Annotated in this window: 98 protein-coding genes, 2 tRNA genes and 1 other RNA gene (1 of these 101 running past the window's edge); 47 read left to right on the top strand and 54 right to left on the bottom strand. The window is 56.6% G+C overall.

Annotated features, from left to right (window positions below; translation table 11 throughout):
- Nucleotides 1-167 carry the 3' portion of a molecular chaperone DnaJ gene (gene dnaJ, locus AQ1_RS13545; protein WP_042088187.1) on the top strand. 967 nt of this gene lie to the left of the window's left edge, so the window shows 167 of its 1,134 coding nt (coding positions 968-1,134); its start codon lies beyond the left edge, outside the window; it ends in the stop codon at nucleotides 165-167.
- Between the two features lie 61 nt (nucleotides 168-228).
- The gene (gene dapB / locus AQ1_RS13540) at nucleotides 229-1,029 is read left to right on the top strand and encodes a 4-hydroxy-tetrahydrodipicolinate reductase (RefSeq protein ID WP_042088442.1); all 801 of its coding nucleotides are present in this window, start codon (nucleotides 229-231) and stop codon (nucleotides 1,027-1,029) included.
- A gap of 7 nt (nucleotides 1,030-1,036) precedes the next feature.
- On the opposite strand, the gene AQ1_RS13535 is transcribed toward dapB, so the two are convergent.
- A complete protein-coding gene (locus tag AQ1_RS13535) occupies nucleotides 1,037-1,606 on the bottom strand; it encodes a DUF2244 domain-containing protein (protein WP_042088185.1) in 570 nt (189 codons plus the stop codon).
- A 15-nt stretch (nucleotides 1,607-1,621) separates the two neighbouring features.
- Here AQ1_RS13535 and nth point away from each other — a divergent pair, with 15 nt between their 5' ends.
- A complete protein-coding gene (gene nth, locus AQ1_RS13530; RefSeq protein ID WP_042088183.1) occupies nucleotides 1,622-2,269 on the top strand; it encodes an endonuclease III in 648 nt (215 codons plus the stop codon).
- A 29-nt stretch (nucleotides 2,270-2,298) separates the two neighbouring features.
- Here nth and AQ1_RS14765 read toward each other — a convergent pair whose 3' ends face one another.
- The gene (locus AQ1_RS14765; RefSeq protein ID WP_052371304.1) at nucleotides 2,299-2,778 is read right to left on the bottom strand and encodes a hypothetical protein; all 480 of its coding nucleotides are present in this window, start codon (nucleotides 2,776-2,778) and stop codon (nucleotides 2,299-2,301) included.
- A complete protein-coding gene (locus AQ1_RS13520) occupies nucleotides 2,779-3,492 on the bottom strand; it encodes an EI24 domain-containing protein (protein ID WP_052371303.1) in 714 nt (237 codons plus the stop codon).
- Between the two features lie 139 nt (nucleotides 3,493-3,631).
- Here AQ1_RS13520 and AQ1_RS13515 point away from each other — a divergent pair, with 139 nt between their 5' ends.
- A complete protein-coding gene (locus tag AQ1_RS13515) occupies nucleotides 3,632-4,627 on the top strand; it encodes an adenosine kinase (protein WP_042088436.1) in 996 nt (331 codons plus the stop codon).
- Here the strand turns inward: AQ1_RS13515 and AQ1_RS13510 are convergent.
- Both AQ1_RS13510 and AQ1_RS13505 read right to left on the bottom strand, forming a co-directional pair.
- Nucleotides 4,619-5,011 (bottom strand): MAPEG family protein, encoded by a 393-nt coding sequence (locus AQ1_RS13510; RefSeq protein WP_042088181.1) that lies wholly within the window; start codon nucleotides 5,009-5,011, stop codon nucleotides 4,619-4,621. The two genes, AQ1_RS13515 and AQ1_RS13510, sit on opposite strands and share 9 nt — an antisense overlap.
- Before the next feature lie 4 nt (nucleotides 5,012-5,015).
- Nucleotides 5,016-5,384 carry a histidine triad nucleotide-binding protein gene (locus AQ1_RS13505; protein ID WP_042088434.1) on the bottom strand — a complete coding sequence of 123 codons (369 nt, stop codon included), beginning with the start codon at nucleotides 5,382-5,384 and terminating at the stop codon, nucleotides 5,016-5,018.
- Nucleotides 5,385-5,622: 238 nt separating this feature from the next.
- Between AQ1_RS13505 and AQ1_RS13500 the strand changes: the two genes are divergently transcribed.
- The 3 genes from AQ1_RS13500 (at nucleotide 5,623) to AQ1_RS13490 (ending at nucleotide 9,789) form a co-directional block, all read left to right on the top strand.
- The gene (locus tag AQ1_RS13500; RefSeq protein WP_042088432.1) at nucleotides 5,623-7,149 is read left to right on the top strand and encodes a YifB family Mg chelatase-like AAA ATPase; all 1,527 of its coding nucleotides are present in this window, start codon (nucleotides 5,623-5,625) and stop codon (nucleotides 7,147-7,149) included.
- A gap of 66 nt (nucleotides 7,150-7,215) precedes the next feature.
- Entirely contained in the window at nucleotides 7,216-8,676 is a 1,461-nt protein-coding gene (locus AQ1_RS13495; protein WP_081837349.1) for an AmpG family muropeptide MFS transporter, read from the top strand.
- 201 nt (nucleotides 8,677-8,877) lie between these two features.
- Complete coding sequence (locus AQ1_RS13490) at nucleotides 8,878-9,789, top strand: GNAT family N-acetyltransferase (RefSeq protein ID WP_042088178.1); 912 nt, start codon at nucleotides 8,878-8,880, stop codon at nucleotides 9,787-9,789.
- Between the two features lie 63 nt (nucleotides 9,790-9,852).
- Here AQ1_RS13490 and AQ1_RS13485 read toward each other — a convergent pair whose 3' ends face one another.
- Nucleotides 9,853-12,165 carry an NADP-dependent malic enzyme gene (locus AQ1_RS13485; RefSeq protein WP_081837348.1) on the bottom strand — a complete coding sequence of 771 codons (2,313 nt, stop codon included), beginning with the start codon at nucleotides 12,163-12,165 and terminating at the stop codon, nucleotides 9,853-9,855.
- 205 nt (nucleotides 12,166-12,370) lie between these two features.
- On the opposite strand from AQ1_RS13485, the gene mutS reads away from it, so the two are divergent.
- The 6 genes from mutS to AQ1_RS13455 all read left to right on the top strand — a co-directional run bounded on the left by mutS (nucleotide 12,371) and on the right by AQ1_RS13455 (nucleotide 21,849).
- Complete coding sequence (gene mutS / locus AQ1_RS13480) at nucleotides 12,371-15,097, top strand: DNA mismatch repair protein MutS (protein WP_042088177.1); 2,727 nt, start codon at nucleotides 12,371-12,373, stop codon at nucleotides 15,095-15,097.
- A 40-nt stretch (nucleotides 15,098-15,137) separates the two neighbouring features.
- The gene (locus AQ1_RS13475; protein WP_042088174.1) at nucleotides 15,138-17,924 is read left to right on the top strand and encodes a [protein-PII] uridylyltransferase; all 2,787 of its coding nucleotides are present in this window, start codon (nucleotides 15,138-15,140) and stop codon (nucleotides 17,922-17,924) included.
- Nucleotides 17,925-17,939: 15 nt separating this feature from the next.
- Entirely contained in the window at nucleotides 17,940-19,529 is a 1,590-nt protein-coding gene (murJ, locus tag AQ1_RS13470; protein WP_042088172.1) for a murein biosynthesis integral membrane protein MurJ, read from the top strand.
- 92 nt (nucleotides 19,530-19,621) lie between these two features.
- Nucleotides 19,622-20,656, top strand: coding sequence for a tryptophan--tRNA ligase (gene trpS, locus AQ1_RS13465; protein WP_042088170.1), 1,035 nt, complete (start codon nucleotides 19,622-19,624; stop codon nucleotides 20,654-20,656).
- Between the two features lie 136 nt (nucleotides 20,657-20,792).
- Nucleotides 20,793-21,038, top strand: coding sequence for a hypothetical protein (locus tag AQ1_RS13460; protein WP_150006680.1), 246 nt, complete (start codon nucleotides 20,793-20,795; stop codon nucleotides 21,036-21,038).
- A gap of 145 nt (nucleotides 21,039-21,183) precedes the next feature.
- Nucleotides 21,184-21,849: a DUF4136 domain-containing protein gene (locus AQ1_RS13455; RefSeq protein ID WP_042088429.1), complete on the top strand. Its 666-nt coding sequence runs from the start codon at nucleotides 21,184-21,186 to the stop codon at nucleotides 21,847-21,849.
- Between the two features lie 97 nt (nucleotides 21,850-21,946).
- On the opposite strand, the gene AQ1_RS13450 is transcribed toward AQ1_RS13455, so the two are convergent.
- Nucleotides 21,947-22,945, bottom strand: a complete 999-nt coding sequence (locus AQ1_RS13450) for a 2-hydroxyacid dehydrogenase (protein ID WP_042088167.1) — start codon at nucleotides 22,943-22,945, stop codon at nucleotides 21,947-21,949.
- A gap of 67 nt (nucleotides 22,946-23,012) precedes the next feature.
- Here AQ1_RS13450 and AQ1_RS13445 point away from each other — a divergent pair, with 67 nt between their 5' ends.
- The gene (locus AQ1_RS13445) at nucleotides 23,013-23,693 is read left to right on the top strand and encodes an SH3 domain-containing protein (protein ID WP_081837347.1); all 681 of its coding nucleotides are present in this window, start codon (nucleotides 23,013-23,015) and stop codon (nucleotides 23,691-23,693) included.
- 7 nt (nucleotides 23,694-23,700) lie between these two features.
- On the opposite strand, the gene irrA is transcribed toward AQ1_RS13445, so the two are convergent.
- The 24 genes from irrA to AQ1_RS13325 form a co-directional block, all read right to left on the bottom strand.
- Nucleotides 23,701-24,144 (bottom strand): iron response transcriptional regulator IrrA, encoded by a 444-nt coding sequence (gene irrA / locus AQ1_RS13440; RefSeq protein ID WP_042088165.1) that lies wholly within the window; start codon nucleotides 24,142-24,144, stop codon nucleotides 23,701-23,703.
- 94 nt (nucleotides 24,145-24,238) lie between these two features.
- The gene (locus tag AQ1_RS13435) at nucleotides 24,239-25,633 is read right to left on the bottom strand and encodes an NAD(P)H-dependent flavin oxidoreductase (protein ID WP_042088163.1); all 1,395 of its coding nucleotides are present in this window, start codon (nucleotides 25,631-25,633) and stop codon (nucleotides 24,239-24,241) included.
- Between the two features lie 140 nt (nucleotides 25,634-25,773).
- Nucleotides 25,774-27,933, bottom strand: a complete 2,160-nt coding sequence (pnp, locus tag AQ1_RS13430) for a polyribonucleotide nucleotidyltransferase (RefSeq protein WP_462687151.1) — start codon at nucleotides 27,931-27,933, stop codon at nucleotides 25,774-25,776.
- 156 nt (nucleotides 27,934-28,089) lie between these two features.
- Nucleotides 28,090-28,359, bottom strand: coding sequence for a 30S ribosomal protein S15 (rpsO, locus tag AQ1_RS13425; protein ID WP_042088159.1), 270 nt, complete (start codon nucleotides 28,357-28,359; stop codon nucleotides 28,090-28,092).
- A 15-nt stretch (nucleotides 28,360-28,374) separates the two neighbouring features.
- Nucleotides 28,375-29,271 (bottom strand): tRNA pseudouridine(55) synthase TruB, encoded by an 897-nt coding sequence (truB, locus tag AQ1_RS13420; RefSeq protein WP_042088156.1) that lies wholly within the window; start codon nucleotides 29,269-29,271, stop codon nucleotides 28,375-28,377.
- Nucleotides 29,268-29,702: a 30S ribosome-binding factor RbfA gene (gene rbfA / locus AQ1_RS13415; protein WP_042088422.1), complete on the bottom strand. Its 435-nt coding sequence runs from the start codon at nucleotides 29,700-29,702 to the stop codon at nucleotides 29,268-29,270. The genes truB and rbfA overlap by 4 nt, the downstream gene beginning before the upstream one ends.
- 17 nt (nucleotides 29,703-29,719) lie before the next feature.
- Nucleotides 29,720-32,530 carry a translation initiation factor IF-2 gene (infB, locus tag AQ1_RS13410; protein ID WP_042088154.1) on the bottom strand — a complete coding sequence of 937 codons (2,811 nt, stop codon included), beginning with the start codon at nucleotides 32,528-32,530 and terminating at the stop codon, nucleotides 29,720-29,722.
- Between the two features lie 43 nt (nucleotides 32,531-32,573).
- Nucleotides 32,574-33,251: an RNA-binding protein gene (locus tag AQ1_RS13405; RefSeq protein ID WP_081837346.1), complete on the bottom strand. Its 678-nt coding sequence runs from the start codon at nucleotides 33,249-33,251 to the stop codon at nucleotides 32,574-32,576.
- Nucleotides 33,252-33,263: 12 nt separating this feature from the next.
- Entirely contained in the window at nucleotides 33,264-34,880 is a 1,617-nt protein-coding gene (nusA, locus tag AQ1_RS13400; protein WP_042088152.1) for a transcription termination factor NusA, read from the bottom strand.
- 41 nt (nucleotides 34,881-34,921) lie between these two features.
- Nucleotides 34,922-35,410, bottom strand: a complete 489-nt coding sequence (gene rimP / locus AQ1_RS13395) for a ribosome maturation factor RimP (protein WP_042088419.1) — start codon at nucleotides 35,408-35,410, stop codon at nucleotides 34,922-34,924.
- A 188-nt stretch (nucleotides 35,411-35,598) separates the two neighbouring features.
- On the bottom strand, nucleotides 35,599-36,354 hold the full coding sequence (trmB, locus tag AQ1_RS13390; protein ID WP_462687150.1) for a tRNA (guanine(46)-N(7))-methyltransferase TrmB: 756 nt from the start codon (nucleotides 36,352-36,354) through the stop codon (nucleotides 35,599-35,601).
- A 65-nt stretch (nucleotides 36,355-36,419) separates the two neighbouring features.
- Nucleotides 36,420-37,601 (bottom strand): methionine adenosyltransferase, encoded by a 1,182-nt coding sequence (gene metK / locus AQ1_RS13385; protein ID WP_042088414.1) that lies wholly within the window; start codon nucleotides 37,599-37,601, stop codon nucleotides 36,420-36,422.
- A 209-nt stretch (nucleotides 37,602-37,810) separates the two neighbouring features.
- Nucleotides 37,811-38,224, bottom strand: a complete 414-nt coding sequence (locus AQ1_RS13380; protein ID WP_390624366.1) for a helix-turn-helix domain-containing protein — start codon at nucleotides 38,222-38,224, stop codon at nucleotides 37,811-37,813.
- A 141-nt stretch (nucleotides 38,225-38,365) separates the two neighbouring features.
- Complete coding sequence (lnt, locus tag AQ1_RS13375) at nucleotides 38,366-40,006, bottom strand: apolipoprotein N-acyltransferase (protein WP_161760625.1); 1,641 nt, start codon at nucleotides 40,004-40,006, stop codon at nucleotides 38,366-38,368.
- A 7-nt stretch (nucleotides 40,007-40,013) separates the two neighbouring features.
- Nucleotides 40,014-40,883, bottom strand: coding sequence for a hemolysin family protein (locus tag AQ1_RS13370; protein ID WP_042088149.1), 870 nt, complete (start codon nucleotides 40,881-40,883; stop codon nucleotides 40,014-40,016).
- Nucleotides 40,880-41,578, bottom strand: a complete 699-nt coding sequence (ybeY, locus tag AQ1_RS13365; RefSeq protein WP_052371296.1) for an rRNA maturation RNase YbeY — start codon at nucleotides 41,576-41,578, stop codon at nucleotides 40,880-40,882. The genes AQ1_RS13370 and ybeY overlap by 4 nt, the downstream gene beginning before the upstream one ends.
- A 6-nt stretch (nucleotides 41,579-41,584) precedes the next feature.
- Complete coding sequence (locus AQ1_RS13360; RefSeq protein WP_462687149.1) at nucleotides 41,585-42,703, bottom strand: PhoH family protein; 1,119 nt, start codon at nucleotides 42,701-42,703, stop codon at nucleotides 41,585-41,587.
- Between the two features lie 28 nt (nucleotides 42,704-42,731).
- On the bottom strand, nucleotides 42,732-44,192 hold the full coding sequence (miaB, locus tag AQ1_RS13355; RefSeq protein ID WP_052371295.1) for a tRNA (N6-isopentenyl adenosine(37)-C2)-methylthiotransferase MiaB: 1,461 nt from the start codon (nucleotides 44,190-44,192) through the stop codon (nucleotides 42,732-42,734).
- 78 nt (nucleotides 44,193-44,270) lie between these two features.
- Nucleotides 44,271-45,089, bottom strand: a complete 819-nt coding sequence (locus AQ1_RS13350) for a lysophospholipid acyltransferase family protein (RefSeq protein ID WP_081837345.1) — start codon at nucleotides 45,087-45,089, stop codon at nucleotides 44,271-44,273.
- Nucleotides 45,090-45,161: 72 nt separating this feature from the next.
- Nucleotides 45,162-45,599: a Fur family transcriptional regulator gene (locus tag AQ1_RS13345; RefSeq protein ID WP_313978164.1), complete on the bottom strand. Its 438-nt coding sequence runs from the start codon at nucleotides 45,597-45,599 to the stop codon at nucleotides 45,162-45,164.
- Between the two features lie 159 nt (nucleotides 45,600-45,758).
- The gene (locus AQ1_RS13340) at nucleotides 45,759-46,181 is read right to left on the bottom strand and encodes a Ros/MucR family transcriptional regulator (RefSeq protein ID WP_042088147.1); all 423 of its coding nucleotides are present in this window, start codon (nucleotides 46,179-46,181) and stop codon (nucleotides 45,759-45,761) included.
- A 122-nt stretch (nucleotides 46,182-46,303) separates the two neighbouring features.
- Complete coding sequence (gene rimI / locus AQ1_RS13335; protein WP_081837344.1) at nucleotides 46,304-46,813, bottom strand: ribosomal protein S18-alanine N-acetyltransferase; 510 nt, start codon at nucleotides 46,811-46,813, stop codon at nucleotides 46,304-46,306.
- Nucleotides 46,810-47,517 carry a tRNA (adenosine(37)-N6)-threonylcarbamoyltransferase complex dimerization subunit type 1 TsaB gene (tsaB, locus tag AQ1_RS14760; RefSeq protein WP_052371292.1) on the bottom strand — a complete coding sequence of 236 codons (708 nt, stop codon included), beginning with the start codon at nucleotides 47,515-47,517 and terminating at the stop codon, nucleotides 46,810-46,812. Before tsaB ends, rimI begins: the two co-directional genes overlap by 4 nt.
- A gap of 11 nt (nucleotides 47,518-47,528) precedes the next feature.
- Nucleotides 47,529-48,122, bottom strand: a complete 594-nt coding sequence (locus AQ1_RS13325) for a malonic semialdehyde reductase (protein ID WP_042088145.1) — start codon at nucleotides 48,120-48,122, stop codon at nucleotides 47,529-47,531.
- Between the two features lie 128 nt (nucleotides 48,123-48,250).
- On the opposite strand from AQ1_RS13325, the gene AQ1_RS13320 reads away from it, so the two are divergent.
- Complete coding sequence (locus tag AQ1_RS13320) at nucleotides 48,251-49,312, top strand: polysaccharide deacetylase family protein (protein WP_042088398.1); 1,062 nt, start codon at nucleotides 48,251-48,253, stop codon at nucleotides 49,310-49,312.
- A gap of 12 nt (nucleotides 49,313-49,324) precedes the next feature.
- Here the strand turns inward: AQ1_RS13320 and AQ1_RS13315 are convergent, their stop codons facing one another.
- The 4 genes from AQ1_RS13315 to AQ1_RS13300 all read right to left on the bottom strand — a co-directional run bounded on the left by AQ1_RS13315 (nucleotide 49,325) and on the right by AQ1_RS13300 (nucleotide 52,508).
- Complete coding sequence (locus tag AQ1_RS13315; protein WP_042088143.1) at nucleotides 49,325-49,897, bottom strand: NifU family protein; 573 nt, start codon at nucleotides 49,895-49,897, stop codon at nucleotides 49,325-49,327.
- 114 nt (nucleotides 49,898-50,011) lie between these two features.
- Nucleotides 50,012-50,527 (bottom strand): universal stress protein, encoded by a 516-nt coding sequence (locus AQ1_RS13310; protein WP_042088141.1) that lies wholly within the window; start codon nucleotides 50,525-50,527, stop codon nucleotides 50,012-50,014.
- 83 nt (nucleotides 50,528-50,610) lie between these two features.
- The gene (gene queG, locus AQ1_RS13305) at nucleotides 50,611-51,777 is read right to left on the bottom strand and encodes a tRNA epoxyqueuosine(34) reductase QueG (RefSeq protein WP_042088397.1); all 1,167 of its coding nucleotides are present in this window, start codon (nucleotides 51,775-51,777) and stop codon (nucleotides 50,611-50,613) included.
- Nucleotides 51,778-51,794: 17 nt separating this feature from the next.
- Nucleotides 51,795-52,508 (bottom strand): glutathione S-transferase family protein, encoded by a 714-nt coding sequence (locus AQ1_RS13300; RefSeq protein ID WP_313978173.1) that lies wholly within the window; start codon nucleotides 52,506-52,508, stop codon nucleotides 51,795-51,797.
- Between the two features lie 128 nt (nucleotides 52,509-52,636).
- Between AQ1_RS13300 and AQ1_RS13295 the strand changes: the two genes are divergently transcribed.
- Together AQ1_RS13295 and AQ1_RS13290 are read left to right on the top strand one after the other, a co-directional pair.
- Nucleotides 52,637-53,578, top strand: a complete 942-nt coding sequence (locus tag AQ1_RS13295; protein WP_042088137.1) for an ABC transporter ATP-binding protein — start codon at nucleotides 52,637-52,639, stop codon at nucleotides 53,576-53,578.
- Nucleotides 53,578-55,170, top strand: coding sequence for an ABC transporter permease (locus AQ1_RS13290; RefSeq protein ID WP_042088135.1), 1,593 nt, complete (start codon nucleotides 53,578-53,580; stop codon nucleotides 55,168-55,170). The genes AQ1_RS13295 and AQ1_RS13290 overlap by 1 nt, the downstream gene beginning before the upstream one ends.
- Before the next feature lie 97 nt (nucleotides 55,171-55,267).
- Here AQ1_RS13290 and gltB read toward each other — a convergent pair whose 3' ends face one another.
- The 4 genes from gltB to AQ1_RS13260 form a co-directional block, all read right to left on the bottom strand.
- A complete protein-coding gene (gene gltB / locus AQ1_RS13285) occupies nucleotides 55,268-59,764 on the bottom strand; it encodes a glutamate synthase large subunit (protein WP_042088134.1) in 4,497 nt (1,498 codons plus the stop codon).
- A 75-nt stretch (nucleotides 59,765-59,839) separates the two neighbouring features.
- Nucleotides 59,840-60,433, bottom strand: coding sequence for a DUF2059 domain-containing protein (locus AQ1_RS14755; protein WP_052371290.1), 594 nt, complete (start codon nucleotides 60,431-60,433; stop codon nucleotides 59,840-59,842).
- Between the two features lie 65 nt (nucleotides 60,434-60,498).
- Complete coding sequence (locus AQ1_RS13275; RefSeq protein ID WP_042088133.1) at nucleotides 60,499-61,968, bottom strand: NAD(P)-dependent oxidoreductase; 1,470 nt, start codon at nucleotides 61,966-61,968, stop codon at nucleotides 60,499-60,501.
- A gap of 834 nt (nucleotides 61,969-62,802) precedes the next feature.
- Nucleotides 62,803-63,762, bottom strand: a complete 960-nt coding sequence (locus AQ1_RS13260) for a complex I NDUFA9 subunit family protein (RefSeq protein ID WP_042088128.1) — start codon at nucleotides 63,760-63,762, stop codon at nucleotides 62,803-62,805.
- A 130-nt stretch (nucleotides 63,763-63,892) separates the two neighbouring features.
- Between AQ1_RS13260 and AQ1_RS13255 the strand changes: the two genes are divergently transcribed.
- Nucleotides 63,893-63,979 (top strand) — tRNA-Leu (locus AQ1_RS13255).
- A gap of 173 nt (nucleotides 63,980-64,152) precedes the next feature.
- Here AQ1_RS13255 and AQ1_RS14750 read toward each other — a convergent pair.
- On the bottom strand, nucleotides 64,153-64,524 hold the full coding sequence (locus AQ1_RS14750; protein WP_081837342.1) for an energy transducer TonB: 372 nt from the start codon (nucleotides 64,522-64,524) through the stop codon (nucleotides 64,153-64,155).
- A gap of 318 nt (nucleotides 64,525-64,842) precedes the next feature.
- Between AQ1_RS14750 and AQ1_RS13245 the strand changes: the two genes are divergently transcribed.
- Nucleotides 64,843-64,932 (top strand) — tRNA-Ser (locus tag AQ1_RS13245).
- A 527-nt stretch (nucleotides 64,933-65,459) separates the two neighbouring features.
- Here the strand turns inward: AQ1_RS13245 and AQ1_RS13240 are convergent.
- Complete coding sequence (locus AQ1_RS13240) at nucleotides 65,460-65,708, bottom strand: TFIIB-type zinc ribbon-containing protein (protein ID WP_042088127.1); 249 nt, start codon at nucleotides 65,706-65,708, stop codon at nucleotides 65,460-65,462.
- A gap of 394 nt (nucleotides 65,709-66,102) precedes the next feature.
- Between AQ1_RS13240 and AQ1_RS13235 the strand changes: the two genes are divergently transcribed.
- The 8 genes from AQ1_RS13235 to AQ1_RS13200 all read left to right on the top strand — a co-directional run bounded on the left by AQ1_RS13235 (nucleotide 66,103) and on the right by AQ1_RS13200 (nucleotide 72,732).
- Nucleotides 66,103-66,744 carry a hypothetical protein gene (locus AQ1_RS13235; RefSeq protein WP_150006687.1) on the top strand — a complete coding sequence of 214 codons (642 nt, stop codon included), beginning with the start codon at nucleotides 66,103-66,105 and terminating at the stop codon, nucleotides 66,742-66,744.
- A gap of 320 nt (nucleotides 66,745-67,064) precedes the next feature.
- Nucleotides 67,065-67,199: a hypothetical protein gene (locus AQ1_RS15590; RefSeq protein WP_313978201.1), complete on the top strand. Its 135-nt coding sequence runs from the start codon at nucleotides 67,065-67,067 to the stop codon at nucleotides 67,197-67,199.
- Nucleotides 67,200-67,327: 128 nt separating this feature from the next.
- Nucleotides 67,328-68,704, top strand: a complete 1,377-nt coding sequence (chrA, locus tag AQ1_RS13225) for a chromate efflux transporter (RefSeq protein ID WP_042088125.1) — start codon at nucleotides 67,328-67,330, stop codon at nucleotides 68,702-68,704.
- 24 nt (nucleotides 68,705-68,728) lie between these two features.
- On the top strand, nucleotides 68,729-69,442 hold the full coding sequence (locus AQ1_RS13220) for a spermine/spermidine synthase domain-containing protein (protein ID WP_042088123.1): 714 nt from the start codon (nucleotides 68,729-68,731) through the stop codon (nucleotides 69,440-69,442).
- Between the two features lie 160 nt (nucleotides 69,443-69,602).
- Nucleotides 69,603-69,911, top strand: coding sequence for an EthD family reductase (locus AQ1_RS13215; protein ID WP_042088121.1), 309 nt, complete (start codon nucleotides 69,603-69,605; stop codon nucleotides 69,909-69,911).
- 51 nt (nucleotides 69,912-69,962) lie between these two features.
- On the top strand, nucleotides 69,963-71,390 hold the full coding sequence (locus AQ1_RS13210) for a leucyl aminopeptidase family protein (protein ID WP_313978212.1): 1,428 nt from the start codon (nucleotides 69,963-69,965) through the stop codon (nucleotides 71,388-71,390).
- A 62-nt stretch (nucleotides 71,391-71,452) separates the two neighbouring features.
- The gene (locus tag AQ1_RS13205; RefSeq protein ID WP_042088119.1) at nucleotides 71,453-71,839 is read left to right on the top strand and encodes a MarR family winged helix-turn-helix transcriptional regulator; all 387 of its coding nucleotides are present in this window, start codon (nucleotides 71,453-71,455) and stop codon (nucleotides 71,837-71,839) included.
- A gap of 11 nt (nucleotides 71,840-71,850) precedes the next feature.
- Nucleotides 71,851-72,732, top strand: a complete 882-nt coding sequence (locus AQ1_RS13200) for a C40 family peptidase (protein WP_042088117.1) — start codon at nucleotides 71,851-71,853, stop codon at nucleotides 72,730-72,732.
- Nucleotides 72,733-72,800: 68 nt separating this feature from the next.
- Here AQ1_RS13200 and AQ1_RS13195 read toward each other — a convergent pair whose 3' ends face one another.
- The 3 genes from AQ1_RS13195 to nudC all read right to left on the bottom strand — a co-directional run bounded on the left by AQ1_RS13195 (nucleotide 72,801) and on the right by nudC (nucleotide 77,388).
- On the bottom strand, nucleotides 72,801-73,379 hold the full coding sequence (locus tag AQ1_RS13195; RefSeq protein ID WP_052371288.1) for a c-type cytochrome: 579 nt from the start codon (nucleotides 73,377-73,379) through the stop codon (nucleotides 72,801-72,803).
- A gap of 269 nt (nucleotides 73,380-73,648) precedes the next feature.
- Nucleotides 73,649-76,378, bottom strand: coding sequence for a M1 family metallopeptidase (locus tag AQ1_RS13190; protein ID WP_052371287.1), 2,730 nt, complete (start codon nucleotides 76,376-76,378; stop codon nucleotides 73,649-73,651).
- A gap of 56 nt (nucleotides 76,379-76,434) precedes the next feature.
- The gene (nudC, locus tag AQ1_RS13185) at nucleotides 76,435-77,388 is read right to left on the bottom strand and encodes an NAD(+) diphosphatase (RefSeq protein ID WP_042088114.1); all 954 of its coding nucleotides are present in this window, start codon (nucleotides 77,386-77,388) and stop codon (nucleotides 76,435-76,437) included.
- A gap of 178 nt (nucleotides 77,389-77,566) precedes the next feature.
- On the opposite strand from nudC, the gene AQ1_RS13180 reads away from it, so the two are divergent.
- The 6 genes from AQ1_RS13180 to recR all read left to right on the top strand — a co-directional run bounded on the left by AQ1_RS13180 (nucleotide 77,567) and on the right by recR (nucleotide 81,643).
- Complete coding sequence (locus tag AQ1_RS13180; RefSeq protein WP_042088111.1) at nucleotides 77,567-78,151, top strand: RNA polymerase sigma factor; 585 nt, start codon at nucleotides 77,567-77,569, stop codon at nucleotides 78,149-78,151.
- Entirely contained in the window at nucleotides 78,135-78,521 is a 387-nt protein-coding gene (locus AQ1_RS13175) for a DUF6768 family protein (protein WP_042088110.1), read from the top strand. The genes AQ1_RS13180 and AQ1_RS13175 overlap by 17 nt, the downstream gene beginning before the upstream one ends.
- Before the next feature lie 78 nt (nucleotides 78,522-78,599).
- An RNA gene (ffs, locus tag AQ1_RS15035) (signal recognition particle sRNA small type) lies at nucleotides 78,600-78,694 on the top strand.
- Nucleotides 78,695-78,808: 114 nt separating this feature from the next.
- Nucleotides 78,809-80,698 (top strand): DNA polymerase III subunit gamma/tau, encoded by a 1,890-nt coding sequence (locus AQ1_RS13170; RefSeq protein ID WP_081837339.1) that lies wholly within the window; start codon nucleotides 78,809-78,811, stop codon nucleotides 80,696-80,698.
- The gene (locus AQ1_RS13165) at nucleotides 80,695-81,018 is read left to right on the top strand and encodes a YbaB/EbfC family nucleoid-associated protein (RefSeq protein WP_042088108.1); all 324 of its coding nucleotides are present in this window, start codon (nucleotides 80,695-80,697) and stop codon (nucleotides 81,016-81,018) included. The genes AQ1_RS13170 and AQ1_RS13165 overlap by 4 nt, the downstream gene beginning before the upstream one ends.
- Before the next feature lie 7 nt (nucleotides 81,019-81,025).
- Nucleotides 81,026-81,643, top strand: coding sequence for a recombination mediator RecR (recR, locus tag AQ1_RS13160; protein WP_042088106.1), 618 nt, complete (start codon nucleotides 81,026-81,028; stop codon nucleotides 81,641-81,643).
- 73 nt (nucleotides 81,644-81,716) lie between these two features.
- Here recR and AQ1_RS13155 read toward each other — a convergent pair whose 3' ends face one another.
- Nucleotides 81,717-82,190, bottom strand: coding sequence for a (deoxy)nucleoside triphosphate pyrophosphohydrolase (locus AQ1_RS13155; RefSeq protein WP_042088104.1), 474 nt, complete (start codon nucleotides 82,188-82,190; stop codon nucleotides 81,717-81,719).
- An 82-nt stretch (nucleotides 82,191-82,272) separates the two neighbouring features.
- On the opposite strand from AQ1_RS13155, the gene AQ1_RS15370 reads away from it, so the two are divergent.
- Nucleotides 82,273-82,491, top strand: a complete 219-nt coding sequence (locus AQ1_RS15370) for a Flp family type IVb pilin (RefSeq protein WP_042088385.1) — start codon at nucleotides 82,273-82,275, stop codon at nucleotides 82,489-82,491.
- A 35-nt stretch (nucleotides 82,492-82,526) separates the two neighbouring features.
- Here AQ1_RS15370 and AQ1_RS13145 read toward each other — a convergent pair whose 3' ends face one another.
- The gene (locus AQ1_RS13145; RefSeq protein WP_042088102.1) at nucleotides 82,527-82,739 is read right to left on the bottom strand and encodes a hypothetical protein; all 213 of its coding nucleotides are present in this window, start codon (nucleotides 82,737-82,739) and stop codon (nucleotides 82,527-82,529) included.
- Nucleotides 82,740-83,103: 364 nt separating this feature from the next.
- Complete coding sequence (gene argJ, locus AQ1_RS13140; protein WP_042088384.1) at nucleotides 83,104-84,342, bottom strand: bifunctional glutamate N-acetyltransferase/amino-acid acetyltransferase ArgJ; 1,239 nt, start codon at nucleotides 84,340-84,342, stop codon at nucleotides 83,104-83,106.
- A 411-nt stretch (nucleotides 84,343-84,753) separates the two neighbouring features.
- On the opposite strand from argJ, the gene secA reads away from it, so the two are divergent.
- The 10 genes from secA (at nucleotide 84,754) to AQ1_RS13090 (ending at nucleotide 96,930) form a co-directional block, all read left to right on the top strand.
- The gene (gene secA / locus AQ1_RS13135) at nucleotides 84,754-87,489 is read left to right on the top strand and encodes a preprotein translocase subunit SecA (protein ID WP_042088100.1); all 2,736 of its coding nucleotides are present in this window, start codon (nucleotides 84,754-84,756) and stop codon (nucleotides 87,487-87,489) included.
- A 239-nt stretch (nucleotides 87,490-87,728) separates the two neighbouring features.
- Nucleotides 87,729-88,286, top strand: a complete 558-nt coding sequence (locus AQ1_RS13130; protein WP_042088098.1) for a F0F1 ATP synthase subunit delta — start codon at nucleotides 87,729-87,731, stop codon at nucleotides 88,284-88,286.
- A 2-nt stretch (nucleotides 88,287-88,288) separates the two neighbouring features.
- Entirely contained in the window at nucleotides 88,289-89,818 is a 1,530-nt protein-coding gene (gene atpA / locus AQ1_RS13125; protein ID WP_042088095.1) for a F0F1 ATP synthase subunit alpha, read from the top strand.
- A 59-nt stretch (nucleotides 89,819-89,877) separates the two neighbouring features.
- Nucleotides 89,878-90,771 (top strand): F0F1 ATP synthase subunit gamma, encoded by an 894-nt coding sequence (locus AQ1_RS13120; protein ID WP_042088093.1) that lies wholly within the window; start codon nucleotides 89,878-89,880, stop codon nucleotides 90,769-90,771.
- 46 nt (nucleotides 90,772-90,817) lie between these two features.
- Entirely contained in the window at nucleotides 90,818-92,245 is a 1,428-nt protein-coding gene (gene atpD / locus AQ1_RS13115) for a F0F1 ATP synthase subunit beta (RefSeq protein WP_042088091.1), read from the top strand.
- A gap of 44 nt (nucleotides 92,246-92,289) precedes the next feature.
- On the top strand, nucleotides 92,290-92,697 hold the full coding sequence (locus AQ1_RS13110; RefSeq protein WP_042088382.1) for a F0F1 ATP synthase subunit epsilon: 408 nt from the start codon (nucleotides 92,290-92,292) through the stop codon (nucleotides 92,695-92,697).
- A 216-nt stretch (nucleotides 92,698-92,913) separates the two neighbouring features.
- A complete protein-coding gene (locus tag AQ1_RS13105) occupies nucleotides 92,914-93,741 on the top strand; it encodes a ferritin-like domain-containing protein (RefSeq protein ID WP_042088089.1) in 828 nt (275 codons plus the stop codon).
- Between the two features lie 345 nt (nucleotides 93,742-94,086).
- Nucleotides 94,087-94,881 carry a helix-turn-helix domain-containing protein gene (locus tag AQ1_RS13100; RefSeq protein ID WP_042088088.1) on the top strand — a complete coding sequence of 265 codons (795 nt, stop codon included), beginning with the start codon at nucleotides 94,087-94,089 and terminating at the stop codon, nucleotides 94,879-94,881.
- Nucleotides 94,856-96,394, top strand: a complete 1,539-nt coding sequence (locus AQ1_RS13095) for a GNAT family N-acetyltransferase (RefSeq protein ID WP_042088087.1) — start codon at nucleotides 94,856-94,858, stop codon at nucleotides 96,392-96,394. The genes AQ1_RS13100 and AQ1_RS13095 overlap by 26 nt, the downstream gene beginning before the upstream one ends.
- Nucleotides 96,391-96,930, top strand: coding sequence for an ATP-binding protein (locus AQ1_RS13090; protein WP_042088086.1), 540 nt, complete (start codon nucleotides 96,391-96,393; stop codon nucleotides 96,928-96,930). Before AQ1_RS13095 ends, AQ1_RS13090 begins: the two co-directional genes overlap by 4 nt.
- A 366-nt stretch (nucleotides 96,931-97,296) precedes the next feature.
- Here the strand turns inward: AQ1_RS13090 and AQ1_RS13085 are convergent, their stop codons facing one another.
- The gene (locus AQ1_RS13085) at nucleotides 97,297-99,990 is read right to left on the bottom strand and encodes a M14 family metallopeptidase (protein ID WP_462687148.1); all 2,694 of its coding nucleotides are present in this window, start codon (nucleotides 99,988-99,990) and stop codon (nucleotides 97,297-97,299) included.
- Nucleotides 99,991-100,153: 163 nt separating this feature from the next.
- Between AQ1_RS13085 and arsC the strand changes: the two genes are divergently transcribed.
- Nucleotides 100,154-100,495 carry an arsenate reductase (glutaredoxin) gene (arsC, locus tag AQ1_RS13080; RefSeq protein ID WP_042088085.1) on the top strand — a complete coding sequence of 114 codons (342 nt, stop codon included), beginning with the start codon at nucleotides 100,154-100,156 and terminating at the stop codon, nucleotides 100,493-100,495.
- 5 nt (nucleotides 100,496-100,500) lie between these two features.
- Here the strand turns inward: arsC and metH are convergent, their stop codons facing one another.
- From metH to AQ1_RS13060, 4 genes are all read right to left on the bottom strand, one after another.
- The gene (gene metH, locus AQ1_RS13075) at nucleotides 100,501-103,164 is read right to left on the bottom strand and encodes a methionine synthase (RefSeq protein ID WP_042088084.1); all 2,664 of its coding nucleotides are present in this window, start codon (nucleotides 103,162-103,164) and stop codon (nucleotides 100,501-100,503) included.
- A 93-nt stretch (nucleotides 103,165-103,257) separates the two neighbouring features.
- Nucleotides 103,258-104,334 (bottom strand): homocysteine S-methyltransferase family protein, encoded by a 1,077-nt coding sequence (locus AQ1_RS13070; protein ID WP_042088083.1) that lies wholly within the window; start codon nucleotides 104,332-104,334, stop codon nucleotides 103,258-103,260.
- Nucleotides 104,331-105,269 carry a methylenetetrahydrofolate reductase [NAD(P)H] gene (metF, locus tag AQ1_RS13065; RefSeq protein WP_081837337.1) on the bottom strand — a complete coding sequence of 313 codons (939 nt, stop codon included), beginning with the start codon at nucleotides 105,267-105,269 and terminating at the stop codon, nucleotides 104,331-104,333. The genes AQ1_RS13070 and metF overlap by 4 nt, the downstream gene beginning before the upstream one ends.
- A complete protein-coding gene (locus AQ1_RS13060) occupies nucleotides 105,266-106,231 on the bottom strand; it encodes an ArsR/SmtB family transcription factor (protein WP_042088081.1) in 966 nt (321 codons plus the stop codon). The genes metF and AQ1_RS13060 overlap by 4 nt, the downstream gene beginning before the upstream one ends.
- A 301-nt stretch (nucleotides 106,232-106,532) precedes the next feature.
- On the opposite strand from AQ1_RS13060, the gene AQ1_RS13055 reads away from it, so the two are divergent.
- Complete coding sequence (locus tag AQ1_RS13055) at nucleotides 106,533-107,327, top strand: MlaA family lipoprotein (protein WP_042088079.1); 795 nt, start codon at nucleotides 106,533-106,535, stop codon at nucleotides 107,325-107,327.
- Between the two features lie 13 nt (nucleotides 107,328-107,340).
- On the opposite strand, the gene AQ1_RS13050 is transcribed toward AQ1_RS13055, so the two are convergent.
- Together AQ1_RS13050 and AQ1_RS13045 are read right to left on the bottom strand one after the other, a co-directional pair.
- Entirely contained in the window at nucleotides 107,341-110,670 is a 3,330-nt protein-coding gene (locus AQ1_RS13050) for a S41 family peptidase (protein ID WP_161760621.1), read from the bottom strand.
- Nucleotides 110,671-110,769: 99 nt separating this feature from the next.
- Nucleotides 110,770-112,020, bottom strand: coding sequence for an alginate export family protein (locus AQ1_RS13045; RefSeq protein ID WP_052371285.1), 1,251 nt, complete (start codon nucleotides 112,018-112,020; stop codon nucleotides 110,770-110,772).
- A gap of 198 nt (nucleotides 112,021-112,218) precedes the next feature.
- On the opposite strand from AQ1_RS13045, the gene AQ1_RS13040 reads away from it, so the two are divergent.
- Nucleotides 112,219-115,224, top strand: a complete 3,006-nt coding sequence (locus AQ1_RS13040; RefSeq protein WP_052371284.1) for a TonB-dependent receptor plug domain-containing protein — start codon at nucleotides 112,219-112,221, stop codon at nucleotides 115,222-115,224.
- Nucleotides 115,225-115,343: the final 119 nt, after the last annotated feature.

Raw genomic sequence — 115,343 nt, 5'->3', positions numbered from 1 at the left:
ATGGCGATATGATGATCGAGGTTCAGGTGGAAACGCCGGTCAATTTATCGAAGGCGCAAAAAGAAAAAATCCGCAGCCTTGGCGAGGATTTTGGCGAGCGCCACACGCCGCAATCCTCCGGCTTTTTCAGCCGGGTGAAGGATTTATGGGATGATCTGACGGATTGATCCGATCAGCGCTGAAGGTGGGCCGCAATGAGCGGGGCGGATGATGGGGGAGCAGGCGATGATCAAAATCGGAATATTAGGCTGTGCCGGGCGCATGGGGCGGGCGCTCCTTGCCGAGGTTGATGGTTCATCCCGCGCTCTTTTGTCGGGGGGAACGGTGCGGCCCGGGGCATCGCCATTGGTCCACACGGCCGATGGCCGGTCTTTTGCAGATAGCATCGATGAAGATGCGGCAGCCCTTTTTGCGCGATCCGATGTTCTGATCGATTTTACCAGCCCCAAAGCCAGCCTTGATCATCTGGCTTTGGCCTGCAGCCATGAAAAGCCTTTGGTTTTGGGCACCACCGGTTTTACGGCTGACCAGCAGGCGGATATTGATGATGCGGCGCGCACCATTCCCATTTTGCAGGCGGCGAATTTTTCTTTGGGCATCAGCTTGCTGTCGTCTTTGGTGCGGCAGGCGGCGCGCGCCCTTGGCCCTGAATTTGATGCGGAAATTCTGGAAATGCACCATCGTCACAAGGTTGATGCGCCATCGGGAACGGCGCTGGCCTTGGGCCGGGCCGTGGCGATGGGCCGGGGTGTTGATCTGGATGAGATGAGCGAAAAACTGCGTGATGGCCAGATCGGGCCGCGGGTGCCGGGCCGGATCGGTTTTGCCACTTTGCGCGGGGGCGATGTGGTGGGGGAACATCAGGTGATTTTTGCCGGGATGGGCGAGCGTCTGGTGCTGTCGCATCTGGCATCGGACCGGCAGATTTTTGCCCGTGGCGCGGTTCATGCGGCTTTGTGGCTGGCCACGCGCTGGCAAGAGGATCAAACGCCCGGGCTTTTCGATATGGCGGATGTGCTCGGTTTGTGATCCGCTGTTATAATGGCGGGTGCCCGGCTTTTTTGGTGGCAAGGGTGGTTTTTAAAGCCTCAGCCAAAGAGAGCCGCTCTGGGGGGCTGAGCGCCTCACCCACCTCAAGGGATTGCCCGCGTTCCTGAAGATAAAGGCGGGCCTGAAGATAAAGTCGGGGTGTTGCGGCTTGGCGGCGCTCCGGGCTTGGCGGGTCGGTGATCGCAATCCTTACCCAATAAGGATCAAATTGGTGGCGATCTGTTTTTCCGCGCCAGCTTGTTTTGGTGATGATCAGGGCATCTTCCAAAAGCGCGATGGTTTCAAATGATCGGGCATGGGCATAAGAAAGGCGGAAAGCCCCCCAGATCAGCAGGGCATCGACAATGAAGAAAGCCGCCACCGGCCAGGCGCCCAAAAACCAGAAGCGTAAAGCCGCCAGGGCGCTCAGGGCCAGCAGCCCCATGAAAAAGAGCACAAAGTGCCTGCGGTCAAGGGAGCGATGCGGCCGTACGGTGGCATGAAACCACAAGGGGGCAGACGCTTGACCGGAACAGCCGGTGCTGTAAACAGGATCAGGATTGGATTGTGATGTCATCTCGAAAGGGCCCTCATGCCTTGTCATAAACTGTCGGCCAAAGCCATTGAAACCTTGTTTTCCCGCTTTGAAAAGGCCGATCCGGCCCCCCAAACCGAATTGGACTATCGCAATCCCTATACCCTGCTCGTGGCCGTGGTGCTGTCGGCGCAGGCCACCGATGCCGGGGTGAACAAAGCCACCAAAAAGCTCTTTGCCCTTGCCGATCATCCGGCGGCGATGGTTGCCCTGGGCGAAGCGGGCATAAGGGATCACATCAAAACCATCGGGCTTTTCAATAATAAGGCCCGCAATGTTTTCGCTTTGTCAAAAATCTTATGCGAAGAATACGGCGGGACTGTGCCAGCGGATCGCAGCGCCCTTGAAACCCTGCCGGGGGTGGGGCGCAAAACCGCCAATGTGGTTTTGAATGTGGCCTTTGCCCAGCCGACCATGGCGGTGGATACCCATATTTTTCGCCTGTCCAACAGATTGGGGCTGGCCCCGGGGAAAACTGTTCGGGCGGTTGAAGATGGCCTCGTTGCCCGCATTCCGGCGCGCTTCATGCGCCATGCTCATCATTGGCTGATTTTGCATGGCCGCTATATCTGCAAGGCACGAAAGCCCGAATGTGGGCGGTGCCCGGTGCGGGATTTGTGCCTTTATGAAGATAAAACCGCCTGATCATTTTGCTGCGTCGCCATGTGGCCAAATTACCAGTGGGTGCGGGGAATCAGCTGGGCCATGCATTGGGTGGAATCGAATGGCTGGCCATCCAGATCGCGGGCTTCCACATGCTGGGCGCGAAAATGCATGCCGGGCTGGGGCTCGTATAAATAGATATCAAGCACGCATTGGGCGGATTTATATTGCATCATCTGCGCCCGATCTTCGCGCCTGACCAAAAGCGGCACCCCCATCAGATGATGCACATCGCCAGCAGTCAGCCCTAAAAGCCGCCCGGGATCAGGAGATTGCGGCACGGTGATAGGGGTGGGGGGGGATGCCAGATCGGTGCCTTTTTTGCTGTTTGGGGCCAAAGACGATGGGGAGGGTGCAGCCGGAGATGCCTGTGGCTCCGGGGCTTTGGGGCTTTGATCGAGCAGCGATGTGCAGCCCGCCGCCCCGGCCATCAGCAGGATAAGCAGGCCAAAGCGCCGGATGATCGTTCTTAAAGTGCTGATCCCCATCATTCAGTTGACCCGTCGGCTTTCCGGCTTGTTTTCCTGTTTGTCATGAAACAGATGCACCATCATGGCAATGCCGATGACCGGGGCCATCAGGTTCAGCACCGGGATCATGAATAAAAGGGCGATCATCAGCCCACCCAGAAAGGCTTTATCCCGGTTTTGTTTGCGCAGATGCCCGGCATTTTTCGGGGTGGCATGGCGCACCGCCACCATTTCATAATATTCCCGGCCCAATAAATAGCCATTGATCGCCAGATAAAGCGCCAAAGTGCCAAAGCCGGTAAAAAGCAGGGTCAGATAAAGCGGCAGGGCCAGCAGATTGATCAGCACGATCAGCAGGGAAAGCCGCAGCCCCAGCCAGATGACTTCATGCAAAGGCGAGGCCCGCCAGCCCGCCAGATCAGGATAGTGAAGCGCTTCCACGGCATCCACCACATCATCGAGAAACAGGCTGGTGATGCTGGTCATCACAGCGGGAAAAAGCAGCCATGTGACCAAAGCAAAGATCAGGGGAACCCCCAAACCGGCAAGCCAGATCACAGCCTTGTCGATCCAGTCGATACCGCTTTCGGGGATCAGGGGCACGAGGGCGATCAGCCCCCCCAGCAGAAGAAGGAACACCAGAAGCGACAAGCCGAATCCTAAAAGGATGACCCGGCGAAAAGCCGGATCGTTTAATTGGCCGATGGCTTGATTGAGGGCGCGGATGATCGACATGTCATGGCTCTTTAAAATAAGTCGGCCCTGTTTTAGCAGCCCGATGCCCCTTGTGGAAAGTGCGCTGGTTGGCATCTGTGCGACAATCGCTATACTCCCGCTCAGTCAATCACCAATAATGATGATAAGGATGCCGCATATGGTTGAAAAGACACATGATCTGGTTGGGATCGGCAATGCGATCGTGGATGTGATCTCTCGCGATGACGATGCCTTTCTCGCGGCCCATGATATTCAAAAGGCGGGAATGACCCTGATCGATACGGATCGGGCCCGCCATTTATATGATGCCATGGGGCCGGGGGTCGAGATTTCCGGCGGATCGGTGGCTAATTCTACGGCGGGATTTGCGGCTTTGGGCGGCCGCGTCCGCTTCATTGGAAAAGTGAAAGATGATCAGCTGGGCCAGGTTTTCGCCCATGATCTGCGTGCCACCGGGGTGGATTTCACCACCCCCATGGCCCCTTCGGGTGAGCCCACCGCCCGCTGCCTCATCATCGTGACGCCGGATGGCCAGCGCAGCATGAATACCTTTCTGGGGGCAAGCCAGGGTTTGACGGAAGCCGATATCGTCCCCGAAGAAATCGCCGCCGCTAAGGTCATCTATCTGGAAGGCTATCTGTGGGATCCTATCGAGGCGAAAAAGGCCTTTTTAAAGGCCATGCGCCTTGCCCATGAAGCGGGTACGAAAGTCGCGCTCACCTTGTCGGATTCCTTTTGTGTGGATCGCTATCGCGATGAATTTCGCGATCTGGTGGATCATCATGTGGATATTCTGTTTGCCAATGAAGACGAGATCAAATCGCTTTATCAAACCGATGATTTCGAACAGGCGATCAAGGCGCTGGGGCAAAAGGTGGAACTGGCCGCCCTTACGCGGTCGGAAAAAGGCTCGGTGGTTCTCTATGGATCGGAACGGGTGACCATCGATGCCGAACCGATTGCAAAGCTGGTGGATGCCACAGGCGCGGGCGATCTTTATTCGGCGGGCTTTCTTCATGCCTATGTCAGGGGCCAGGATGCCCGCACCATGGGGCGGGTGGCATCGATCTGCGCGGCCGAAATCATCTCGCATTATGGCGCCCGGCCCGAAGCCGATTTGAAGGCGCTGGTGGCAAAGGCGATGTCAGCCTAAAGCCGGCAGGATGAACAGCATCAGGGTGGCGATCAGGCCCACGGCCCATATGGCGGTGCGGCCATAGCCCCAATCCTTGAGATAAGCCGGAATGAACAGGATCCGGGCGGCGATGAATAACAGCGCCAATCCATCACGCCAGTGGGGGTCGGCCTCCAGAAAATGCGCCATGATCACGGCGGCGGCAAAGGGGCCAAAGGCCTCGATCATATTCTGATGCGCCCCCATGGCCCGCAGCGCCTTGCCTTTCAGCCGGGCCTGCTGGGCGCGGGGTTCCAGAATATCATAATGCCCTTCCTGCTCCAATATGCCGCGCAAAGCCGGTCCGCGCGGCGCATAGATCAGAATGAAAGCGGCCAAAAGGCACCATGCGGCAATGGTCATCGGTTCAATCCTTCATAGGGGTGAGCATGGGCCCCAAAGGGCGACCGGCAAAGATATGGATGTGCAGATGCGGCACCTCCTGATGGGCATCGGCACCATGATTGGCCAGAATGCGATAGCCGGTTTCGGTGGCCCCCATTTGCCGCGCCACATGGCCCACAGCCTTGAAAAAGCCTGCAATCAGGGCATCGGGGGCGTGGGCGGTGAAATCATCCATCGATTGATAGGGGCCCTTGGGGATCACCAGAATATGCTGGGGGGCCTGGGGGTTGATATCGTGAAAGGCCAGAGCATGTTCATCTTCATAAACGGTTTTTGCGGGGATTTCGCCGCGCAGAATGCGGGCAAAGATATTTGTGTCATCATAGGCCATGATCTGCTCCTTATCTTCTCGCCAAAACATGCCCGCGATGCCGATAAACAGCAAGACAATCCATAGAAGGCCCGCCGCCCTTTCCGGAATGAAACCATCTGTTGCGAGCGAAAGAGCCGCGTCTTATACAACTATGATTGACGCTTTGGCCCAAAGCCCGCACATTGGCCCGCCACACAGCATCGGCTGCGGGCAATCTACATCTTGCATGACCACGAAAAGAGAAGGGGGGCGGCATTTGGTTGCACATATCAATACGGTGGCCTTTGCCGGGATCGAAGCCCGGCCCGTTGATGTTCAGGTGCAATTAAGCGCTGGCCTGCCCGGCTTTACCATTGTTGGTCTGCCCGATAAGGCGGTGGGCGAATCGCGCGAACGGGTGCGCTCGGCGTTGGCGGCGATGGGGCTGGCTTTGCCGCCCAAGCGCATCACGGTCAATCTGTCGCCAGCCGATCTGCCAAAGGAAGGCAGCCATTTCGATCTGCCCATCGCCCTTGGCCTGATGGCGGCGATGGATGTGCTTGATCGCGAAGAAAGCGCGCAATTGCTGGCCTTGGGTGAATTGTCGCTGGATGGCAGGATCAGCGCGGTACCCGGCGTTTTGCCTGCGGCTTTGGCCGCTTCGGCGCTTGATCTCACTTTGGTTTGCCCGGCTCAGCAGGGGGGCGAGGCGGCCTGGGCGGGCGATCTGGCAATTTTGGCGGCACCTGATCTGCTGACCCTGATCAATCATCTGAAGGGCAGCCAGATTTTATCTCAGCCCCAGGCAGGGGTGATGGATGAAGGCGGCACCCTGCCCGATCTGCGCGATATCAAAGGTCAGGAAATGGCGAAGCGGGCTTTGGAAATCGCCGCATCGGGAGGGCATAATCTTTTGATGATCGGGCCGCCGGGGTCGGGGAAATCGATGCTGGCTTCCCGCCTGCCCTCGATTTTGCCGCCCCTCGATGCACGCGAAGCCCTCGATGTCTCGATGATTGCCTCGGTGGCGGGATTGCTCGATGGCGGGGCGATCAGCCGCAGGCGGCCGTTTCGCAGCCCCCATCATTCTGCATCCATGCCGGCTTTGGTGGGCGGCGGGGCGCGGGCCCGACCGGGGGAAATCAGCCTTGCCCATATGGGCGTGCTGTTTTTGGATGAACTGCCGGAATTTCCCCGGGCCACCCTGGAAAGCCTGCGTCAGCCTATCGAAACCGGCAAGGCCGTGGTCTCGCGCGCCATGGCCCATGTCACCTATCCGGCGCGCTTTCAGCTTGTGGCGGCGATGAATCCCTGCCGCTGCGGGCATCTTGATGATGCCGCCCTTGCCTGTGCCCGGGCACCGCGCTGCGCCATTGATTATCAATCGAAAATTTCCGGCCCGCTCTTTGATCGGATTGATCTGCATATCGATGTTCCGGCAGTTTCGGCGGCGGATCTTGGCCTGCCGCCACCCGCCGAAGGATCGGCCGAAGTGGCGCGCCGGGTGGCCGCAACCCGGGCGGTGCAGGAAGCCCGCTTTCGCGCCATGGGAATCGATGATCTGCGTACCAATGCCGAAGCCGATGGCGAGATTCTGGATCGGATCGCCACCCCCGATGAGGCGGGCTGTGCCCTTCTCAATCAGGCAATTGAGCGGATGCGGTTATCGGCGCGGGGCTATCACCGCATTTTGCGGGTGGCCCGCACCCTGGCGGATATGGATCAGGCACAAGATGTGGGCCGGGGGCATATCGCCGAAGCTTTGAGCTTTCGCCGCATCGCTCCGGCGCTTTCCTCGTTATAAGCCTTCAAAGCAGGATGTTCATTTTATGCCTTCTCAAGGCCATAAGGGCCGCTTAGTCTGCCGCTGATGTCATCTTCAAGTTCATCCAAGCCGCCGTCTTATGTCGTGCCCAAAGCCCTTGCCCGGCTTTTTGGGGTGGGGTCCATTTATCTGGAACGCCGGGTGGCGGTGTTTTTGTTTTTCGGCTTTGCCAGCGGCCTGCCTTTGGGTCTGATTGGTGAAACCTTTCGTATCCGCCTCACCGATGCCGGGATCGATTTCGGCACCATCGGGCTGACCAGCCTGATCGGTACGGCCTATGCCATCAAATTTTTATGGGCCCCTTTTGTGGATCATATCAGGCTGGGCCCTCTCACCCGCCGATTGGGCCAAAGGCGGGGCTGGATGGCGCTGACCCTGGTGCTGATGCTGGCGCTTTTGTTCGGGCTTTCGGTGGTTGATCCGGCCAGCGCCCTCATGACCAGCATCCTGTTGGCGGTGGGGGTGGCTTTTGCCTCGGCCACCTTCGATATTGTGGTGGATGCTTATCGCATTGAATATCTGGATGATCGGCAATTGGCGGGGGGCACGGCGGTTCATGCCACGGCGTGGTATCTGGGGGCCAAGCTTGCGGCGGGGGTTCTGGTTTTATGGCTGGCCGATGTAGCAAGTTGGGAAAGCGCCTATTTATTTGCCAGCCTCACTTTGGTTCTCGGGCTTTTGGCGGTGGCTTTTAATCATGAACCCGAACGCCGGGTGGAAGCCGAACTGGACGCCCGGCAGCACGAGGTGGCGCGGTTTTTAGCAACGCGGCCGCGTTTGGCCGGGGGGCGCAGGGGCCGGGGGCTGGCCACCCTTTATGTGATGGTGGCGGCACCTTTTGTCGATCTGGTGCGTCGTTTTGGCTGGGCTTTGCTTTCGGTCATGGCCTTTGTGGTTTTGTTTAAATTCCAGGATGCCTTTGCCGGGGCTTTATCGGGGCCTTTCGTGCGTGATCTGGGCTATCAGAAATCCACCATTGCCTTTGTTTATAAAGGGTTTGGGTTGGTGGCGGTGTTTGCGGGCATGTTTGCCGGGGGGCTTTTGATGCACGCCTTTGGGCTGGTGCGCGCCCTTTGGATCGCCGGGGTTTTGCAGGTTGTGTCGAATCTGGGCTTTTCGTGGCTGGATTGGATGGCGGGCTTTGCCACATTGGGGGTTGAAACGGCTTTCGGGCAGGGCAATATCCCGTCTGAATTGAAAGGCGCTTTGATCGATGCTCATTGGCCGTGGCTGGCGGGGGTGATCGGCTTTGAAAATTTTGCGTCCGGCATGGGCAATACCATCTTCGTCGTTTTTCTGTCGCGGCTGGTGAATGATGCCTATACCGCCACCCAATATGCCCTTTTATCCGCTACGGCTTTGGTGGCGCGCACCTTTCTGGCGGCCCCTGCGGGGTTTTTGGCGGAAGCTGTGGGCTGGTTCGATTTCTTCATCCTATCGGGGATTGCTGGCATACCGGGGCTGATTTTGTTATGGTTTCTTGCCCGCACAAGAAAATGGGACTGAAGATCGAAAACGCATAAGAGACGGTCAGGCCCTCGCGCATTTGTGCGCTGGATATGGGCAATGCACCGCAGGTTTGGGTTGAGATATGAACGGCAAAGGCTCACACTCCGAGCCGTTTTGATGCGATGGGGCGCAGGATTTTTAATCGTTTTCTGAAAGCCGCGTCACGAAATTGTCTCTGAAGGGGCTTAGAAGCGCGTTATGGATTACACCGGCAAAGACAAGGTCGTCGCCGCACAAACACTGGCGAACGCCGATTATTACGCCCGATCAGGCCCTTTGGAGGTGCGCTGTTCGCGTGAAGAGTCTGAAATTCTGGAAGCCCAGCGTTTGCGCTATCGCATTTTCTATGAGGAAATGTCGGCACAGCCCACGCTTCAGATGCAGCGCGAACGCCGCGATATGGATGTTTATGATCCCTTATGCGATCATTTGCTGGTCATCGATCATTCCAAGCCCAAAGGCAGCCGGGTGGTCGGCACCTATCGTCTGCTGCGCCAAAGGGTGGCGTCCCAGCATGGCGGCTTTTATTCCGCTCAGGAATATGATCTCGGCCCTTTGATGGGGGAACGCTTTCAGGCCCATATGGGCAAGGGCGGCCAGCTTTTGGAATTGGGTCGCTCCTGTGTGGCGCGGGATTATCGTTCGAATGCCACCATCACCCTTTTATGGAAGGGGATTGCGGGCTATCTGGCAGAACATTCCATTGCTTATATGTTTGGCTGTGCCTCTTTGCATGGCACCGATCCCGATGCTTTGGCGGCTCCCTTATCCTATTTATGGCACGAACATCTGTGCCCGGCGGATTTCATGGTGCGTGCCGTGCCCGAGCGTTTTGAAGATATGAACAGGGTGCCGCGCGATCAGCTTGATATCCGCATGGCTCGCCGCTCTTTGCCGCCTTTGATCAAGGGCTATCTGCGCCTTGGCTGCTTCATCGGGGATGGGGCGGTGGTGGATGATCAGTTTGGCACCACTGATGTATTCATCCTGCTGCCCGTAGAGCGGGTGACCAAGCGCTATTCCATGCGCTTTGGCACCCCAGGGGCGATCAATGATGGTGAGGCCGAGGCCGCCGAAGCCATTGGTGGTGGCCGCCAGATTATCATTTGAAAAATCATCATCTGAGCTTTAGTTCAGGAACCACGGGGACCAGAAAGGCCGGGGGGCGAACGATCAATCGCGCTTGATCGAGCCCACAGCGGCTAAAGCCGCCATATTCAGCACATCCGATGTGTGCGATCCCATCCGCACCACCTGAATCGAGCGATCAAAGCCCCACAAAATCGGCCCGATCACCCGGGCACCGCCCAAAGCTCCCACCAGCTTTGTCGAAATATTGGCGGAATGAAGGGCCGGCATGACCAGCAGATTGGCCGGGCCGGAAAGCCGCGCAAAGGGATAAAGCTTCAAAAGATCGGGGTTGAGCGCGGTATCGGGGGCCATATCCCCCTCGAATTCGAAATTCACATCGCGCTGTTCCAAAATGGCCACGGCTTCGCGCACATGATCGGCCTTTTCCCGCATCGGTTGGCCGAAATTGGAAAAAGACAGCATGGCGGCGCGGGGCTCGTGCCCCAGATGACGCACGGCAGCGGCGGCATTTTGGGCAATATCGGCCAGTTCGCTGCCGGTGGGGCGTTCGTTCATCACCGTATCGGCAATAAACACCGTGCGATCGCGGGACATCACGATGGTCAGCCCGAACGGGGCGACGCCCGCCTTGGGATCGATCACGAGCTGAATATTTTCAATGGCCTGATAATAATTGCGCGTCAGCCCGGTGACCATGGCATCGGCATCGCCATGGGCCAGCATGCAGGCGGAAAAGGCATTGCGATCCCGGTTTACCAGCCTTTGGGCATCGCGCTTTAAATAGCCCTTGCGCTGCAGGCGACCATAAAGCCATTCGGTATAATCGGCATTGCGCGATGAGGTGGCGGCAGAGCGGATATCATAATCATCGGGATTGGCGCCCATATCACGCAGTTTGCGGGCCACCACATCTTCATAGCCGATCAGGATCGCCTGGCCATAGCCCCCCGATTGAAAGCCCATGGCGGCGCGCACCATGCGATCTTCTTCCCCTTCGGCAAAGATCACCCGCTTATTGTGATCGGTGAGCATGTCAAACATCTCGCCCAACAGACCGATGGTGGGATTGAGCCGGTTCGAGACCTGACGACGATAAGCGGCCATATCCTCGATGGGTTTGCGGGCCACGCCGCTATCCATGGCCGCCTGCGCCACCCGGGGGGGAACGAATTCCATCAGCCGGGGATCGAAAGGGGCGGGGATGATATATTCGGGGCCAAAGCTGTGTTTGCGCCCGGAATAGGCGGCGGCCACTTCTTCGGGCACATCGGTGCGCGCCAATTCGGCCAAAGCATGGGCGGCGGCGATTTTCATCTCGTCATTGATGGTGCGGGCCCGCACATCAAGCGCTCCGCGAAAGATATAAGGAAAACCCAATACATTATTGACCTGATTGGGATAATCCGATCGCCCGGTGGCCATGATGGCATCATCGCGGATGGTGGCCACCTCTTCGGGGCTGATTTCGGGATTGGGATTGGCCATGGCAAAAATGATCGGCTTTGGGGCCATGCTTTTCACCATCTCCGCATTCACGGCCCCTTCCACCGAAAGCCCGATAAACACATCGGCACCCTCCATCGCTTCCGCCAGGGTGCGCAGGGGTGTGTCTACCGCATGGGCGGATTTCCATTGATTGAGGCTGTCTTCGCGGTTTGTGTGGATCACGCCTTTGCTATCGCACATGATCAGATGATCATGGGGCACCCCCATCGCCTTGATCAATTCTGCACAGGCGATCGATGCCGCCCCCGCCCCATTCATCACCACCCGCACATCCTTGATATCGCGATCTGTCAGAAAAAGGGCATTGATGAACCCTGCGCCGGTGATGATGGCCGTGCCATGCTGATCATCATGGAAAACCGGAATATCCATGGCTTCACGCAGGCGCTGTTCGATGATGAAACAGGCGGGCGCACCGATATCTTCGAGATTGATGCCGCCAAAGGTCGGCTCCATCAGGGTCACGGCGCTGACAATGGCATCCACATCGCTGGAATTGAGCTCGATATCGATGGCATCGATATCCGCAAAGCGCTTGAACAGAACGGCTTTGCCCTCCATCACCGGCTTTGATGCGGCAGCCCCCAGATTGCCCAGGCCCAAAATGGCCGAGCCATTGGAAATTACCGCCACCAGATTGCCCCGGGCGGTATAATCGAAAATACAGTCGGGATTTTCGGCAATCGCCTTTACCGGGGCGGCCACGCCGGGGGAATAAGCAAGGGATAGATCGCGCTGGGTGGCCATCGGTTTGGTGGGGGTGATCTCGATCTTGCCCGCCGTGGGAAAAGCGTGAAAGCGCAAGGCTTCGCGGTCGGTGAATCGCGATTCAGTGGATTTCGACTCGGCGGTTTTAGATGCAGGGGATTTGGGGGGCGTATCGGTCATGAAGGGTTCTGATCCTTGTTGCAGGGGCTTGAAGGGTCATAAGAGGGTTAGGGTCGCAAGAGGATTAGGGTCGCAAGAGGATTCTGGCAGTTCATCGGGCACAATGCTAAAAAGACGATCCACTGGAACAGGGCTGGTTGATGTGCCTCATCTTCTAGCATTATGTAGACGGTCCGAGAACAATCTATATGAAAATCTGGCCTTTATGAACAATCCGGCAAAAAATGTGAAAAAGGGCCCTGCCGATCCTCAGGATGGGGCGGCAACGCCGATGATGGCGCAATATCTGGCCATCCGCGCCGCCCATCCTGATTGTCTGCTGTTTTATCGCATGGGCGATTTTTACGAATTGTTTTTCGATGATGCGATCAAGGCAGCGGCGGCCCTTGATATTACCCTCACCCGTCGTGGCAGGCATGAAGGCGAGGATATCCCCATGGCCGGGGTGCCGGTTCATGCGGCGGAGAGCTATCTGGCGCGCCTGATCAAGTCGGGGTTCAAGGTGGCTGTGTGCGAACAGACCGAAGACCCCGCAGAGGCGAAAAAGCGCGGCGCAAAATCGGTGGTGGCCCGCGAAGTGGTGCGCTTGGTGACGCCGGGCACCCTGACGGAAGACACCCTGCTCGATGCTCGCCGCCATAATTATCTGGCGGTTCTGGTAGCGGTGGGAAACAATATGGCCGTCGCCTATGCCGATATGTCTACCGGCAGTTTCATGAGCATGGAAACCAGCCCCGATCATCTTTCGGCCGATCTGGCCCAGCTTGCTCCCGGTGAGCTTTTGGTGGCGGCAAAGCTGCTTGATGATTCAGATGTGCGCCGCCTGCTCGATGGGATGGCCGATGTGGTCTCGCCCTTGCCAGCGGGATCATGGGATAGTCTGGGGGGCGAGCGGCGCCTGAAGGCACTTTATGGGGTGGCGAGCCTTGATGCCTTTGGCGATTTCAGCCGCGCCGAGCTTGCTGCGTTCGATGCCCTTCTGGATTATCTGGAAAGCACACAAAAAGGCCGGATGCCGCGCCTGCGTCCGCCGGGGCAAAGGGCCCGTGGCTCGGTGATGCTGATCGATGCCGCTACCCGCCGCAGTCTTGAACTGGCACGCACTTTGGCGGGGGAAAGCAAAGGCAGCCTGATCGCCACTATCGATTGCACCATCACCGGGGCCGGGGCGCGGGCGCAGGCGGCCCGTCTTGCGGCCCCCCTTACCGATCTGGCGCTGATCGAACAGCGGCTGGATGCGGTGGATCATTGTGTGAAGGTATCGGATCTGCGCGCCGATCTGCGCACGGATTTGCGGGCCGCACCCGATCTGGAACGCGCTTTGTCGCGCCTGATGCTGGATCGTGGAACGCCGCGTGATCTGGCGGCGGTGCGTGATGCTCTGCGGGTGGCGGCCGAGCTGTGTGATCGCCTCAATCGCGGCAGTGCCGCCGATGGTGGCCTTGATGATCATGGCCTTCCGGTTCTGCTCGATAGGGCGCAAAAAGCCCTGACCGGCCATGCGGCCCTTGAAGATCTGCTGGGCCGGGCGCTGGTGGCGGATCCCCCGGCGCTGGCCCGGGATGGCGGCTTTATCACCAAAGGCTATGATGCGGCTTTGGATGAAGTACGCACCCTGCGCGATGAAAGCCGCCGGTTGATCGCCGGGCTGGAAGCCGATTATCGCCGCGATACCGGCCTGAATGCATTGAAGATCAAGCATAATAATGTTTTGGGCTATCATATCGATGTGCCCGCGAAAGCGGCGGATCTTTTGATGCAGCCCCCCCATGCCCAGCGCTTCATTCATCGCCAGACATTGGCCAATGCCGTGCGCTTTTCCACCACCGAACTGGCGGGTTTGGCGGCTGAAATCAATCAGGCAGGGGATCGGGCGCTGGCCATGGAACAGCAGATGTTCGATGAGCTGGTGGCCCGCATTGCCGATCATTGGCACGAGCTGATGGCCTGCGCGCAGGCGCTGGCAGAGATCGATGTGTCCGCTGCCTTGGCCGAACGCGCGGTGATCGATCGCTGGGCGCGGCCAAAAATCAGCGAGGATCGGGCCTTTGATATTCGCGGCGGGCGGCATCCGGTGGTGGAGGCAGCCTTGCGCAAGGAGGATGGCGGGCCGTTCATCGCCAATGATTGCGATCTGGGCCCCGATCAGCGCCTGTGGCTGGTGACCGGCCCCAATATGGCCGGGAAATCAACCTTTTTGCGACAAAATGCCCTGATTGCCATTCTGGCGCAGGCGGGGAGCTTCGTGCCTGCCGAGGCGGCGCATATCGGCATTGTGGATCGCCTGTTCAGCCGGGTGGGGGCATCGGATGATCTGGCGCAGGGGCGCTCCACCTTCATGGTGGAAATGGTTGAAACGGCGGCGATCCTCAATCAGGCAACAGACCGCTCTTTGGTGATTCTTGATGAAATCGGCCGGGGCACGGCCACCTTCGATGGTTTGTCCATCGCCTGGGCTGCGGTTGAGCATCTCCATGATGTCAATCGCTCCCGGGCTTTGTTTGCCACCCATTATCATGAAATGTCGGCCCTGAAGGTGCGTTTGTCCTCTTTAGCCTTGCGCTCCATGCGGGTGAAGGAATGGCGCGGCGATGTGGTGTTTTTGCACGAAGTCACGATGGGGGCGGCGGATCGATCCTATGGCATTCAGGTGGCATCCTTAGCGGGCTTGCCCAAGGCGGTGATCAATCGGGCGCGGCAGGTGCTGGATGATCTGGAAGCCAGTGGCGAAGGGGCGCGAACCCGCGGGGCTTTGGGCGATCTGCCCCTGTTTGAACGATCGGCCGCAAGCCCTGCGACCCCCGCGCCCAAAGATGAGGCGGCCAGCGCAGTGCTGGATGCCGTGCGGACAAGCAATCCTGATGAGTTGACCCCCAAACAGGCGCATGATCTGGTTTATCACTTAAAAAGCCTGAGCCAGGGCCCATATTGATGCCTGAACGCGATGCACCTTTATCACCAAAAGGGATTTCATGGTCACCATAGCGAAAAAACGTCAGATCATCGATCCCGCTGACTATGCCAAAGATCTGGCCGAGGCCGCCTTGTGCGCCGATCCAAAAGAGCGCCAGCAGCAGATTCTTGCGGTTTCAAAGGCCATGTGGCAGCGCGGCTTCGATGAGATCAAGGCCCGCCATGAACAGGATGGCATGAGCGGTCGGCGGGTGGCGGCGGCTTTCAGCTATCTGGCGGATAAATTGATCATCGGCCTTTATGATCTGGCCATCACCCGGCTTTATCCCCGCCCCAATCCCACCGATAGCGAGCGCATGGCGGTGATTGCCACCGGCGGCTATGGGCGCGGCGAACTGGCTCCGTTCTCTGATCTCGATCTTTTATTTCTCTATCCCTATAAATCCACATCATGGCATGAACAGATCGTTGAATTCATGCTCTATACCCTTTGGGATCTGGGCTTGAAGGTGGGTCAGGCGGTGCGCTCGCCCGTCGATTGTGTGCGCATGGCCCGCGAAGATGTTTCGGTCAATACATCCTTGCTCGAACGCCGGATGCTGGCAGGGGATCAGGCTTTATATGAAGAGCTTGGGCGTCTTTATCAAAGCTCGGTCCGGGAGGTGCGCGGCCATCAGTTTGTGGATGAAAAGCTGGCCGAGCGCGATGCCCGCCATGATCGCATGGGCGATAGCCGCTATGTGGTGGAACCCAATCTGAAAGATGGAAAAGGCGGCCTGCGCGATCTGCACACGCTGTTCTGGATCACCCGCTTTCTTTATGATGTGCATTTGCCAAAGGATCTGGTGGCCGAAGGCATCTTAGAAGAAGACGAGCTTAAAACCTTCAAAAAGGCCGAATCCTTTTTATGGACGGTGCGGGTGTCTTTGCATTTTCTGGTGGGCCGGGCGCAGGAAAGGCTGACTTTTGATGTGCAGCTTGAATTGGCCAACAGGCTGAATTACCGCGATCATCCCGGGCTTTCAGGGGTGGAACGCTTCATGAAGCATTATTTCCTCGTCGCCAAACAAGTGGGCGATCTCACCCGCGTGGTCTGCGCCGTGCTGGAGGCGCGGCACCAGAAAAACACCCTGTTTTCGCTGGCGAACTGGCGGCCAAGACGGTCGATCCGGGGCTTTCGGGTGGATGGGGAAAGGCTCACGGTGCGCAATGAGCAGATGTTCATCGATGAACCGCGCAAGATGGTGGAGATTTTTGCGGTTGCCCATGAAACCGGATATGACATCCACCCCAATGCCCTGCGCTATATGGGGCGGCATCTGGGCTTGATCGATCGGGATGTGCGCCATGATTTTGCCGCCAATAAAGCTTTCATGGATGTGCTGACCTCGGCCAATCATCCTGAAATCAATTTGCGGCGGATGAACGAAGCCGGGGTTTTCGGCAAATTCGTGCCCGATTTCGGGCGCATCGTGGCGCAGATGCAATATGATATGTATCACCATTATACGGTGGATGAGCACAGCATCCATGCCCTGGGCCTGCTGGCCAGGATCGAACGCGGCGAATTGAAAGACGAGCATCCGCTTTCCACCGATCTGATCGGCAAGCTGGTGTCGCGGCGGGTTCTTTATATGGCGGTGTTTTTGCATGATATCGCCAAGGGGCGGGGCGGCGATCATTCCCGCATCGGCGAGCGGGTGGCCCGCAAGCTGTGCCCCCGGATGGGGCTGACCCCATCGGAAACCGATCTCGTGGCCTGGCTCGTGCGCTGGCATCTTTTGATGAGCCAAACCGCCTTCAAGCGCGATCTGGCGGATCGCAAAACCGTGCTCGATTTTTGTGAAGCGGTGAAAAGCCCGGAGCGTTTGAAGCTTTTGCTCATTCTGACCGTGGTGGATATCCGGGCGGTGGGGCCGGGGGTGTGGAATGGCTGGAAAGGCCAGCTTTTGCGCGATCTTTATGAACAGGCCGAAGAAGTGCTGGTGGCTGGCCACGCGGTCAGTGGCCGCCGGGATCGGGTGGATGGCAAAAAGAAAGATCTGGCCGGAAGGCTTGCCGATTGGCCCGAACGGGATCGCGATAGCCATATGGGCCGCCTGCATGATAGCTACTGGATTTCCGAAGATGGCGATACCCATGAACATAATGCCCGGCTGATCCGCAAAACCGAGCAGGCGGGCGAGGAAGTGGGGGTGATGGTTTCGGTCAATGCCTTTCAGGATATGACCGAAGTGAGCGTGTTTACCCGGGATCGTCCGGGGCTTTTTGCGCGGCTTTCGGGGGCTTTTGCGGTGGCCGGCGCGAATGTGATGGATGGTAAGATTCACACCACGTCGGACGGCAAGGCGCTGGATAATTTCCGCATCCAAAGCCCGGATGGCTCGGCCTATAGCGATCCGCGTAAGCTGGCCGAACTGGAACAATCGATCCGCCGGGCGGTGGTGAATAAATTACCCGCCGAAGAAAAGCTGAAGCGCAAAAGCGATGGGATCAAAAGCCGGACCGCCGTTTTCAAGGTGGAGCCTTTGGTGATCGTTGATAATCGGGCCTCCAACCGTGCCACGGTGATCGAGGTGAATGCCCGGGATCGGGTGGGCCTGCTTTATGATCTGACACGGGCCTTATCACGCATGCGATTGTCGATTTTCTCGGCGCATGTGGCCACCTATGGTGAGCGGGCGGTGGATGTTTTTTATGTGCAGGATCTGGAAGGCCAGAAAATCATCGGCAGCCAGCGCATCGCCAATATCGAAAGAAAATTGATGGCCGCCACGAAAGGGCAATTGCCCCTGAGCCATGATGTGCGGCGCAAAGGTGGGCAGTTGGCCCATGGGCGCTCTTGAGATGCGGTTTTTAGCATGAGCATGATGCGCGGCTTTACCACGGTCGGCGCCTTCACGCTGATCAGCCGCATTCTGGGCTTTGTGCGCGATATTTTGATGGCGCAATTCTTAGGCGCGGGGCTGGCGGCAGATTGCTTTTTCGTGGCCTTCAAGCTGCCCAATTTTTTCCGCCGTCTGTTTGCCGAAGGGGCATTTTCTTCGGCCTTCGTGCCGCTTTTCGCCAAATTGCTGGGCCGCCATCCCCATCCCCGCAGCATCGATGCGGCGCGGGCTTTTGCGCAGGATGCCCTTGCTATTTTGCTGCCGGTCCTGCTGCTTTTGATGGCGCTGATGCAGCTTTTCATGCCCTTTGTGATGCTCGCTCTGGCCCCCGGTTTTGTCGATCAGCCGGATAAATTTGCGCTGGCCATCGATCTCACGCGTCTCACCTTTCCCTATCTGGTTCTAATCTCGCTGGTTTCGCTTTTTTCTGGTGTTTTAAATGGCTTGGGGCGCTTTGCTGAAGCGGCTGCGGCCCCGGTTTTGCTCAATATCATCCTGATTGCCGCCCTTTTGCTTTTCCATGACAATGAGATGATCACCGCCAAGGCGCTGGCCGTGGCGGTCAGCCTTGCGGGGATGGCGCAGCTTTTGATGCTGGTGCTGGCGGCCCGACGGGCGGGGTGGAGCCTGTCTTTGCCGCGCCCACGTCTCACCCCATCGGTGAAGCATCTGCTGACGGTGATGATCCCCGTGGCTTTGGGGGCGGGGATGACTCAGGTCAATCTGGTGATCGATATCATTCTCGCATCCTTATTGCCGGAAGGGGCTTTGTCTTATCTGTTTTATGCGGATCGGCTCAATCAGTTTCCTTTGGGGGTGATCGGCATTGCGGTGGGCACGGTTTTACTGCCGCATCTCTCGCGCACTTTGGCTGATAGTGCACAGGGGGGGGCGCATGGCGGGGATGGCGTATCTGATGCCGCCAATGCCCAGCATAATCGGGCGGTGGAATTTGCCCTCATCCTCACCTTGCCGGCGGCTTTTGCCCTCATTACCATTGCCGGGCCGCTGATCACCACCTTGTTCGAGCATGGCGCCTTCAGCGCCGATGACAGCGGCAAAACAGCACGGGCCCTGATGGCCTTTGCCTTTGGTCTGCCCGCTTTTGTGCTGATCAAGGTGCTGGTGCCGGGGTTTTATGCCCGGGAAGATATGAAAACGCCGGTGAAAATCGCGATGCTGGCGCTGTTTGTCAATCTGGGGCTCAATCTGCTGTTGATGGGGCCTTTGGGGCATGTGGGGCTGGCTTTATCCACCAGCCTTGCGGCCTGGCTGAATGCCGGGCTGCTTTATGTTTTTTTGCGCAAGCGCCGCCATCTGCTGCTCGATCAGCGCTTTAAAACAAGGCTTTGGCGGGCCTTATTTTCCTGCCTTGCGATGGTTGTCGTTCTTTTGGCTATCCGCTTTGGGCTGGTGCTTCCGGCGGATGCCCATCTGTGGCCCCGGATTGGCCTGCTGGCGGCTTTGGTCTTTTCGGGCATGGCGGCTTATGGCCTGTCGGCTGTTTTGACAGGGGCCGTGGTGCCCCGTGAAATCCGCAGGCTTCGCCGCCCCGATGCTTGACCGGTTGTTGTGCCATTGTCATAAGTCGCGGCAATCGAGATCATGCCGCCCTGATCTTTTTAGGGGTTGGTGCGTCAATAAGGATCGTCATCATGAATGAGCGTCAGCCCACCCTGCCTCGTAATCGCGTTTTTTCGGGTGCCCAGCCTACGGGATCAATGCATCTGGGAAATTATCTGGGGGCTTTCCGGAATTGGGTGCGTCTGCAAGAGGATTATGAATGCATTTATTGTGTGGTGGATCTTCATGCCATCACGGTGTGGCAGGAACCGGCCGTTTTGATCCAGCAAACCCGCGAAGCAGCGGCGGCCTATATAGCCTGCGGTGTTGATCCGCAAAAATCCATCCTGTTCAATCAAAGTCGGGTCGCTGCTCATGCCGAATTGGCCTGGATTTTCAATTGCGTGGCGCGGATCGGCTGGCTCAATCGGATGACCCAGTTCAAGGATAAGGCAGGGAAAAACCGGGAAAAGGCCAGTGTGGGGCTTTATGTTTATCCCGATCTGATGGCCGCCGATATTCTGGCTTATAAAGCCACCCATGTGCCGGTGGGCGAAGATCAAAAACAGCATCTGGAATTGACCCGCGATATTGCTCTTAAATTCAATAATGATTTCGGGCGTGAGGTGTTCCCCATCGTGGAGCCGATTATCCAGAAAGAAGGGGCGCGGGTGATGAGCCTGCGCGATGGTGCCAAAAAAATGAGCAAATCCGATCCGTCGGATGCCTCGCGCCTTAATCTCACCGATGATGCCGATCGCATCGCCTTGAAGATTCGCAAGGCTAAAACCGATCCCCTGCCTTTGCCAGAGGATGCCGCAGGCCTTGCCGATCGGCCCGAAGCCAGCAATCTGGTGGGGATTTATGCGGCTTTGGCCGATCTCAGCCAGGCCGATGTGCTGGCCCGCCATGGGGGCAAGGAGTTTGCGCCCTTTAAAAAGGATCTGGCGGATCTGGCGGTGGCCCGCCTTGCCCCCATCAGCAACGAAATGAGCCGCTTGATGCGCGATCCGGCGGAAATCGATGCTGTTCTCGACAAAGGTGCTGAGAAGGCTGCGGCCCTTGCCCGCCCGGTGATGGAAGAGGTGCGCGCGGTTGTGGGTTTATTGGGGGCGCGATCCTTTTAAGGGCGGGGGGCCATATAGAGCCCTGCATCTCCTTGTCGCAGGGGCTTGCAGTCCGACCAGGGGCGCTTACATCTTGTGTGCGATCCTTTTGTGGATTGGGCCCTGGCCGGGCCCTTTGTGATTGGGGAGATGAAAAATGAATAAAATGATGGTCCTATCGCCTTTTCTTCTGGCTTTGTCGGCCTGTGCCGAGGGCGTGGAAAAGCGGGTATCCTCTTCTCCTGAAAAAGCCACCTCTGTCACCCGCTATGGCGATTATTGGGCGACCTATCGCTCCATGCGTCAATCGCACATCAAATTCAGGGCCGAGCAGGATAAGCCTGCTGAAAAGCCGGATCGCCAATCTTTGGCAAAGGATGAGAAGGAAAGACTTGCTCTGTGATGGGTGCGGGATAAGGCTTTATGCTTGAACGACAGGGAATGATAATTCATCACCGGTTCAGTCTTTTGATTTAATGTGAAATGACTTCGATGCATTGATGATTGATAATGATCTGCATGTGCGACGACGCAAGGATGACAAGGCTATGATGAGGCAAGGTTTTAAAATTTTACTGCTCCTGTCGGCTTTGACGGTAGCGGCCTGCGCGAAAACATTCGAGGCCGATGTTGCCCGCTTTCATCGATTGGAACAGCCTGCAGGCAAAAGCATCACGATCATGCCCATTGATCCTGAAAAAAAGGGCAGCCTTGAATTCGAGCAATATGCAAGTCTTGTGCGCGCACAATTAATCGATGCCGGTTATCGCCCTACCGAAGACAATGCGGATATCCGGGTTGAACTGGATTGGCTGGTTTCGGATGGTCGGGAAAAGATTTTCTCACGGCCGGGCTATTATGGCGGCTATCCTTATTATGGCGGCAGTTTCTATCATCCTTATGGCTTCCGCTCGGGCTTTGGCCATGGTTTCGGTGGCCATGGATTTGGCGGCTATGGTTATGGCTATGGCGGTTATGGCGGCAGCGATGTTTATTCGGTCACGGTTTATTCCGTGCGGCTGACCTTGGCGATGCTCAATCCCCAGGACGAAGTTCTTTTCGAGGGCCGCGCCGATACCACCTTGAGCAATACCAATCTGCCCGAAGCCATGCCCTATCTGGTGCAGGCGATGTTTAGCGAGTTCCCCGGCGAAAGCGGTAAAAGCCAAAGAGTTGAGCTGGAATTACCCAAGGGTGAAGATATCGGCTATTGAGGCTTTCAGCCACGCACAAGGGGTCATTCCTTATGCCCCCATCTGATCGAAAAGGAGCGGTTCGCCGCTCCTTTTTTGTGGGTTCAGAGTCCTCGCCCTAAAGCCATTCCCCCAAAACCCGATCCGGCGGGGCATGTCCATCGGCAAAGGTTTTGATATTGATCAGCACCTTTTCCCCCATATCGATGCGGGCTTCCCGGGTGGCAGAGCCCATATGCGGCAAAGCGACCACCGATGGCAGGGCCAGAAGCCGGGGATTGACCGCCGGTTCATGTTCATAAACATCAAGCCCGGCCCCCGCCAGTTCGCCCGCTTCCAGCATTCGCAGCAGGGCATTTTCATCCACCACCTCGCCCCGGGCGGTATTGATCACATAGGCATGAGGCTGAAGCTGCTTTAGGCGGCGCGCCGACAAAAGATGATAGGTGGCCGGGGTGTGCGGACAATGGATGCTGATCACATCGGCCCGGGCCAGCATCTGATCCAGACTTTCCCACCATGTGGCTTCAAGGGATTGTTCGAGCCGGGCGGGTAAGCGGCGACGATTATGATAATGCACCTGCATCCCGAAAGCCTTGGCCCGCCGGGCCACCGCCTGACCGATTCGGCCCATGCCGATGATGCCCAAACGCTTCCCCCACAGCCTTGTGCCCAAAAGGCCGGTGGGCGACCAGCCCTGCCAATCGCCATCTTCCAAAAGCCGCACACCTTCAATCAGGCGGCGGGGCACGGCCAGAATGAGGGCCATGGTCATATCGGCGGTATCTTCTGTTAAAACACCGGGGGTGTTGGTCACCGTGATGCCCCGCTGCCGGGCGCTGGCCAGATCGATATGATCGACCCCATTGCCGAAATTGGCGATCAGCTTCAAACGCGGACCGGCATGGGCCAGAACAGCTGCATCGATTCGATCTGTCACTGTGGGCACCAGCACATCCGCTTCGGCCACGGCCTTGATCAGATCAGAAGACGATAAGGGCTGATCATCGGGATTGAGCACGATATCAAACAGCTCGGCCATTCGGGTTTCGATGGGTTCGGGCAGTCGGCGGCTCACAATAACGCGGGGTCTGGTCTTGTCTCGTGCCTCGCTCATCAGCGTCAAGTCCTTGATTGCCGTAAGGGTTGCGGAATAAACCGGATCAGGTACAAGATGCACTCAGATGACAAAACTTCCGCTCACTCTTTTCCTAGCAGATCAGATGGCTCCTTTCAAAGCATCCGCGTCAGCATTTTTCGATAAAGCATCGGATGCCGCCAGAAATGGGCGGCTTTGGCGGCTTTGTGCCCGCTGCACGGGGCGCGTTTTTACTGCACTGATGCTTGTGGCGGGATTTTTTTCGGCTGGCCTCGATCAATCCGGCCCGAGCATGGGGCCCGCCCCCGCCATGGCCCAGATGATCGATCCCGGTGAGCGAATCCCCGGCGCTTCGGGGTTGCCCTTGCCGCGCTTTGTCTCCCTTGCGTCCGATAAAGCCCATATGCGCACCGGTCCGGGCCAGCAATATCCCATTTTATGGACCTATGTAAGACGCAATATCCCCCTTGAGATCACCGCAGAATATGGCCATTGGCGCCGGGTGCGTGATTGGGATGGCACCCAGGGTTGGATGCATTCCGCCTTGCTTTCGGGCAATCGCACCGCCCTTGTTTCGGGTGGCCTGCACAAGCTTTATCAAAAGCCGGAACCAAGCGATCATCCCATTTTCGAGGTTGAAGCCGGAGTGATCGTCAGCCTGCAAAACTGCACGCCGCTCTGGTGCGAAGTGGGGGCGGGGGGGCGATCGGCATGGATCGATCGCAATGCCCTGTGGGGCACTTATCGCGGGGAGGCGCTGAACTGAAACCCGTTCAGCTTTCGATATAAATCACCACATGCACCGAAGAGACCGAGGCCCCGGCAGGGGGTTTTGGCAGGCAGGACAGCACCACATCATCATGCGGAACATCATAAACCTCGCCCGTGGTGGCATTATAGAAATGATGATGGCCATCGGTATTGGTATCGAAATAGGTGCGTGACGAATCGATCACCAGTTCATTGAGCAAGCCGGCATCGGTTAATTGATGGAGGGTATTATAAACCGTTGCCAGTGATACCCTCATCCCTTCGGCAAGCGCTTCTTCATGCAGGCTTTCGGCGGTAACATGACGCACATGGCCACTGCTGAACAATAATTTGGCCAGCGATAAACGCTGCCGCGTGGGGCGAAGGCCCGCATCCCGCAAAAGATTGAGACTGGCCGCATAGGGCCTGACAGCCTGACTTTGGCTGAGGCCTTCCCGGTTCAACATATCCGATGCTCCCTTGCCTGCTGGGAATGATCAGATAAATTAACCTTGGACGGAATATTTAACAAGTAATGTTTGTTTAATATTCGGCGCGCGGTCAATCCCCAGTCAGGATGCGATCCACAAGCTGTTTCACATTGGGTATGAAGCCATTGGAATAAAAGGGATCTTCGGAAAAGCGATAGGCATTGTGCCCGGCAAAGACAAGATTATCCTCAATCGAGGCCCCATGGGCCACATCCTGAAGGGTTTTCTGGATGCAAAAGCTGCGCGGATCGGTTTTGCGGCCGGTGGAATTTTTTTCATTATCCGCCCAATTGGAAAACTGGCACTGGGATAAGCAGCCCATGCAATCGGCCTGATCCTTCCTGATTTTATCGCGGCTTTGAGTGGTGACAAAAACCAGAGTATTATCCGGGGTTTTCATCGCCTCGCCATAGCCTTGATCCAGCCATTGTGCGGCGCGGGCGGCATCCGCTGCCGTCACATAGAATTTCCGCCGGGACCCATCGGTGAGCAGGGTATCATGGGTGCCCACAGGCTGGGGGGAATAAGCGATCTGGCGATCGCTGCGCTCCACCAATTCCTGTAAAAACCGATTTTTGATGGCCGAGGAATAAAAGCCCGTGGGTGAGAAATGATGCAAAAGCACATCACCCTTTTTCAAGGACAACAGCATCTGTTTCCAGGCTTCGGGGATCGGGCTTTCCCGCGTCACTAAAGGACGGGTGCCAAATTGAAAGGCAATCGGCCCCACTTCGGGATTATCGAGCCAATCTTCCCATTCGCGCAAAAACCACACGCCCCCGGCCATGATGATCGGCACTTCGGGGCAACCGGCATCGCGCATGGTTTGGCGCAAAGCCACCACCCGCGGATAGGGATCTTCGGGTTTTTGCGGATCTTCGCTGTTCGATAGCCCATTATGGCCCCCCGCAAGCCAAGGATCTTCATAAACCACAGCGCCCAGATAGCTGGAAAATTTATGATAGGCCCGCTTCCACAGCGCCCGAAACGCCCTGCCCGATGAAACGATGGGATAATAATGCACGCCATAGCCAGCGCAGATTTCCGCCAGCTTATAAGGCATTCCGGCACCACAGGTGACGCCGCTCACCAATTCCCGGGTTTTATCCAGAACCCCTTCCAAAATCCGCTGGGCACCGCCCATTTCCCACAGAATATTGATATTGATGGCGCCGCCACCGCCCGCATTTTCATGGGCCCGGCGCACCTGCTCAACACCGCCTTCGATGGAATAGCGCACCAGTTCTTCATGGCGTTCGCGGCGGGTGCGGCCATTATAAACTTGGCGGATCACCGATCCATCTTCATCATAGCTATCGGCATTCACCGCAGAAACCGTGCCGATGCCGCCCGCCGCTGCCCATGGCCCCGATGATGCGCCGCTGGTCACAGAGATCCCCTTCCCCCCTTCGATCAAAGGAAGAAGATCCTTGCCGGCCATTCTTATCGCATTCAGTGCCTTCATCGAGCTGATCTCCGGGCTATCAAAGAATTATGTGCGATCATTTAAGCTCATTTCGTTTTGTAACTCAAACGCCGGGACGGTTAAAGAACCATCCCGGCGTTCATTAATTTAACTTGAAAATGGGGTGAATTTTATGAGAATCAACCCTTCGCGCCTCGACTATCTTCGCGCGGCTGACCGGTTTCCTGATCAACAAGGCGCATCGACAAGCGCACCTTGCCACGATCATCAATATCCAGAACCTGCACCTTCACCTGATCGCCTTCCTTGACGATATCGGTCACTTTATCGACCCGGTGATCAGCCAGTTCAGAGATATGCACCAGGCCATCCCGGCTGCCGATGAAATTGACAAAGGCCCCGAAATCCATGATCCGCACCACTTTGCCAGCATAGATCCGGCCCACTTCCGGCACCGCCACGATGCCTTCGATCCAGGCACGAGCGCGGGCAATGGCATCAGGATCAGAGCTGGAAATCTTGATCAGGCCATCATCATCGATATCGAGCTTGGCGCCCGTGGTTTCAACGATTTCCCGGATCACCTTGCCGCCGGTGCCGATCACTTCGCGGATTTTTTCCTTGTTGATCTGCATCGTTTCAATGCGCGGTGCATTGGCAGACAATTCGGTCCGCGAACCGGTCAGCGCCTTGTTCATTTCGCCAAGGATATGCGCCCGCCCGCCATGGGCCTGAGCCAGCGCTTTTTCCATGATTTCTCCGGTGATCCCGGCGATCTTGATATCCATCTGCAAGGAGGTGATGCCCTTTTCGGTCCCCGCCACCTTGAAATCCATATCGCCCAGATGATCTTCATCACCCAGAATATCCGAGAGAACGGCGAAATCGTCGCCTTCCTTGATCAAACCCATGGCAATGCCAGAGACCGGACGCGCCAAAGGCACCCCGGAATCCATCATCGACAAAGACGAGCCACACACTGTGGCCATCGAGGACGAGCCATTGGATTCAGTGATTTCAGAAACGATGCGGATGGTATAGGGGAAGCTTTCCTTTGATGGCAAAACCGCCTTCAAAGCCCGCCATGCCAGCTTGCCATGGCCCACTTCGCGCCGTCCGGTAAAGCCGACGCGGCCCGTTTCCCCCACCGAATAGGGCGGGAAATTATAATGCAGCATGAAATGCTCACGATAGGAGCCATCAAGGGCATCGACGATCTGTTCATCATCGCCAGTGCCAAGGGTGGTCACCACCAGCGCCTGTGTTTCCCCGCGGGTGAACAGCGCCGAGCCATGGGCCCGGGGCAAAACCCCCACTTCCGCCAGGATCGGCCGCACCTGATCAAGCGCCCGGCCATCGATCCGGGGCTTGCCCTTCAGGATATTGCCGCGCACGATCGCTTTTTCGAGCTTCTTGAAAAGATCGCCCACCTTTTCGGCATTCTCGGCATCATCGGCAAAAGCTTCTTTCACCGATGCCTTCACCGCATCGATCCGATTGCGGCGTTCCTGCTTTTCCGTCAGGCTATAGGCATCTTCCAAACCGGCGGCTGCCAATTCAGAGACCTTGGCTTCAAGGGCTGAAAGATCAGGCTTTGTCGGAAGATCCCATGGCTCTTTAGCGGCTTCTTCGGCCAGAGCGATGATCGCATCCAGAACCGGTTGCATCTGCTCATGGCCATAAAGAACGGCACCGAGCATGACCTCTTCCGAAAGCTCGCTGGCTTCGGATTCAACCATCAAAACCGCATCCTGGGTGCCCGCAACGATCAGATCGAGATCGCTTTGTTCCAGATCGGCCGGAACCGGATTGAGCAGATAGGCGCCATCCTTATACCCCACACGGGCACCACCGATGGGGCCAAAGAACGGAATGCCCGACAAGGTGAGGGCCGCCGAGGCTCCCACCATCGCCACGATATCGGGATCATTTTCCATATCATGGCTTAAAACGGTGCAGATCACCTGCGTGTCATTGCGGAATTCCGCAGGGAACAGCGGTCTGATCGGGCGATCGATCAAGCGCGAGGTCAGCGTTTCCTTTTCAGAAGGGCGCCCTTCGCGTTTGAAAAAGCCGCCGGGAATTTTGCCGGCAGCATAGGTTTTTTCCTGATAATTTACGGTGAGGGGAAAGAAATCCCGACCCGGTTCCGCCTTGCGCGCGGCAACAACCGTGCACAAAACTGATGTTTCGCCATAAGTGGCGACCACGGCACCATCGGCCTGACGGGCGATGCGGCCGGTTTCCAGGGTGAGGGAGCGTCCGCCCCACTCGATGGTTTTGCGATAGATTTCGAACATTCTGACTTCCAAACGGTCATGAAGCCGATGGCCTTCCATCCGGCTCCTGTGGGCAGATCTGCTGCCCGTTTCCAAGCTTTTAACGCACAAGGGGCCGACGAATTTCGTCCCGTTCCGCGCCGGTGGCCCCAAAAGGCACAACCGGATTATAGAAAAGAAGCCGGGCTGCTGTTCACATCCCGGCTCCCAGAGATTTTATTTGCGCAGCCCAAGACGCTTGATCAGGCTGGTATAACGGCCCTGATCCTTGCGCTTGAGATAATCGAGCAGACGACGGCGTTGATTAACCATCTGCAAAAGACCGCGGCGGGAATGATTATCCTTGGCGTGGGTCTTGAAATGCCCGGTCAGATTGGCAATCCGTTCCGTCAGGATCGCCACCTGTACTTCCGGCGATCCGGTGTCGCCTTCGGCCTGTGCATAGTCTTTGATCAGCTCTTGCTTGCGCTCAGCAGTGATCGACATCGAGTTCTCCATATACTAGAGGTTGAAAACCCGCCGGGATGTAATCAATCCTGACTGACAACGGGCAATGGCCACAGGCCGCTCGCCACAGATCAGGATCAGATCGCCATCCTGCGCGGAGGAATGCCGGAGACATTGACCTTTTTTAATGAGGTCTGCCTCCTGATCCGTTATGGCCAGCGCCGGGATGTCGTCCAGCGCGGTCGTAACGGGAAGCACAATGGCCTCGGCGGGCGCACCATGCCTGACTTTTTCAAGATTTTCCAGAGAAATTGCCGCCCGTTCATGAAAGGGCCCCACCCGGGTCCGGCGCAGCGCCGCCACATGCCCTACCGTGTCGAGACTTTGGCTCAAATCCCGGGCCAGAGAGCGCACATAGGTTCCTTTGCCGCAACACATGAAAAACCGCCCATGCCCCGCTTCATCGGGCCCCAGATAGCGCAGATCATGAACATGAACCGGGCGGGCCTGCAAAAGCGGTGTTTCGCCCCCACGGGCAAGGGCATAAGCGCGCTTTCCATCCAGCTTGATCGCCGAATAGGCCGGGGGCACCTGCGCGATCTCGCCGATGAACTGCGGCAAAGCGGCCAGTATGGCGGCTTCATTGGGGATCACATCGCTGCGCGCCACCACCTCGCCTTCACAATCATCGGTGCTGCGCGCCTCGCCAAATGCAATGCTGAAAACATAATCTTTTGTGGAATCAACGATAAAGGGCATGGCCTTGGTGGCTTCCCCCAGGCCGATGGGCAAAACCCCACTGGCCAGCGGATCAAGGGTACCGGCATGGCCCGCTTTGCGCGCATCCAGAAGGCCCCGCACCTTGCCCACGCCCTGGGATGAGCTCAAGCCTAAGGGTTTATCCAAAATCACCCAGCCATGAATATCCTGCCCCCGCCGCCGTTGGCTCATGCGTCCTCGCCGTCAACAGGGCGATCATCATCGGAGTCATCATCAGGGTGGGAGGCCAGATCCTGGCTCACTTTTTCAGAGCGCAGCAAGGCTTCGATCCGATCCCCTTCACTAAAGCTTTCATCAAGCTTGAAATGAAGCTGCGGCAGATATTTAAAGCTCACTTGCCGAGCCAATAAAGCCCGCAAATGCGATGCACTGCGGCCCAATCCCCGCATCACCTCATCGGCATGGGCGCCCAATAAGGGCACCACGAAAACATCGGCATGGCGCATATCGGGGCTGACCTCCACCGCCGAAACGGTTAGGGTGCGCCCGGAAAGATCGGGATCGGCCAGTTCATCCCGGCTGAGGATGCCAGACAGCGCGTGGCGGATCGTTTCCCCCACGCGCAAAAGACGCACCGAGCGTCCACCTTCACGCGCACGCATGGGCGCCATCTCCCTGATCAGAGTTTGCGTTCAACCTCGCGGGTCTGGAAGATTTCGACCTGATCGCCAACCTTCATATCCTGATAATTTTCAAAGGCCATCCCGCATTCGGTGCCAGACCGCACTTCGTCCACATCATCCTTGAAGCGTCGCAATGAGGTGAGGCGACCGGTGTAGACCACCACATCATCCCGCAACAAACGGGCCTTGGCAGATTTGCGAATCACCCCTTCATTGACGAAACAACCGGCAGCCTTGCCCGATTTCCCTGCCGAGAATACATCGCGCACTTCGGCCATGCCGATGGTCGTTTCCTCGATCACCGGACCAAGCTGACCGGCCATCGCCGCCTTCACTTCATCCACAAGGCTATAGATCACCGAATAATATTTGATGGCCACGCCATCCCGTTCGGCGGCTTCGCGCGCCTGTTTATTGGCCCGCACATTAAAGCCGATGATCAAGGCGCCCGACGCATTGGCCAGGGTGACATCGGTTTCGGTGATGCCCCCGGCGGCGGCATGCAAAACCCGCGCCTTGATATCATCACCGCCGATTTTCGCCAGCGATTGCACGATGGCTTCAACCGAACCCTGCACATCACCCTTGATAACCACAGGAAAATCTTCGGCCTTCTTTTCCTTCAACTGGGTGAACATACCCTCGATGCTGGTGGGGGCCACAAACTGACGCCGCTTGCGAATCTGCTGCTGACGATAGCTGCACACCTCGCGCGCCCGCGCTTCCGACTCCACAACCGAGAAAGCATCCCCGGCCGATGGCGCCCCATTGAGGCCCAGAATTTCCACCGGACGCGCCGGCCCGGCTTCCTGCAATTGCTGGCCGCGTTCATCGATCAGGGCGCGCACCTTGCCCCATTCGCCGCCCGCCACCACAATATCGCCAACCCGCAAAGTGCCGCGCGCCACCAGAACTGTCGCTACCGGACCCCGGCCTTTTTCCAGCTTGGCTTCCACCACCACGCCTTCGGCGGCGCGATTGGGATTGGCTTTCAATTCCAGCACTTCGGATTGCAAGATGATGGCGTCTTCAAGCTTGTCGAGATTGGTCCGCTTCAGGGCCGAGACCTCAACATCAAGAACATCACCGCCCATGGCTTCGACCTGAACATCATGCTGCAACAATTCCTGCCGCACGCGTTCGGGATTGGCCCCGGGGGTATCGATCTTGTTGATCGCAATGATCATCGGCACTTTGGCCGCCTTGGCATGGTTGATCGCTTCGATGGTTTGCGGCTTGATGCCATCATCGGCAGCCACCACCAGAACCACGATATCGGTGACACTGGCCCCACGGGCCCGCATCTGGGTAAAGGCTTCATGGCCCGGCGTATCAAGGAAGGTGATCCGCGCGCCCGAAGGCAGATTGACCTGATAAGCGCCGATATGCTGGGTGATCCCGCCAGCTTCGCCCGAAGCCACATCCGTGGAGCGCAGGGCATCAAGCAGCGAGGTTTTCCCATGATCCACATGGCCCATGATCGTGACGACCGGGGGCCGGGGCTGCTGATCGGCCGGATCATCCTGTTCACCAACCAAACCGATTTCCACATCCGCTTCCGAAACACGACGCGGGGTATGGCCCAATTCGGTCACGACGATTTCAGCGGTATCCTGATCAAGATTTTCATTGATCGTGGCCATCACGCCCATTTTCATCAGCACCCGAATGGCATCGGTGGCTTTTTCCGCCATCCGGTTGGCCAGTTCCTGCACGGTGATCACCTCTGGGATAATCACGTCTCGCGCCTGCTTTTCCTGATCCTTGATCGATTGGCCGCCCCGGCGCTTGGCCTGAGCACGCCGGAAGGCCGCCATCGACCGACGGCGTTCTTGCTCTTCTTCGCTATCAAAGGCGCGATTGACCGTCAGCTTGCCAGAACGGCGACTATCGCCCCCCCGGCTGCGCTTGCCACGGCTGCGCTTTTCATCATCTTCCTCAGGCTTATCCTCACGCCGCTTCACCGGCTTTTTGGTATCGACCTTGGTTGATTCGGGTTTGTGCGCTTCTTCGCGGGCCCGCTCTTCTTCTTCGGTTTTCTTGCGGGCTTCGGCCTCCGCCTTTTTGCGGATCTTGTCTTCAGCGGCCCGCTTGGCAGCCTGTTCGGCGAGGCGCTTTGCCTGTTCTTCGGCTTTGGTCAGTTCGCCCCCAGCCGGAGACGCTGGCTCAGCAGCGGGGGTGGCCCCTTCCGGTGCCGTTTTGGCTTCGGCCCGGCGAACGGCCTCGGCCGCTTCGCGCACGGCTTCTTCCTCTGCCTTGCGCCGACGCTCGTCTTCAGCGCGCTTGCGGGCCTCGGCCTCCACGCGTTGATGTTCTTCTTCGGCGCGCTTGCGCTCGGCATCCAGGCTTTCCAGCGCCCGCTTGCGCACGGCCAGTTCCTGGCTCGTCAAACTCCGGCTATCCTGGCCCCCTGAGGAACCGGTTGACCGGCCCACAGACCGACCCACCGTTTGATGCGCCGAAGAAGCAGACGATTGACGCGCACTATAACCCGCTGATGTCCGCTCAGCCTGACGAGGCTTTGCAGCTTCAGGCGTTGCCACTGCTGGTTTGGGCGCTTCGGTTTTTGCGACCGGCGCTATTGGATCTGCTGGCGCCTCGGGAGCCGCCGGGCTCGCTTTAGCCTCGTTGCCCGCTGCCGATTCCGACCCGGTTCCTTTTTTCAGAACCCGTTTCCGGCGTCGCTCAACGACAACCGGTTTGGAACGGCCATGGGAAAAATTCTGCCGAACATTCGCTTGATCGCGGCTCGTGCCAACACCCAGTTTACCGCGCCCAGTGAGGCTTAATTTGTTGTCGTCGCTCATATTCTCTCTTCGATCTACACACGGAGACTGTCCCCGCGATCCGTCATTCCTCGGCTTCAGGCCCGGCAGGCTGCGCATGCGGCACCGCCAAATTCAAGGCCGGAGCCAGTGACTGACCGCGCCAAAGGGCCAGTCTTTCCAATTCACACAGCAGGCGCGTTGCCCCTGTCCCTTTCAGAACGGCTGCATGTACCACATTTTCACGCCCTAATGCCAAACCCAATTGGGTTCGATCCAAAATCGCTGCAATCGCAACCGTTTCGCCAGCCGCAGTCCGCACCTTGCGGCGCCCATCCACAGCCCCATCCGCCGCTTCGATCAGGATCGACGCCCGCCCGGAAAGCAGGGCCGCCCGCACCTTTTCAAAGCCTGTTACAAGGCGGCCAGCCCGTTTTTCCAGCCCAAGCCGCCCCATTACACGATCCAGAAGAAGCCGATCGATCAGATCCGGTAAAGCCCGATCCACCATCGCAGGCATGATCGGTCGTTTCAAGGATCGCGCCACGGCCCCTATAAACCGTTTTTTGTCCAAAGCCTGCTCGAACGATGCCCGATCAGCTTTGATCCAAACCCCCCGACCGGGCAAGGATTCCGCCAGATCAGGGATCAATTTTTCATCCGGGGCCATAACAAGACGAATCATCGTCTCTCGTGGCCCCACCTCCGAGCAGACCAGACAGCGCCGTTCGGGCTCTTCCCGCTTTTGTCGAGACTGTCCCAAGCGGTCTTGTCCTTATGCCTGCTCTGGCGTTTCATCCGCAAGGCCGCCGTCGTCCTCATCGCCCCCATCAGCATGAAGGCCTTTAACTGACGCCTGTTCCAGATCCTCATCCGTGATCCAGCCAGCCAAACGGCGCGCCTTCATGATCAAATTCTGAGCTTCCAAAGGATCGAGCCCGGCATTCCTCAGGGGTGCATCCCGATCGGATACCAGCTCTTCAGTGGTGAACCCGGCAAAATCCTCAAGGCTTTTGACTTCAGCCTCGCCCAAAGCCACAAGCATCAAAGGGGTCAGGCCATCGAGATCGGCCAATTCATCCAATACCCCCAAAGCCCGGCGTTTTTCTTCGGCAACGGCGCTTTGCGCTTCCAGAGCATCCAGCGCCCGCTTTTGCAATTCGCCGATCAGCTCTTCGTCAAAGCCCTCGATGGCAGCCAGTTCATCCGGCTCCACATAAGCCACTTCTTCCAGATCGCTGAAGCCTTCCGCCACCAACAATTGGGCAAGGGTTTCATCAACATCAAGAGCATCGACAAAAAACTGCGTTTGCTGCGTGAATTCTTCCTGACGCCGCTCGCTTTCTTCCTGCTCGGTCATGATATCGATGGTCCAGCCGGTGAGCTGCGAGGCCAGACGCACATTCTGACCACGCCGCCCGATGGCGAGGCTCAACTGATCATCGGGTACCACCACCTCGATTCGATTGCTGTCTTCATCCATCACTACCTTGGCCACTTCTGCAGGGGCCAGGGCATTGACAATGAAGCTGGCCTGATCATCCTGCCAGGGGATGATATCGATCTTTTCCCCTTGCAATTCATTCACCACCGCCTGCACCCGGCTGCCACGCATCCCCACACAGGCCCCCACCGGATCGATGGAGCTGTCATTCGACAAAACGGCGATTTTGGCCCGGCTGCCGGGATCGCGGGCCACGGCCTTGATCTCGATGATATTGTCGTAGATTTCCGGCACTTCCTGGGCAAACAGGGCCGACATGAATTCCGGCTTGGTGCGGGACATGAAAATCTGCGGACCCCGGGTCTCCCGGCGCACATCATAAATGATCCCGCGAATGCGTTCATTCTGCCGCAGATGCTCACGCGGGATCACCTGATCCCGGCGCATGATGGCTTCGGCCCGGCCCAGATCAACAATGGCATTGCCATATTCAACCCGCTTGATCACCCCGGTCACCACTTCGCCGATCCGATCTTTATATTCAGCATATTGGCGATCGCGTTCGGCATCGCGCACCTTTTGCACGATCACCTGCTTGGCGGTTTGTGCCCCGATGCGGCTATAATCTATGGGCGGCAGGCTATCAGCAAGAAAATCACCGATGGCGGCATCTTCTTTTTCGTGGCGCGCATCCGCCAGGGAAATCTGGGTGGCAGGGGTTTCCACCTCTTCAACCACTTCCATCACCCGAAACAGACGAATTTCGCCGCTTTTGCGATCGATCTGCGCCCGAATTTCATTTTCCGCCCCATAGCGCGTGCGGGCAGCTTTTTGAATGGCTTCTTCCATTGCTTCCAGAACGATCTCTCGATCGATCATTTTTTCCCGCGCAGCCGCATCCGCGATCTGCAAGAGTTCAAGCCGGTTGGCACTGACCGCCGCTGCCATGCTCTTCTCGCTCCTCATTCCGGGCCCGGGGCCCACTTTTCTCAATCACGCGCCGCGCGGCGCGCCATGTCTAACAATTCATCGGTCATCACAAGCTTTGCCTTGTGCACATGATCGAACGGAATCTCCAAATCCTCACCATCCACCCTGAGCCGCACCCGATCCCCAACAAGGCCGAGCAAAAGCCCGCGATAGCGCTTGCGGCCCTCATGGGTTTCATCCAACTCGATCCGCACCTCGAAACCGGCCCAGCGCTCAAAATCCTTGGCGCGGGTCAAAGGCCGGTCAATCCCCGGTGAGCTGACCTCCAGCACATATTCGCCCGGAATCGGATCTTCAACATCCAAAAGCGCCGAAACTTCCCGGCTCAGCAAAGCACAATCATCCACCGACATGGTGCCATCAGGACGTTCGGCCATGATCTGCAATTTGGCCCGGGCATCGCCGCCAAAGCTGACCCGAACCAACTCATAACCCATTGATTCTACAGTGGGTTCTATAATCGCTTTGACCTTTTGTGCCGCATCCATCTTCGCTTCTGCCGTCCCGATCGTCTGTTCCGCTTTCCGCGCCCCCATCTTGGAAAGACCATGCTAAACAAAAAAAGTGGGCCGGGGCCCACTCCTCAACATTGATCCCGCATGTTTGGGAGAGCAGGGCTATATATACACAGAGCAGCCCATCGCACAAGCCCACACAAGAACCCGTTATCGCCCCATCAAAGCTTTTGATAGCGGAAAAAACAATCAAGCCGGCCTTCGCGTCCGGCCTTCAGGGCATAGCGGGTGTCGATCCAATCGGCGGGCGGCGTGCGCCAATCGGCGGGCTTTTCCGCCATCCAGTGAAAATCCGTCCGTTCTGTCATGCGGATGGCGGTCCATTGGCGATAAACCGGATCATCGGTAACGATCCGCAATTCCCCGCCCGGCTTTAATACCCGGGCCAGAGCATCGAGATTGTCGGGGTTTACAAAGCGCCGTTTGGCATGGCGCTTTTTATGCCATGGATCGGGATGCAGCAGATAAACGATATCCAATCCGGCATCGGGCAGGGCATCGATCATCGCCCGCGCATCATCCATATACACCCGAACATTGGTGATATTCTCGCGCAAAAGCACATCAAGGCATGCGGCCATGCCATTCAAAAAAGGCTCGCAGCCGATAAACCCCATTACGGGCCGGGTGCGCGCCTGATGGGCCAGATGCTCGCCCTTGCCAAAGCCGATTTCCAGCCCGAAGCTTTTGATCCCGGCCGGAAACAGGGCGGAAAGATCAAGAGCCACAGCCCCCTGATCGCCGGGACCAGATGCCCCGGATGCCGAAGCAGCAGATGATTTTTCGGGCAGATCAATGCCATAGCGGGCATAGCCCCGAACCATCACATCCTGTTGCCGGGGGCTGAGGGCCGGGCCTTTGCGGCGTCCAAAAAATTGCCGCTCATTCAGCCGGGCCCGCCGCTCTTCGCTGATCATATCCCCACGCACCCTCGCCGCACATCTTCGCTAATGAGCCCTTTGGTTTAAAGAGCGCTGCCGCTTTATCGCGCGCCAAAGGCCCGTTTCAAAGGATCAGCAAGATCGGTTTTCTCCCAGGAAAAGCCGCCATCCGCCTCTGGCTCCCGGCCAAAATGGCCATAAGCCGCAGTGCGCGCATAAATCGGACGATTGAGGGAGAGATGCTCGCGAATCCCGCGGGGCGACAGGCTCATCAATTCACGCAGCAGTTTCGAGACCTGATCTTCGGCAACTACACCGGTACCATGAAAATCGGTATAAACCGCCAGCGGATGAGAAATGCCAATGGCATAGGCAAGCTGGATGGTGCATTTATCCGCCAAACCGGCAGCCACCACATTTTTGGCCAGATAGCGCGCGGCATAGGCTGCCGAGCGATCCACTTTCGAGGGGTCTTTTCCAGAAAAAGCCCCGCCGCCATGGGGGGCCGCCCCGCCATAGGTATCAACAATGATCTTGCGCCCGGTCAGCCCCGCATCACCATCCGGGCCGCCAATCACGAATTTACCGGTGGGATTCACATAAAAAGCATCATCAGGGCACATCCAGCCTTCGGGCAAAACCTGCTCCACATAGCCGCGCACCAGTTCGCGCAGATCGGGCTGGCTGATCTCTTCACGATGCTGGGTAGACACCACGATGGATGTAGTGGCCACCGGCTGGCCATTTTCATATTTCAAGGTCACCTGACTTTTGGAATCGGGCTCCAAAAGCGACGCTTCGCCCGAATGACGCACATCGGCGAGCTTTTTCAAAATGCGATGGGCAAATTGAATGGGGGCAGGCATCAAGGCATCGGTTTCCCGGCAGGCATAGCCAAACATGATCCCCTGATCGCCCGCGCCTTCTTCTTTGCTGGCCGCCTCATTGGCATCCACACCCATGGCGATATCGGTCGATTGTTCATGGATCAGGCATTCGAGCTTAGCCTTTTCCCAGTGAAAGCCATCCTGCTCATAGCCGATCTGGCGAACCGCATCCCGGGCTACCCGCTCCAGATCTTTGGGACCAATGGAAGAGGGGCCGCGCACCTCGCCAGCCAAAATGATGCGATTGGTGGTGACCAGTGTTTCTGCCGCCACGCGCGCATTGGGATCGGCAGCCAGATAAAGATCGAGAATGCTGTCAGAAATGCGATCCGATACTTTATCGGGATGCCCTTCAGACACGGATTCGCTGGTAAAGAGATAATTGCTTTGCGCCACCTGTTCCTCCAATCGCCAAATTTGGCCCGTCAAAGATCTTCAAATCTATAACGAAGCCACCGCACGGGAACAAGCATAAAGAAATCTTTATATGCTTAACCCCATATCGATCTGAACAGATAAAGCGGATGAACCAACGCCAATGGCAACCAACCCAAATGCCTTGGGCGGTTGTTCTATAAACATTAAGGAAGCAAATAAAGAACCGATCAGTTCTCGCTATGGGCGATGGATTTGATCAATTCAAACATATGTTTGCGGATTTTGGGCTGAGTAATTTTATAATAGGCCCTGACCAGTTCCAATGTTTCGCGCTTGGAGAGCTGATCCGCCTCGAAAGGTTCGCTGGGCGTATCCGAAAGGCCGCGATTGGCTTTTTGCACATCATCGGGCATATCATCGAAAAAGAAAGAAACGGGCACATCAAGGATCTGCGAGAGCTTGAAAAGCCGGCTCGACCCGATCCGATTGGCGCCGCGTTCATATTTCTGGATCTGCTGAAAGGTCAGGCCCAGAGCATCACCAAGCTTTTCCTGGCTCATGCCAAGCAATGTTCGGCGAAGGCGCACGCGCGAACCAACATGAACATCAATGGGATCAGGGTTTGCTGCCACAGGGGGAATCCTTGTTATTATGTCAAATAGAATGCGAAGACGGAATTTGTCTTTAAACGCAGAACAGAGTAAAACACAACCCTAATATCGTATCAAGAAAACAGGCCATTAACACGTACTCTTGTGTTTAGCGTGAGTGCAGAATGGCGGTCAAGGTACATTCGGCTTGAATTTCAAGTAATAAAAGCCCGTAAAACGTGTATTTTTACGGATCATCAAAAGAAGAACCACTCCGATCAGGCTGATCCACAAGGGCCAATCACCGATCCGCGCATAGGTTGTTTTACCATCCAGCTTGAGGGGAAGGGCGCTATCGGTCACCCCTCTCTGGCCCAGCCTGATCTCGCTCAGAACCCGGCCCAATGGATCGACCACGGCGCTGATCCCGGTACCCGCCGAACGCAGCAAAGGCAATCCCTGCTCCACCGCCCGCATCCGGCTTTGGGCAAAATGCTGATGCGGGCCAGAGCTCATCCCAAACCACGCATCATTGGTGATATTCACCAGCAAGCCGGCCTCGCCCCCCCGGGGGCGCACCGCACCGGGGAAAATAACCTCATAACAGATCAGCGGGCTGATCAGCGGCAGGCCTTCGATGCTTAGGGTTTGCGGCCCAGGGCCTTTGGATATATCAAACATCCCCCCTGCGATTTTCTCCAGACCCAGCGCCGATAATAGCCCCCGCGCTGGGAGATATTCACCAAAAGGCACCAGATGATGCTTATCATAAACGCCCGGCAGACCGCCCTTGGAATCAAAGGCGAATAAGGAATTATAGGCGTTTTGCCCGGCATCGGGGCTTGTTTCCACACGCAGCGATCCGGCGAGCAAAATCCCATCATCGGGCAGCATCCGCGCCACCAGCGCCCGGCCTCCGGGGGATCGATCAAAAAAAGGATCGGTGATCGCGGTTTCCGGCCAGACCACCAAAAGCCGCCCTTCGGGGGGGGGCAGGCCATCGCTCAAGGCCAGATAATCGGCGAAATGCGACCGCCGCAAAGCCCGATCCCATTTCTGCTTTTGGGGAATATTGGCCTGCACCAGCCGCACTGTGATGGTGCCATCGCGTTTGGTGGGATGCTGATCCAGCCGCCACATCCCATAGCCGCCCCAGATGATCAGCAAAACCAGCATCAAAGCCGGATAAAGCCACAGCCTGCTGCCCCGAAAGCGCGGGCTGAACCCCAAGGGGGCCAAAATCAGCATCATTGTTAAAATACCAAGGCCATAAGGGCCGATCAGCGCCAAAGGCTGCATCATCGGGGTCCAGACGGTCCAGATGGCCGAGATCGGATTCCATGGAAAACCGGTGAAAAGATGCCCCCGCAGCCATTCCATCAGGATAAAAATGATGGCAAAAAACACCAGACCCAGCGGGCCTTTAGGGGCAAACCGCCAACTGAGCGCGGCCGCCAAGGCCGGATAAAGGGCCAAAAACGCCGCCAAAAGCAAAACCGCCGGGGGCCCCATCGCATCAGGCACCGATGGCTGATTGGCAAAGCTTTGAACGATCCACCGCAGGCCAATGGCAAAGGCGCCAAAGCCAAAAAACCAGCCATCGATAAAGGCGCCACGCCCCCGATCCGCCCCCATCACAATCAGCAAAAACAGGGGAAAACTGATCCATAAAACGGGCAGAATATAAAAGGGGGCAAAAGCAAAACTGCTGATCGCCCCCAATAAAAACAAAACGGCCCATCGCCCCATACGCCGCTTCAAAAAAGCCCGGTGCAGCAACGACCCAATATGGGCAAATCGGCTCCCGGCAGGCCCCGGATCAACCCGCGCCATAAGCTGATCATGCATGGCGCGAGAGTGCGTTTTTGGGGGTGAAGATCCGCAGCTTCAAAATCCGCCGGGGTTCGGCATCCACCACTTCAAAACGAACGCCGGATTCATGCTTGATCCGCTCGCCGATCTGCGGCACCCGCCCCGCCAGGGAAAAGACCAGACCCCCCACCGTATCCACATCTTCCCAGCGTTCATCGGTGAGATCGATATCGATGGTTTTTTCCAGGTCCTCCAAGGACAAGCGCGCATCGGCATCGAATTTGCCTTCCCCCAAAGGCCGGATCAGAACCGGCTCTTCGGTATCATGCTCATCTTCGATATCACCCACGATCTGTTCCACCAGATCTTCGATGGTGACAAGGCCATCGGTGCCGCCATATTCATCAACGATCACCGCCATATGAATCCGGCTCGACCGCATCTTTGCCAGCAAATCCATGGCCCGCATGGATGGGGCCACAAATAAAACCGGGCGCTGGATATCGGAGACCCGGGCCGGCTGATCGGATTGCCCGGCTTCCTTGCCATGAAGCAGGCTAAGGGCATCTTTGACATGCACCATCCCGATGATATCATCCAATGATCCCCGATAAAGGGGCAGGCGGGAATGGGCAGCCTCGGCAAACAGCTTCAAAATCTGATCGAAAGATTCCTCGATATCAACCGCCACCACATCCACCCGGGGCACCATGATATCGCGGATGCGCAGATCGCCATTCTTGAGAATATTGAACAGCATCCTGATTTCATCGGCGCCCAAAGACAACGCCCCCAGTTCATCACGATGATCTTCCAAAATGCCTTCAAGGGTTTCGCGCAGGCCGGTATCATTTCGCCCCAAACCCAATTTGCGAAAAATGGCCAGCATCGTGCTCATTGGCCCGCTCTCCCTTTATCGTCATGGGGGCCAGTATCGGCATAGGGATCGGCAATCCCCAAATCCGCCAGAATCCGGCGCTCCAGGGCTTCCATGATGCTCGCCTCATCATCTTCTTGATGGTCATAGCCCAAACAATGCAGCACCCCATGCACCACAAGATGGCTGAGATGATCGCTAAAATCTTTACCCTGCGCCAAAGCCTCGGCCGTCATCACCCCATCCGCTAAAATCAGATCGCCCAGCATCAGGGGCATGCCCGGAGGCGTGGCGGCAAAGGCGGCCGCCAGATCATCGGCCTCGAAAGCGGGAAAGGATAAAACATTGGTGGGGCCGCTTTTGCCGCGATAATCGGCATTGAGCCGGGCCACCCGCTGATCATCAGCCAGTTCCACCGCCAATTCCACCATCATCCCCCGTGCCTGATCGGGGGCCAAGGATGCGAGACAAGAGTGCAGATCGGGGCGACCGGCGATCCCGCCCCTGAGCGCGGCTTTTGCCGCCTTATGGCATAAGCTTATAGGGGATGGGGCCCCATCGGCTGGGCCTTGCCCCGCTATGGGCAGGCGATCTATTGACCAATCACCGCTGGTGATGGCCACATCGATCCGGGCCCCATCAATGATCGTGTGGAGGATTTTATCTTTGGCAACGACCGGGCCGCTGCCGGCGGGACTGGACGGGTCATCAGGCATCAAATATCACGATCCGATTTTGGGCGCTTGGGCGCTTTGGCGTTCATAGGCGGCAACGATCCGGGCAACCAGAGGATGGCGCACCACATCTTTTTCCGTGAAGCGGATGACGGCAATGCCTTCGACATCTTCGAGAATAGCAAGGGCACTCATCAATCCGCTTTGGGTGTGGGGGGGCAGATCGACCTGACTGGGATCGCCGCAGATCATCATATGGGAATTTTCCCCAAAACGGGTGAGGAACATCTTCATCTGCACCGGCGTGGTATTTTGCGCCTCATCCAAAATCACACAGGCATTCGCCAAAGTGCGGCCCCGCATATAGGCGAGGGGGGCCACTTCGATCTGCCCTGATAACAGGCGTTTTTCCACCTGATCGGCAGGCATCATATCATATAGGGCATCATAAAGCGGGCGCAGATAGGGATCGACCTTTTCCTTCAGATCACCGGGCAGAAAACCCAGATTTTCCCCCGCCTCAACCGCCGGACGCGACAGAATGATCCGCTCCACATCGCCAGACAGCATCCGCGATACCGCCATCGCCACCGCCAGATAGGTTTTCCCGGTTCCCGCCGGGCCGATGCCAAAGGTCATCAAGGTGGATTGAAGGGCCGCCATATAGCGTTCCTGCATGGGCGAACGCGGCTGAATAATGCGATTGCGGGTATTGATCCGCACGCCGCCCCCCGCATCCGCCCCACCGCCCGGCATGGGCTTTTGCGACGGGGATGCCGCCTTTGGCCCGCCTCCCGCATCCACAAGACCGGGAGATCCGCCCATCATGCGCACTGTTCCATCAAGATCGCCCTGTTCAAGGATTTCACCCCGCTCCAAACGCTGATAAAGCGCTTGCAGCACCTGAGCGGCCATTTCGCAAGCGCCGGGAGCGCCCGTGATCAAAAGCCGATTGCCACGGTTGACGATAACAACATCAAGGGTTTGCTCGATTCGGGCAAGATGCCGATCATGCGGCCCATAAAGTGCGGCGAGCAGCCTGTTATTCTCTAAATCCAATATCACCCGGGCCGCATCATCCTGGCCGGGCGCATGGGCGCGGGCCTGTTCCTGCTGCATCCGGTTTTTGCGGATCTGAACTTTTTGCACCTCTGTCAGACTGCTCAATCGACCTCCATGCCTTTTTCTGCCGGCTTCAGATCTGCCTGCCGCGCAGGCTGTTGGGTCCGGCGGATTGAATGTCAACCATCATAAGCCGACCAATATGATCACTGTATGACTGTGATGCCTGTTCGTCCAGAGGGCCATTTGCCCCCAAGGCATGCAGATCCACATGTACAGATTGATTATAAGGGCTGCGACCCAGCAACTGGCCCGGCATTTTGCCCGGGCGTTCGAGCAGAACCGCCATTGTCTGGCCCACGGATTTTTGATTGAAAGCAAGCTGCTGTTCATTGAGCAGGGCCTGCAAGGCGGCCAGCCTTTCGATTTTCACCTCTTCATCCACCTGATCTTCGATGATGCTGGCCGGTGTGCCGGGGCGGGGGCTGTATTTAAAGCTATAGGCCTGCGCATAAGACACCCGGCGCACCAGATCGAGGGTGGCGGCAAAATCCGCATCAGTTTCACCGGGGAATCCGACGATGAAATCGCCTGATAAGGCAATATCGGGGCGGGCGGCCCGCAGTTTTTCGATGATCGCCAGATAATCTTCCGCCCGATGCTGGCGGTTCATTGCTTTCAGAATACGATCAGAACCCGATTGCACCGGCAGATGCAGATACGGCATCAAAACATCGAGGCTGGCATGGGCAGCGATCAGATCATCACTCATATCCCGAGGATGGCTGGTAGTATAGCGCAAGCGGGCAAGGCCATCAATCTCGTTCAAGGCCGCTAAAAGCCCGGCCAGGCTTTCACTGCGCCCATCCACCTTCAAGCCATGATAGGCATTGACATTCTGACCCAAAAGCGTGATTTCGCGCGCGCCACCGTCCACCAAACGCCGGGCTTCATCGATGATCGCCTGCACCGGGCGCGAAACTTCAGACCCACGGGTATAGGGAACCACGCAAAAAGTGCAGAATTTATCGCAGCCTTCCTGCACGGTGAGAAAAGCCGTGGGGCCCTTATGCCCACTTTTCCCCGGCAGATGATCGAATTTATCTTCGGCAGGGAAATCGGTATCGAGCACCCGCACAGTCTGGCCCCGCGCCCTTTGTTCATCGGCACGGCTGATCATATCCGGCAGGCGGTGATAGGTTTGCGGCCCAAAGACCATATCCACAGCCGGTGCCCGGCGGATAATCTCCGCGCCTTCGGCCTGCGCCACACAGCCGGCAATGGCGATATACATGCCCTTGCCCGCCCGGGTGCGCTCGATTTTCAAGCGTTTCAAGCGGCCGACTTCAGAAAACACCTTTTCCGCCGCCTTTTCGCGAATATGGCAGGTGTTCAAAATCACCAGATCAGCCTCATCGGGCTGATCAACCGGCACGAAATGACGGGATGCCAAAGCATCGGCCATGCGCTGGCTGTCATAAACATTCATCTGACAGCCATAGGTTTTGATATAGACAGTGCGCGGGCTTTCATCCCCTGATTGGGATGCCGCATCAGGGGGAGACGCCGGGGATATGTTCTGTTCAATATTCATGATGCGCCTATGGACGAAAACCGCCCCCTATTGCAAGAAAAAGCCGCCATCCCCCACGACCCAAGCCAAAAAAGAGGATCAGCCAAGTCGCCCGCTATTGGCATCTGCCAAGCCTTTGGAGACGGTTTCATGACAAAGCCGGGCCAGGTCTTTGCGGCTGAGGGATGGGTCTAATCTGATGGGCGGATGGAACTGGATCACCGCCCTGATTGTCCCCAAACGCAAAATCTGCCAGATATGGCTTGTGAGTTCCATATCGCCATACCACCCGATCAAAGGCCGCATGGAACGCGAAATGGGCATCCCATTAATGGTGGTATAGGCGATGGTCACACATTGAATATTGAGATCATCAATATCCTGAGCCACCGAAAACAATGCGGATTTAAATGGCTTGACGCTGGTTCCATCGGTTGATGTGCCCTCGGCAAACAAAATCAGCTTATCGCCCGAGGCCAATCGAGAGCTGATTTCATTGCGCTGATCCATGCTGCTACGGGGCCGCCCGCGATCCACAAAAACCGAACGATAAAGCCGGGCCATCAGGCTGATGCCACCCCAGCCTTCCACCTCGCTTTTGGCAATGAAAGCGGCATGGCACTGGCCGCCGATGATCGGAATATCCAGCCATGAAATATGATTGGACACGAGCAAAAGCGGGCCTTTGGCCTCACGCCCGCGCACTTCGGTTTTCACCCCGATCAGGCGGCTGATCAGATGGCTGAGGCTGCGCGGCAGAAAACACCAGCGCGAGGGCAGAAAGCGCAGCACGAACATTTGCATCGGAATGGCAAGACAACAGCTTAATACGATAGCCACCAGAGCGAGCGCCGCCCCGGGATGAAATGACAAAGTGCCCCGAAGTTCTCGCAAGGTCCGCACTTCGGTGGTCGTCATATCATAGCCCCCGGCAGGGGCCTGCCGCTCGGCTGGGGCGCGATCAGTTGGGGCAAAGGTCAGGGCAATTCCTCATGCATTATCTTTGCGCGACAAGGGCACAGCATAAAGCTCCATCCGATGATCCACCAGCTTATAACCCAGCTTGCGCGCCACCTCCTGTTGCAGCCGTTCGATCTCTTCATTATGAAATTCAACAACCTGGCCTGTTTCCAGATCGATCAGATGATCATGATGCTCGTCGCTCACCGGCTCATAGCGCGAACGGCCATCGCGAAAATCATGGCGCTCTAAAATCCCCGATTCCTCGAACAGGCGGACCGTGCGATACACCGTGGCGATAGAGATTTTATCATCCACCGCTATCGAGCGGCGATAAACCTCTTCCACATCGGGATGATCGGTGGCATCGCTCAAAACCCGGGCGATCACGCGCCTTTGATCAGTCATGCGCATCCCCTTTTCGACACATTTCTGTTCGATATCGGGCTGCTGCTCATCCATCATCATCTCTCCGATTCCTGCCCTAGCAGGGACAAACACCATTATCTTCGTGCTTATATAGCGATATTTTCACCATCGTGACAGGCTTTGAAAGCCGAAAAGCAAAAACTTCTCGTCAGATTTTCCATCAGACCGCCGAAAAAGGCATCCGCTTCTGTTAAAGGATCAGGATTTGCGCCGCCGGGTGCCCAGCCCTATTTTCTTCGCCAAAGCCTGTCTTTGCTTTGCGTAATTGGGGGCCACCATGGGATAATCGGCGGGCAGGCCCCAGCGTTCGCGGTAATCTTCCGGGGTCATATCAAAGCGGGCCTTCAGATAGCGCTTGAGCATCTTGAGCTTTTTGCCATCTTCCAAACAAATCACGAAATCAGGGGTCACCGATTTCTTGATCGGCACCGCCGGTTCCGGACGTTCTTCGGCGACCACCGCTTCCTCTGATCCAATCGACCGCAAGGCCTGATACACATCCTCGATCAATTTTGGGAGTTCGGACACCGGGACAGAGTTGTTCGAAAGGTGAGAGACGACAATATCCGCAGTCAAGGCAAGCAATTCATCATTTTTCAAAGCCGTTACTCCCAATCTCATTTATTTTGCATAAACTTTAAAGGTTTGTGCAACAGATGCTATACAGATGAGATTGATATACGAAAATATGCGAATACTTCAAGAATTTTACGTGATGATTTTTGATTATTTTTTAAGGATGATCAATCGTTCAAGGAATATGCCATCGTCACCGCATCTTTTGCCGTTCCATTAGCCATCTTGTAATATCTGGGGCGCCGGCCCACCATTTTGAAGCCCGATTTGTTATATAAGGCCCGCGCTGCCTCATTGTCTTCGCGGACTTCGAGAAACAAACGCGCCATTGAGCGATTGCGGCACAAATGGATCAGATGCCCCACCAAAGCATGGGCCACGCCCGACCGACGCTGGGGATCGGCCACGGCCAGGGATAATAATTCACATTCATCAGCGGCAAAACGGGCAAGGCCATAGCCCAAAGGCTGATCATCCCGGCTGGCAATGAGGGCCAGCGTCCCCGGCATCCGCAAAACCTCGCACAGATCGGTATGGCTCCAGCGCTCCCCGCTGCCGGGGGGGAAACAGGCCTGATGCAGGGCAAAGACGATATCCGCGCCCTCGATCCCCGTTTTCAGGACCATCAGATCCGATGGCTTCACATCATCTGGCACATCATCGGTTCGCATGGTCATGATCGCTCCAGATGGGTGAGACCGGGCCGCGCGCTGAGGGTGGCATCGGGCGGGCGCAGATAAAGAGGCGTGGGCGGTTGGAGCCGGGTTCCGGGTGCCCCCCCTTTGATGCGCTGGCGCGCCAGCGCTGCCAAAGATGCCGCCAAAGCTGCGGGTGTTTGGGCCATTTGGGCATGGGGCAAAACCGCCTTCAACGCCGCCGCCCCGCTCCCCACCAAAAGCCCCGAAAAGCCCTGATAATCCCGCGCCATTGCCGCCCCGTCGCTGACTTTGGGGTCTGCTTGCGCAACCCCTGCCGCATCATAGGCCTGCACATAAAGCTGATCGCCCCGGGCCGCAATGGCCGCCAGAATGGGCAAGGCTTCAGCCGCTGGCAAACGGCGATCACAAGCGGCAAAGGCCAAAACTTCCAATGTGCCAAAGCCATGAAGGGGCAGGTCCAAAGCCAGCGCCAGCCCCCGCGCCGCCGCAATGCCGATGCGCACCCCGGCAAAGCTGCCCGGACCGGTGGTGACGGCCAGATGGCTCAAATCCGACAGCGCCACCGCATGGGCGCCCATCAGATCCGCGATCATCGGCAATAAGGCTTCAGCCTGACCCCGGCGCATGGCCCGGCTGGCCAGAAAGGGGGCCCGATGGGGAGGATCAAGCGGGCACAATGCCAGTGAACACTGATCGGCCCCGGTATCAAAAGCCAGCAACAAAGGCGCGATCCTTATAGAATGCGGCAAGCCTCATCAAAGGCAAGACGCGGGCTGCGGGGATATAGCTCTTCTTCGCTGCCATGGCCCAAAGCGCAGATGAAATTTGAAACCCATTGGCCATCGGGGAAAAAATCAGCATCAAGGCCCGCCTGATCAAAGCCGCTCATCGGCCCGCAATCAAGGCCCAAAGCCCGCGCCGCCAGCATCAGATAAGCGCCTTGCAAGGTGGCATTGCGAAAAGCCGTGCTCTGTGCCACCTCTGCATCATGGGCAAACCAGTTGCGCGCATCGGGATTATGGGGAAATAATTGCGGGATTTTATCATAAAACTGCCGATCCCATGCGATGATCACAATGAGGGGGGCTTGTTCAACCTTCACCCGATTGCCTACAATCACATGCTCCATCAACCGTGCTTTGGCTTCTTGGCTTTTCACGAACACAAAGCGCGCCGGAGAACAATTGGCGCTGGTGGGCCCATATTTGAGCAGATCATAAAGGGCCCCGACCGTTTCATCCGAAACAGATTTCGCCTGCCAGCGATTATACGAACGGGCCGTGCGAAACAAGGTATCGAGGGCGGCATCAGACAAGGTCGCGCTCAAGGGGCTCTCCTTTTAACTCGGCTTTCAAAAATATCGGACATAAAGTGACCATGATCACATATCACAGCCATCATCAAGATTACGGGCTTTTTAGCCGCATCCCATGGGGCTTGGCAAATCGTTCTCTGATGAGATGTCGCACCATCCTCTGCGCTCTGTGGCTTGCGGCCATCTTCGGCCATTCTGCTCTGGCCGCATCCGAAAAGCCACGCGATCTGGCCGCTGCCGATCAGCTGGATGCGGTGATCATGATCTATCATCGCTTTGGCGAGGATGGCATCCCCCTCACCAATATCCGCACCGATCAATTCAAATTCCAGCTCGATGAACTGGTTGCGGGCGGTTATTCCGTTCTGCCGTTGTCCGAGATCTTCAGCGCCTTTCAAAGCGGGCGGGCGCTGCCTCAAAAAACTGTCGCCATCACCATCGATGATGCCTATCAATCCTTTGCCACCACCGGCTGGCCGATGCTGAAAGACCGTGGCTTTCCGGCCACGCTTTTTGTTGCCACCGATCCTGTGGATCAGGGCTTACCCGGTTATCTCACATGGGATGCGCTGCGCGCTCTTGCCGCTGATGGGGTTGCGATCGGCCATCATGGGGCCGCGCATATGCATATGGTGGATGAAGGGGTGGAGGCTGCCCGGGCCGATATTCTGCGCGCCAGTGATCGGTTTCGCGAAGAATTAGGGGCCGTGCCCGAACTTTTTGCCTGGCCCTATGGCGAATATGGACCCGATCTGGAATCCATGTTGCGTGAGATGGGGTTCAAAGGTGCGATGGCGCAATATTCCGGTGTGGCGGCCGCGTGGGACAGTCAATTTTCCCTGCCGCGATTTCCCTTCAACGAAAATTATGCAACCGAAGAACGCTTTCGTTTGATCGCCCCGGCGCGCGCCCTGCCAATATCCGATGTCGTGCCCCGGGGGCCGATCCTGCAACCAGATAGCCCCGCACCCGCCTATGGCTTCAGCCTGATGATGGATATCCCAGGCCTTTCAGCCTTGGCCTGCTATCCCAGCCACAGCCAGCAGGCCCGGATCGAAAATCTGGGCAATCGCCGGATCGAGGTTCGGATCGACGAGCCCTTTCCCCCCGGGCGGAGCCGAATCAACTGCACCCTGCCGGGACCCGAGGGCCGCTGGTTTTGGCTGGGGAAATTTTTCTATGTACCCGGCAGCCCGGATTGAAAGCTTTGCTGGCTATACGGCCAAAGCCCGTACTTCGGTGATTTCCGGGATATAATAGCGCAGCAGATTTTCGATCCCCTGTTTCAAGGTCATGGTTGAGCTGGGGCAGCCCGCACAGGCGCCTTGCATATGCAGATAAACAACGCCTTCTTTAAAGCCGTGATAGGTAATATCGCCGCCATCGCGGGCCACCGCCGGGCGTACCTTGGCATCAAGCAGTTCCTTGATCTGATTGATGATTTCATCATCCGCCGGATCGCTTTCCATCTCGGCCGGGCCGCCGGTACGGGGGGCATCAGCATCAAGGAGCACCGGCGCACCCGAGGTGAAATGCTGCATCACCACCGCCAGAATATCCGGCTTCAACGCCGACCATTCATGGCTGTCGTTTTTGGTGACGGTGATGAATTCGGTCCCCAGAAAAACCGCCTCCACACCCGAAACTGCAAACAGGGCTTCCGCCAAAGGTGAGGCTTTGGCTTTATCAGGATCGGTGAATTCCGCTGTTCCGTCTTCAAGAACGGTGCGCCCGGGCAAAAACATCAGGGTCGCGGGATTGGGGGTTTGTTCGGTTTGAATAAACATGAAACATCCTCGTGATCAGCGCCACCCGGGGGCAGCACCCTATGGGTTCCCTGCTTATGTGGCGTCAAAGCCAGCCAAGGTCAAGTAATTCAGACTATATCCGTCGTGATTTATTCAAACAAGGCGGTCGATGCTCTCGGGGTCAAGGCTGCCGGGCACGATCACCACCGGGCAAGGCAGGCCAGCCACCAGAGGGCCGGAAAAATAATCCACCAAAGGCCCGGGCTCGCCCCCGGGGCTTGCGGCCAGAACCAAAGCGAATAAATCCTGACGTTCCTTGATGAATTGATATAATTCTTCTTTGGGCTGGCCTTCACGCACGATGATTTCCGGCTTTACCCCGGAATAGGCATAAATGCCCGCCGCCACATCTTCAAGCATCGCCCGGGCTTCAGCTAGGGCTTCATCGCGCATCCGATCCGCCACCGCCATCCAATGCTGGAAATCGGCCGGCGCCACAGCATGAAACAGGATGATGCCACCCCCCACGATATGCCCGGCACGGCCCGAGGCAAAGCGAATGGCCAGCCGCGTTTCTTCGCTTTCATCCACCACCACCACAAAATTGCGGGGCCGATCTTCGATCGGGCCAAGGGGGGGATCATTTTTGATGTTGATGCTGTTTGCCATAAGCCGATGGTGGCAAGCCCGATGCCATGATGCAAGAGCATAACATCAGTGCCCTTAAAGAAAAGGATCCATCAAAGCGTGCTTCACGGGGCCTGATCCAAAGACCGGGAATCGAGCCGCGCCCATTCCCTGATGACATCTTGATCCGTTTCCCGGGGCCGATGGGTGCGTTTGGCCGCTTTGATCTGATGCTCATCCCCCAGCCGACCCAGTGCCCAGATTGCCATGGCCCGCACCAAAGGGGATGGATCATCCAGCCTGCGATGGATCACCGGCAGATGCGCGGGGTTTGCTGAATTGCCGATGGCGATCAGCACATTGCGGACAAAACAATCGCGGCCGGTGCGTTTGATCGGCGATCCGGCAAAAACCGTGCGAAAAGCGGCATCATCAAGCTCGGCGAGATCGGCGAGATCAGGGGCGCTCAGCTCGGGCCGGGGAAAAAACGCCGGATCATTGGTTTTATGGGCGTATTTATTCCATGGGCACACTGCCAAACAATCATCGCAGCCATAGATGCGATTGCCCATGGCGGGGCGCAGATCGGCATCGATATGGCCTTTATATTCAATGGTGAGATAAGAAATGCAGCGCCGCGCATCAAGCTGATAAGGGGCGGGAAAAGCTTTGGTGGGGCATATATCAAGGCACCGGCGGCAGCTTCCGCAATGATCCTTGATCGGCCCATCGGTGGGCAAGGCCAGATCGGTGAAAATCGCCCCCAAGAAAAGCCAGTTACCCAGATCGCGGGAAATCAGATTGGTGTGCTTGCCCTGCCAGCCCAGCCCGGCGGCGGCGGCCAGCGGCTTTTCCATCACCGGTGCGGTATCCACAAACAGCTTCAGGGCGCAGCCGGTCTGTTCCACCAGCCAGCGGGCCAGCATCCGTAGCCGGGTTTTGATCAGATCATGATAATCCTTATTGCGGGCATAAACCGAAATGGTGCCCTGATCGGGCCAGCCAAGCTGATCAAGGGGATCATGGGCCGGGCCATAATTCAGCCCCAGCATGATGACCGATCGCACCTCGGGCCACAGGGCTTTGGGATGGCGGCGGCGGTCGGCTTTTTCGGCCATCCAGCCCATCTCGCCATGGCGGCCAAGGGCCACGAACCGCAGCAGATGCACGCCCGCCTTTTCCACCCCATCGGGATCGGCAATCCCCACCGCATCAAAGCCGCTTTTAAGCGCCTGTTCGCGGATCAGGCGGCCCAGTTGGTCTGGGGTTTGTGGGCCGCCCGCCTTGGCGATATGAGGGGCCGGGGGGGTCAAAAATCGGGCCTTTCATAATGGCGGGGCGGGGTTAATCCGGGGATGCGATCCTGCAGGATCAGACGCAGCGAGCGGCGGGATTTCACCCGCATATACCAATCGCGCGCCGCCAGATGACGATCCCATGGAATATCGCCAAAATAATCGATGATTGAAAGATGGGCGGCGGCGCAGGCATCGGCCATGGAAAAATGGGCGCCCCCCAGATAATGTCGACGTTCGGCCAGGAAATCGATATAATTCAGATGGATACCAAGATTATGATGCGCCGATCTGATGGCCGAACTATCGGGCTCGCCCATCCGCAAAAAACGCTTCAAAAGCTTTTCATTGATCAAAAGGGCGCTGACTTCATGATCGAATTTCCCCATGAACCATCCCATCAGGCGGCGGATTTCGGCCCGTTCGATAAGATCGCCGCCGATCAAAGAATTCGGGCCTGTGGCCCCTTCCTTTGGGGGATCGCTGGCTTGCGTTAAAGGGCCATGGGCTTCATCAAGATATTCGCAAATAGCAATGCTATCGCAAAAAATATGAGTATCTTCAACCAATACAGGAACACGGCCCGCAGGGTTGAGCCGCAGGAAATCCGGCCGTCTTTCCCAGGGTTTTTCAAGGCGCAGGCGGGCTTCTAAAGATTTTTCCGCCAGAACGATCCGTACCAGCCGTGAACCGGCATCGAGCCAGCTATGATACAGAACGCGCGTCAATGCGGTCTCCATGATGGATGTTTGAAGATACTTTATAACTCAGCTTGCGTTGGCTATAGCATGTTCGTCATGACTTTGCTTTTATTCAGTCTCTGTTTTCGGCTCAGACCTTATCATCTGGAAAATCCATGGCCCCTGTCATTGCTCTATCGCATATCCAAAAATATTATGGCGATCAACTGGCTCTCGATGATCTTTCTTTGTCGGTGGAGCCGGGGGAGGTTTTTGGCTTTCTGGGTCAGAATGGCGCCGGAAAAAGCACCAGTATCCGCATTCTTTTGGGGATCATCGATCCCGATGGCGGCAGCCGTCAGGTTCTGGGGGCCCCCACCGCGCTCGAGGTCTCGCAGCGCATCGGCTATCTGCCCGAAGAACGCGGCCTTTACAAGCGGATGTCGGCGGAACGGGTGATCGCCTATCTGGGTCAGTTGAAGGGGATGGATGCGGCTTCGGCGCTGGAACAGGCCCGCATTCTGCTGCAGCGCTATGGCTTGGGTGAAGCCGCTAAAAAGCGGGTGCAACAATTATCGAAAGGCATGGCCCAAAAGGTGCAGGTGCTGTCCACTTTGGTCCATGATCCCGATCTTCTGATTCTGGATGAGCCTTTTTCCGGTCTTGATCCGGTCAATCAACAGGTTCTGGAAGGCCTTGTGGGCGATATGAAGCGCGCGGGCAAGACGATCTTATTTTCCACCCATGTGATGCAGCATGCCGAGCGTTTATGTGATCGGGTCTGCATCATCGCCCATGGCCGCGATGTGTTTACCGGTACCGTGGCCGAAGCCCGCGCCCTGTTGCCATCCCGCATGATCCTGCGCACGGCGGATGATATTGCGCCCCTGAAGGCTTTGCCTGAGGTGGGGCAGATCAGCGCCATCCGCCAAGCTGGGGCGCTGGTGGATTATGAAATTGAAACGCTGAGCCATCTGTCTGTTGAGCGATTGGTGGCCTTTTGCGCGGAAAAGGCTATCGGCATTGATTATTTCACGATGATCGAGCCGAGCCTGCATGATGTTTTTGTTCATTTGGTGGGGGATGATCAAAACCGTCCCTTGGGGGATGTTGCCTGATGATGCGGTCGATCACGCTGATTGCGCGCCATGAATTCATTGAAGCGGTGCGCAGCAAAAGTTTTTTATTCTCGCTGTTTTTAATCCCCGCAATGATGGCGGTGGGGATGTTTGTGCCGCGCTGGCTCGAGCAGAAAACCAGCATTGTGCGCAATGTGGCGGTTGAGGATATGACCGTCGATGGCCTTTATGGGGCGGCGATCCGGCAGGCTTTGGAGCGGGCTGAAGCCAAGGAAGCCCTGGCCGATATCACCTCTTATGTGCGGGCCTATGCCTATCCGGAATATAAAACCGCGCGCGGGCTTGATCCTGAAAAAGTGCCGCCCTTATTGCTTAAACGCCGCAGCGATATGACCGATGCCGATGCCGATGCCTATCTGGAGAATGGCGGTTTGGCCTGGGCCATCAATATCGCCATGCCTTTTGTAAAACCCGGATCGCCACCGCCGGTTCTGGAGCCATCTAATTTACGGCTGGTGGATCTTCCGCCATCGATCGATCGCGCAGCCCTGCGCACGGCCCCTGCCGATGCCCTGCGCCCTTGGTTAAAAGGGGAGCAGCGACTTCAAATGGACGAGGGGGCGGATGAAAAGCTTCATGCGGTGATGCTGATCCAGCCCGATGCCCGGCCCGTGGCCCCTGATAGCCTATCGGCTTTGGGCTATGGCGGGGCCGATGATGTGGTGCAGCTTTGGAGCGATGGCGCCTTGAAATCGTCCCTGTCTTCGCGTTTGGAAGATGCGGTGGATGATGTGTTCCAGAAAAAAGCGCTGATCGGCTTTCTTGGGGATGAAGGGGTTTTGGAACCCTTAAGCTTTAAAGCGCCGCTGATGGAGCTGGATATTTCCGCACCCAAGGGGCGCAGCCTGACCCCGGGGGATATGATTGCGCAGTTTTTGCCTCAGGCTTTATCATGGCTTTTGATCTATTTCCTTTACATCAATATGTTCATGCTGATGTCCAACACCATGGAGGAAAAATCCAGCCGCATTATCGAGGTGCTCGTCAGTTCGGTCACCCCCAATCAGCTGATGGTGGGGAAATTGCTGGGGTCTTCGCTGGTGGCGATCACCATGTTCGCCTTTTCCATAGGAGCTTTCATCGCCGTTATCATGATGGCCGGGGGCAGCGCCTTTGTGGAATTTTCAAGCATCCTGATGGGGCTGATTGTCGGGTCTCCGATCCTGCCCGCCATGCTGATCAATTTTGTTTTGGGCTATTTTCTTTTTGCCGGGATTTTCCTCACCCTGGGGGCTTTTTGCGAAAATTCCCGGGATGTGCAGAATCTGTCTACACCCATGGTCATTTTGATGCTGGTTGTGCCTTTTGTGGTTTCGGCCTTTGCCGATGATCCCAATGGCGCAAGCGCGCGGATATTATCATGGCTGCCCTTTTTCGGGCCGTTCATGATGATGGCCCGCGCGGCGGCCGAACCGGCCTTGATCGATGTGATCGGCTCGGTGATCGTGCAATTGATCACGATTGTCGTGATTTTATGGGGATCGGGGAAGGTTTTCAGACTTGCCGTTCTGTTTAGCGGCAAGCCGCCCAAAATCAGCCAATTGCTCAGCTTTGTGCGCAGCAGTCGTTAGACTAAATCCAGAAAAGATGGCTGAGTCGTTTTTGGCGGCAAGCCAATCGCCCTGATGGTGCAGATCACGCCATCAGGGCGATTGTTTTCAGGCTGGATCAGGCGCTTTCGCGTTCCTTTTCATCCGACAGGGGATGAGACAAGCGGTTCAGCATTTCCTTTGGCACCACCTGCCAGAAGCGATTCAGGCTTTCTTTCCAATTGCTCAGCAGCATGGCCGCATGGCGGCTGTCGGTGGCGGTCAGATGCTGTTCGATCAGGTTCTGCAAATGCGCTTCCCAATGGGCAGATTGAATGCGGGTGGCGATCACCGTATCCTGATTGAGATGGTTATCGAAATCATTACGATCATCATAGATGAAGGCCATGCCCCCGGTCATCCCGGCGGCGAAATTATCGCCCACAGAGCCAAGAATGACACAGGTGCCCCCGGTCATATATTCGCAGCCATTATCGCCGCAGCCTTCGATCACCGCTTCGGCCCCGGAATTGCGCACGGCAAATCGTTCACCCGCCTGCCCCGAGGCAAAAAGCTGTCCCGATGTCGCCCCATAAAGCACGGTATTGCCGATGATCGTATTTTCATTGCTGATCAGGGGTGATCGTGCCGGGGGCCGCACGATGATGGTGCCGCCCGATAAGCCTTTGCCCACATAATCATTGGCATCGCCAAAAACCACGAGCTTCAGCCCGCGCACTGCAAAAGCGCCAAGGGATTGCCCCGCCGAGCCTTTTAGCTGCACTGTCACATGATCGGCGGCCATCCGTTCACTCAGATTGCCCCGCACCAGATGCGCGGAAAAGCGGGTGCCCACGGCCCGATGGATATTGCGAATGGCATAGGTGAGCTGCATTTTCTCGCCGCGCTCAAACACCGGTTTGGCATCCTCGATCATTTTGGCATCAAGGGAATCGGGCACGTCATTGCGGCCAATGGTGCGGCAGATGCGTTCTTCATCAGGCGCATCCACCCTTACCAGAATGGGATTGAGATCCAGATCATCAAGGCGCGGCGAGCCCCGGCTCATCTGTTTTAAGAGATCCGAACGGCCGATGATTTCTTCAAGGGAATGGGCTCCCAGCCCGGCCAGAATTTCGCGCACATCCTCGGCCAGAAAGGTCATCAGATTGACAACCTTTTCCGCCGATCCATCAAATTTCTTGCGGAGATCCTCATCTTGGGTGCAGATGCCCACCGGGCAGGTATTGGAATGGCATTGGCGCACCATCAAACAGCCCATCGCCACCAGCGATGCCGTGCCGATGCCAAATTCCTCGGCCCCCAATAGCGCCCCGATAACGATATCGCGCCCGGTTTTCAGCCCCCCATCCACGCGCAGCTTGACCCGATGGCGCAGGCGATTAAGGGTGAGCACCTGATTGACCTCGGCCAGCCCCAGTTCCCATGGGGCACCGGCATATTTGATCGAGGTTTGCGGCGATGCGCCGGTGCCGCCTGAATGGCCGGAAATCTGGATCACATCGGCATGGGCTTTGGCCACACCGGCGGCAATGGTGCCGATCCCGGCAGAAGCCACCAGCTTTACACAAACCCGGGCCACCGGATTGATCTGCTTTAAATCATAAATGAGCTGCGCCAGATCCTCGATGGAATAGATATCATGATGGGGGGGTGGCGAAATCAGCATCACCCCGGGGGTGGCATGGCGCAATTTGGCGATCAGTTCGGTGACCTTAAAACCGGGAAGCTGGCCGCCCTCGCCGGGCTTTGCCCCTTGCGCCACCTTGATTTCGATTTCTTCGCAATTATTGAGATAATTGGCCGTGACCCCAAAGCGCCCCGAGGCAATCTGCTTGATCGGCGAATTGGCATTATCGCCATTGGCATAGGGTTTGAAGCGGCGTTCATCCTCGCCCCCTTCACCGGAAACCGATTTCGCGCCGATGCGGTTCATGGCAATGGCCAGAGTTTCATGGGCTTCAGGTGATAGCGCCCCCATGCTCATACCCGGGGTGACGAATCGCTTCCGAAGGGCCGTCACCGATTCGACATCATCAAGGCTCACCGGCTTTTTCTTGGGCACAAAATCCATCAGATCGCGCAAGTTAACCGGCGGCAGCTTGGCCAGGGCACTGGTATAATGCCGGAATTGCGAACTGGCCCCGCTGGCCACCGCCATTTGCAGCATATGGATCAGGCGGCCTTCAAAAGCATGGGTTTCCGCCCCGGCACGAAAGCGGTAAAGGCCACCGATGGGCAGGCTCGAGACATCTTCCTCAAAGGCCCGGGCATGATTGGCGCGCAGGGTTTCTTCAATCCCGGCCAGACCGATTCCGGATATTTTTGACGGCACATTGGGGAAAAATTCCGCCGCCAAAGCCCGCGACAGGCCCAATGCCTCGTAATTGCCACCGCCCCGATAGCTGGAAATCACGCTGATCCCCATTTTCGAGATGATCTTCAAAAGGCCATTATCAATGGCATCCTTCCAGTTTTTGAGGCACGCGTCATAGCTTTTGGAACCAAAAAGCCCCCGCGCAAAGCGATCATGAATGGCTTCCTGCGCCAGATAGGCATTGACCGTGGTCGCCCCCACCCCGATCAGCACCGCATAGGCATGGGTATCAAGGCAATCACAGGCCCGCACATTAAGGCTGGCAAAGGTCCGCAAGCCGCGATTGAGCAGATGCGTGTGCACGCCGCCGGTGGCCAGGATCATTGGCACCGGGGCGCGATCAGGGCCGATCTTCTCGTCGGTAAGAAAAATCTGCCCCAGCCCTGAGCGCACCGCATCCTCGGCTTCGTCGCGGATACGATCGAGCGCATCTTTCAGCGCGCCAGGCCCGGCTTTGAGGTCAAAGGTGCAATCGATGATGGTGGCTTCATTGCCCCAATAATCGAGCAGGGCCAGATATTCGCGCGAGGTAAGCACCGGGCTTTCAAGAATGAGCACATTATTTTGCGGATTATCACCATCCAGCACATTGCCAAAATTACCGAAACGGGTTTTCAGCGACATCACCCTTTGTTCGCGCAAGGGATCGATGGGGGGATTGGTGACCTGACTGAAATTTTGCCGGAAATAATGCGACAAGGGCCGATAATGCGAGGAGAGGACGGCCAAAGGCGTATCATCGCCCATCGAACCGATGGCCTCCTTACCGTCATCGGCTTGCGGGTGCAGGATCAGTTCCAGATCTTCATGGCTCAGCCCCGCTAAAAACTGACGCCGCAGCAATTCATGTTTTTCATAGCTCGCGGGTTCTGTGCTGTGCTCATCAACGATTTCATCGAAATCCTTGAAATGCCGGACCCAATGTTCAAAAGGCCGGGCATTGGCGAGGGCGTCTTTCAATTCCAGATCATGATAGAAATGGCCATCCACCAGATCGACGGCAATCATCTGCCCCGGACCTAAGCGGCCTTTTTCAATAATATTTTCCTCTTCTACCACCACCATGCCGGATTCTGATCCCACGATCAGCAGGCCATCGCGGGTGACGGTATAGCGCAGGGGGCGCAGGCCATTGCGATCAAGACCCGCCAGCGCAAACCGCCCATCATAGGCCACCAGCGCTGCCGGGCCGTCCCATGGCTCCATCACCGAATTGCAATAGGCATACATCGCGCGATGGGAATCGGGCATGGTGGTGCGCTTCGACCAGGCTTCGGGCACCAGAAGGCTTTTCGCCATGGGGGCGGAGCGGCCCGCCCGCACCAGCAATTCAAAAACCGAATCAAGGGCTGCGGAATCGGATGCGCCCTGCGGCACCACCGGCTTGATCGCTTCATCATGATCGCCAAAGGCCAGCGAGGCCATACGAATTTGATGGCTGCGCATCCAGTTGACATTGCCCCGCACGGTATTGATCTCGCCATTATGGGCGATCATCCGAAAGGGCTGGGCCAGCCACCATTGGGGGAAGGTATTGGTGGAATAGCGCTGATGATAAAGGGCAAAAGATGAAACGAATCGCTTGTCTTTCAGATCGGGATAAAACACCGAAAGCTGTTCGGCCAGAAACAGGCCCTTATAGATGATCGAACGCGCCGAAAGCGAACAGATATAAAATTCATTGATCTGGGCCGTGATCACCTCTTTTTCGATGGTGCGACGGATGACATAAAGATCACGCTCAAAGGCTTCTTCATCGAGATTTTTATCATTGGCGATCAGGATCTGTTCGATTTCGGGGCGGGTGGATTGGGCTTTCGTGCCAATCACCGAAGCATCCACAGGCACCTGCCGCCAGCCATAAATCTTGTGGCCCGCCGATAAAATGGCCCCCTCAACGATGGAGCGGCAGCGTTCCTGCGCCGATAAATCCGTGCGCGGCAAAAACACCATGCCCACAGCAATGCGCTCATCGCTTTTGATGCTTTGGCCCATGCGCTCGGCATGATCGCGGAACAGGGGCTGGGGAATTTCCAGATGAATCCCCGCCCCATCGCCGGTTTTGCCATCGGCATCCACCGCCCCGCGATGCCAAACGGCTTTGAGGGCGCTAATCCCCGATTCCACGACCCGGCGCGATGCCTTGCCATTGATGGCAGCAACCAGGCCCACACCACAGGCATCGCGTTCTTCCGATGGGTGATATAATCCGATGGCTTCAGGGGGAAGATGGGTCATGACAGGGTTTTCCTGATTTCGGTCTTGGCTTGATTGAAGGCTGGGGCTTGATTGAAGGCTGGGCCGCGGTTGATCTTAAAGCTGTGCGGGCACAGTCAGATTTTCGGCGGTCAGGCGGTTTTTGATGGCCTCCATCGCCGTCATGGCCGCCTTTTGCGACATCTGCATCCCCGCCTGCATGCTTTCCCGGGCGATAATCGGCTGTTTTTCCAAAAGCTTGGTGCCAAGGGGGGTCTGGTAAAATGCGGTCAGCACGCGAATTTCCTCGATGGTGAAATGGCGCGACCACACCGAAGCCGTGAGGGCAATCACATCGGGTTTCAAGGAGAGCATCGCCCCCGCCACTTCTTCGCGAATGATACGATCAAGCTGTTCATTCGCTTCCGGGTTTGATTCAAGAAGCAAGGGCAGAATATCTTCATTGAACAGATCGATCATCTGCGCGGCCATCGCTTCGATCTGGGTGATTTCCACCAGTTCGCGGATGGCTTCAAATTTTTCCTCATCGCTTTGGCTGGCATCCGTTTTTGCACTTTGGGCGAAAGCGGATTGGGGGCTGAAGGGGGCAAGCAGAAAAACGGCCGCCATGGCCAGCCCCAAAAGAGGGCGGCCAAAAGCTGACGAGTGATCATGAAGCTTTTGCGTGTTCAGCAGATCGGTGGAGAACATGGATATACTTTCAGTTTATTTGAAGGAACGCTTATGCTCGCGAATGGATGGCGTCTCTGCAAGCATTAACTGACCGTTTCCAAAGCAAGGCTTTGGTCATCAGCCGAGTGGGGCTTTGGCGTTCTTTTGTCTTTGAGATAACGATCAATGGCGGCGGCGGCATCCTGGCCATCGCGCACCGCCCACACCACAAGGGATGCGCCCCGCACGATATCCCCGGCAGCAAAAACCCCATCAAGGGATGTTTCAAGGGATGGTCCGCTGGTTTTAACGGTGCCCCAGCTTGTGGTGAGCAGATCAGGGGCATCGAAAGCGCTCACCAGATCTTCGGCCTCAAAACCCAAAGCCTGGATCACCAGATCGGCTTCAAGGCTGTGGCTTTGATCGGGAATGGGTTCGGGGCTGCGCCGACCGGTGGCATCGGCGGGGCCCAGACGCATTTTAGATGCCCGCACAGCGCTGACCACACGGCGACCCAGAAAGGCTTCGGGTGCGGATAGCCAGTTGAACACCACGCCTTCTTCTTCGGCATTCATCACTTCGCGCGCCGAGCCGGGCATATTCTGGCGATCCCGGCGATAAAGGCAGGTGACGCTGCTGGCCCCCTGGCGGGTGGCGGTGCGCACGCAATCCATGGCCGTATCGCCGCCGCCAATCACCACCACGCGCTTGTCTTTGGCGTTGAAGCGGCTGCTATCGGTGGCAGGCAGCTTATCGCCCAGATCGGTGCGATTGGCGCGGATCAGATAGGGCAGTGCCGGCACGATATTGCCCAGCCCCACACCGGGGGCCTTCAGCTCCCGCGCCTGATAGGTGCCGGTGGCGATCAGCACCGCATCATGGCGCTGGCGCAAGGCGCCCAAGGTGATATCGCGGCCCACATCCACATTCATGTGAAATTTAACCCCGCTTTCGATCAGGCGCTGGCCCCGCCGTAGAACAACATCCTTTTCAAGCTTGAAATTGGGAATCCCATAGATCAAAAGCCCGCCGATGCGATCATAGCGATCATAAATGGCCACCTGATAGCCCTTGCGCCGCAACCGTTCGGCACAGGCAAGCCCCGCCGGGCCCGCACCGATGATGCCCACCGATTGATCGCGCTCCAAAGGCGGGGTGATCGGCTTGATCCAGCCCCGCGCCCATGCCAGATCGGTGATATGCTTTTCCACCGCGCCGATGGTCACCGATTCAAAGCCTTTTTCGATCACGCAATTGCCTTCGCACAAACGATCCTGCGGGCAGATGCGGCCACAGATTTCCGGCATGCTATTGGTGGAGGATGAAACCGCATAGGCTTCTTCCCAGCGGCCTTCGGCAGCCAGCCGCAGCCAATCGGGGATATTGTTCTGCAAGGGGCAGTGAATCTGGCAAAAAGGCACGCCACATTGCGAACAGCGCGAGGCCTGCTCCGCAGCTTTTTCCTGCGCAAAAGCGCGATAGATTTCATCGAAATCCGTGCGTCGCTGGGGCGCCGGGCGTTTATCCGGCATGGCCTGCGCAAGAGAGACAAATTTCAGCATGCGCTCGGTCATGGCAGTTCCTTCGCTTTCTGGCGGCTTGCGATTAAAGCCGCCCCCATAAAATGCGGGGCATGTCTTGTGATTGAGATGATGCCATCAGGCCGGGCGGCTCCAGAATGAGGAAGCGCCATAGCCTTTGGTCTCGAAAAACGGATGAGACCGGGATGACCCATCAGGTGCCGATGATCATCAGGCACGATCAAGGCGAAACCGGCTACACCCCGGATCACCCTTAGTCGATGCCTGATTTGATTAAGCTATCATCAAAAAATTTGAAATACGAGCACGAATTGTCCATTATGGCAGTATTGCTGCCTTAATAAGATCAGGGGTCGAGACGGATCGTTGTCGCCCGGCGCAGATGATAGGCGATCATGCGGGCCGTTTGTTTGCGGCTATCCTTGTCTGGGCCAGCCTTTGGGCCAGCCTCTGGGCCAGTCTTTGGCCTCGACAAGGCTGAATTTTGATCGGGGCGCAGAGGCTCAGCCCCCACTCTGTCAGAGATGGATGCTTTATCTGCGAAGGGTTTCATCCGTTGATGTGACATAGACCCACCTGTTTCCGGCCTTTCAATCCTGTTTTGCTAGACCCTAGCAAGCTTTGGGCCAGATTCACTCTTGCCGGGTTGAAGGGCCAAAAAACCCTTGATTTTATGGCAGCCGATGCCCATCAAAAGGCAAAGTGCGATCCTGTGTGAGGGATCCGGGATGATCCGGCCCGCCGGGCGCTTCCTGCCTTGGGGCATGATCGGCCCGGCAGACCCTGCCCCTTGCCTCGATCCAATGGGGTGTCATTCTGAGCCCTGTGAAACGGCCTTATGGGTGCTTGGGCCGTGTGAAACGGGCTTTATTGATTTCGGGGCCGTGTGAAACGGCCTTGGGGGGCATAAAGATCAAGATAGCCGGGCAGGATGGCTTCGGCGGCCGTGGGGCTGATCCCCAGATCGCGCAGGCCGGGGGTGTTTTCATGCACGATATTATCCTGCTGCAGCATCAGCAATTGATCCGGCGTCAGGGGCGGCGAAGGCAGATATTGCAAAAAACTTGCCTGCAGCCGGGCCAATGGCATGGGAATATCCAGCAAAGGGCGCTTTTGCCCCGAATAATGAAGGATCATTCCCAGCAAAGCCCGAAAGCTGTAGATCTTTGGTCCGCCCAATTCATGGAGGGTCGCCTTTTCCGGCGCGGGCTGGCGCAAGGCGGCGAGAACCGCATCCGCCACATCCCCCACATAAACCGGCTGAAAGCGGGTCTCACCGGCGATCACCGGCATGAAGGGCAGCTTTTTGGCAAGGGCGGCAAAGCGGTTGGTGAAAGCATCGTCCGGCCCGAAAACAAGGCTGGGGCGCAGGATATGGGCCTTGGGGAAGGCGTCTCTCACTGCCTGCTCGCCTTGCGCTTTGCTGATAGCATAAAGGGAAGGAGAGGCGGCATCCGCACCAATGGCCGAAAGATGCACCAGATCGCTGATCCCCAGTTCGGCGGCAGTGCGGGCGATCAGGCCCGCGCCCTTTGCCTGCACCAGATCAAAGCGTTGCCGGCCCGATTGGCTGAGGATTCCCACCAGATTGATTGCGATATCGCTGCCCGCCAATGCGGCTTTGATGGAAGGCGCATTCGTCAGATCGGCGGGCACGGCATGGATTTGGCCCATTTCGCCCAAAGGCTTTAGAAAATAGGCGTTATCGGGATGGCGCACGGCCACCCGGATCCGATAGCCTGCCCGCGCCAGCCTTTGCACCACAGCGCGGCCGATGAAGCCGGAACCGCCAAAAACCGTTGCCAATCGGGCGTCTTTTATGGGCATGATGTTTTAAGGCTCCCGCTGCTTTGAAAGAGGAATGAGAATCATTGTGTCATTCCTCGGCGATCAAATAAAGCGCCTTGACAAGGGGCTTTGTGGGTTCTAGTGATCGCGACCTTGATGACCCACCTGTGCCCAGGTGGCGGAATTGGTAGACGCGCTGGCTTCAGGTGCCAGTGATCGCAAGGTCGTGGAGGTTCGAGTCCTCTCCTGGGCACCATCATCTTCCGGTCATAGATCCCAGTATTTGGCATCGCTGCCATCGTCCCCGTCCCTTGCTCATGCTTTGAACGCAAAAACCGCCATCCCGGTTTTAAGCGGGAGAACGGTTTTTCAGCAAAAGCGACCATAAATGGCTTGGCGCAAGGCTAAAGTCTAACCTAAAGCCCGAGTTTAGCGTAAAGCCCAGGCCAAAGGCAGGATGAAGGTCAGCTGATCATCACTCAGCTCATTGGGTGGAGCCGGCAGGGGGCTGATCCGTTCCATCAATTTTGGCACTTCACGATCCAGAACATCATGGCCGGTATTTTCGAGAATTTCAAAATTGGCAATCGTGCCATCCCGGGCAATGGTGATCTGAACGCGGGCATTGCCCTCGATTTCACGCCGCAGGGCAGATCGTGGATAAACCTGCTTTTGGGCAACGACCTTCACGATGGATCTTTGCCAGCTTGCGATATCCGCCGCCTGTGCAAAAACAGCGCTCGTAGCCAGAAAAGAGACTGCAGCCAGCCCCATGAACAGTTTTTTGAATTCTCTTGTCATCGGCATTCTTCCCTATCAGACGATTTCTGAGGCGGCATAGAGAACCCTCTCAAATCCGCGCTCATCCTGATCCCATAGGAGTAAATCTAAGCTTCAAATGTAAAACTGCATTTAAGGAACATAGTTAATTTAAAATTTATTCTTAATGAATCTTAATGGTTGAAGGCGCCAATAACCATTTGCGGGGCAGGTTGATCCAAAAATACAAAGAAACAGCCTGAGATTTTGCGGCCAAGGCATCTGCGCGCTTGCGTTCATAGGATGAACGACTATAGTGCGCCCCGTTCGTCTGATGAACTTTTCCAAAGACGACTTTGCGGAGCGGTGGCCGAGCGGTTTAAGGCGCACGCCTGGAAAGCGTGTTGGGGTGTAAGCCCCTCGAGGGTTCGAATCCCTCCCGCTCCGCCAATATACTATATAATTCAATGGGTTATGATAAATATCAGGCGCCAACCCATTAATTGATCCACCTATAAAAATGGCTAAACCTCAGTTCATATGGGTTTTTGTCCATGCCCTTGGCCTTTATAGCGCCGCGCCATGCAACTTGCTGCTGGCCAGTCGCAGAAGAAGGACAGCAAGCACGCCGCGGGCTTATGACTTTAAGGTGAGAGAACAGGGCCTTTAGAAGACGCGGTTCTCGGCATGCGCGGACGCGCGCTAGGCACATTGTATTTCCGGCTGACGACTCCGCATCCCCATCAAAAGCAACAGGTGTGCGGTCGCCTCAAACCGGCAGGGACTGAATAGGCTGCCCGGTGACGCTTTCAGCCGATACGTCACGCTTCGCCACGAGGGCAACCGCACCCAGCAAACATAGCAGAAATTTCCAGAAAAGTCTTTTCGATTTTATTGATATGAATGAGCCCTGTTAAAATTGGGGATACCCTGCAGGCGAGAAGGACCTCTGATTTTGGTCAGCCGTTCTTGGCTTATCAGAAATCGAACAGTTCGCTTAAAAACGATTCCTTTTTTTTACGGTAAGGCTTTTGGCCACGTTCCTGGCCTTCATAGCGCTGCGCCGTTTGCGTGGGGGCAGAGTTTGGAGTGCCGACCGAGCGTTCGATGATCTTGTCAAGCTCCCCGCGATCGAGCCATATCCCGCGGCATTTGGGACAATAATCGATCTCGACATCACTGCGTTCGGTCATGATCAGGGTTTCATTATCGATGGGACATTTCATCTCAGTTCGGCTCCTCTTTTATAATCAGTCTGATGATCAGCATGTGGGGTGGATTTCGCGTTGTTCAATCGTGGGTCTTGCAAAGGAGGAGATGGCCGGCCAAGGAGGAGACGGGGGAGAAAGCCCGTCACCCCCCATATGGGGCATTCACAAAGCTTTCAATCGTCGATCAAGCGTTGGTGCCAAAATCTCCCAATATGAAATCACATAGCAAGTCATGCCTATTTTATAGAGATGTTTCTTGGGGGTTGAAATCATATTTATCAATAATCATGTGGATAAAGCATAAAGAAAAAGAATAATTTATGGCTGATAAGTCAATTCTTTTTCTTTTACGAAACGTGTCTGCTTTTATCGGCAGACTTATTTGACTTATAAAAACAGGAGAAGCCAGATGATAAATCTGCGTATTCTTATGATGACGACAGTCCTGACCACCGCATTTGGAAGTGCCGCCCTGGCGCAGGATTATGAGGTGCCAACAGCGGATAATGGCGAATGGGTTAGCCTCACCGGCAGCGTTGCTTCGGTATCGGGTGATCGGTTTACATTGGATTATGGCGATGATGATCTGACCGTAGAGATGGATGATTTCGATGTGTATGATGAAAATCTTCTCGAAGAAGGGGATCAGGTCACGGTTTCCGGTCGTATCGATACTGATTTTGTCGAAAACAAATCGCTGGAAGCCAGTTCGGTTTATGTTGATACGCTGAACGAATATTTCTATGCCAGCGCTGCCGATGAAGAAGATGGCTATTACAGCTTTGTCGCCAATGATTATTGGGATGGCGGCGATTGGATCTCGCTGACAGGCGAGGTGATATCTATTGATGACAATCACTTCACCCTTGATGCTGGCTTGGTCGAATATGTGATCGATACCGATCAGATGTCATATGATCCCTTGGATGATGAGGGTGCCGAGCAGGTCGAAGTTGGCGAGCGTGTCGTTGTTTCCGGCGAATTTGACACCTTCAATCTCTATGATGATGAAGATATCGAGGCGCAGGCGCTGACGACCCTTTCGGGCTGATGCCCTCGGCCCCCATTCATTGATCGTGATCGCTTGGTGTCACCCCAAAATCTCCGCCGATCAATCCCCCGATTGCAGGGCATCGAGGATCGGGCAATCCGGCACTTCATCGCCGGAACATCTGGCCAGTGCATGCCCAAGGATCTGTTCCATGCGCTGAAGATCGGCGATTTTCGCGCGCACATCCGCCAGATGATGTTAGGTTCGCGCCATCACGTCTGCGCGAGCTTTGATCGCCGCCGCTTCCACTGATGCCGGTTATCCGGCCCATGCGCTGGAATAGCTATCCCCTATGGTTTAAAAGGATTTGTGATGCCTGAATGCTGCTCCCCCTTGATGCGGTGCCGCGGGCACTGGCAGCCCGGGATGTGCGGGGAATGATCAAGCTGGTGGCCGATAAAACCATCGATCGCCTGCTGCGCGGGATAGGGGCCAAGGAGGGGCCCGCCCTTTAAATCTTTTGCCAAATCTTGGCTCTTATCCTTGGCATCATAAGCGGCTTCCGCATAGGCTGATCATCATGCCATAAAGCCTGTTGCCCCCTTGCCACGCGCAAAGCCCCCTTCATGATGGTCACAGCCCGATGACCCAAAATCGCCCTTATCCCAGCCTTGCCGAGGCCACCCGCATCTGGGCACAGATCGGCCTTTTGAGCTTTGGCGGACCGGCGGGGCAGATTGCGCTGATGCACCGGATTCTGGTCGAAGATCATAAATGGCTGGGCGAAAAGCGGTTTCTCCATGCCCTCAATTATTGCATGCTGCTGCCCGGACCCGAGGCCATGCAGCTTGCGGTTTATATCGGCTGGCTGATGCATCGCACGCCGGGCGGGATCATCGCAGGTGTTCTGTTTGTTTTGCCCGGTGTGGTGGCGATCATGGCCTTGAGCTGGATCTATGCCCTTTGGGGTCATGCCGGGCCGGTTGAAGCGTTGTTTTTCGGGCTGAAGGCTGCCGTGCTGGCCATTATTGTGGATGCAGTGATCCGTATCGGATCGCGCGCTTTGAAAAACAGGGCCATGCTGGCCATCGCGGGGGCATCCTTCATCGCCATATTTGGCTTTGCCGTCCCTTTTCCGCTGATCATCATCGGTGCGGGGCTGATCGGATTTTTGGGGGCCCGGGCCGGGCTTGGTGCCTTCATGGCTGGGGGCGGACATGGCAAGCCGGGCCAGATCGAAGTGGCGGATCGCGATACTCTTTTGGGCGAGGAAGCGCCCGTGCATAGTCGGGTGAACCGTGGCTGGGCCTTTCGCATCTCAGCCATTTTTCTTGGCGCCTGGCTTCTGCCCCTGATGGCGCTGTTTGGGGTCTTTGGCCCGGAAAATATTTTTACCCGGATTGCCGGATTTTTCAGTGCCATGGCGGTGGTCACATTCGGCGGTGCTTATGCGGTGCTGGCCTATGTGGCTCAGGAAGCGGTGCAGAATTTCGGCTGGCTGGCCTCGGGTGAGATGCTCGATGGGCTGGGCATGGCGGAAACCACCCCCGGCCCGCTGATCATGGTCACCCAATTTGTGGGCTTCATGGGGGCCTTTCGCGATGCCGGGGGCCTGCCGCCGCTATTGGCCGCAACGCTGGGCGGTCTGCTCACCACATGGATGACCTTCACCCCGTGTTTTTTATGGATTTTTCTGGGTGCGCCCTTTATCGAACGGCTGCGGGGAAATCAAACGGTGACAGCGGCGCTGACGGCGATTACCGCCGCCGTGGTGGGGGTGATCCTCAATCTTGCCTTATGGTTTGGATTGCATGTGATCTTTACTGAATTGCGCCCCTACAATGCCTTTGGTTTGCAGCTGGATATTCCCATCATGGCCTCCATCAATGGCCCGGCTTTGGCGCTGGCGGCCTTGGCCACGCTGGGCGTGTTTTATCTTCGTTTAATGCCGGTTATCATTCTGGCGGGCTGCGCTGGGATTGGCTTTGTCTTTCATCTCTCCGGGATAGCCGTGATCTGAACCTCCGATATAAGATTGACCCATATGAGCCTGCTTTTTGAAGAATTGGACTATCAACCCACCGCCATCGGGGATTTGAGCCTGCGCCGCCGCCGCGAATTGAGCTTGGGCATCGATGTTTTTGAAATCAAACTTGGCGATGCCTTTTTGATGTCGAGCCTCTTTACCCAATCCGAGATCGCCCTCGCCCGCTTGGGCATCGCCGCCCTCACAGGGGATAAGCTCGATATTCTGGTGGGGGGCTTGGGGCTTGGCTATAGCGCGCAGGCGGTTTTGGAGCATGAACAGGTGGGATCGCTGGTCGTGATCGAAATGCTGGATGCGGTGATCAATTGGCACCGCAGCGGGCTTTTGCCCCTTGGCCCCGTGCTGATGGATGATCCGCGCTGCCAGATCATCGCCGGTGATTTTTTTGCTTTAGCCAAAAGCGAAAGGGGCTTTGATCCGGCGGCTCCCGGTCGGCTGTTTGATGCGATTCTGGTGGATATCGATCATGCACCCGATGATTTGCTCGATGCCCGCAGCACGAATTTTTATCAAGCCGATGGCCTGCGGGCAGTGGCATCCCATCTGAAGCCGGGCGGGGTGTTTGGTCTATGGTCGAATGATTTGCCCGACGATATGTTTACCGCGCGGCTCAACACGGTTTTTGCGAAAGCCTGGGCCGAGCCGGTGACATTTCACAATCCATTGCAGGATAAGCCCTTTACCCAAACCGTTTATCTCGCGGAATCATAAGAACCATAAAAATGGTCCTTGCTGATCATAAAGGGCCGCTTCAGAGGTGCAAATCATTGCCGAAAGGGCATGGGGGGGCTTATGCTGATGGTTTGATCCTGCTCCCACGCCCCGGGTTCCTGATCGCGGAACAGGGGGCCTTCATATTGAAAGGTTGTTTATGTCTTTATCCTTGCAGGTTTTATATCCTCAGGCTGAGGGAACCCACTTTGATCACGCCTATTACAACAGCACGCATATGGCGATTGTCGCCAAGCAGATCGGCGCCCAGATCGAAAGTACCATGGTGATCAAGGGTTTGGCCGGTGGCCCCGGTACGGCACCGCCCTTTCATGCGATTGCTACCATCCGCTTTGCCGATCAGGCCAGCATGGATGAAGCCATGACCAAAATGGGCCCGGCGGTGGCCGATATCCCCAATTTTTATAATGGAACACCATTGACGATGATCGGTGAAATCGTCGGCTGATCAGGGGCAAAGCCACTCTCCCCAAAAAAACCCCGATGATGAGGTGAAACCGTGACTTTTGATGCCGGGCCGTGCCTTTTGGCAAAGGCCGATGATCGTGCGTTTGAAGATTGTCTGGCGATCCGGGCGTTGGATCAGGCCGGTTTTGAGCAGTGGCTTCAAACCGCCCCGCCATCGAGCCGGGCATGGGTGGAGCGGCATCAATTCCGGCCCCAGAAAGGCGCGGTGCTGATGCTGCCCGGGGCCACGGATTTCGCGCCGGTCATTCTGGTGGGCTTGGGTGAGGCTGGCAGCCTTCAAGGCCCCGATCCCTGGGGCTGGGCGCTGGTGGCCGAACGCTTGCCGCCGGGATGCTATTTCATCGATGGGGATATGCCGTCCCAGGCCCAGATGATGGCCGGGCTTGGCTGGGCTTTAGCCCATTATCGCTATGATCCCTATCTTCAAAATCAGCCGGATCGCCCGCTCAGGCAACTGATCATTCCCGATGCCGGGGCGCGGATCGCGGCCATGCGCGATGCGAAAGCCATCGCCCTGGTGCGTGATCTGGTGAACAGCCCCGCCAATGATATGCTGCCGGGCGATCTGGAGCGGGTGGCCCGCGATCTGGCGCAAAGCTGGTCGGCGGATATCGAGGTGATTTGCGGCGAGCAGCTTTTGGCGCAGAATTTTCCCACTATTCATGCGGTTGGCCGGGCATCAAGCGATGCGCCGCGCCTCATCGATATCCGCTGGGGGTCGCCCGATGCGCCGCGCCTCACTTTGGTGGGAAAGGGTGTGTGTTTTGATTCGGGGGGGCTGGATATCAAACCCGCGAGCGGGATGCGCCTGATGAAAAAAGACATGGGCGGCGCGGCGCATGTTCTGGGGCTGGCCCAAAGGATCATCGATGATGATCTGCCCGTGCGCCTGCGGGTGCTGATCCCGGCGGTGGAAAATGCCATCGCGGGCAATGCCTTTCGCCCCGGCGATATTCTGCGCACCCGCAAGGGATTGTCGGTGGAGATTGGCAATACCGATGCTGAAGGGCGGCTGGTTTTATGTGATGCGCTGGCTTGGGCCTGTGAGGAAAAGCCCGATCTTTTGCTCGATTTCGCAACGCTGACCGGGGCAGCGCGGGTGGCTTTGGGGCCGGATCTGCCCGCTTTATTCACCGCCGATCATGCCCTGGCCGAAAGCTATGCCAAAGCCGCGATCCATACGGGCGATCCCTTGTGGCGGCTGCCTTTATGGGATGCATATCTCGAATATCTCGATAGCCCCATCGCCGATATTGCCAATGCGGGCGATAGCCCCTTTGCCGGAGCTATTACGGCGGCGCTTTATCTGTCGCGATTTATTGAAAAAGGCCAGTGCTGGGCGCATTTCGATGTCTATGCCTGGGCGCAAAAGCCCCGCCCCGGTCGCCCGATGGGGGGGGAAGCGATGGCCCTGCGCGCCAGTTTCGAGGTGATCAAAAACCGCTATACCGCATCCTGACTTGCCTTTTGAGCCAATTTTGTTACGCTATCCGAATGAATGTGGGGTGATAGGATCAGGTCTTGGCACAACAGAATTTGGCTGATGTTTTGGGGCTTTGGCACCGTGCTTTGGTCAGCAGTGTGCGCCATGATGCGCCGGATCTCACCACCCGGCAGATGGCCATTCTGCTCAGCGTTTATACCACCTCGCCGCCCCATACCGTGCGCGGGCTGGCGGCGGAACTGGGGGTTGCAAAACCTGTGATCACAAGGGCGCTGGATAGTTTGAGCGTTCATGGCTATCTGAAAAGAAAGCGTGATGAAAAAGATCGGCGCAGCGTTCTGGTGCAACGCACGGTGAAGGGGGCTGTTTATCTCAGCGAATTTCGCGATTCCGTGGTTCGCGCCGGGGAGCCGCAAAGGCCGCAGGCCGATCACACCGCACAAACACCTGCACAGGCTTTGTAATCCTTTTGAAGATGGACCCCCGCATAACCCCGGCTCGCCCCGATCTTGCGGCCTCTGCCTTGAAAGATAAGGTGAAGGCTTTGCGCTATGCAGAAGGGCGCACGGCGATCATCACCAAAGGCAGCACGGCCCTGCGCGGCAGCCGAAACAGCCGTGGCAAGCAGATGACCGAGCTTTTGTTTGGCGAGCGGTTTACGGTTTATGAAAATCGCGTGGGCTGGATCTGGGGGCAATCTCAACGCGATGGCTATGTGGGCTATGCCACCGCCAAGGCTTTCAATATCGATCTGCCGCTTGAGCCAGCGCCGCCCAGCCATATCATCATCAGCCTGTTTGCCCATCTTTACAGTAAGGCCGATATGAAATCGCCGGTTCTTGGCCTGCTGCCCATGACATCCCTTTTAAGCCTTGATGATCTAAGCGCATGCGGCCGATTTTATCATGTGGTGGAATGTGATGGCTGGATCAGCACCCGGCATGTGGCGCCCCTTGATGGCCCTTATGAAGATGCGGTGCTGGTTGCGGAACGTTTTTACGATGTCCCTTATTTATGGGGGGGCAAAACCGCCAGCGGTATCGATTGCAGCGGTCTTGTTCAGGTCTCGATGGCCCGGGCCGGATTTGATCTGCCGCGGGATTCCGATTTGCAATATCAGGCGATTCTGGCCAAAGGCTGGTCCCCGCAAAGCCTTGAAACCGCCCGCCGGGGTGATCTGGCGTTTTTCCCCGGTCATGTGGGGATCATGCTGGATCAGGAAACCCTGCTTCATGCCAATGCCACCTTCATGGCCGTTACCGCCAATCCCATCGAAGATGTGATCCGCTGGGTGGGCAAACATCATGAAGCACCGTTTCGCGGACTGTTCCGCCCCCCCAAACCCGCCGAATCATAAAAAGCCTGATCATGAAAAGGGGGCGCGCTGGCCCCCTTCATCTTTCACTCGGTCATCCCGATGCAGGCTTATTCCTGCGCAGGTTCTTCAGCCGGCACATCCTGAGCAGATGCGGCCTCAGGAGACGGCAAAGGCTCGGGGTTATCCGCCTGCATTCGCAAAAAAGCAATCAGATCAGCGCGTTCCGTTTCCTTGCGCACCCCGGCAAAGGCCATTTTATTGCCCGGAATCGTGCTTTTGGGATCGAGCAGCCAAGCATCAAGGCGCTCATAGGTCCAATCGCCTTCATGATTTTGCAGGGCATCGGAATAGCTAAAGCCATCCACATGCGCAATCGATGCCCCCACCACAGCATAAAGATTGGGGCCGATCTTGTTGGCTCCGCCCTTATCATAGCTGTGACAGGCCGCGCATTTGGCAAAGGCACGCTGGCCCTTATCGACCGATGCATCAGCCAGCAACATGGCAAGGCTGGGGCCTTGTTCTTCCGGTGCGGCGGCATCAGCCGTTTCGGCTTCGGGCAGGGCCACGGCATAGGCCGGGGTTTCCGGGGCTTCAACATGAAACCGCCCTTCGGCCAGCATGGCGCTGCCCTTGACCAGCAAAAGCGAGATCAGGATCCCCGCAAGGATTTTGTTAATCGTCATCGTATCCACGAACTGTGCTCCTATACCCCAGTTTTTTAGCCAAAACATGTTGACCCAAACATGCTGGCTTAAACGTGCCAAACCCGCTCAATTTTGCGGCGCAAAGCTTAAACCGCCTGCCGCAGATCTGACAAGCCGCACCCTCTTTGGGCTGCTTTTATCCTGCGAAACCGCCCGATGCAATGCGACAGAACGTCAATATTGCCGATAAACGCAAAAAGCGCCGGATGATCCACCCGGCGCTCCTTTCTGAATCAGGGCATCAAAGCTTAGCGCGCGGCGAAATAGGCATCCACTTCCGGGCCTTTTTCTGCCAAAAGCGCGGCGCATAGCCTGATGCGTTCCAATGTCTGGGCCAATTCCCGCGGGCCGCCTTCAAGGTCTTCGACCTTATTTTGGAAGAAGGCATCCACTTCGTTCGCCCGTTCGGTGGAACAAAAGCCCGCCCCCATATTGACGATGGCCCCTTTGCGCCAAGTGGGGATGCGTGGCAAAAGCACATCCATATTGCTTTGCACCCAAGCCCAGATGGCTTCGCGTTGGGCAGGCTCGCCGCTTTGGGTGAAGGCAATCATGGTGGCTTCATTATCCCGCAGGCGGGGATCGCCGATGATGCCGCGCATCAGGCTCGCCACCGCATCATCGGATGCCGAGGCAAGGGCTGAAAGCGCCCGCTGGCGGAAGGTGGCATCCCGCGATGCCAAAGCCCGATCCAGCAGATTTTGCGCAAAAGGCAAGTCTTTATCGGCTACCGCCACGGTGAGAGCGGTGCCCACAAGACCGGAGTCGATGGCCGCAGGGTCGAGGTCTTCGGCTGCCAGATAATTTTCAACACGGCTGACCAACGCGGCCCGCACCGCATCATCTTCGGCAAGGAGGGCCAAAGCCCCCACAAGGCTGGTGCGCAACAGGCTGGCGTCGCCATCTTCGCCCGCTTTGGCTTCAAGCCCCAAAGAAGCCAGACGCTCGCTATAAAGCTGTTGGACCAATGCCGCAATTCCAGCTTTCGCCGCTTCAGTCCCCGCAAGGCGTTCCTTCATCAGGGCCAGATCCCCCAAAGGCTGGGTTGCGACTTCGCGATTAGACGCCGCGGCCAGAACGGGAAAGGCTTCGACCAGGGTTTCGGTGGTGGCATCATCAGACCGATAGGCCGCCGACAGGGAGCTTAAAAGCGCCTGAGCTTCCCGGTCGCTCAACTGATTGAAATTCTCAAACAGTGCCGACCAGCCTTCATCTGAAAGCGCCATGCGATAATAGCCAGAGCCCTGATCATTGGGCATCAACCAGGCCGGGCATTGATCGGTGGGCAGATCGAGATCGGCCTGTTCGGTGCTGAGCAAGGTGCAAATGCGGGTGCGTTCGCCCCCTTCGGCCCCAAAAGCCATACACACCGGCACCTGCCATGTGCGATTGCGGTCCCCTTCAGAGCCAATGGGGAAATAGCGCTGCTGCGACAGGGAAACCGTTGGATTGGCACCATCGGCACAGCTTAATTCCGCCCGCACGATGGGAACGCCGGGCTGAAACAAAAAGCTGCGGAAGGCATCCACCACATCCGGGCGGCCCGATCCATCGGCCAAAGACGACAGAAAATCATTCACATCCGCCACATCATGGGCAAAACGCTGCATATGCAGCCGCACCCCTTCGCGGAAGGCGTCTTCACCCAGCCAAGCTTCAAACATTGCCAGCACCCCGCCGCCTTTGCGATAGGTGATCCCATCGAAAGCGGTGGCGATATCATGGTTCGACAGGATCGGTTCCCGGATCTGCCGGGCGGTGCTGAGCGAATCGGCCCCCATCACCCCCAGCGCCCCACGGAAGGTTGCGGTGGCATAGCCGCCCCCCGGAAAGGCCATATCAACGGCCTTGTTCCCCATCCATGTGGCAAAAGATTCATTCAGCCAGATATCATCCCACCATTTGGGGGTAACCAGATTGCCAAACCATTGATGCGCCAGTTCATGAGAATGAACCGAGGCATAGCGGCGCTTTTGCGCTTCGGAAACGGTTGTGCCATCCCCCAGCAAAAGCAATTGCTCGCGATAGGTGATCGCCCCCACATTTTCCATGGCGCCGGCAGCAAAATCGGGCACCGCGATGATATCGAGCTTGGGATAAGGGAAGGCGACATTGAAATAGGATTCCAGCGCATCAACGATAGGCTGGGTATTTTCGAGGGCATAGCCAAGCTGATCCCCCTTGCCCTTTGTGGCCACCCCGCGCAGGGGCAAAGGCCGGTCGCGCACATCATTGGGCGGCAGATCGCCAAAATCAACCACATCCAAAGGCCCCACGGCAAAAGCGATCAGATAGGTGGGAAGGGGCGGGGTGGTGGCAAAACTGCGGGTAACCAGCCCATTTTCAGGATCGGTGACAGCGGTTTGCGGGGTGGCGGTGATCACCACATCATCGGCTTTGGCTGTGACCTTGATATCAAAAGGCGTTTTAAACACCGGCTCATCAAAGCTTGGGAAAGCCAGCCGCGCCGAGGTCGCTTCAAATTGGGTAAAGGCATAGGCATCGCCCCCGTCATTCACCTTATAGAGCCCTTCAAGGGCGCCATTGAACGGGGCATCATATACAAAATGCAGGGTTGCAGCCCCAAGAGGTGGCACCTGATCCAGATCAAGACGCGCAATGCCGGTGGCATCCACCTGTTCATAGCTGGCTTCGATGCGCTGCTCGCCGGTTGTCAGCCACACATCTTCAACTGTCAGATCATTGCCATGCAAAAAAATCACCGATGAGGGTTGATTGATGGTGACATCAATGCCCACACGGCCGGAAAAGCGCTCTTCTTCCGGCAGAATGGTAAGATTAAGGCGATAATGTTCGGGCACCACCGCCATGCCAAGCTGGCCGGCGGGGATCGCATCCACAGCCTTTCCTGCTTCGGTGTTTGTGCCCGATCCGGTTTCGCCCCCATTGCCACAAGCGGCCAGGGCCCCAAGGCCCATAAGCGCCATGGTTGTATAAAATGTGCGCATGATGCGCATGTGCCGTCTCCCGATGCTTATTGGTATTTTACTGTATCGAACCATAATATCAGTGATTAGCGTTCGTCCAGCCATCTTCTGAGCAAATGATAGGCGATGGCGATGGATTGGGGCAGAACGAGGCTTGGATTCGTTCCCGCAAGGGATGCGGTCACCTCATCACGATGAAACCAGCGGACATCTTCCAGCTCTTCTCGATCCATCACGATCTGATCATCCAGCGCTTCGGCCAAAAATCCCAGCATCAGATTCGAGGGAAAAGGCCAGGGCTGGCTGCCGATATACTGCACCCCGCCGATTGTGATGCCGGCTTCTTCATGAACTTCACGGCGGACCGCGGCTTCAAGGCTTTCGCCCGATTCCACAAAGCCCGCCAGCGCCGAATACATGCCCGCCGGAAAGCCGGGCTGTCGCCCCATCAGGCAATGATCGCCGCGCACCGCCAGCATGATTGCCACCGGATCGGTGCGGGGATAATGCTCGGTTTCACAGGCCGCGCACCAGCGCTGATAACCGCCCCGCCGCGATTCTGTCGGGGCACCGCAGCGGGCGCAGAAACGATGATGGCGGTGCCAGGCCAGAATGGCCAGCGCCTGGGCGGCGGTCCCGCTGGTCCCCTGATCATTTCGTGGATCGCTCAACTGCAAGGCCAGTGATCGCCCATCGATGAAAAAAGCTGGTGGGGTTGCTTTGGCCATAGCATCCGGCAGGGCCCAATCGTCCGGGGCGCGGATGGCAAAAAGCGGGGTTTGATCGGGGTCTACTCCCAAAAACACAATATCAGCCCCGGCTTTGATCAGGGGGGCGATCTGTGCCTGATCAAAAAGGCATAAGCGAAGCGGAGGACCGGCATGAACGGCGATTTTTCCGGCCCGCACGGCCAGAAAGCGTCCCCTTTGAGAAGCGTCCTGCAGCCAGTGTTCGTCACCGCGACGATTTTCACAGCGATCAAGAGGATTGCCGCAATAGGCGATGCGCAGGTCCGGGCGATAAAGAGATGCGGATTTCATCCGCCTGTGATGCCATAGATCAGCCGCCAGACCAATCGTCCTTTAAAAAAAAGGCATCCGCAAAAAATCAACATTGGACAATGAACCGAAATGGCACAATCGGACACCTTATTCCTGTGGTGCAGGGATTTGAGCCGATCGATAAAGGCAGCGGCAACAAAAAGAAGGGGAGCACAGCGTGCGCAGCGACAAAGAGCACCTGCTTGATGAATATCTGGTGACGGCCGCCCGCGTGGGCGACGAGCGGGCACTGGATCATCTGGTGGCCCGCTTTCATCCTCGGCTTTTGCGGCATGCCTACAGGCTTTTAGGACATGAAGCCATGGCGCAGGATATGGCCCAAGAAGCATGGGAGCAGATTGTGCGTGGTCTGGCAGGGCTGGATGATGCCCGCGCCTTTCCCGCCTGGGCCTATCGCATCGTTACACGCCGCTGCGCCCGCGCTATTCGGCAATTGGAAAAGAACCGGACTGGCCAGAAAGCTCTGGCAGCCGAACCGGCCCCGCCTGCCGATGCACCGCATGTTGATCAGGAGGCTGACCGCACCCGCCAAACGAACATAGCCCGCGTTCTGGCGGCTTTGCAGACTTTGCCGGGGCCGCAAAAGGCCGCTTTGGCCCTTTTTTATCTGGAGGATATGAGCGTGGCAGACATTGCCATCGCGCTGGAAATTCCTGTGGGGACGGTGAAAACCCGCCTGATGCACGGGCGCTCGAAAATTCGCGACATCATGAAAGGATATGACGATGAGCAAGCTGGATGAATTGATTGAAGACGCACTGAAGCATGAAAACCGGACACTGTCGGGCTATACCAAGGAACCGGGTTATTTCACCCAGGCCAAGGGGCTGTTTCGCGGCCCGCTCGGCTGGGTGATATGGCTGGTTTATCTGATGCAAATTCTTGCTTTCCTGGGCGGCGTTTATGCCTTTTGGCAAATGCTTATCGTGCCGGAAAGCGTTATGGCCGTGCGCTGGGGTGTGGGGACCATTCTTCTTTTTTTGACCACCCTTTCAGGCAAAAGTTTCATGGGCAGCCATATGGAAGCGAATCGCATCCTGCGTGAGATGAAACGGCTGGAATTGCGGTTGTCCTTAATGGAAACGACAAAAACCGACAACAAAGCGGAATGAGGCCGCCAGAGAGGGTCATCCGCATCAACCATGCGCATCCCCTCTTGCATCATCGGCGCCAAACACGCATATAGCCCGTGGAAGCCGGTGCGGACGGTCCGTTCGCCAATCCGGTCAGGTCCGGAAGGAAGCAGCCGTAACGAATTCGGTCCGGGTCGTGCCGGTTTCCACCTCAAAGATTTTGCCATCCTGCGATCCTGCGGGATCTGCACGCAAAGATCGGTGGCCATGCGGGCGCGGCCTGTCATAAGATCGGCCCATCATCAGTCCAAAACAGGGTCGGTCTCATGAGCGATAACCGCGAACCCAATTCTGAACCCGGCCCTGAACCCAATTCTGAACCCGGCAGCCAAGCCAGTAATGTTCCCTATCGGGTTCTGGCGCGCACATATCGCCCGCAAACCTTTGAAGCCCTGATCGGTCAGGAGGCGATGGTCCGCACTTTGGGCAATGCCATTGCCGCTGGTCGGCTGGCCCATGCCTTCATTCTGACCGGGGTTCGCGGCGTCGGCAAAACCACAACCGCGCGGCTGATCGCCCGGGCGCTCAATTGCATTGGCCCCGATGGCAATGGCGGCCCCACCACAAGCCCCTGCGGCCAGTGCGATCCCTGCACGGCGATTGCCGCATCGCGCCATGTGGATGTCATCGAAATGGATGCCGCCAGCCGCACCGGCGTTGATGATATTCGTGAAATCATTGATGGCGTGCATTATGCGCCGGTGTCTGCCCGTTATAAAATCTACATCATTGATGAAGTGCATATGCTTTCGAAAAATGCCTTCAATGCCCTTCTCAAGACTCTTGAAGAGCCGCCTGCCCACGTCAAATTCTTGTTTGCCACCACCGAAATCCGCAAGCTTCCGGTCACTGTTTTATCGCGCTGCCAGCGCTTTGATTTAAAGCGGGTGGATGCGCAGGCGATGATTGCCCATCTGAGGGGCATTTGCGAAAAGGAGAGTGCCGAGGCTGATGAAACGGCGCTGGCAATGATCGCCCGGGCCTCTGAAGGATCGGTGCGCGATGCGCTTTCTTTGCTTGATCAGGCGATTGCCCATGGCGGCGGCGCGGTACGCCTTGATGATGTGCGCGATATGCTGGGGCTGGCGGATCGGGCGCGGGTTCTCGATCTCACCAAAGCGGTGATGGCAGGCGAGTTGCCAGAAGCTCTCACCATCCTGCGCGGGCAATATGATCTGGGGGCCGATCCGGCGGTGGTGCTGGGCGATATGCTCGATCTCATCCATTGGCTGACCCGGCTGAAGGTGATGCCCGAAGCCGGGGAAACAAGCGCCCCCGAAGCCGAGCGCCATCAGGGGGCCGAGATGGCCCAAAGCCTTGCCATGCCGCATCTGACCCGGGCATGGCAGATGCTCTTGAAAGGGCTGGATGAGGTGCGCCGTGCCCCCAGCCCGATTGCGGCGGCGGAAATGGTGCTGATCCGGCTGGCTTATGCCGCTGATCTGCCCAGCCCTGCCGATGTGATCCGGGCGCTGCAAAAAAACGATGCCAAAAGCGGTGATGTCGCCCCATCATCAGGCCAGACCGCGCCCCCTTCTTCGCAAAATCAGCCCCAAAGCGCCCGCATTCTGGCCCTGAGGCCCGATCATCAGGGCGCGGATACTGCCGCCGGTTCGCCGCCCGAACAGATGCCGCCCCAAAAGATGCAGCCCCGGCATGCCCCACCAAAAGATTTTGCGGCTCTGGTCCGCCTGTTTCATGCTGAAAAGGAAGGGGTGCTGGCAACAACCCTGAAAGATCAGGTGCGGCTGGTGGATTATCGCCCCGGGCGGCTGACGATCAATGTTTCAGACAAGGCCCCGCCCGATCTGGCGCGCCGGGTGCAAAGCTGCCTCCTTGCATGGACCGAAATGGCCTGGCAGGTGGTGATCAGCAATGAAGATGGTGCCCCCAGCTTGCGTGACAACGAACTGGAGCAGCAAAAACGCCAGCACGAAAATGCTTTGGCTGATCCTCTTGTCAGCGCCGTTCTCACGCAGTTTCCCGGGGCGAGGATCGTCGATATCCGGCCCCCCCATCGGATCGAACCATCGCTCGATGAACCGCCGGAGGGGGATGGATTTGATCCGTCCGATGGGCTATTTCCCGATGCGGGTTCATCGGATGATCTTTTGTTTCAAGGCCCGTCATTAAAGGGCAAGGAGAAGAATGCATGAAAAATCTGGGCCAAATGCTCAAGCAGGCACAACAGATGCAGCAGAAAATGGCCGATATGCAGCAGGTGTTAGACAGCATCGAGGTGACTGGCCAAGCGGGTGGCGGCCTGGTGCGGGTGACCTTATCGGCCAAAGGGGATTTGCGCGGTCTTCATATCGATCCGTCGCTGCTCAAGGCCGAAGAGGGCGAAATTCTCGAAGATCTGATCAAGGCGGCGCATCATGATGCCCGGCAAAAAGCGCAGGAGCGCAGCCAGGAAGAAATGAAAAAAATCACCGGAGGGCTGAACCTGCCCGAAGGCATGCAATTGCCCTTCTGAACAGCAGATGCCTGATCGCTTCACTCCTCCAGCCGCGCCGGTTGGTATCGATGGCCTTATCGCTTTGCTGGCGAAATTGCCGGGCCTTGGCCCGCGTTCGGCGCGTCGGGCAGTTTTGCAGCTCATCAAAAAGCGCGAAGGGCTGATGCAGCCTTTGGCCCGGGCTTTGGCAGATGTTGCCGAAAGCATCAAAATCTGCGGCCAGTGCGGCAATGTGGATGTTGTCGATCCCTGCGCCATCTGCCGCGATCCCCGCCGGGATGCCGGGCTTTTATGCGTTGTCGAAGATGTTGCTGATCTGTGGGCGCTGGATCGGGCTGGATTGTTTCGGGGGCGTTATCATGTTTTGGGGGGCACTTTATCGGCCCTCGATGGGGTTGGGCCTGATGACCTGTCGATCCCGGCTCTGATCGCCCGGGCGCAAAGCCCCGATCTGCAAGAGGTAATCCTTGCCCTCAATGCCACGGTCGATGGCCAGACCACGGCCCATTATATCACCGATCGGCTGGCCGATTGCGGGGTTGAGGTTACCGCCCTTGCCCATGGCCTGCCGGTGGGGGGCGAGCTTGATTATCTTGATGATGGCACTCTGGCCGCTGCTTTGAAGGCCCGCCGAAAATTCTGAGCGGCCGTCCCAATCTCATTCGATGCTCCGGATCAAGCCCGGGGCCACAAAGAAGAAAAATCAGGGCCAGCGATCACAGATGATCCTGTAGCATGGCCACCAAAGGCAGATCGGCGGCGGGCATGGGATAATCCCCCAAACGCTGGGGCCGCACCCATTTCAGATCCTGCGCCACCAGGGGTCGGGGCTGGCCATCCCAATTGCGAATCAGAAACAAGGGCATCAGCAGATGAAAATCTGCATAGGAATGGGATGAGAAGCTGAAGGGCAACATGCACGATGGGCACACATCGATGCCCAGTTCTTCATAAAGCTCCCGCGCCAGGGCGGCTTCGGGGATTTCGCCCCCCTCGATCTTGCCCCCGGGAAATTCCCACAAACCGGCCATTGCCTTGCCTTCCGGTCTTTGGGCGATGAGCACCCGGCCATCGGCATCGATCAGCGCCCCGGCCACCACCTGAATGATCGGCAGGCGGCCGCTGAGATCAATCGGCCGTGGGGGGCAGCTTTTGGATGATGCGGGTGCAGCCGCAGATGATGATCCCATATCAGCCCCTTCTCACGTCTTTGATTTTCATCGAATTGTTCGTTTAACGACATGGCAAGGATTGCTTGTCAGATTAAGCATCATGACACAGCACTTTGCAGATTTGCAGGTTTTTCTGGCCCGCCTCATTCATGACAGGCGCGGCGTCACCATCCTTGAATATGGGCTGATTCTTGCGGTGATGTCTTTGGTGATTCTGGCTGTTGCCTCGCTTTTCGGCAGTGAGGTCATTGATAATTTCAATGCCTTGTCCGGCGCGGTGGAGCAGGCGGAAGCCGGAGGAGATGAACCGGCACCTTAAAGCCCCGATTCCGTTTTTTGTCGCGTCCGAAAAAATCAGCGGCCGGCCTGCGCCGTTCTGGGGATCGCCACCGGCTCCTGTTTGCGATCGAGCATGGCTTTGCGCACGGCGGCCACTTCGCGGCGCATGGCTTCCAGTTCATCATGCTGGCTGTGGTCTTTGGGCACGCGACCGCTCAACAGCGCTTCATCAAGGGCACATTCCACTTGTTGCAGCAAGATCAGATAGGCATCGGATGGCTTGGTCATGATTGTTTCACCTCCAGACAGATAAGCATGTCGGTGGTCTCTATTCAAAAGCCGTGCCAGTTTTGAATCGGTCTGAAAATCCGCCTGAAAGTGGCCGATTGGGGATGCCGGGCCTCTATCCATAGGCCAAAAAGGTGACCCGCAAGGCAAAGACTGCCGATCCACCCGGCACCACCCGGCACAGAGTTCCCCCCAAAGAGAGAGTTTTGCCTCAAACAGGGTCGCCAGACCATGAGGCTAGAGCATTTTCCGATCAAAGTGGATCGGATCAAATGCTCTAACTATTTGTTTGAACGCGATTTCCTTGCCGCGTCGTGATCCCACTCCGCTCGAAATCGCTCTAGGGCTTTGAGGGTGGGCGTTTTCAGCTTCGATAATCGGCGTTGATCGAGATATAGCCATGGGTGAGATCACAGGTCCACACCGTGGCCGCGCCTTCGCCCACCGCCACATCCACATGAATCGCGATATTTTGCCCGCGCATATGGCTGGCCGCAATCGCTTCGCTATAAGCGGGATGGCGGGCACCATCTTCGGCCACAAGCTGGTCGCCAAGCCAGATTTTAAGCCGGTCGCGATCCGCCTTTTGCCCCGATTTTCCGACCGCCATGATGATTCGCCCCCAATTGGGATCGCAGCCGGCAATGGCGGTTTTGATGAGCGGCGAATTGGCGATGGCAAAGCCGATGATCTGAGCGGCAGATTCGCTCTCGGCCCCGGTAATCCTGATGGTGATGAATTTTTGCGCCCCTTCGCCATCGCGCACCACCTGATGCGCCAGATCGATGAGCACAGCCTTTAGCTGGCGGCGGAAATCATCGAGCCGGGGATCATCGGCGCGGCTGATGGGGGCATGGGTCACCCCACAGCCGCTGGCCAGCATCAGGATGCTATCGCTGGTGGAGGTATCGGAATCAACGGTGATGCGATTGAAGCTTTGGCCAACCGCTTCGCGCAGCAGATCAATCAGCGCTTCGGGGGCAATGGCCGCATTGGTGCAAATAAATCCCAGCATGGTGGCCATATCGGGTTGGATCATTCCCGATCCCTTGGCAATGCCGGTGATCACCACCTCATCCCCATCGATGCGGGCGCGGGCCGATGCCCCTTTGGGAAAGGTATCGGTGGTGGAAATGGCGCGGGCCGCCTGTTCCCAATCAGCGCTGTTGAAAGCCAGCCCCGGCAAAGCGGCCAGCAAAGGCGCTGGATCAAGGGGTTCGCCAATCACCCCGGTGGACGCCAGCGCAATGGCATCGGGGGTGCAGCCAAGATGGGCGGCATAGGCCCGGGCCAGCGTTTCATTGCACAGCGCCCCGGCTTTGCCGGTAAAGGCATTGGCATTGCCCGCATTCACCAGAATACCGGCCAGATGGCCCGCCCCATCGGGCAGCACGCTTTTGCACCAATCCACCGCCGCTGACGGCATGAGCGAGCGGGTAAAAACCCCGGCCGCCGGGATCGGTTTTTCCGCGCGGATGGCCAGCAGATCGACCCGCCCCTTATAGCGGGCGCCGGTTTCAGCCACCGCGAAAGCGATGCCCGGAACAGGGGGCAGGTCGGGAAAATGATCAGGTGCCAAAGGGGAGCGGGCAAGAACGGCCATCGATGATCCTTTAAAAGTCATGCACAAAACCCGGACGATGCGCGACAATGCGGCGAAAATCCGCCCGTCTTGCGTCGCTGTCACACGCCGCTGCCACATGCCGGGATACAGGCTTTTATCAGCCTTCTTTGGTCTTTTGAAAGGGCGAAATCAGGCGATCAGATGGCCCCTTCATGGCAGGGCTTTTGCGCGGCTTGGTTGACAGGGTCCAGCGCCCCGCTTATTTCCACAGGCACGATCTGTCAACGTCAATGGCTTTTCCGGTCAGGACAACTATCTTCAAGGCTGTTCAAAACGGCAAAAATAGCAGATTGGCAGATGGGTTTGGGCTCAGGTCCGGCCAAAGCTGAGCAGGATCGATAACAGTATGGCGCACAGCGATGATGATTTGCGTCTTTCAAGGGGTTGCACATGATGGGTTTCGGCGCTTTTGCCAAAAAGATTTTCGGCTCGCGCAATGACCGGATCGTCAAGGGGCTGATGGCCCGCGTGGCGGCGATCAATGCCCTTGAGCCTGAGGTTGAAGCCCTTTCAGATGAAGCGCTGATGCAGCGCACTTCGGATTTCAAGGAGCGTTTGGCCAAGGGCGAAACCCTTGATCAGATCCTGCCCCACGCCTTTGCCACGGTGCGCGAAGCCGCGCGGCGCGGCCTTGGTCTGCGCCATTTCGATGTGCAGATGGTGGGCGGCATGGTTTTGCATGATGGCAATATTTCAGAAATGAAAACCGGCGAAGGCAAAACCCTTGTCTCGACCCTTGCCGCCTATCTCAATGCCCTGGAAGGCAAGGGCGTGCATATCGTCACGGTCAATGATTATCTGGCCCAGCGCGATAGCCAGTGGATGAAAAAGGTTTATGACCGTTTGGGCCTCAGCGTGGGGGTGATCGTCAATGGCCTTGATGATCAGGAGCGCCGGGTCGCCTATGCTGCCGATATCACCTATGGCACCAATAATGAATTCGGCTTCGATTATCTGCGCGACAATATGAAATATCGTCTCGATCAGATGGTGCAGCGGCCCTTCAATTTCGCCATCGTCGATGAGGTTGATTCCATTCTGATCGATGAGGCCCGCACGCCCCTGATCATTTCCGGGCCCACGGAAGATAAATCCGATCTCTATCTGAAAATAGATCGGCTGGTGCGTCGCCTTGAAGATCAGCATTATGAAAAAGACGAAAAGAACAAGACCATCGCCCTCACCGAAGCCGGTGCCGAGCATATCGAACAGATTCTCCGCGATCAGGGGCTTTTAAAGGGCGATAATCTTTATGATTATGAGAATACCGCCATCGTCCATCATGTGGATCAGGCCCTGCGCGCCCGGAAAATGTTCGAGGCCGATACCGATTATATCGTGAAGGATGGCAAGGTCGTCATCATTGATGAATTTACCGGACGGATGATGCCGGGTCGGCGCTGGTCGGGCGGGCTGCATCAGGCGGTCGAGGCGAAAGAAGGGGTGGAGATCCAATCGGAAAACCAGACTTTGGCTTCGATCACCTTCCAGAATTATTTCCGCATGTACCCCAAGCTTTCGGGGATGACCGGCACGGCGGCCACGGAAGCGGCGGAATTTGCCGAGATTTACGGGCTTGATGTCATCGAGATTCCAACCAATCAGCCGGTACGTCGGGCCGATGATCATGATGAATTCTATCGCACCGCCGATGAAAAAAACCATGCCATCGTCGAAGATATCCGTGATTGCCAAAAGCGCGGCCAACCGGTGCTGGTGGGGACGGTTTCCATCGAGAAATCAGAACAGCTTGCGGCGCTTTTGAAGAAAGGCAAAATCAAGCACAATGTGCTGAATGCCCGCTATCATGAGCAGGAAGCCAGCATCGTGGCGCAGGCCGGGCGCCTGGGCGCGGTGACCATTGCCACCAATATGGCCGGCCGGGGCACCGATATTCAATTGGGCGGCAATCTTGAGATGCGCATTCATGATGAAACGGCGGCCCTTGATGATGAAAGCAAGCGCGCCGAGCTGGTCAATCGCATCACCGCCGAGATCGAGGCGGAAAAAGCCAAGGTTCTGGAGGCCGGCGGCCTTTATGTGATGGGCACCGAACGCCACGAATCACGGCGCATCGATAATCAGTTGCGCGGACGGTCGGGGCGTCAGGGCGATCCGGGTCGGTCGAAATTCTATCTGTCTTTGCAAGATGACATGATGCGCATTTTCGGGCCGGAACGCATGGATTCGATGCTGGTAAAGCTCGGCATCGAGGAAGGCGAGGCGATTGTCCATCCCTGGCTCAATCGGGCCATCGAAAAAGCGCAGGAAAAGGTGGAAGCCCGCAATTTCGAGATGCGCAAGCATGTCTTGAAATATGATGATGTGATGAATGATCAGCGTAAGGTCATTTTTGAACAACGCCGGGAAATCATGGATCTCGATGATGTGGCGGAAACCGTCAAAGGCATGGGCGAGGATACCTGTTTCCATCTGATCGATAGCCATTGTCCGCCGAAAACCTACCCCGAACAATGGAATATCGAAGGGCTGCATGTGGATGTGCGGCGGATTTTGTCCCTTGATCTGCCGCTGGCCGAATGGGCGGGCGAAGAAGGCATCGATCGCGACAAGATGACCGAGCGCCTTGAAACCGCGCTGGAACGGCATCTGGCCCAAAAAGCCACCCATTATGGGGCTAATGTCTGGCGGCAGGTGGAAAAAAGCCTGCTTTTGCAGATCATCGATCAGGAATGGAAAGATCATCTGGGCAATCTGGATTATCTGCGCCAGGCGGTGAATTTGCGCGCTCTGGCCCAGCGCAATCCGCTCAATGAATATAAGACCGAAGCCTTTTCCATGTTCGAAGCGATGCTTGGCCATGTGCGGGAATCGGTGACGCAGATGCTGTGCCATGTGGAATTGCAGCGCCCCGAAGCGCCACCCGAACCCCAGGCCCCCCAGCAGATGAATACGCGTCATGATGATCCCCATACCGGTCGCAATCTGGTGGATGATGGCGGCCATGCCGGGCGGGTGGTGAATGCCGGCGGGACAATTGCCGCGCGGCAGCCGGCGGCCCAGCCCGATCCCAATAATCCGGCAAGCTGGGGGCGGGTGGCCCGCAATGCGCCATGCCCTTGTGGTTCGGGCAAGAAATATAAGCACTGTCACGGCGTTTTGTGATCGCAGCATGCCGGGGCGGCGATACCGGGATTTTTTGCCGGAAATGCCAGAGGGTTTTTTGCCTGAAATGAAAGAATTGCCCGTCCCTTGCTTGCACCTCAAAATCCCGTGTGCTAAGGGGTGCGCGCCCGACTGAGGAACATCTGTGTGATGGCCGCTTTGTGCGCCGGTTCGCTTTGTTTCAAAAGATCGTGTATCCATAGCCTTATAATCAAGATTTCCACTTGAGGAATAAACCGTTGCCCGCAGAAAAAGCGATCATATCAGGATTGTCCGGCCGTTATGCCACGGCTCTTTTTGCGTTGGCCCGCGAGTCCGCCTCGTTGGAGGCGCTGGCCCGTGATCGGGCGCATCTCACGGCTTTTTTTGGTGAACAGCCGGGTTTGTTGTCTTTGGCGGCGTCCCCACTTTTGACCCGCAATCAGCAGGGCGCGGTGGTTGAAACTTTGGCGACCCGGCTTGATTTATCGGCTCTGATGAAAAAATTTCTCGGCGTTTTGACCCGCAATCGTCGTCTTTCCATCCTGTTGGCGGTGCTGCGCGATCTCAGCGCACTGGAAGCCGATCACAAGGGTGAGGTGACGGCGGATGTCCGCGTGGCCAGAGCGCTGACCAAAACACAAATGACGGCTTTGGAAGCCCAATTGAAGTCGATTGCCGGGCGTGATGTGGCGATCAATGCGTCAGTGGATGAAAGCCTGATCGGCGGTCTCGTCGTCAGGATCGGCTCACGCATGATCGATAGCTCGATCGCCACCAAGCTCGACAGTCTTGAACGCGCCATGAAAGGGATTTGATGATGGACATCCGTGCGGCAGAGATTTCGCAGGTCCTCAAAGACCAGATAGCAGGCTTTGGTGTTGAAGCCGAAGTATCTGAAGTGGGTCAGGTGCTCTCGGTGGGGGACGGCATCGCCCGTGTCCATGGCCTTGATAATGTGCAGGCCGGTGAAATGGTTGAATTTCCCGGTGGTGTGCAGGGCATGGCCCTCAATCTTGAAGCCGATAATGTGGGGATCGTGATTTTCGGATCGGATCGCGGCATTGCCGAAGGCGACACCGTGAAGCGCACCGGAACGATTGTGGATGTGCCGGTGGGGCGCGGTTTGTTGGGACGTGTGGTGGATGCCCTTGGCAATCCCATTGATGGCAAGGGCCCGATCGAATCAAGCGAACGCCGCCGGGTTGAGGTGAAAGCGCCGGGCATCATCCCGCGCAAATCGGTGCATGAGCCGATGCAAACCGGGCTGAAAGCCGTGGATGCCCTTGTGCCTGTAGGCCGTGGCCAGCGGGAACTGATCATCGGCGACCGCCAGACCGGCAAAACGGCAGTGGCCATCGATACCTTCCTCAATCAGCGCCCCATCAATGCCGGGGATGATGAGTCGAAAAAGCTTTATTGCGTTTATGTGGCCGTTGGGCAAAAGCGCTCCACCGTCGCCCAGATCGTCAAAACCCTCGAAGAAAATGGCGCGATGGAGTATTCCATCGTGGTGGCCGCCACGGCATCAGAGCCTGCACCCCTGCAATTTCTGGCCCCCTATACCGGCTGCGCCATGGGTGAGTTCTTCCGTGATAATGGCATGCATGCGGTGATCGTTTATGACGATCTATCGAAACAGGCCGTGGCTTATCGCCAGATGTCGCTCCTGCTCCGCCGTCCGCCGGGCCGCGAAGCCTATCCGGGTGATGTGTTCTATCTTCATAGCCGCCTTTTGGAACGCGCCGCCAAGCTCAATGATGATCATGGGGCCGGATCGCTGACCGCTTTGCCCATCGTGGAAACGCAAGCCGGTGACGTATCGGCCTATATTCCAACCAATGTGATCTCGATCACCGATGGCCAGATCTTCCTTGAAACCAATCTGTTTTATCGCGGCATCCGCCCGGCCATCAATGTTGGCCTTTCGGTCAGTCGCGTGGGGTCTGCCGCGCAGGTGAAGGCGATGAAGCAGGTTTCTGGCTCGATGAAGCTGGAACTGGCGCAATATCGTGAAATGGAAGCCTTCGCCCAATTTGGCTCGGATCTCGATAAATCCACTCAAAAGCTGCTCAATCGCGGCCGTCGTCTCACCGAATTGCTCAAGCAAAAGCAATATTCACCGATGACGGTGGAAGAACAGGTGGTCTCGATCTATGCGGGCACGCGCGGCTTTCTCGATGATGTGGCCCCCGATGCGGTATCGCGCTTTGAAGAAGAACTCCTGTCGCAGATCCGCTCCAGACATGGCGATCTTCTGGAAAAAATCCGGACCAAACAGGCGCTCAATGATGAGATCGAGACAGAGCTGAAATCCGTGCTCGGCACCTTTGCCAGCAAATTTGCATGAGCCACCCGATGATTTCGCCCGTTTTTCTGCTTGTAACAAGCACCCGTTAGGGGACAGCAATGGCCAGTCTCAAAGATCTTAGAAATCGCATCACCAGTGTGAAATCGACGCAAAAGATCACCAAGGCGATGAAGATGGTCGCGGCATCAAAGCTCAAGCGCGCCCAGAATGCCGCTGAACAGGCCCGGCCCTATGCCCAGCGCATGGATAAGGTGATGGCGGCGCTTGGGCAATCGGTGATCGGCCAGCCCGGCTCTTCGCCCTTGCTGGTGGGCAGCGGCTCGGATCACACCTGGCTCGTTGTGGTGGCCACATCGGAACGGGGCCTGTGCGGCGGCTTTAATACCAATATCGTGCGGGCCGCCAAGCGCCGGATCGATAGCCTTTTAGCAGACGGCAAGGATGTTAAAATCCTGTGCGTGGGCCGCAAGGGGCGGGCGCAGCTTCGGCGGTTTTATGGCCCTCGGATCATCGATGTGATCGATATGTCGGGGATGCGATCCGTGGGATTTGCCGATGCGGCGGCGATTGCCGAGCGGGTGCGGGTGATGTTTGATGAAGGTGAATTTGATGTCGCCATCATGTTTTATGCCCGATTCCAATCGGCTCTGACCCAGATCGCCACCGAACAGCAATTGATTCCCGTGCCCTTGCCCACCGTTGAAAACGGGGCGGGTGATCTGAAGGCCGGGGGCGATGCGGTTTATGAATATGAGCCGAGCGAAGAAGCGATTTTGGAAGATTTGTTGCCGCGCAATGTTTCGGTGCAGGTCTATCGTGCTTTGCTTGAAAATGCCGCCTCGGAACAAGGCGCACGCATGACGGCGATGGATGCCGCTTCGCGCAATGCCGGGGATTTGATCGACCGTTTGACGATTGAATATAATCGCACCCGTCAGGCTGTGATCACCAAAGAACTGATCGAAATCATTTCGGGCGCAGAGGCGCTCTGACAGACGCGTTGGCAATTCGTTGCGGGACCGCGAGGAGAGAGAAAAGATGGCAAAAACTACCAGCAGTACGGGCCGGATCGTATCGGTCATCGGCCCCGTGGTGGACGTGAAGTTCGACGGCGATCTGCCGGCCATTCTATCGGCGCTGGAAGCCGATAATCATGGCACCCGGCTGGTGCTGGAAGTGGCGCAGCATCTGGGCGAAAATACCGTGCGCACCATTGCCATGGATGGCACCGATGGCCTCGTGCGGGGTCAGGAAGTGACCAATACCGGCGAGCCAATCATGGTGCCGGTGGGGCCGGAAACTTTGGGCCGGATCATGAATGTGATCGGCGAACCCGTGGATGAGCGCGGCCCGGTGAACACCAAAATGCGTCTGCCCATTCACCGCGAAGCACCAAGCTTTGCCGAACAATCCACCGAGCAGGAAATTCTCGTCACCGGGATCAAGGTGGTGGATCTTCTCGCCCCTTATGCCAAGGGCGGCAAGATCGGCCTGTTTGGCGGCGCGGGCGTGGGGAAAACCGTGCTGATCATGGAATTGATCAACAATATCGCCAAGGGCCATGGCGGCTATTCAGTTTTTGCCGGGGTGGGTGAGCGGACCCGTGAAGGCAATGATCTGTATCATGAAATGATCGATTCCGGGGTTATCAATCTGGAAGGCGAATCCAAAGCCGCGCTGGTTTATGGCCAGATGAACGAACCGCCGGGCGCGCGCGCGCGGGTGGCCCTGACCGGGCTGACCCAGGCCGAATATTTCCGCGATGAAGAAGGCCAGGATGTGCTGTTCTTCGTCGATAATATTTTCCGCTTCACGCAGGCGGGTTCCGAAGTGTCTGCCCTTTTGGGCCGCATTCCTTCGGCGGTGGGTTATCAGCCCACCCTTGCCACCGATATGGGGCAGCTTCAGGAACGCATCACCTCAACCCACAAGGGTTCGATCACCTCCGTGCAGGCGATTTATGTGCCCGCCGATGATTTGACCGATCCGGCCCCCGCCACATCCTTTGCCCATCTTGATGCCACCACGGTTCTGAATCGCGCCATTGCCGAATTGGGCATCTATCCGGCGGTGGATCCCCTTGATTCCACATCGCAAATGCTCGATCCCCGGATCATTGGTGATGAGCATTATCAGGTGACCCGTGATGTGCAGCGGGTTTTGCAAAATTATAAGTCCCTGCAGGACATCATCGCCATTCTGGGCATGGATGAGCTTTCCGAAGAAGACAAGCTGACCGTGGCCCGGGCGCGGAAAATTCAACGCTTCTTATCGCAGCCCTTTCATGTGGCGGAAATCTTCACCGGCTTTCCGGGGGTTTTCGTGCAGCTTGAAGACACCATCAAGGGCTTCAAGGCGATCGTGGCCGGGGAATGTGACGATATGCCCGAAGCGGCTTTCTATATGGTTGGAACGCTGGATGATGCCAAGGCGAAAGCCCGCAAAATGGCATCGGATGCGGCCTAAGCCTTTGTTGCTGCGCCCAAAAGCAGAAAATGGAGTTTGCCATCATGGCTGAACTGATGAGCTTTGAACTGGTGAGTCCTGAACGCCTTTTGCTTGATCTGCAGGTGGCGCATGTGGTCGTTCCCGGATCGGAGGGCGAATTTGGCGTGCTGCCCGGCCATGCGCCCTTGATGTCGACCCTGCGTCCCGGCCTGATTTCTGTTTATGAAGACGAACAAAAGCCGCCACAGGTTTTTTTCCTCAAGGGCGGCTTTGTGGAAGTGAACAGCGAAGGGCTGGTGGTTCTGGCTGAAGATACCATCGATCCCGAAAGCATTGATCGGGCGCAGCTTGAGCAGGATATCAAAAACAGCATGGAAGATCTCAGCCTCGCCAAAGATGCTTTAGAGCTGGAGCGCGCGGAAAAGCGGCTGGCCTGGATGAAGCCGCTGCAGGAAATCCTTAAGCATTAAGCGGCTTTTGGCTTTGGTCGGTCCGGCCGCATCTCATCCAAAATCATCCTGATAAAGTCATGCCACGGCATGGCTTTTTCTTTTTATCGGGAACATGATAAGCTATGCATTCGTTTTTTGTGAAGGCGCTATGGCGCTTTGATGACAAGGCTGCCCAGCAGGCCCGAATTCTATAATGGGCAACAAATGAGAATGGGCGACAGGTGAAAGAAACGCATGGCACAGCATTGGACATTGGATAGCATCGATTGGTCGGGCTTTGATCCCGATGCCGTATCGGATGATTTGCTGGCGGTGGTCAAGGCAGCATCCTTGGTCGAAGCCAATTCGGCCGATTATGTCACCTATTTATGCCGTGTTTTCCCCGATGATGCAGATTTTCAAGCCGCCGCTCGGCAGTGGGGCGAGGAAGAAGCCCAGCATGGGGCGGCTTTGGGGCGATGGGCGGAAATCGCCGATCCCGCTTTTTCCTTTGCACAAAGCCTTGCCCTTTTTCGCGAAGGCTATGGCCTGCCCCTTGATGCCAGCGCATCGGTGCGCGGCAGCCGGGCGGGGGAATTGATCGCCCGCTGTGTGGTGGAATCGGGCACATCGTCCTTTTATTCGGCGATCCGCGATGCCACCAGCGAGCCGGTTTTGAAAGAAGTGTGTCGGCGCATCGCCATCGATGAATTTTTTCACTATCGTTTATTTCAAAAGCATCTGGGGCGCTATAAATCCGGGGACAAGCTGGGCTTGATGGAGCGCCTGAAAGTGGCATTGGGCCGGGTGCAGGAAGCCGAAGATGATGAACTGGCCTATGCGTGGTATGCCGCCAATATCCTGCCCCGTGATCCCCAGGCGGTTTATGATACCAAGGCCAATGCCACGGCCTATTGGCGCAGTGCCATGGCCCTTTATCAGCGCCAGCATATCGATAATGCGGCACGGATGATCTTGCGGGCGGCGGATTTCAATGCCAATGGCCGCCTGGCCGATCTGGTGGCCGGGGCGGGCTGGCATTTCGTGAAATGGCGGCGCGATAAGCTCGCCCGCACCGCCTGATCACCCTGCGGAGTCACTGCCCGGGGGTGGGCGTGGGCAGAATTGGCAAAAGCTCCTAAAGCTTATCTCGCAAACGACTACGGACAGCAGACCACCCCGCCCGAATTCACCGAGGGGGGTTGGAACCTTGCTGTGGTTCATTATAATAAGTTGCACGTAGAGCTAGCAAATGCATGAGTTTTAATTTTCCACTTTTTGATCCTTCCAATCTTTCCATCTATTTTGTCCCCGATGGAAGAAATAAGATTGCTGAACCTTGAGCCTGTACGAGATGTGTAACCCCGCGATATTTCTTGCTTGGAATACCAGTCCGGCTTACAAAAACAAGAAATGAAGGTTCATCCAATGGGCAAGCTTACCGGAAAAATTATCGAAGCTCAGGCCATAGAGGATGGGCTAGGCACAGCGCGGATCGGTGCCGAATTGAAGAAGCTGCGCATTCTGGCTGGCCTCACGCAAGGGCATGTTGCTGCGAGCATGGACGTTCAGCAAGCCTCGATCTCCAAGATTGAGAACGGCGGTGAAATATATCTCAGCACCGTGGAACGTTATGTCAAAGCCCTTGGTGCTTCGCTGCGTCTGAACGCGCATTTTCCAGTCGATACCCCGATTGCAGCTCGGCTGCAGAGTGTTACTTTCGACATCGAGCAAGGGCACGATGACCAACTCATACTTCCAATTCTTGCAGACGAGCCATTCAAACCCCAACGCGACGTGGTGTTGTCTATCAAGCCGGTCTATTCCGAGAAAATCCTCACAGGTGAGAAGACGGTAGAATTGCGCCGCCGTTTTCCTGTTGCAGCTCCGCATGGTGCCTTAGCCTATATTTATTCAAGCTCGCCAGTTAAGGCGATGGTCGGCACCGCTTCGATCCGTGATGTCTTAAAGCTTCCAGTCGAGCAAATCTGGAATAAATTTGAAAGTAAGGCCTTTATCGAGCGGCCGTTATTCGACAAGTATTTTGAAGGATTGGATTATGGCTACGCGCTTGTATTTGATGATGTGAAATCATTCACCCGTCCGCTACCGCTTCACGAGCTTCGAGAGAAATTTGGCTTTGAGCCGCCACAGTCTTTTCTTTACGCCAAGCATGATCTGAGAAGGGCACTTCAAGATGAGCCATCAAGCGTATCTCATTGATACGAATATCCTGATTGAGCTCGAAGACAATCACACAGTTGAAGCAGCTTATGCTCGATTGCTCGCACTAGCGGCGACCCATAAGGTAGGCGTTTACGTTCATGAGGCTGCGATGGACGACATCGCCCATGATACGGATGCGAGGCGCCGTGAAATTTCCCTCAGCAAGATCCAAAAGTATCAGCTTCTGAAGAAGCAGCGCGGCTTGAAACGGCTCGATCTCGAAGAGGCCTTCGGACAGCTAAAGAAGCCGAACGATGTTGTAGATGCGACCCTTCTTGATTCGCTTGAGAAAGGCGCTGCAGACTTTCTTGTCACACAGGACAAAGGGCTTCATCAGCGCGCCCAGAAACGTTCGCCTGACCTTGCGCGGCGCGTCCTGTTTGTCAGCGACGCCGAGGAATTGCTCGTTCAGACCTATGAGCCGAAGCAAGTGCCGATCCGCCACGTTGGCGAGGCAGCAGCACATGAGATCGACAGATCGGACACATTTTTTGACAGCCTTCGAAAGGGCTATCCGGAATTCGATAACTGGTGGCGAGAAAAGTGCGTGAAGCAGCACCGATCATGCTGGGTGGTTTATGATAACGACCAGTTGGTGGGACTGATCGTTCGCAAAGACGAAGATGCATTGGATACTGATGCGGTCACGAAAGCCAATAAAATTCTCAAAATCTGCACCTTCAAGGTAGCGTCGGAAAGCCGGGGGGTGAAGCTCGGAGAGTTGCTTCTGAAACAGGTTCTTTGGTATGCTCAAACCAACAAATACGATCTAGCGTATCTGACGACATATGAAGAACATGTCGCTTTGATGCAGTTGCTGGAATATTATGGGTTTCGGAATTCGGGTCAGAACGCCAACGGCGAATACATCTATGAGCGAGATTTCTCCGCCGCGGTTCTTACACCACAAGATGACAAAAGCGACTTCGATCTGGCACGGGAGCACTATCCACGCTTTGTATTTCACGACAATACACCCGGCTTCGTCATTCCGATCAGGGAGGCATATCACGATACGCTCTTCCCGGACCTTTATAGCCCACTTCAGCCGGACCTTTTTGCTGGTGCGTCCCGCGCCGAGACGATTACAAGGCCTGGCAACACGATCCGAAAGGTGTATCTCTGTCGTTCCAAATCGAAGCTTGGGCCTGCAGGATCACTTCTATTTTTTTACAAAAGTACTTCGCGGAATCCCCCATCGCAGGCCATTACCGCTCTTGGCATTCTGGAAAGTGTGACGCCGGCCGGATCGACCAAAAAGCTCATGCAACTGACAGGCGGTCGGTCCGTCTATAGTGAGGAGCAGCTGAAGAAGTGGAAGGCAACGCCCGATGATCCCGTCAAGGTTATCAACTTCCTGCTGATTTCATATATCGAGCCGGCGGTGTCGCTTCAAGAGTTGCGAAGCATGGGTGTCATCAATGGCCACCCTCAGCAGTCTATCTACAGACTAAACCAAACGCTGACGGCAAGTCTGGTAAAGCGTGCAAATCTAAAGTTCGAAGTATGAACCAGCGGATCGTTGCGTTCACAGGTATTTCTGGCGTGGGAAAGACTACCTTCTTGTGCCGGCTAGCAAAGCTAGTTGATTTCCAGCACCTTACTGGCGGCAGCCTTATTGCCGCAGCTCGGCAGGTTCCATCAGAAGGCAGAGATGCCATTCGCTATTCTGACCTTGATGATAACCAGCGCCTTTTGATCGAAGGTTTCATTCTTACACGCGATCCAAACTCGAACTTGGTTGTGATTGATGGACACGTTGTCATTGACGATGGAAAAGGGCTGACGAAAATTTCGAGCGAGATTTTCAGGGCGCTTGGAGTTTCATTCATGGTACATCTGGAATCCGAGCCGGAACGTATTGCTGCCAATCGTGGAGCGGATACATCACGGTCTCGTCCGACTTATCCATCGAATGTTCTTAAACAGCACCAAGTGATTTCTCGTGCTCACGCCCAAGCCATCGCTGACATAATAGATGTCCCCTTCTTTATAGTCACGCACAAGGATATTGATCAGTTGGCCAGCCTTCTCATCGCCGAATAATCTATACAACTCTGAGGCCTTGCCATTCTCTAACAGGGAGAACAATCTGTGGGGCAGAAAAGACCGCCTTTGCAGCACTTTCAAAAAATCGTCTTAAGTGGCGGAAAATGACTTTCTGCCTTCCCTGACAAGCCTAAGATTCTATAAGCCTTCGTTTATATGACTTATACATACTCTTGGGCGAGTATGACCGTCAAGACAACCCTCGGCTTCACCGACCATCATCATGGGTTTTTGGCCAATCAGATGGGCCAAGGCGTTTTTGCGTTGCAAAGCGCGGCTGTGGCGGCGCGACAAGCTCGCTCGCACCGTCTGATCATTCAGCCTGAACCACGACCAAAGCCGCTGCCTTCAGCTTTGGCGCTTTCAGTGGCTATCGCTGTTCTCGGCCATCTCATCGGGGTTGCGCGGTGATTGGAAGGCTTTCGACCAGAACAGGCCGTTCAAAAACAATTTGCTGGTGCCCAGAAAAATTCCCCGGAAATTGACGGCATCGGCAATGGCGATGATGCTGCCCGCGCCCTTCCGTTCAGCCAGCATCATCGGGGTGCCTGCGATGTCCTTGATCCGGCGGTCTGAGGCATAGCCTGAGAGCAGCGGCTGTGCTTCCAGATAGCGGGCAATCTGGGCATAGGGATTGGCGGGCACCGCAAGGGTGCGGGTGATATTGCGATGGCTGGAGATCAGCCGATCAGAATAGCCAAAGGCCATGGGATGGGTGATATCGAGATCGCTGCCAAAAATGGCCCCGCCAATCACATCTTTCGCCTCGGCCACCGGGAAATCGGCATAATCGAGGCGTTTGGGGCCAGCCTCTTCCGCCTTGGCACCCCCCGCTTTACCCTCTTTCGATTGATTCTCGGTTGATCTGTCGGCGGCGGTCAAAAAGCTTTTCTGGGCCCACAGGGCGCCCTGGCGCAGGGCGATCAGGGTGCCGCCCTCTTCGCTGATCCATTGGCCCAAACGCTGGGTGCTGCGTTCATCCAAAGCGGCATTGCCGCCGGGCAGGATGATATGGCTATAGACCGACCAATCAAGGCCGCGCAGATCATCCTTCGCCCGCAAGGTGACCGGGATATGCATTTCATGATCAAGCAGGAACCAGGCTTCACCGGCTTCGTATTTGCTGATGCCCGCATCGAAAAGCAAAAGCACCTTGGGCTTTTCAAGGCTTTCAAAGGAATTGCGGCCCCCCAGATCCGCCCCCACCGTGGGGGTGAGGCCCGAGCTTATGGCATGAACCGCGATGCCCTCATCCGCCGCCACCGATGCCACGAGGCGATGGATAGCATCCGCCCCGTGATCCTGCCCCGCCAGCGGCACAAACAGGCTGCCGCGCGGGAAATCGACGATGCCCTTGGTGGTGATGGCGCTGAAGGGTTCAACAGCGCCCCGCACCCGAAGCCCGGCATCGAGCAGGCGATAAAGCGCCTTGGGGGCATAATGATCGGTCCATTCAAAAGCATAGCCATAAGGGGCGCGATCCGGCACCGGGGCGCTTTCGGCCTTCGCCATGGCGGGGGCGCCGATCAGATCATCGCGCCAATTTTTCCGATCAAGGGAAGCATGATCAAGATCATAGGCCAAAGGCAGGGTCCAGCCCGAAACATCATAGAAAACGGCTTCTTCAAAGCTGCGCACTCGCTCGAAAATGCCCTTGATCATATGATATTGGGTTTGCGCCATGGGCACGATCACCGCTTCACCGGCGCGATAAGCAATCGTATCGATGGTGATGGTGCGGGCCAGTTCATGGCTTTTGATCTGATGGCGCGCCAAAAGATCGGTGAACAGCCGCATTCGGGCCTGATCGGGGGAGCTGTAAACCCAGCCCTTGATGGGATCATCCTTGGATTTCGCCATGGCATCTTGATGAAATTGCGCCTGATAGGCCAGCAGATCGGGCTTTAGCCCCAATGCGCCCCGGATCGATGAGAGCGATGTACGGAAATGCTTGCGGATATTTTCGCCATGGGTGCGCAGGCCATTGGGGGTATCGATCGCGCCGCCACGGGCGGCCCCGGCCTCAAACAAAATGCCGATCGATCCATTGATATGGGGATAGGTGGAGCCTTTGCCGATATAGTAATTATCAAAGCCTTCTTCGGTAAAATAAAGGGTGCCATCCTGATCGAGGCTTTTGGCATGATAGCCGGCCATTTGTTTCAGAAGATCGCGGGATCGATCCGGGATCAGGGGGTTTTTGCGCTGCGGTTCGCCGGGGTGAAAATAATAGGTCGAATTGGAACCCATCTCGTGATAATCGACCGTGACATTGGGCTTCCACTCATGCCATTTGGCGAGCCATGCCTTTGATTCGGGCTGGGTTTGCAACAACCATTGGCGATTGAGATCAAACCAGTAATGATTGGTGCGCGCATCCACCCATAAATCATGAGCAGCATGGGCAGGATCGGTGACCGGCACCACCGAGCCATATTTATAAACATGATCAATGCGCCGGGCATGGCCATCGGGATTGAAGATGGCGGTGATCAGGATGATGCTGCCTTCAAGGCTTTGCACTGTTTCCTCATCCTGCGCGGCGGCCAGATGATACACCACCGGAATGGCGGCATCCATGCCCGAGGCTTCGGCCCCATGCACCCCATAATTCAGCCATGTCACTACCGGCATTTCGGCGCTGACTGTGGCACTATCGGGGCTGGTGCTCAGCGCCACATGGGCAGAGCGAAGGGCGAGAAGGCGCTGATGATTGGAGGGCGAAGTGATCACCAGAAATTCGATGGGCCGCCCTTCATGGCTGTGGCCGATGGTTTCAATGCTGATGCGATCAGATAAGTCTGCCACCCGGCGCAGATAGGCGACCATCTGATCATGGCGCACCGGCTGTGTGCCCAGTTCATAGCCTAAAAAGGCCTCTGGCGTGGGGATCGCCGGGTCATAGCGAACCCCTTCGGGGGCGAAATAGGCCATGGGTTCGGCCTTGGCAGGGCTTGCGAGGAAAAGAGCGGGGCCGGCTTGCACCCCCATGATGATCAGGCTCAACAGGATGAAAAGGCGCTGAGCCGAAATGGCAGGGCTGGGGAAAAGGCGCATATGGGGCGGTCCGTTCTTTTTTAAATCCCGATGGGCCCCATCCTAAACACCGCCCCCGCCTCTTGCCAAGCCCCACCTCTTTGCCCTGCCCCACCTCTTGCCAAGTGTGGACCGCTTTTATAAAAGAGGGCACAATCGATCATCAGGACAAAAGGGGCCGCAGATGGAGCTTTGGCATAATCCGCGTTGCAGCAAGTCACGCCAGACCCTCGCCCTTTTGGATGCGCGCGGCGTGGATCTGGTGATCCGGCGTTATCTGGAAACACCGCCCAGCGCCGATGAAATCGCCCATGCCCTGAAGCTATTGGGGATGACCCCACGGCAATTGCTGCGCCGGGGTGAAGCCGCCTATCGGGATTTGGGCCTTGATGATCCCGACAAAAGCGATGAAGACCTCATCGCCGCCATGGCCGCGCACCCCATTCTGATCGAGCGCCCGATATTGATTAGCGCCGACCGCGCCGCCCTTGGCCGCCCGCCAGAGCAGGTGCTCGATATTCTCTAAAGCCCTCAGCCGGTTTTTTTGAACCGTGCGGCAGGCTCATAGCCAAGATTGGGCGACAGCCATTTTTCGATCCGGGCGATTTCCACCCCGCGCCTATTGGCATAATCCTCCACCTGATCCGGGCCGATTTTGCCAATCCCGAAATAATGGCTTTCGGGATGCGCCAGATAATAGCCCGAAACGCTGGAGGCAGGCAGCATCGCAAAGCTTTCGGTGAGATGAATGCCGGTGGCCTTTTCCGCATCGAGAAGGGCAAACAGCGCCGGTTTTTCAGAATGATCGGGGCAGGCCGGATAGCCCGGTGCCGGGCGAATGCCGCGATAGCCTTCCTTGATGATCTGTTCATTGCTCAGGGCTTCATCGGGTGCATAGCCCCAGAATTCGGTGCGAACCTTTTCATGCAGCCGCTCGGCAAAGGCTTCGGCCAGCCGATCCGCCAATGACTTCAGCATGATCGAGGCATAATCATCATGGGCGGCCTTGAATTCGGCCAGCTTTTCTTCGATCCGTCCCCCCGCCGTGACCGCGAAACCGCCGATATAATCACACAGGCCGGTGGATACGGGGGCGATGAAATCGGCCAGACAATCATTGCTGCGCTCCCCCCGCTTTTGCTGCTGCTGGCGCAGGAAATGCACCCGGGCGCGTTCTTTTGTGCGGCTTTCATCGTGCCATAAAATCACATCATCGCCATCGGCATTGGCGGGCCAGAAGGCGCATACGCCCCGCGCTTCCACCCAGTGTTCATCGATGATGCGCGCCAGCATTTTTTTGGCATCGTCAAACAGATTGCGGGCGGTTTCCCCGATGATCGCATCTTTCAAAAGGGCGGGATAGGTGCCAGCCAGTTCCCATGTCCGGAAAAAGGGCGTCCAATCAATGCGTTCCACCAGATCGCCAAGGGGATAGTTATCCAGCACGATGCGCTCCGGCCGCCGGGGTTTGGGTGCCGATGGGCCGTTCGACCAATCAAGGGCGGGGGCATTGTCGCGGGCCTGAGCAAGGCTGATCAGGCGATCCACCTGTGGCCGGGCCAGGCGCTTTTCGCGCATGCTGTCATAGCTGCTTTTGGTTTCATCCACAAAGCGCTGCTTGTGCTGATCCGATACCAAGGTGCCCGCCACCCCCACTGATCGCGAGGCATCAAGCACATGCACCACCGGCCCATCATAGGCCGGGGCGATTTTCACCGCCGTGTGCATTTTCGATGTGGTGGCCCCGCCGATCAAAAGCGGCAGCTTGAAGTGCTGGCGCTGCATTTCCTCGGCAACCGTGACCATTTCATCAAGGGATGGGGTGATCAGGCCCGAAAGCCCGATCATATCGACTTTCTGCTCGCGGGCAGTCTCGAGGATGGTTTGCCATGGCACCATCACCCCCAGATCGATGACCTCGAAATTATTGCATTGCAAAACCACCGCCACGATATTCTTGCCGATATCATGCACATCGCCCTTCACCGTGGCCATTACGATCCGGCCTTTCGGTCCGCCCGCGCCTTCGGCTTTTTCGGCCTCGATATAGGGGAGCAGATGCGCCACGGCCTTTTTCATCACCCGCGCCGATTTCACCACCTGGGGCAGGAACATCTTCCCCGAACCAAACAGATCGCCCACCACATTCATGCCATCCATCAAGGGCCCTTCGATCACATCGATGGGGCGGGATGCTTTTTGCCGGGCTTCTTCGGTATCTTCCACCACGAATTTGTCGATCCCCTTCACAAGGGCATATTCAAGGCGCTTTTCCACCGCCACATCCCGCCATGAAAGATCTTCTTCCCGGCGCAGGCCGCCGCCTTTATAGCGTTCGGCCATCTCCAGCAGGCGATCGGTGGCATCGGGGCGGCGATCAAGGATCACATCCTCGACACATTCGCGCAATTCCGGCTCGATCTGATCATAAACGGCGAGCTGACCGGCATTGACGATCCCCATATCCATCCCGGCGGCAATGGCATGATATAAAAACACCGAATGCATCGCCTCGCGCACCCGATCATTGCCGCGAAATGAGAAAGACACATTGGAAACGCCGCCCGATATGCGGGCATGGGGGCAGCGCTGTTTGATGATTTTCGTGGCTTCGATGAAATAGCGGGCATAGGGATTATGCTCTTCGATACCGGTGGCAACGGCAAAGATATTGGGATCGAAGATGATGTCTTCGGGGGGGAAGCCATCTTCGGTCAGTAATTTATAGGATCGTTCGCAGATTGCCACCTTGCGTTCGATGCTATCGGCCTGGCCATCCTCGTCAAAAGCCATCACCACGGTGGCCGCGCCAAAACGGCGGATGGTGCGGGATTGCTCCAGAAAGGGCGCCTCGCCTTCCTTGAGCGAGATGGAATTGACGATGGCCTTGCCGGGAACGCATTTCAAACCGGCTTCGATGATCGCCCATTTCGAGCTATCAATCATGATCGGCACCCGGGCGATATCCGGCTCGGTGGCGATCAGATTGAGGAAGATGGTCATCGCCTGCTGGCTGTCGAGCATCCCCTCATCCATATTGATATCGATGATCTGGGCCCCGTTTTCCACCTGTGAGCGGGCCACCTCCAGCGCTGTATCATAATCGCCATTCAGGATCAGCTTGTTGAACCGGGCCGATCCCGTGACATTGGTGCGTTCGCCGATATTGATGAATTGCGCGGTTTTCTGGGTCATGCTGTGCGATCTGATTGCGTGAGGAACGAACCGGGCTACGCATCCATAGCCCGCAAGATGAAGAAAGGGCGGCGGCCCCGATGCATGGGGCGATCAGGCGACCATCGGTTCCAGCCCCGCCAGCCGCAATTTTGGCGCTGGCGATGGCGGGATGCGCGGCTTTTGATCGGCGATGGCTTTGGCAATGGCCCGGATATGATCCGGCGTTGTGCCGCAGCAGCCGCCCACGATATTCACCAGGCCATCGCGGGCAAAGCCTTCCAGCGACCCGGCGGTGTGGGCCGGGCTTTCATCATAATCGCCCATATCATTGGGCAGCCCGGCATTGGGATAAACGCAGATCAGCGTTTCCACGATTTTGGATAAGGCCAGCACATGGGGGCGTAATTGATCGGCCCCAAAAGAACAGTTCATGCCTGCCGCCAAAGGCCGGGCATGGCGCACCGAATACCAGAAGGCTTCAACGGTTTGCCCCGATAGATTGCGCCCCGAAAGATCGGTGATGGTGACCGCCAGAATGATCGGAATGTGCACATCATGGCTTTGGGATAATTCATCCACGGCCACAAGGGCGGCTTTGGCATTCAGGGTATCGAATATGGTTTCGATCAGCAAAAGATCGACCCCGCCTTCCAGAAGGGCTGAAGCCTGCTGTTTATACACATCTTTCATCTGATCGAAGGTGACATCGCGATAGCCCGGTTCGTTCACCCGGGGCGATACCGAAAGGGTTTTATTGGTGGGGCCGATGGAACCGGCTACAAAGCGCGGCTTATCCGGTGTTTTCGCGGTCCATTCATCGGCGGCTTTGCGGGCGATGCGGGCAGCGGCCAGATTGATCGCCTCCACCTGTGCTTCCATGCCATAATCGGATTGGCTGATGCTGGTGCCGTTAAAGCTGTTGGTGGTGATGATATCCGATCCGGCCGCCAGAAAATCTTCATGGATGGATTGCATCAGGGCGGGCCGGGTCAGGCATAAAAGATCATTGTCGCCCTTCAGATCCCGCGTCCAATCGGCAAATTGGCTGCCGCGATAATCGGCTTCCTTCAGCTTGTGGGATTGGATCATCGTGCCGGTGGCCCCATCGAGCAGCAAAATGCGCTCTTTTGCCAAGGCACGGATCTTTTGGGCGCTGTTGTTCAGGCGATTTTGGATCGACAGACTCATCTGTTTATATCCTTTGGAAGATCGGCAGTCCGAGCGGGCCTGATGCCCAGCATATGGCAGGTGGCATAGGTCAGTTCATCGCGGTTGAGGGTATAGAAATGAAAGCTGTTCACCCCGCCCGCCTGCAAGCGGCGGCAAAGCTCGCTGGCGACGGTCGCGGCGACTAAGCTGCGGGTTTGCGGGTGATCATCCAGCCCTTCAAACAGATCGGCCATCCAGCGCGGAACCGAGGCCCCGCAACTGGCGGCAAAGCGTTTGAGCTGTTCAAAATTGGTCACCGGCAGAATGCCGGGGGTGATTTCCACATCGATGCCATAGGATCGGACATGATCAAGATAGCGGAAATACTGATCCGGTTCAAAAAAGAACTGGGTGATGGCGCGGGTGGCTCCGGCATCCACCTTGCGCTTCAGATTATCGAGATCGGCAGCCAGATTGGGGCTATCGGGATGACATTCGGGATAGGCGGCCACTGAAATCTCGAAATCGCCGATCTTTCTGATCCCGGCCACCAGATCGGCGGCATTTTCATAGCCCCCCGGCGTTGCCCGATAGCCGGTGGATGGATCGGGGGCATCGCCGCGCAGGGCCACGATATGCTTCACCCCGGCCTCTTTATAATCCTGAATGATGGCATCGATCTCATCGCGGGTGGCCCCCACACAGGTGAGATGCGCCGCTGGCTTCAAGTTGGTATCGGTGAGCAGGCGGCGCACGGTTTTATGGGTGCGTTCCCGGGTTGAACCGCCCGCCCCATAGGTCACCGAAACGAAACGCGGCGCCAAAGGCTCCAGCATTTTCACCGCCGCCCACAGGCGTTCTTCCATCTTTTCGGTTTTGGGCGGAAAAAATTCAAAAGACACATCCACCGCTGACAGGTCCCCGGTAAACAGGGGCTGCCCCAAAGGCTTAATCCAGGGCTGATGATGGGTCATAAGGCCGGCTCCAATCTTTTTGCGGCAGGCTGGGTTTGGGGTTTTTCCAATGTCCATAAGGTGACGGTGAGGGTGCCGCCATCCAGATGATCGATATCAAAGGCCCGAAGCCCCGCCGATTGGGCCCAGCCCACCACCTCATCATCGGCGAACCCTAAGCGGCGATGCTGATGATCATCGCGCAGGTCTTCATGCTCATGGGGGGCGAAATCAACGATCAGCGCCATGCCGCCGGGGCGCAAAACCCGCGCCGCTTCCTTCAGCGCCGTGCCCGCATCTTCGGCGAAATGCAAAACCTGATGCAGGATGATCAGGTCCATGCTGTCATTGGCAAGGGGGATATCGTACATATCGCCCAAACGCACCTGACAATGGCCGATATCCTTGGCCGCAAGGCTTGCCCGCGCCACCGTCAGCATTTCCGGCGAAAGGTCGATCCCCAAACCCCGGCTGATATGGGGGGCGAATACCTCCAAAATCCGTCCGGTGCCGGTGCCGATATCCAGCAGGTCCTTCACCTCGATCTGATCGAGGATGGCCAGCAGCCGACTTTCCACCTGATCTTCGGGCACATAAAGCGAGCGGATTTTGTCCCAATGGGGGGCATTGGCCCGGAAATAGGCGGCCGCCGCCTCGGCCCGGGCCTGACGCACATCATCCAGCCTTTCCAGATCGCGCTGATGCTCCTGATCCTCATCGGGCAAAAGATCGACGATGGTGCGCGCCAGATGGCCTTGGGTGCCTCCCTCCACGATCCGGTAGAACACCCAGGCCCCTTCGCGGAAACGATCCAAAAGCCCGGCTTCGGATAACAGGCGCAAATGGCGTGAAACCCGGGGCTGGCTTTGCCGCAGGATCTGGGTCAGTTCCGTCACCGTCAATTCACCATGGCCCAAAAGGCCCAAAATCCGGAGCCTTGTGGGTTCTCCGGCGGCACGCAAGGCTGAAAGGATCGCATCCATGTCGTTTACAGGCCTTAAACTGATATAATATGTCTATAGTATATAAACATATCTTTATGTCTGGTAAAGAGCTTTGTGTTTTTGGCCCTTAAAAAATGATCCATGCGTCAGGGCGAGATCGTTCAAAAACCGGCCAAGATGCACAAGGATGCCGATCCATTTCGTTCACATGATCGTAGCGGGCTTGGGAAAGAGTTGAGGCCTGCATCAACTCTCTGCTAGAGATGACATCAGCAAAAGGTCGTGCTGCCTCTTCTGGCGAGGACCTTCACATTACTTATTTTCAGGAGCGTCCGCGCTTATGATTTTGCCTCAGAACTTTTTCATGCGCGGCCTAGCGGCTGCTCTGCTTATTCTGGCCATTGCTGGCTGTGCCACTCGCCCCCCGGCCAATGATCTGGATGCTGTGGCCGCCTATGAACAGGCCAATGATCCGTTGGAACCCTTCAATCGGGCCATGTGGAAAGTGAATAATGGGCTGGATACGGTGATCCTGCAGCCCGTCACATGGGTTTATCGCACCATCGTTCCCAAAATCTTTCGTGAAGCCATTTCCAATATCTATGCCAATGCCAAAATGCCTTTGGTGATCGTCAATTCCCTTTTGCAGGGCGAAGGCACCCGCGCTGGCATCGCCACCAAACGCTTTTTGGCGAATACCGTGCTGGGCATTGGGGGCATTGCCGATCCGGCCACAGCCTTTGGGATCAGAAATGTGGATGAAGATTTCGGGCAAACGCTGGCGGTGTGGGGCATTGGCGGCGGTCCTTATCTGGTTTTACCGATCATCGGCCCCACCAATCCGCGTGATACCCTTGGCTTTGTGGGGGATTCCGTGTCCGAGCCGGTGGGCCTTGGCCTTGATATTGCCGATGAACGCTGGGCCCGACGGGGCTGGACGGCGGCCGGCGTTCTCGAAGCCCGGGATCGCAATTGGGATGTGATCAAGGAAGTGATGAAGGCGGATGATCCCTATGCCTTTGCCCGCTCTGCTTTTCGCCAGCGCCGCTTGTTTGAAATCAGTAATGGTCAATCGGGCCAAACCGAAGAAGAAGCGGATCTGTTCGATCAGGATTTCGAGGATTTCCCGGAATAACCAAAGAACCTGCTCAGGGTCCTTCCGGGGCGCTGGGCAGTTTGGGCGGCGGATTTTCGCCTAATTGCTGCAAGATCACCGCGATGGCCTTGTCAAGCTGAGGATCGCGGCCTTCGATCACCGCTTTGGGGGTCAACTCCACAGTGATATCGGGGCTCACCCCTTCATTTTCGATGGCCCAGCCCCCTTCGGGGTGAATGAAGCGGAAATAGGGTGTGGTGATCTGGCCCCCATCGATCAGATCGGGCGCCACCCCGATGCCGATCAGCCCGCCCCATGTGCGGGTGCCGATCAGGGTGCCGCCGGTTTGGTATTTAAAGGCAAAAGGCAGGAAATCGCCGCCCGATCCCGCGAATTGATCGATCAGCATTACTTTCGGTCCGAAAATGGCCCCCACAGGCGTTGTAAAAAGCGCCCCATCGCGATCCTTCCATGAGGCCAGATGGGATCGGTTGAGCAGATCAACGATATAATTTGCCGCCTGCCCACCGGCATTGCCGCGCTCATCGATGATCAAAGCCTGCTTATCGAGCTGACTGAAAAAATAGCGATTGAAATAGCTGAAGCCATCGGCGGCGGTATTGGGCAGATACACATAGCCCACGCGATCATTGGTCAGGGCGGCCACATGGCGGCGATTATCTTCGATCCAGGCCCAGCGGCGCAGCCCCCGTTCATTGGGGATCGGCTGCACGATGATGGAATAGGCGCCTTTCATCTCGGGCTTGTCATTCAGATGCAAAAGGGTTTGCCGCCCCACCGTGCCTTCCAAAAATCGATAGGGATTATCCGAGGCGGTGACCGGCTGGCCATTGATCGCCAGCAGATAATGCCCGGCCTTCACCCCAAGCCCCGGCACTGCCAAAGGCGCCCCTAAAAAGGGATTGAAGCTTTCCCCATCATAAATCCGGCTGATCTGGTAATAGCCATTGGCAACCCTGAAATCCGCCCCCAAAAGCCCCACTTTCTGGCCATCGGCCTTCACGATATCGCCCCCCGAGGCGCGGGCATGACCCACCCCCAGTTCGGAAATCATTTCGATCAGAATATGGGTGAGATCCTCGCGGCGACCCAGATGATCGAGCATGGGCGCATATTTTTGCCGCACCGCCTCCCAATCAAGGCCATGCATGGCACGATCATAAAAATAATCACGCTCCAGCCGCCAGACCTCGTTAAAAATCTGCCGCCATTCCGCGCGGGGATCGATTTGAAGGCGGATTTTGTCGAGCGCTAAATCCTTGATCCCCTGCATGGGGGCTGTTGGCGCGCCGGTTTCCACCACCGCCCATGATTTTTTGGGGCGCGAAACCAGCAGATGATCGCCATTGGCGCTGATCGCGGCCTCACCCACATCCGCCAGAAACAGGCTTTCCTTATGTGTTTTGAAATCAAATCGATAGAGGCTGTTGACGGCCTCATCCTCGCGGCCCGGGGGGTTTTCTTCTGCTGCATCCGGGCGGAGGGCAAGGGCATAAAGGGCACCATCCTTGCCGATCATCAGCCGGTTATAATCGCGCAAGACCATGGGCAGGGCGACAATGCGTTTTTCGAGCCCTTCGCGGTCGAGCCGGGTTTGCGGCGGGGCTTCTGGGTCAGAGGCTGCAGCCTTATCTTTGGCCTTTTTCCGCGACTTCTCAGGAGGGATCGGAGCCGCCGGGGGCTGATCGATTTCAGGAAGGACCGGGGTGGGATCGCTGGCCGAAAGCACAGCGGCATAAATCCCCCGGCGCACCATCCGATCCTGATTGCTCATATCAAGCCAGGCACCGGCCGGGCCGCTATTGGTGCTGGCGGTGAAATAAAGATATTTCCCATCCCGGCTGAAAACAGGGGCATCAAGGCTGCCGGGGCCGTTGGTCAGGGGAAAGGTCTCGCGGCTTTGGCGATCATGGATCATCAGGCTGTTCAAATAAGTTTCATTGGCCCGCCGGAAGGCCACATAGCGGCTATCGGGCGAGACCGCGAGGGCAAAGCCATGGGGATACCAGCGCCGGGCATGGCCGCCAATGCGCACCGATGTGCCATCCTTGAGGCTGATTTCATAGAGATTGAGATGATTATCCTCATATAGAATGGCCGATCCATCCGGCGTAAAGGCATGAAGCCGATAGGTGGCGGGGGCACCGGCCAGATCATAATAGGTCGTGGTGCCAAGGCCGCTGACAGCCCCCACATAAAGGGCATATTCCCCCGATTGATCGCTGAGATAAGCAAGCTTGCGGCCATCGGGCGACCATAGGGGCGCGCGATCATGGGCCCCCGATGATCGGGTGATCTGGATCATCTCATCATGATTGACCGAAAGGCTGATGATTTCGCCCCGCACGCTGAGCAGGGCGGTTTGGCCATCGGGGGAAAGGCGCGCCTCGGCGATATAGTCCTTACCCTCGATCCATTTTGGCCGGGCGGCGGGTAGATCGACCGTCAGCTCAATCGCAAGGGCATTTGTGCTTTTCGTTTCCAGATCATAAAGATGCAGGCGACCACCCAATTCATAAACGATGCGCCTGCCATAGCCGGCGGCGGATTTGATATCCCAATCCTTGTGATAGGTGTGTTGGCGCAAGGTTTGATCGGCCAGATCATATGACCACAGATTGGCCACGCCATCTCGGTCCGATACAAAGACAATGCTGTCATCGAGCCAGATGGGGTGGGAGTCATTCACCCCGTCATTAGGGATCGCGCTGATCTCATGGCTTTTGGTGTCGAAAATCCAGATCGGTGGCGTGGTCCCCCCGCGATAGCCTTTCCATCCCGCCGATCCACTATAGCCCGATGGAAAGGGCTGATAGGCGATCTGCCCGCCATCGGGGGCATAGGCACCATCCCAGGCAATGGGCATGGGCAGCGCCCGGGGCAAACCATTGGGCTCGATCCCATCTGTTAACGCAATTTCAAAAAGCTGGCCGCCGCGCTGATAGCTCAAGCCCCGATCCGAACTGAACAGCACCGCCGATCCATCCGCCGACCAGCCGCGCACCCAATCATCACCGGGGTGATAGCTGAGCCTGACCGGCTGCCCGCCGGTGATCGGCATCACATAAACATCGGTATTGCCTTCATAATGGCCGGTAAAAGCCACCATGGTGCCATCCGGTGAGATATGGGGGTGGCTTTCTTCGGCAGCCCCCACAGTCAAGCGGCGGGGGTTCGCGCCCATGGGATCGGCAACATAAAGATCACCAGCATAGGCAAAAACAAGATGCGTGGCCGATAAATCGGGATGACGCAACAGCTGTGTTTGGCCAGAAACGGTTTGGATCATAAAGGTTTGGGCGAAAAATATGAGGATGAGGGTGATGGTGCCTTTGCTGGCAAGATTTCCAAAAAACATCATAACCCCCTTCATGAAAACAGGTTTATGAGCCTGCCAAGATTGCGGCCAAAGGTCAATTCCCGGGTGGGTGCCACAAAAATTTTCTAAAAACGACTTCGCTTAAAATTTCACGTCCACACCGGTCCAAAAACGACGGAGGCTGGGTTTATCGTCGGCACCAAAAAAATCGGCATATTTTATGCTGAAGGTGATCCCCTTTCGGGGCGTGATAAAGAGGCCAAAATCAATTTCTTCACCCAGATCGTCTTGGGTTTGGGTCGCCGAAAAGTCATGAAACCAGGCACTTAAACGAACATCTCCAAGCTTTGAGACATTGCGCCAGCGATATTGGATTTTTGTTTGAATATCCCGCAGTCCCGCTGCGGGGGTCACAAGGAAAACATCCGCAAACCCTTGGAAGGCATGCAATGTTGCAAGGGGCGTGGTGAAGCCTCGCCGGCCATTACCCTCTAAACGCTCGATCTGGGCATCAAAGCTCAGCCCCCCTCGCGTAAATCCGGCTTTCCCCATGATATAATTCAGATCGAAATTTTCGGGATTACCCCCGAAGTCGGTCTGATTTGCAAATTCAGCGCCATAAGCAATCTGCCAATCATCAAACAAATTGCGTGTCCCAGCCATGCGCAGGCCAAAGGTTTTGCTGGCGCTGGATGCTAGCTGGTCTTCCAGATCAAGAAGATAGGCATAGCTGGTGATCACGGCCCATGGCGTTTCATAGCGGGCATTGATCAGATGGGAATCGGCATCTGCGGTTTTGTTCGCGGAATTACTGCCAAAAATGCGATTGACCTGCCAAATATAGCTATAATCAACAGTCAGCCCATCAAAAGGGCTGATCTGCAAGCGGGCAGCGTCAAAAGTTTGTTCATTTTGCCGGAACCCAACATTACCAATAAACCGATCATCATCCAGCTTGATCCTTTGTCGCCCCACCGTTGCAGCCAAAGAAGCCCCATCCCATTTCCGATGATAGCCAAGCTGCAGGCGGTTGAGCCGTTCTGAATCCGGATCGACAACGACCGGAAAACCGGTCTTGCCATTCACCGTGGAATTAAAATCATTCACCCCCAGATCGCGGGTGAAATCGCCCTCGACCAGCGCTTTGAAGCCGTGAAAAGAGGCCGTTTCAAATCCGAACCGGCTCCGCAGCGTCAGGGCTTGCGCATCTTCATCAAAGCCATCCTGATCAACCAGTTCAAACCGCAAACGAGAATCGAAGATGAGATCGCTTTTCGCGATAAATGTCTTCAGCGAATTGCTCTCGACAGTCTGCGCAAGGCCCGGTGATGCGCACATGCTCAGCAGCGTCAGGATAACAAGACGGTGAATAAGGGGATGTACAGGCATCATGGTTCTCCGGCCTTGAAATAAAGATCGTACAGACTGCACCTAACATGAAAGCCGGATAGAGCCTTGATATATATCAAGACACAAGACGCGCCAGTTTAGGTTATTGTGACAAAATATTTCTCTCACCAGTTGATTTTAAATTGTTTAGGCTTGGTATGCGGTCATCGGGATCGTTTCAAAAAAATTTGGGAGGTTATTATGAAAAATAAAATGCTTCACACGCTTTTGATGGGGAGCAGCGGGGGCTTTGCCCTGCTGCTGACAATGCCTGTGCTTGCCCAGCAAGATCAGACACAAACGGATGAAAAGGCCTCGACCATCGAGGAAGTGGTGGTGACCGGGTCGCGCATTCGGCGCAATCCTCTCAATTCGCCCTCCCCGATCGTCAATCTCAGTTCGGAAGATATTGATCGCAGCGGTTTGACCAATGTTGGGGATTTCCTGCAAAGATTGCCGCAATCCCAAGGCACCTTTAACAGCAAGTTCAATAATTCGGGCAATTTCGGCTTTCCACCCGATGGCGGCGGCATTGGCGCAGGCTCGGTTCAGGCCGATCTGCGCGGATTGGGCCCCAAGCGGGTGCTGGTGCTGGTGGATGGTAAGCGCTGGGTGAATGAAACATCGGGGTCCGGCGTTTCATCGGCGGTGGATCTGGGGACCGTGCCCACCAATGCCATCGAACGGATCGAGGTTCTGCAGGATGGGGCTTCGGCGATTTATGGCTCGGATGCCATTGCCGGGGTGATTAACATCATCACCAAAAAAGATTTCGAAGGGTTCAAGGCCTCGGCCTATGGCGGCATGTTTCTCAATGAAGGGGATGGCGAAACTCAGGAATATTCGCTGTCATTTGGTTCTCAGGGCGAGCGCACCCGGATCTTTGTGGATGTGACCTATAATGAAGCCAGCGCGATCAGGGCTTCTGATCGTAAAATCTCGGCCTTCCCAACCCCCGGCGTTGGGGCCTGCACGCCTTTTTGTTCTTCGGGCACGCCGCAGGGTCGATTCATTTTCGGCACCGGGGCTTTTGATGGGCAGGGCAATCCCATTACCGCCGATATTACCCTTAATGATGGGGCCATCAATCAACTGGGCAATCTGGCGGCTTTTGATCCGGCCAATCCGGCATCGCTGGATTTCAATGCTTTCGATACCAGCGACCGCTTTAATTTCGCCCAATTCAATCTGGTGTCCACGCCTAATAAGCGGGTGAGTGTCTTTTCCAATATCGAACATGATCTGACCGATAATGTGGTTTTCGAAATGAAGGCGGTGTTCAACAATCGCGAATCCACCAATCAGGCGGCGCCAGAGCCTTTGTTCATCGGCCCTGATGCCGGCAATGGCAATCTGATGGATACGATTTCCGTGGATGCGACCAATCCCTTCAATCCTTTTGGCATCACCCTCAATGCGGAAAACGGCTTTGTTTTCGCCGGACGCAGACCGCTGGAAGCCGGAGCGCGCATATTCGAGCAAAATGTTGATACCTGGTATCTGAATGGGGGCTTGCGCGGCGATTTCACCTTTGAAGATCGCAGCTTTTTTTGGGATATAAATACCACCTTTTCCGAAAGCCGGGGCAGCCAGCGTAAATTCGGGGCGTTCAATTCCGCCAAATTGAAACAGGCTCTGGGCCCGATCGATCAATGCCTTAATCCCGATGGTTCCAGCATCAATGGCTGCGTGCCGTTCAATTTTTTTGGTGGCCAGGGCGCGGATGGATCCGGTTCCATCACGCCTGAAATGCTCGATTTCGTGACCTTTGTGCAAAAGGATGAAAGCGAATCGGAATTATTTGATGTCACCGCTAATATTTCCGGCGATCTGATCCGCTTACCTGCGGGCTGGATCGCTTTTGCCGGTGGTTATGAGCACAGAAAACGCGAAGGATTCTTCCAGCCCGATGCCGTGGTGGTGGCAGGTGAAAGCGCCGGTGTGCCCTCAACCCCCACCCAAGGCAGCTTTAATGTCGATGAAGTTTATGGCGAAATCGTTTTGCCGCTTCTGGCCGGGGTACCCTTTGCGGAATATCTCGAAGCTTCTTTTGCGGCCCGCTATTCCGATTTTTCCACCTTTGGCGGCAATACCACGATCAAAGCCGGGGTGAACTGGCGGATAACCGAGGATTTCCTCTTGCGCGGCAGCTATGCGGAAGGCTTGCGGGCCCCCGGCATTGGGGAGCTTTTCGGCTCTGAAGCCCGATTTGATGCCACTTTGCAAGATCCCTGCTCCAATTTCCTCGGTCTGGGGGGCGGCAATCCGGCATCGGCCCAAATTCAGGCAAATTGCGTCGCCCTTGGGGTACCTGCTGATGGCAGCTTCACCCAGCTTAATTCCCAGATTTCCACCACCGTGGGGGGCAATCGGGAATTGCAGCCGGAAACATCAGATAGCTTCTCGATTTCTAGCGTTTACAGCCCCAAATGGGCGGCCGATATCAAAGGCGTGGAAAGCCTGACCTTTGAAGCCACCTATTGGAATATCGATCTGGAAAATGCCATTCAGGCCATCGATCAGGATGTTAAACTGCAAGGCTGCGTGCAAACCCTTGATCCGGTCTTGTGCAGCGGTATCAGCCGCACCCCGGGCGGGGCCATCAATGGCTTTAATATCCAGCTCCAGAATATCGGCGGCATTGAAACCGATGGGGTGGATTTTTCCATCGATTATCAATCGCCCATGACCGATTTTGGTCGGTTCAGTGCCGGTGTCCTCACTACATGGGTGAACAGCTTTGAAGAAAGCTTCCCATCAGCCGATGGCTTCACAAAGGTCGAGCGGGTTGGCACCGAACAGGGCGATCCGGAAAAAGGCTGGCCGGAATTCCGGGTTCAGGCCAATCTCAATTGGGCCTATAAAACGGTTTCGGTCAATTTCATCGCCCGTTATATTGATGGTTTGACGGAAAGCTGCCCGGCCAATCTGTTCGGGGTTTCGGCAGGCGGCATCAATGATCTGAGCACCCTGTGTTCCGATCCCGCAGATGGCACCAATAAGCTCGGCTCCAAGATCTATGGCGATCTTCAGGCCACATGGCAGCCCGCCATTTTTGAAGACCGCATCGCCTTCAGCGTGGGGATCAACAATATCCTGCAAACCGATCCGCCGGAATGCTTCTCCTGCGCGCTCAATGGCTTTGACGCCACCTTGTTCGATGTCCCGGGGCGCTTTGGCTATGCTCAGGTGAATGTCACCTTCTGATCTTTCTGATCCATAAAATGGGGGCCAGTGCGTCGTCGCGCTGGTTCTCTTTTTATGCTTCCGCTCCACCCGGCGCGGCGAGTGATCGAGCCGTTGGTGTTGGCGCCGGTACTCGCATG

Origin of the sequence: Iodidimonas nitroreducens (assembly GCA_000710935.1) — a bacterium.
GTDB lineage: Bacteria > Pseudomonadota > Alphaproteobacteria > Sphingomonadales > Rhodothalassiaceae > Iodidimonas > Iodidimonas nitroreducens.
Note: the sequence above shows the minus strand (reverse complement) of the source record. Positions and strands in the feature narration are given on the sequence as shown.

Excerpts from the sequence above, each read along its gene's own strand:
- AQ1_RS13295 (WP_042088137.1), top strand. The coding sequence starts at position 52,637 with ATGGCCCCTGTCATTGCTCTATCGCATATCCAAAAATATTATGGCGAT.
- AQ1_RS13495 (WP_081837349.1), top strand. The coding sequence starts at position 7,216 with ATGTCATCTTCAAGTTCATCCAAGCCGCCGTCTTATGTCGTGCCCAAA.
- rimI (WP_081837344.1), bottom strand. The coding sequence starts at position 46,813 with ATGACCATGCGAACCGATGATGTGCCAGATGATGTGAAGCCATCGGAT.
- AQ1_RS13070 (WP_042088083.1), bottom strand. The coding sequence starts at position 104,334 with ATGAGTCTGTCGATCCAAAATCGCCTGAACAACAGCGCCCAAAAGATC.
- truB (WP_042088156.1), bottom strand. The coding sequence starts at position 29,271 with ATGAGCCAACGGCGGCGGGGGCAGGATATTCATGGCTGGGTGATTTTG.
- AQ1_RS13145 (WP_042088102.1), bottom strand. The coding sequence starts at position 82,739 with ATGACCAAGCCATCCGATGCCTATCTGATCTTGCTGCAACAAGTGGAA.
- AQ1_RS13475 (WP_042088174.1), top strand. The coding sequence starts at position 15,138 with ATGGTCACCATAGCGAAAAAACGTCAGATCATCGATCCCGCTGACTAT.
- AQ1_RS13155 (WP_042088104.1), bottom strand. The coding sequence starts at position 82,190 with ATGGGATCATCATCTGCGGCTGCACCCGCATCATCCAAAAGCTGCCCC.
- AQ1_RS13445 (WP_081837347.1), top strand. The coding sequence starts at position 23,013 with ATGACAAAACTTCCGCTCACTCTTTTCCTAGCAGATCAGATGGCTCCT.
- AQ1_RS14765 (WP_052371304.1), bottom strand. The coding sequence starts at position 2,778 with ATGATGGGGATCAGCACTTTAAGAACGATCATCCGGCGCTTTGGCCTG.
- AQ1_RS13505 (WP_042088434.1), bottom strand. The coding sequence starts at position 5,384 with ATGGCCTATGATGACACAAATATCTTTGCCCGCATTCTGCGCGGCGAA.
- atpD (WP_042088091.1), top strand. The coding sequence starts at position 90,818 with ATGGCAAAAACTACCAGCAGTACGGGCCGGATCGTATCGGTCATCGGC.
- AQ1_RS13235 (WP_150006687.1), top strand. The coding sequence starts at position 66,103 with ATGATAAATCTGCGTATTCTTATGATGACGACAGTCCTGACCACCGCA.
- AQ1_RS15370 (WP_042088385.1), top strand. The coding sequence starts at position 82,273 with ATGACACAGCACTTTGCAGATTTGCAGGTTTTTCTGGCCCGCCTCATT.
- AQ1_RS13110 (WP_042088382.1), top strand. The coding sequence starts at position 92,290 with ATGGCTGAACTGATGAGCTTTGAACTGGTGAGTCCTGAACGCCTTTTG.
- nudC (WP_042088114.1), bottom strand. The coding sequence starts at position 77,388 with ATGAAATCCGCATCTCTTTATCGCCCGGACCTGCGCATCGCCTATTGC.
- AQ1_RS13315 (WP_042088143.1), bottom strand. The coding sequence starts at position 49,897 with ATGTTTATTCAAACCGAACAAACCCCCAATCCCGCGACCCTGATGTTT.
- AQ1_RS13100 (WP_042088088.1), top strand. The coding sequence starts at position 94,087 with ATGGGCAAGCTTACCGGAAAAATTATCGAAGCTCAGGCCATAGAGGAT.
- irrA (WP_042088165.1), bottom strand. The coding sequence starts at position 24,144 with ATGTTGAACCGGGAAGGCCTCAGCCAAAGTCAGGCTGTCAGGCCCTAT.
- AQ1_RS13085 (WP_462687148.1), bottom strand. The coding sequence starts at position 99,990 with ATGCGCCTTTTCCCCAGCCCTGCCATTTCGGCTCAGCGCCTTTTCATC.
- AQ1_RS13240 (WP_042088127.1), bottom strand. The coding sequence starts at position 65,708 with ATGAAATGTCCCATCGATAATGAAACCCTGATCATGACCGAACGCAGT.
- AQ1_RS13435 (WP_042088163.1), bottom strand. The coding sequence starts at position 25,633 with ATGAAGGCACTGAATGCGATAAGAATGGCCGGCAAGGATCTTCTTCCT.
- chrA (WP_042088125.1), top strand. The coding sequence starts at position 67,328 with ATGACCCAAAATCGCCCTTATCCCAGCCTTGCCGAGGCCACCCGCATC.
- pnp (WP_462687151.1), bottom strand. The coding sequence starts at position 27,933 with ATGGAAGGCCATCGGCTTCATGACCGTTTGGAAGTCAGAATGTTCGAA.
- AQ1_RS13170 (WP_081837339.1), top strand. The coding sequence starts at position 78,809 with ATGAGCGATAACCGCGAACCCAATTCTGAACCCGGCCCTGAACCCAAT.
- AQ1_RS13050 (WP_161760621.1), bottom strand. The coding sequence starts at position 110,670 with ATGATGTTTTTTGGAAATCTTGCCAGCAAAGGCACCATCACCCTCATC.
- AQ1_RS13370 (WP_042088149.1), bottom strand. The coding sequence starts at position 40,883 with ATGAGCACGATGCTGGCCATTTTTCGCAAATTGGGTTTGGGGCGAAAT.
- AQ1_RS13105 (WP_042088089.1), top strand. The coding sequence starts at position 92,914 with ATGGCACAGCATTGGACATTGGATAGCATCGATTGGTCGGGCTTTGAT.
- secA (WP_042088100.1), top strand. The coding sequence starts at position 84,754 with ATGATGGGTTTCGGCGCTTTTGCCAAAAAGATTTTCGGCTCGCGCAAT.
- lnt (WP_161760625.1), bottom strand. The coding sequence starts at position 40,006 with ATGGCGCGGGTTGATCCGGGGCCTGCCGGGAGCCGATTTGCCCATATT.
- AQ1_RS13095 (WP_042088087.1), top strand. The coding sequence starts at position 94,856 with ATGAGCCATCAAGCGTATCTCATTGATACGAATATCCTGATTGAGCTC.
- AQ1_RS13515 (WP_042088436.1), top strand. The coding sequence starts at position 3,632 with ATGGTTGAAAAGACACATGATCTGGTTGGGATCGGCAATGCGATCGTG.
- AQ1_RS13275 (WP_042088133.1), bottom strand. The coding sequence starts at position 61,968 with ATGACCGAGCGCATGCTGAAATTTGTCTCTCTTGCGCAGGCCATGCCG.
- AQ1_RS13490 (WP_042088178.1), top strand. The coding sequence starts at position 8,878 with ATGGATTACACCGGCAAAGACAAGGTCGTCGCCGCACAAACACTGGCG.
- AQ1_RS13345 (WP_313978164.1), bottom strand. The coding sequence starts at position 45,599 with ATGATGATGGATGAGCAGCAGCCCGATATCGAACAGAAATGTGTCGAA.
- AQ1_RS13090 (WP_042088086.1), top strand. The coding sequence starts at position 96,391 with ATGAACCAGCGGATCGTTGCGTTCACAGGTATTTCTGGCGTGGGAAAG.
- AQ1_RS14750 (WP_081837342.1), bottom strand. The coding sequence starts at position 64,524 with ATGACAAGAGAATTCAAAAAACTGTTCATGGGGCTGGCTGCAGTCTCT.
- AQ1_RS13120 (WP_042088093.1), top strand. The coding sequence starts at position 89,878 with ATGGCCAGTCTCAAAGATCTTAGAAATCGCATCACCAGTGTGAAATCG.
- AQ1_RS13450 (WP_042088167.1), bottom strand. The coding sequence starts at position 22,945 with ATGAGCGAGGCACGAGACAAGACCAGACCCCGCGTTATTGTGAGCCGC.
- AQ1_RS13485 (WP_081837348.1), bottom strand. The coding sequence starts at position 12,165 with ATGACCGATACGCCCCCCAAATCCCCTGCATCTAAAACCGCCGAGTCG.
- AQ1_RS14755 (WP_052371290.1), bottom strand. The coding sequence starts at position 60,433 with ATGTTCTCCACCGATCTGCTGAACACGCAAAAGCTTCATGATCACTCG.
- AQ1_RS13520 (WP_052371303.1), bottom strand. The coding sequence starts at position 3,492 with ATGTCGATCATCCGCGCCCTCAATCAAGCCATCGGCCAATTAAACGAT.
- trmB (WP_462687150.1), bottom strand. The coding sequence starts at position 36,354 with ATGATCAGCGAAGAGCGGCGGGCCCGGCTGAATGAGCGGCAATTTTTT.
- metF (WP_081837337.1), bottom strand. The coding sequence starts at position 105,269 with ATGACCCATCATCAGCCCTGGATTAAGCCTTTGGGGCAGCCCCTGTTT.
- AQ1_RS13190 (WP_052371287.1), bottom strand. The coding sequence starts at position 76,378 with ATGCGCATCATGCGCACATTTTATACAACCATGGCGCTTATGGGCCTT.
- rimP (WP_042088419.1), bottom strand. The coding sequence starts at position 35,410 with ATGGATGCGGCACAAAAGGTCAAAGCGATTATAGAACCCACTGTAGAA.
- atpA (WP_042088095.1), top strand. The coding sequence starts at position 88,289 with ATGGACATCCGTGCGGCAGAGATTTCGCAGGTCCTCAAAGACCAGATA.
- metH (WP_042088084.1), bottom strand. The coding sequence starts at position 103,164 with ATGACCCAGAAAACCGCGCAATTCATCAATATCGGCGAACGCACCAAT.
- miaB (WP_052371295.1), bottom strand. The coding sequence starts at position 44,192 with ATGAATATTGAACAGAACATATCCCCGGCGTCTCCCCCTGATGCGGCA.
- AQ1_RS13350 (WP_081837345.1), bottom strand. The coding sequence starts at position 45,089 with ATGACGACCACCGAAGTGCGGACCTTGCGAGAACTTCGGGGCACTTTG.
- AQ1_RS13195 (WP_052371288.1), bottom strand. The coding sequence starts at position 73,379 with ATGACGATTAACAAAATCCTTGCGGGGATCCTGATCTCGCTTTTGCTG.
- AQ1_RS13215 (WP_042088121.1), top strand. The coding sequence starts at position 69,603 with ATGTCTTTATCCTTGCAGGTTTTATATCCTCAGGCTGAGGGAACCCAC.
- infB (WP_042088154.1), bottom strand. The coding sequence starts at position 32,530 with ATGAGCGACGACAACAAATTAAGCCTCACTGGGCGCGGTAAACTGGGT.
- argJ (WP_042088384.1), bottom strand. The coding sequence starts at position 84,342 with ATGGCCGTTCTTGCCCGCTCCCCTTTGGCACCTGATCATTTTCCCGAC.
- AQ1_RS13055 (WP_042088079.1), top strand. The coding sequence starts at position 106,533 with ATGATTTTGCCTCAGAACTTTTTCATGCGCGGCCTAGCGGCTGCTCTG.
- rbfA (WP_042088422.1), bottom strand. The coding sequence starts at position 29,702 with ATGCGTGCGCGTGAAGGTGGACGCTCGGTGCGTCTTTTGCGCGTGGGG.
- AQ1_RS13460 (WP_150006680.1), top strand. The coding sequence starts at position 20,793 with ATGAATAAAATGATGGTCCTATCGCCTTTTCTTCTGGCTTTGTCGGCC.
- AQ1_RS13200 (WP_042088117.1), top strand. The coding sequence starts at position 71,851 with ATGGACCCCCGCATAACCCCGGCTCGCCCCGATCTTGCGGCCTCTGCC.
- AQ1_RS13165 (WP_042088108.1), top strand. The coding sequence starts at position 80,695 with ATGAAAAATCTGGGCCAAATGCTCAAGCAGGCACAACAGATGCAGCAG.
- recR (WP_042088106.1), top strand. The coding sequence starts at position 81,026 with ATGCCTGATCGCTTCACTCCTCCAGCCGCGCCGGTTGGTATCGATGGC.
- AQ1_RS15590 (WP_313978201.1), top strand. The coding sequence starts at position 67,065 with ATGCTGCTCCCCCTTGATGCGGTGCCGCGGGCACTGGCAGCCCGGGAT.
- AQ1_RS13535 (WP_042088185.1), bottom strand. The coding sequence starts at position 1,606 with ATGACATCACAATCCAATCCTGATCCTGTTTACAGCACCGGCTGTTCC.
- nth (WP_042088183.1), top strand. The coding sequence starts at position 1,622 with ATGCCTTGTCATAAACTGTCGGCCAAAGCCATTGAAACCTTGTTTTCC.
- AQ1_RS13175 (WP_042088110.1), top strand. The coding sequence starts at position 78,135 with ATGAGCAAGCTGGATGAATTGATTGAAGACGCACTGAAGCATGAAAAC.
- AQ1_RS13220 (WP_042088123.1), top strand. The coding sequence starts at position 68,729 with ATGAGCCTGCTTTTTGAAGAATTGGACTATCAACCCACCGCCATCGGG.
- AQ1_RS13045 (WP_052371285.1), bottom strand. The coding sequence starts at position 112,020 with ATGATGCCTGTACATCCCCTTATTCACCGTCTTGTTATCCTGACGCTG.
- AQ1_RS13060 (WP_042088081.1), bottom strand. The coding sequence starts at position 106,231 with ATGGATGCGATCCTTTCAGCCTTGCGTGCCGCCGGAGAACCCACAAGG.
- AQ1_RS13260 (WP_042088128.1), bottom strand. The coding sequence starts at position 63,762 with ATGCCCATAAAAGACGCCCGATTGGCAACGGTTTTTGGCGGTTCCGGC.
- AQ1_RS13310 (WP_042088141.1), bottom strand. The coding sequence starts at position 50,527 with ATGGCAAACAGCATCAACATCAAAAATGATCCCCCCCTTGGCCCGATC.
- AQ1_RS13290 (WP_042088135.1), top strand. The coding sequence starts at position 53,578 with ATGATGCGGTCGATCACGCTGATTGCGCGCCATGAATTCATTGAAGCG.
- AQ1_RS13510 (WP_042088181.1), bottom strand. The coding sequence starts at position 5,011 with ATGACCATTGCCGCATGGTGCCTTTTGGCCGCTTTCATTCTGATCTAT.
- trpS (WP_042088170.1), top strand. The coding sequence starts at position 19,622 with ATGAATGAGCGTCAGCCCACCCTGCCTCGTAATCGCGTTTTTTCGGGT.
- rpsO (WP_042088159.1), bottom strand. The coding sequence starts at position 28,359 with ATGTCGATCACTGCTGAGCGCAAGCAAGAGCTGATCAAAGACTATGCA.
- AQ1_RS13040 (WP_052371284.1), top strand. The coding sequence starts at position 112,219 with ATGAAAAATAAAATGCTTCACACGCTTTTGATGGGGAGCAGCGGGGGC.
- mutS (WP_042088177.1), top strand. The coding sequence starts at position 12,371 with ATGAACAATCCGGCAAAAAATGTGAAAAAGGGCCCTGCCGATCCTCAG.
- AQ1_RS13455 (WP_042088429.1), top strand. The coding sequence starts at position 21,184 with ATGATGAGGCAAGGTTTTAAAATTTTACTGCTCCTGTCGGCTTTGACG.
- nusA (WP_042088152.1), bottom strand. The coding sequence starts at position 34,880 with ATGGCAGCGGCGGTCAGTGCCAACCGGCTTGAACTCTTGCAGATCGCG.
- AQ1_RS13320 (WP_042088398.1), top strand. The coding sequence starts at position 48,251 with ATGAGATGTCGCACCATCCTCTGCGCTCTGTGGCTTGCGGCCATCTTC.
- arsC (WP_042088085.1), top strand. The coding sequence starts at position 100,154 with ATGGAGCTTTGGCATAATCCGCGTTGCAGCAAGTCACGCCAGACCCTC.
- murJ (WP_042088172.1), top strand. The coding sequence starts at position 17,940 with ATGAGCATGATGCGCGGCTTTACCACGGTCGGCGCCTTCACGCTGATC.
- AQ1_RS13340 (WP_042088147.1), bottom strand. The coding sequence starts at position 46,181 with ATGAGATTGGGAGTAACGGCTTTGAAAAATGATGAATTGCTTGCCTTG.
- gltB (WP_042088134.1), bottom strand. The coding sequence starts at position 59,764 with ATGACCCATCTTCCCCCTGAAGCCATCGGATTATATCACCCATCGGAA.
- ybeY (WP_052371296.1), bottom strand. The coding sequence starts at position 41,578 with ATGCCTGATGACCCGTCCAGTCCCGCCGGCAGCGGCCCGGTCGTTGCC.